The organism is Streptomyces sp. NPDC003456, assembly GCF_042878735.1.
GTDB lineage: Bacteria > Actinomycetota > Actinomycetes > Streptomycetales > Streptomycetaceae > Streptomyces.
On the sequence record NZ_JBIAOK010000001.1, the window covers coordinates 1 to 115,343 of the forward strand.

The 115,343-nt window shown below is 73.6% G+C and carries 46 protein-coding genes and 1 pseudogene (1 of these 47 running past the window's edge); 9 read left to right on the top strand and 38 right to left on the bottom strand.

Translation table 11 applies throughout. The features are described from left to right. Positions 1-254, bottom strand: a pseudogene (locus ACFYWG_RS00005) (2-oxoglutarate ferredoxin oxidoreductase subunit alpha); the annotation flags it as partial. Positions 255-585: 331 nt separating this feature from the next. Here ACFYWG_RS00005 and ACFYWG_RS00010 point away from each other — a divergent pair. Further along, positions 586-1,344, top strand: coding sequence for a thioesterase II family protein (locus tag ACFYWG_RS00010; protein WP_389198078.1), 759 nt, complete (start codon positions 586-588; stop codon positions 1,342-1,344). 127 nt (positions 1,345-1,471) lie between these two features. On the opposite strand, the gene ACFYWG_RS00015 is transcribed toward ACFYWG_RS00010, so the two are convergent. The 8 genes from ACFYWG_RS00015 to ACFYWG_RS00050 form a co-directional block, all read right to left on the bottom strand. Beyond that, on the bottom strand, positions 1,472-4,684 hold the full coding sequence (locus ACFYWG_RS00015) for an AMP-binding protein (protein WP_389198080.1): 3,213 nt from the start codon (positions 4,682-4,684) through the stop codon (positions 1,472-1,474). Between the two features lie 199 nt (positions 4,685-4,883). After that, positions 4,884-7,991 (bottom strand): type I polyketide synthase, encoded by a 3,108-nt coding sequence (locus tag ACFYWG_RS00020; protein ID WP_389199413.1) that lies wholly within the window; start codon positions 7,989-7,991, stop codon positions 4,884-4,886. A 5-nt stretch (positions 7,992-7,996) separates the two neighbouring features. Next, the gene (locus ACFYWG_RS00025; RefSeq protein WP_389198082.1) at positions 7,997-14,581 is read right to left on the bottom strand and encodes a type I polyketide synthase; all 6,585 of its coding nucleotides are present in this window, start codon (positions 14,579-14,581) and stop codon (positions 7,997-7,999) included. Positions 14,582-14,590: 9 nt separating this feature from the next. Further along, entirely contained in the window at positions 14,591-20,245 is a 5,655-nt protein-coding gene (locus tag ACFYWG_RS00030) for an SDR family NAD(P)-dependent oxidoreductase (RefSeq protein WP_389198084.1), read from the bottom strand. A 44-nt stretch (positions 20,246-20,289) separates the two neighbouring features. Beyond that, positions 20,290-23,388: a type I polyketide synthase gene (locus ACFYWG_RS00035; protein ID WP_389198086.1), complete on the bottom strand. Its 3,099-nt coding sequence runs from the start codon at positions 23,386-23,388 to the stop codon at positions 20,290-20,292. Positions 23,389-23,443: 55 nt separating this feature from the next. Further along, positions 23,444-24,181, bottom strand: coding sequence for a thioesterase II family protein (locus ACFYWG_RS00040; protein ID WP_389198088.1), 738 nt, complete (start codon positions 24,179-24,181; stop codon positions 23,444-23,446). Then, positions 24,178-25,428 (bottom strand): cytochrome P450, encoded by a 1,251-nt coding sequence (locus tag ACFYWG_RS00045; RefSeq protein ID WP_389198090.1) that lies wholly within the window; start codon positions 25,426-25,428, stop codon positions 24,178-24,180. Before ACFYWG_RS00045 ends, ACFYWG_RS00040 begins: the two co-directional genes overlap by 4 nt. After that, positions 25,425-25,691, bottom strand: a complete 267-nt coding sequence (locus ACFYWG_RS00050) for a phosphopantetheine-binding protein (protein ID WP_389198092.1) — start codon at positions 25,689-25,691, stop codon at positions 25,425-25,427. Before ACFYWG_RS00050 ends, ACFYWG_RS00045 begins: the two co-directional genes overlap by 4 nt. A 394-nt stretch (positions 25,692-26,085) precedes the next feature. Between ACFYWG_RS00050 and ACFYWG_RS00055 the strand changes: the two genes are divergently transcribed. The 3 genes from ACFYWG_RS00055 to ACFYWG_RS00065 all read left to right on the top strand — a co-directional run bounded on the left by ACFYWG_RS00055 (position 26,086) and on the right by ACFYWG_RS00065 (position 29,270). After that, positions 26,086-27,591, top strand: a complete 1,506-nt coding sequence (locus tag ACFYWG_RS00055) for an FAD-dependent monooxygenase (RefSeq protein ID WP_389199415.1) — start codon at positions 26,086-26,088, stop codon at positions 27,589-27,591. Between the two features lie 234 nt (positions 27,592-27,825). Further along, positions 27,826-28,338 carry a hypothetical protein gene (locus ACFYWG_RS00060; protein ID WP_389198094.1) on the top strand — a complete coding sequence of 171 codons (513 nt, stop codon included), beginning with the start codon at positions 27,826-27,828 and terminating at the stop codon, positions 28,336-28,338. A gap of 89 nt (positions 28,339-28,427) precedes the next feature. Continuing rightward, positions 28,428-29,270, top strand: coding sequence for a DUF4097 domain-containing protein (locus tag ACFYWG_RS00065; RefSeq protein WP_389198096.1), 843 nt, complete (start codon positions 28,428-28,430; stop codon positions 29,268-29,270). Positions 29,271-29,349: 79 nt separating this feature from the next. Here ACFYWG_RS00065 and ACFYWG_RS00070 read toward each other — a convergent pair whose 3' ends face one another. The 12 genes from ACFYWG_RS00070 to ACFYWG_RS00125 form a co-directional block, all read right to left on the bottom strand. Then, positions 29,350-30,576, bottom strand: a complete 1,227-nt coding sequence (locus tag ACFYWG_RS00070; RefSeq protein WP_389198098.1) for a cytochrome P450 — start codon at positions 30,574-30,576, stop codon at positions 29,350-29,352. Between the two features lie 234 nt (positions 30,577-30,810). Beyond that, a complete protein-coding gene (locus ACFYWG_RS00075; protein WP_389198100.1) occupies positions 30,811-31,572 on the bottom strand; it encodes an ABC transporter permease in 762 nt (253 codons plus the stop codon). Further along, entirely contained in the window at positions 31,569-32,507 is a 939-nt protein-coding gene (locus ACFYWG_RS00080; protein ID WP_389198102.1) for an ATP-binding cassette domain-containing protein, read from the bottom strand. Before ACFYWG_RS00080 ends, ACFYWG_RS00075 begins: the two co-directional genes overlap by 4 nt. A 25-nt stretch (positions 32,508-32,532) precedes the next feature. Then, positions 32,533-33,300, bottom strand: a complete 768-nt coding sequence (locus tag ACFYWG_RS00085; protein WP_389198104.1) for a thioesterase II family protein — start codon at positions 33,298-33,300, stop codon at positions 32,533-32,535. 19 nt (positions 33,301-33,319) lie between these two features. Beyond that, the gene (locus tag ACFYWG_RS00090) at positions 33,320-37,180 is read right to left on the bottom strand and encodes an amino acid adenylation domain-containing protein (RefSeq protein ID WP_389198106.1); all 3,861 of its coding nucleotides are present in this window, start codon (positions 37,178-37,180) and stop codon (positions 33,320-33,322) included. Further along, a complete protein-coding gene (locus ACFYWG_RS00095; protein ID WP_389198108.1) occupies positions 37,177-46,065 on the bottom strand; it encodes an amino acid adenylation domain-containing protein in 8,889 nt (2,962 codons plus the stop codon). Before ACFYWG_RS00095 ends, ACFYWG_RS00090 begins: the two co-directional genes overlap by 4 nt. Then, positions 46,062-53,855 (bottom strand): amino acid adenylation domain-containing protein, encoded by a 7,794-nt coding sequence (locus tag ACFYWG_RS00100; RefSeq protein WP_389198110.1) that lies wholly within the window; start codon positions 53,853-53,855, stop codon positions 46,062-46,064. The genes ACFYWG_RS00095 and ACFYWG_RS00100 overlap by 4 nt, the downstream gene beginning before the upstream one ends. 41 nt (positions 53,856-53,896) lie before the next feature. Next, entirely contained in the window at positions 53,897-55,084 is a 1,188-nt protein-coding gene (locus ACFYWG_RS00105) for an NAD(P)/FAD-dependent oxidoreductase (protein WP_389198112.1), read from the bottom strand. A 187-nt stretch (positions 55,085-55,271) separates the two neighbouring features. Beyond that, complete coding sequence (locus ACFYWG_RS00110; RefSeq protein ID WP_389198113.1) at positions 55,272-55,490, bottom strand: phosphopantetheine-binding protein; 219 nt, start codon at positions 55,488-55,490, stop codon at positions 55,272-55,274. A 48-nt stretch (positions 55,491-55,538) separates the two neighbouring features. Next, entirely contained in the window at positions 55,539-57,122 is a 1,584-nt protein-coding gene (locus tag ACFYWG_RS00115; protein WP_389198115.1) for an amino acid adenylation domain-containing protein, read from the bottom strand. A gap of 89 nt (positions 57,123-57,211) precedes the next feature. Next, on the bottom strand, positions 57,212-57,937 hold the full coding sequence (locus tag ACFYWG_RS00120) for an LmbU family transcriptional regulator (protein ID WP_389198117.1): 726 nt from the start codon (positions 57,935-57,937) through the stop codon (positions 57,212-57,214). Positions 57,938-58,206: 269 nt separating this feature from the next. After that, entirely contained in the window at positions 58,207-58,422 is a 216-nt protein-coding gene (locus ACFYWG_RS00125) for an MbtH family protein (RefSeq protein WP_386357804.1), read from the bottom strand. A gap of 881 nt (positions 58,423-59,303) precedes the next feature. Here ACFYWG_RS00125 and ACFYWG_RS00130 point away from each other — a divergent pair. The 3 genes from ACFYWG_RS00130 (at position 59,304) to argB (ending at position 62,444) form a co-directional block, all read left to right on the top strand. Next, positions 59,304-60,065 (top strand): thioesterase II family protein, encoded by a 762-nt coding sequence (locus ACFYWG_RS00130; RefSeq protein WP_389198120.1) that lies wholly within the window; start codon positions 59,304-59,306, stop codon positions 60,063-60,065. Positions 60,066-60,225: 160 nt separating this feature from the next. Then, on the top strand, positions 60,226-61,404 hold the full coding sequence (locus ACFYWG_RS00135) for a serine hydrolase domain-containing protein (RefSeq protein ID WP_389198122.1): 1,179 nt from the start codon (positions 60,226-60,228) through the stop codon (positions 61,402-61,404). A 134-nt stretch (positions 61,405-61,538) separates the two neighbouring features. After that, positions 61,539-62,444, top strand: a complete 906-nt coding sequence (gene argB / locus ACFYWG_RS00140; protein WP_389198124.1) for an acetylglutamate kinase — start codon at positions 61,539-61,541, stop codon at positions 62,442-62,444. Positions 62,445-62,498: 54 nt separating this feature from the next. Here argB and ACFYWG_RS00145 read toward each other — a convergent pair whose 3' ends face one another. Further along, on the bottom strand, positions 62,499-63,524 hold the full coding sequence (locus ACFYWG_RS00145) for a ParB and winged helix-turn-helix domain-containing protein (RefSeq protein WP_389198126.1): 1,026 nt from the start codon (positions 63,522-63,524) through the stop codon (positions 62,499-62,501). A gap of 370 nt (positions 63,525-63,894) precedes the next feature. Between ACFYWG_RS00145 and ACFYWG_RS00150 the strand changes: the two genes are divergently transcribed. Beyond that, on the top strand, positions 63,895-64,566 hold the full coding sequence (locus ACFYWG_RS00150) for an LmbU family transcriptional regulator (RefSeq protein ID WP_389198128.1): 672 nt from the start codon (positions 63,895-63,897) through the stop codon (positions 64,564-64,566). Between the two features lie 27 nt (positions 64,567-64,593). Here ACFYWG_RS00150 and ACFYWG_RS00155 read toward each other — a convergent pair whose 3' ends face one another. Continuing rightward, positions 64,594-65,238, bottom strand: coding sequence for an FMN-binding negative transcriptional regulator (locus ACFYWG_RS00155; protein ID WP_389198130.1), 645 nt, complete (start codon positions 65,236-65,238; stop codon positions 64,594-64,596). A 329-nt stretch (positions 65,239-65,567) separates the two neighbouring features. Here ACFYWG_RS00155 and ACFYWG_RS00160 point away from each other — a divergent pair, with 329 nt between their 5' ends. Continuing rightward, the gene (locus ACFYWG_RS00160) at positions 65,568-66,920 is read left to right on the top strand and encodes a lysine N(6)-hydroxylase/L-ornithine N(5)-oxygenase family protein (RefSeq protein ID WP_389198132.1); all 1,353 of its coding nucleotides are present in this window, start codon (positions 65,568-65,570) and stop codon (positions 66,918-66,920) included. A gap of 50 nt (positions 66,921-66,970) precedes the next feature. Here ACFYWG_RS00160 and ACFYWG_RS00165 read toward each other — a convergent pair whose 3' ends face one another. The 15 genes from ACFYWG_RS00165 to ACFYWG_RS00235 all read right to left on the bottom strand — a co-directional run. After that, entirely contained in the window at positions 66,971-67,432 is a 462-nt protein-coding gene (locus ACFYWG_RS00165; RefSeq protein WP_389198134.1) for a nuclear transport factor 2 family protein, read from the bottom strand. Between the two features lie 103 nt (positions 67,433-67,535). Beyond that, a complete protein-coding gene (ahcY, locus tag ACFYWG_RS00170) occupies positions 67,536-68,945 on the bottom strand; it encodes an adenosylhomocysteinase (protein ID WP_389198136.1) in 1,410 nt (469 codons plus the stop codon). Then, complete coding sequence (gene metF / locus ACFYWG_RS00175) at positions 68,923-69,828, bottom strand: methylenetetrahydrofolate reductase [NAD(P)H] (protein ID WP_389198138.1); 906 nt, start codon at positions 69,826-69,828, stop codon at positions 68,923-68,925. The genes ahcY and metF overlap by 23 nt, the downstream gene beginning before the upstream one ends. Next, on the bottom strand, positions 69,825-73,343 hold the full coding sequence (gene metH / locus ACFYWG_RS00180; RefSeq protein ID WP_389198140.1) for a methionine synthase: 3,519 nt from the start codon (positions 73,341-73,343) through the stop codon (positions 69,825-69,827). The genes metF and metH overlap by 4 nt, the downstream gene beginning before the upstream one ends. Continuing rightward, positions 73,340-74,407, bottom strand: a complete 1,068-nt coding sequence (locus ACFYWG_RS00185; protein WP_389198142.1) for a PfkB family carbohydrate kinase — start codon at positions 74,405-74,407, stop codon at positions 73,340-73,342. Before ACFYWG_RS00185 ends, metH begins: the two co-directional genes overlap by 4 nt. 37 nt (positions 74,408-74,444) lie before the next feature. Further along, on the bottom strand, positions 74,445-75,668 hold the full coding sequence (metK, locus tag ACFYWG_RS00190; RefSeq protein WP_389198144.1) for a methionine adenosyltransferase: 1,224 nt from the start codon (positions 75,666-75,668) through the stop codon (positions 74,445-74,447). 67 nt (positions 75,669-75,735) lie between these two features. Further along, the gene (locus ACFYWG_RS00195; RefSeq protein WP_389198146.1) at positions 75,736-77,883 is read right to left on the bottom strand and encodes a condensation domain-containing protein; all 2,148 of its coding nucleotides are present in this window, start codon (positions 77,881-77,883) and stop codon (positions 75,736-75,738) included. 706 nt (positions 77,884-78,589) lie between these two features. Further along, positions 78,590-79,444, bottom strand: coding sequence for a 4'-phosphopantetheinyl transferase family protein (locus ACFYWG_RS00200; RefSeq protein WP_389198148.1), 855 nt, complete (start codon positions 79,442-79,444; stop codon positions 78,590-78,592). Between the two features lie 79 nt (positions 79,445-79,523). Next, complete coding sequence (locus tag ACFYWG_RS00205; protein WP_389198150.1) at positions 79,524-81,284, bottom strand: acyl-CoA dehydrogenase family protein; 1,761 nt, start codon at positions 81,282-81,284, stop codon at positions 79,524-79,526. A 366-nt stretch (positions 81,285-81,650) separates the two neighbouring features. Then, on the bottom strand, positions 81,651-81,833 hold the full coding sequence (locus ACFYWG_RS00210) for a DUF5302 domain-containing protein (RefSeq protein ID WP_389198152.1): 183 nt from the start codon (positions 81,831-81,833) through the stop codon (positions 81,651-81,653). A gap of 114 nt (positions 81,834-81,947) precedes the next feature. Further along, entirely contained in the window at positions 81,948-83,468 is a 1,521-nt protein-coding gene (locus ACFYWG_RS00215) for an MFS transporter (RefSeq protein ID WP_389198154.1), read from the bottom strand. 8 nt (positions 83,469-83,476) lie between these two features. Further along, positions 83,477-95,362, bottom strand: a complete 11,886-nt coding sequence (locus ACFYWG_RS00220) for an SDR family NAD(P)-dependent oxidoreductase (protein WP_389198156.1) — start codon at positions 95,360-95,362, stop codon at positions 83,477-83,479. Further along, positions 95,359-106,191 carry an SDR family NAD(P)-dependent oxidoreductase gene (locus ACFYWG_RS00225; protein WP_389198159.1) on the bottom strand — a complete coding sequence of 3,611 codons (10,833 nt, stop codon included), beginning with the start codon at positions 106,189-106,191 and terminating at the stop codon, positions 95,359-95,361. The genes ACFYWG_RS00220 and ACFYWG_RS00225 overlap by 4 nt, the downstream gene beginning before the upstream one ends. A 158-nt stretch (positions 106,192-106,349) precedes the next feature. Then, a complete protein-coding gene (locus ACFYWG_RS00230) occupies positions 106,350-107,564 on the bottom strand; it encodes a cytochrome P450 (RefSeq protein WP_389198161.1) in 1,215 nt (404 codons plus the stop codon). Between the two features lie 73 nt (positions 107,565-107,637). Beyond that, on the bottom strand, positions 107,638-115,343 hold the 3' portion of the coding sequence (locus ACFYWG_RS00235) for an SDR family NAD(P)-dependent oxidoreductase (RefSeq protein ID WP_389198163.1). Its footprint extends 3,781 nt past the window's final position; only the last 7,706 of its 11,487 coding nucleotides appear in the window; the start codon falls outside the window, past its right edge — the gene reads right to left on this strand; it ends in the stop codon at positions 107,638-107,640.

The following is a 115,343-nucleotide window of genomic DNA, read 5'->3' on the forward strand; positions in this document are numbered from 1 at the left end:
TCATGGTCGGCGAAATGCAACTGGAACGACGACACACCCGGCAACGTCCCGGCAGGCGCCCGGATCTCCGCCGGGAAATTCGGCAGCGTCGACAGATCGTTGCCGAACGACGCCGTCTCCGAGGTGAAACGGTCACCGGTAAGCTGCATACCGTCACCCGAATCACCCGCGAACCTGATGACCACCCGGTCCAGGCGGCGGACTTGCTTGTCACGTGTTCCTGGCGCGCCGGGGGGAGTTGCTACCACGGACATTCTTGTGTCGGCTCCTGTCGGGGCTGGTCCGCGCGCGCAGGCAGACACGTCGGCGGACGCGCGTCGCGGTGCGGGTCGTGCACCTCGCCGGAGGCTATGCGGCACGGGTCGAGAGCCACTCGTGCGGCCGCCCGGCAGGGGGCAGGAGCGGCCCTCTCCACCACCCCGCGACCCCCCGTCGAGGAGGGGGCGGGACGCTCGGCGTGAGCTCCAGTGACGGGCGTGAGTCCTCGTGGGGCGACGGACCGCCCGTCGGCGCCCCACATCCCCCGCAGGGCGCCGGCGGGCCGTTTCGCGCGCCGGACCGTACAGACGAAGGGATGCACCAACGGTGAACAGCAGGTGGTTCCGGCGCTTCACCACCCCGGGGAACGGGCCGCGGCTCGTGTGTTTCCCGCACGCGGGGGGTTCCGCGACGGTGTACCGGGGCCTGGCCCGGGCGCTGCCCGCGGACCTCGACGTGGTGTGCTTGCAGTACCCGGGCCGTCAGGACCGGTACCAGGAAGCGCCCTTCACGGATCTGACCCTGCTCGCCGACGCGGCGGCCGGGGAACTGGCGCGGTTGCTGGACTCGGATCCGGGGCGGCCCTACGCCCTGTTCGGCCACAGCATGGGCTCGCTCGTCGCGTTCGAGACGGCCCGGCTGCTCGCCCGGGGCCCGCTGCCGGGCCCGCAGCGGCTGTTCCTGTCCGGGCGGGGCGCGCCGGACGCACGCAGCACCGCCCACTTCGCGCTCTACGACGACGAAGACGTGCTCGCGGAGGTGCGCAGGCTGGGTGGCACCGACCAGTCGATGCTGGACGACCCGGACATCATGGCGATGGCGCTGCCGGCGCTGCGGGCCGACTACCGGGCGCTCGGCAGGTACGAGTGGCGCGAGGGCGAGCCGCTCACCGCCCCGATGACCGTGCTGATCGGGGACAGCGACCCGATGGTGACGGTGGAGGAGGCCGGGACCTGGCGGGCCCACAGCCGCGGGGACGTCACGGTGAAGGTGTTCCCGGGCGGTCACTTCTACCTCTTCGACCACCTCCGGGGCATCGTCGAGACCGTCACCGAAGGGCTCCGCACCGGGACAGCCTCGCCCTGACCGGGCGCCCGTCCGCACCGCCGGGGGCGATCCGGCAGAGCCCCCGCGCGGACCGGCGTGCACTGCCGCGCGGGACCTCCTCGTGCCCGTCGCCGTCGCCCCGGGTGAGCGGCGACGCGCCCCGTGCTCAGAGGACCGCTCCCTCCTTGGTCCGCCTGCTCAGGGCCGGCCGGCTGGAGCGGCCGAGATCCTTCCACATGTCCGACAGCCCGACGACCGTGCGGGCCGCGAACAGCCTGCGGATGGACACCTCCTGGTGCAGCTCCGCCCGGATCAGGCCGACCAGCCTGATCGCCCGCAGCGAGTTGCCGCCGAGGTCGAAGAAGTCGTCGTCGATACCGACCCGGTCCACTTCCAGCACCTCGGCGAAGGCCTCGGCGAGGACGCGCTCGGTGTCGTTGCGCGGTGCCCGGTACCTGTCGTCGTCGAACGCGGGCCGCGGCAGCGCCGCCCGGTCGATCCGGCCGTCCGCGGTGAGCGGCAGGTGGTCCAGGACGGTGAACGCCGCCGGCACCGCGGACTCCGGCAGCCGGTCCGCGGCGAAGCGGCGCAGCTCCTCGGCGGACACGGCCGTGCCCGCCACCGGAAGGGCCCAGGCCACCGGGCGCTGCCGCCCGGAGCCGTCCTCCTCCAGTGCCACCAAGGCCTGCGCCAGTGCGGGGTGCTCGGACAGGGCCTCCTCGACCTCGGCCGGGTCGACGCGGACACCCCGTACGTCTGCCGCCGTGCCGGCGCGGCCGACGTGGGCGAGCCGGCCGTCGGCGGTCCACCGCACGCGGTCCCCGGTCCGGTACATGACGGTGCCGGCCGGGCCGAACGGGCAGGGCACGAAGCGTTCCGCGGTCGCCGCCGCCCGCCCGGGATAGCCGCGGGCCACGCCCGGGCCGGCCACGTGGAGTTCGCCGGCCACGCCGGCGGGGACCGGGGCGAGACCGGGACCCAGGACGTACAGCGCGGTGTGGTCCGCGGGGCGGCCCGCGGTGTCCGCACGACCGACGGGTTCACCGGCCGGGAGGCGGTGGCGGGCGGCGAGACCGGTCGTCTCCGCCGGGCCGTGTGCGGTGACGACCGTCAGCCCGGGGCATGCCTCGCGGACCCGGCGCAGCGCGGCCGGGGACACCCGGCCGTTGCCGGTCCACACCTCGCGCAGTCCGGCGAGACGCTCCGGGTGCGTGGCCGCGAGGGCGGCGAACCGGGCCGCGGGGAGCCACAGCGTGGTGATGCCGTGGGCCGCCCGCAGGCCGGCGGGCGCGTCGGTGTCCAGGGCCCCTTCGGGTGCCACGACCACCCGGCCGCCGTTGAGCAGGGGCGTCCACACCTCCAGGGCGAGCGCGTCGCAGGTGAGCGGCGCGTGCCACAGCACGGTGCCTCGGCCGGCGTCCCGGCACCGGCTGTCCAGGACGAACCGCTCCAGGTTCCGGTGCGTCACGGCGACCGGCCCGGCGGCACCGTCCCGCCCGGTGCCGTGCAGGATCGCCACCAGGTTGTCCGGGTGCGGCGGGACGGCGGCCCCGGGCGCCGGGGTGCCGTCGTCGGGGTCCGCTCGCAGGTCGTCCAGCAGCAGCACCGGCACGCCCGGGCCTGCCGGGAGCGTGGCGGCCGTGCAGCCGTCGGTGAGCAGGACACCGGCCGGGGCGGCGTCCGCCGGGACTGTGCCCGCCGGGGCGGCCGGGTCGAGGGGCAGGGCGGCGGCGCCGGCCTTCGCCACGGCCAGCAGGGCGACGGCCAGGTCCACCGACCGGGGCAGCGCCACCGCGACGACCGTCTCGGGCCCGACGTCGCGGCGACGCAGCGCGGCGGCCAGCCGTCCGGACCGTTCGTCCAGCTCGCGGTAGGAGACCTGCGTGCCGCCGGAGATCACGGCGACGGCGCCGGGATCCCGCTCCGCCTGGCGGGCGAACAGCTCGGGAACCGTCAGCCCGGGCAGCGGCGGGTGCGTGGCGTTCGGCGCCGTCAGCACCCGGTCCCGCTCGGCGCCCTTCACCACGTCGAGGGCGCCGACCGGCTGCTCGCCGGCGGCCGTCACGGCGCGGATGTACGCGATCAGCTCCTCGCCGATGAAGCGCAGCTCGGCGCGGGAGTACAGGGTCGCGGGGGCGTCGAGCCGGACGAACAGGTCGCCGGCGGCGCTGCCGTCGGTGTAGACGCCGATCGCCAGTTCGTCGAAGGTGCCGGTCGTCGCACCGGAGTAGCGCGCCGGGCTGTCGGCGAAGCGCAGCTGCTCGGCGAACTCGACGACGTTGACGACGGCGCCGTAACTGCCGCGCCCGTTCAGGACGGTGCCGCTCGCGCGCTGGATGTCCGAGTAGTGGCAGGCGGTGTGGTCGAAGACGTCGTAGGTCTCGTCGACGATCGCGTCGGCGATCTCGGTGAAGGTCGCGCCGAGCGGGACACGCACGCGTACCGGCACCACGTTCACCGCCAGGCCGGGCGTCCTGGCGGCCACCCCGATGCGGTTGCCGACGGCCAGCGAGAGGAGGAACTCGGGGCGGTCGCAGCGGTGCCGCAGGAACACCGCCGTGGCCGCGGTCAGCAGCTGCGACCTCCACAGGCCCATGGACTGCGCGGTCGCGGTCCACGCGTCCGCCTCGGCGCGCGGAACGGTCAGCGTCCGGCTCGCCATGCCGATGGCCTCGGCCACCTCCGACCAGCGGTCGGCGCCGCTCATCGGCTCGCAGAGCGCGGAGCGCTCCGCGTCGGACAGGGCGACGCGCGGAACCTGCGCGGGTGCGGGCGCGTCCGTCAGGTACGCACGCCAGAAGTCGGTGTCCTCGGTGAACTTCGGGGAGGCGAGGTAGTCCACCGCTTCGGACGCGAAAGACTCCGCATCCCACGGCTGCGGCAGCTCGGGGACCTCCTCGCGCCGTGCCAGCGCCGTGTACACCTCGGCGAGGCGTTTCGACAGCAGGCCGCCGGCGCCGAAGCCGTCCGAGACCAGGTGGTGGTAGGCGATCACCAGCAGGGAGCGGGTCGCGGCGAGTCTGACCACGCCCAGCCGGAACAGCAGGTCCCGCCCCAGGTCGAAGGGCTCGCGCACCATGTCGGCCAGTGCCTCGCGCGCCGCCTGCTCGGGATCGTCCTCGGCGCTGAGGTCGAGGAGGAAGGGCCGCCAGTCCCCCAGTTCCCGGGGTACCAGTCGCAGCCCGCCGCCGTCGTCGGCGAAGGTGACGCGCAGGACCTCCGCCTCCTCCATCACGTGCAGGAACGCGGATTCCATGATCGCCGCGTCCAGATCGCCGTCCACGTCCCACATGGTCAGCGCATGGTTCGGCGTGTCGGGAGCCATGTGCTGCGCTCGCCACATTCCTTGATGCGCAGACGACGTACCGAACGTACGCACACAGATCAACCCCTCAGCAGACAGGCCCGGGTATCGGGGGGATTTCGCAGATCACCCCCACCCTCGGGGGCGCGGGCCGGCCGCTCAAGACGACCGGGTGCCCGGCGGGACGAGCAGTCGCCCGACTGTGGTGTCCCGCCGGCGGGACGGTTCTACGGCGCTGAACGGCGCTCGCGGCACGGCGGGTTCACCGCGGGCCTCACCGGGCCGTCAGGGAGGTGATGTGCTGGGCGATCCGCCGTGGTGACGGATGCCGGAGCACCAGATTCGCCCTCAGCGCGAGCCCGGTCGACGCGGACAGGCGCTTGCTGAGCTCCACCGAGAGCAGCGAGTCGAACCCGAGTTCCTTGAACTGCTGGTCGGGGTCGACGGATCCGACGGAGGGGTGTCCGAGGACGACGGCGACCTTCTCGAGGACGTGGTCGAGGGCGAGCGTCGCCGCTTCGTCGCAGCTCAGGGCGGAGAGCTGTTCGGAGAGGGGGACGAGGTGGTCCTCGCCCGCGTCCGGCTCCGCGGGGGCCGCCTCCGCCACCGCCGGCGTGTGCGAGGGCTCGAGCCAGTACCGGCGCCGCTGGAACGCGTACGTGGGCAGATCCACCCGGCGGCGCGTGCCGAACAGGGCGCCGAAGTCCACGGTTGCGCCCCGGACGTGGAGCCCGGCCAGCGAGCCGAGCACGGCCTCCACCTCGCCCCGGTCCCGCCGCGACGACGACAGGACCAGCGCGCCGTCCACGTCCTCGACCATCTCCTCCACCGGGACGGTCAGCACGGGGTGCGGGCTCATCTCGATGAACACCCGGAAGCCGTCCTCGGCCAGCCGCCGGATCGACGAGGCGAAGCGGACCTTCCGGCGCAGGTTGTCGTACCAGTACGCGCCGTTCAGTTCCGCGGTGTCGATGACCTCGCCGTGCAGGGTCGAGTAGAAGGGCAGGTCCGACGATGCCGGACTCACGTCGAGGAGCGCGCCGGTCACCTTCTCGCGGACCCGGCTCACCTGGTGGGAATGGGAGGCGTAGTCGACGGATATGCGCCGGGCCTGGACGCCGTCGGCCCTCATCTTCTCGACGAACTCGTCGAGTGCGTCCGGTTCGCCGGAGACCACCACGGAGCGGGGGCCGTTGACCACGGCGACGCTCACCCTGCCGCTCCACGGCGCCAGCCGCCGGGTCACCACCTCCTCGGACTCCGCGACCGACGCCATGCCGCCGTGACCGATCAGATCCACCAGGGCCTTGCTGCGCAGCGCCACGATCTTGGTGGCGTCCCGCAGGGAGAGCGCGCCGCACACGTAGGCGGCGGCTATCTCGCCCTGGCTGTGGCCCACCACCGCGGCCGGTTCCACGCCCCAGGAGCGCCACAGGGCGGCCGTGGACACCATCACCGCGAACAGCGCCGGCTGCACCACGTCCACCCGGTCCACGGACGGCGCCCCCGCCGCGCCCAGGATCACGTCGAGCAGCGACCAGTCCGTCCACTCGGCCAGCGCGGCCGCGCACGCGTCGAGGCTCTGCGCGAAGACGGGGAAGGCGTCGTACAGTTCCCGGCCCATGCCGACCCACTGCGAGCCCTGCCCCGGGAACATGAAGGCGACGCCGCCGAGGTTCCCGGCGGCGCCGCGCACCACCGCGGGGGACTCCGCGCCGGTGCTCAACGCCGCCAGGCCCGCGAGCAGTTCGTCACGGTCACGGCCCAGCACCACCGCGCGGTGCTCGAACTGCGACCGGCCCGACACCAGCGACCAGCCGGCATCGGCGAGGTCCAGGTCCGCGTCGGCTGCGGCGCGCTCGCGCAGTCTGCCCGCCTGCTGCCGGAGGGCCTTCGCGCTCCTGCCCGACACCACCCAGGGAACCAGGCCGCCGGTGACGCCCGCGTCCGGGCCCGGCGCGGGTGCCTGTTCCTGCGGCGGTGCCTCTTCCAGGATCACGTGCGCGTTGGTGCCGCTGACCCCGAACGACGACACCCCGGCCCGCCGCGGGCCGTCCGCCCGGGGCCACTCACGGCCCTCCGCCAGGACCTCGACCGCGCCGGACGACCAGTCCACGTGGCGCGACGGCTCGCCCACGTGCAGGGTCTTGGGCAGGTGGCCGTGGCGCATGGCCAGCACGGCCTTGATGACACCGCCGACCCCGGCGGCGGCCTGGGCGTGCCCCATGTTCGACTTCAGCGACCCCAGCCAGAGCGGCCTTCCCGCGGCCCGGCCCTGCCCGTAGGTGGCCAGCAGGGCGCCCGCCTCGATGGGGTCGCCCAGCGCGGTTCCGGTGCCGTGGCCCTCGACCAGGTCGACCTCCGCGGGGGCGACCCCCGCGTTCTCCAGGGCCTTGCGGATCACCTTCTCCTGGGCGCGGCCGTTGGGGGCGGTCAGGCCGTTGCTGGCCCCGTCCTGGTTCACCGCGCTGCCGCGGACGACGGCCAGGACCGGGTGGCCCGCCCGGCGGGCGTCGGACAGCCGCTCGAGCAGCAGCACCCCCACCCCCTCGGCCCAGCCGGTCCCGTCGGCCCCGTCGGCGAAGGCCTTGCACCGGCCGTCGGCCGACAGAGCGCGCTGGCGGGAGAACTCCACGAACATCGCGGGCGTCGGCATCACCAGCGCGCCACCCGCCAGCGCCAGCGAGCACTCCCCCGAACGCAGCGACCGCACCGCCATGTGCAGGGCCACCAGCGACGAGGAGCACGCCGTGTCCACCGACACCGCGGGGCCGGTCAGCCCCAGTTCGTACGCCACCCTGCCGGACGCGACGCTCAGCGCGCTGCCGTAGAGCAGGTAGCCCTCCAGCTCCTTGTGGCCGCCCTCCAGGAAGCGCCATCCGTACTCGGACGAGCTCACCCCGGAGAAGACGCCGACGTCCGTCCCGCGCACGTCGGCGGGAACGATGCCGGCCCGCTCGAAGGCCTCCCACGACGTCTCCAGCAGCAGGCGATGGTGGGGATCGACCGCCAGCGCCTCCCGCGGGCTGATGCCGAAGAAGTCCGCGTCGAACCCGGCCACGTCGGCCAGGAACCCTCCCTGGCGGGTGTAGGAGGTGCCGGAGGTGTCCGGATCCGGGTCGTACACGTCCCGCCAGCCGCGGTCCTCGGGGAAGGCGCCGATGACGTCGCGGCCGTCGCGCAGCACCTCCCACAGGTCCTCGGGCGAGGACACGCCTCCCGGGTAGCGGCACGCCATGGCCACCACGGCGATCGGCTCGCCTCGGCCGGCCTTCAGGGCGTCGTTCTCCTGCCGGAGGCGGTCGCGCTCCTCCAGCAGCGTGCGCAGCGCCCGCTGGACCCGGTCCGCGCCGTCCGCCGTGCGATCGGCCGAGCTGGTCATGTCGCTCACCTCTTCTCCTCCAGGGCCAGGTCGACCAGTGCTTCCAGGTCCATGTCCGACAGCGGGTCCGCGCCGGTGTCCTCGTCCGCCGGCTGACCGTCGCCGCCGGGCGGGGCCGGGTCGGCGCAGGCCAGCACCAGCTCCAGCAGGCCCGCCTCGCGCAGCCTGCCGATCGGGACGTTGCGCAGCGCCTCCCGGACGCGCTCGTCCTCGGCGTCCCCGGCGTCGTCGGCCGTGTCCGTGTCCGGTGCCGCGCGCAGCAGGCCGAGCAGGTGCTCGGCCAGCTCGCGGGGTGTCGGGTAGCTGAAGACGAGGGTGGACGGCAGGCGCAGCCCGGTCGGGGCGGCGAAGCGGTTGCAGAGTTCGACCGCGGTCAGCGAGTCGAATCCGAGGTGGGTGAACGCCTGGTCGACGTCGACGGCCGTGTCGGACGGGTGTCCGAGCACGAGGGCGGCCTGCTCGCGGACCCAGTCCACGACGACGGTCCGCGCCTCCTCCGCCGGCAGGGCGGCCAGCCGGGCGGACAGCCCGGCCGGGCCGGCGTCCCCGACGGTGCCCGCCCCGTTCCGGTGTGGACGAGCGCCCTCGGCGAGGTCGCGCAGGAGCAGCGGCGGCTCGGTCCCGGTTGCGCGCCGCAGCGCGGCGATGTCCAGGCGGGCCGGGACGAGGACGGGCTTGCCGTTCGCGCACGCCGCGTCGAAGAGGGCCAGTGCCTCGGGTGTCGGCATCGCGGCGACGCCCGTCCGCCGCAGCCGGGACAGGTCGGCCCGGTCCAGTTCCCCGGTCATGCCGCTGCTCTGCTCCCACCAGCCCCAGCACAGCGAGGTGCCGGCCAGGCCGACCGCCCGGCGCTGCGCCGCCAGACCGTCCAGGAAGGCGTTGGCCGCGGCGTAGTTGGCCTGTCCCGCGTTGCCGAGCGTGCCCGCGAGGGCGGAGAACTGGAGGAACGCCGACAGGGGGCGGTCCCGGGTCAGTTCGTGCAGGTTGACCGCACCGCCGGCCTTGGCGCGCAGCACGTCCTCGACGCTGCGGGCGGTCAGCGACTCGACGGTGCCGTCCGCGAGCACGCCCGCGGCGTGCACGACCGCGGTCAGCGGGTACCGGCCGGGCAGGTCCGCGAGCAGGTCCGCCACGGCGGCCCGGTCCGCGACATCGCACGCGACCACCCGTACCGCCGCTCCTGCCCCCTCCAGCTCGGCGACCAGCTCGGGAACCCCCTCGGCGGCCGGTCCGCGGCGGCTCGCCAGCAGCAGGCTCCGCACCCCGTGCCCGGTGACGAGGTGCCGGGCCACGAGCGAACCCACTCCCCCGGTCCCGCCGGTGACCAGCACGGTGCCCCCGCCGAAGCCGCCGCCCACCTCGAGGACCAGCTTGCCGACGTGGCGGCCCCGGCTCATCTCGCGGAAGGTGCGGCGCGCGTCGCGGATGTCGCTCAGGGAGACCGGGTTCAGCTGCACCCGCCCGTCGGCGAACAGGTCCATGACGGCCCGGAACATCTCCTGGATCGCGTCCGGGCCCGCCTCGTAGAGGTCGAAGGCCTCGTAGTCGACTCCGGGGTGATCGGCCGCGATCCGGCGGGCGTCGCGGATGTCCGTCTTGCCCATCTCGACGAAGTGCCCGCCCCGGGGCAGCAGGGTGAGCGAGGCGTCGACGAAGGCGTGCGCGAGGGAGTTCAGCACGACGTCCACACCGCGGCCGTGCGACGCGTCGAGGAACTTCTCGGCGAACGCCAGATCCCGTGACGAGGCCAGGTGCGTCTCGTCCACTCCCAGGGCGCGCAGCACGGGCCACTTGGCGGGACTCGCGGTCGCGTAGATCTCGGCGCCGACGTGCCTGGCCAGGCGGACGGCGGCCATCCCGACGCCGCCTGCCGCGGCGTGGATGAGGACGCGCTGCCCCTTCCGGAGCTTCGCCACCCGGAAGAGCGCGTGGTAGGCGGTGAGGAAGGCGCACGGGACGGACGCCGCCTCGGCGAGGCTCCAGCCGTCGGGGACGGGGGCGAGCATGCGGTGGTCGGCGACGGCCGTGCGGCCGAAGGCGCCGCTGAAGATGCCCGTCACCCGGTCGCCCGGCGCCAGGTCCGGCACGTCGTCCGCGACGTCCAGCACGACTCCGGCGCCCTCGCTGCCGAGCCCGGCGTCGATGGCCGTCCGGTCGATCAGCCCCAGCGCGATGGTGACGTCCCGGAAGTTGAGTCCCGCGGCCTGCACGGCGATACGGACCTGACCGCTGGCCAGGGGCGCCTCCACCTCGGGGCACGCCACCCAGGTCAGGTTCTCCAGCGTGCCCTTGCTCGGCAGGCCCAGGCGGTGGGCGCCGGCCGGCGGCGGCTCGATCCGGTGGCCGGCGGGGGTGGCCGCTGTCAGCCGGGGGACGAGGCAGGCGCCGTCGCGCAGCGCCAGTTGGTCCTCGCCGGCGGCGAGCACGTCCGGGAAGCACGCCCAGGACGTGTCCTCGTCGTCGGTGTCCACGAGCCGGAACCGGCCGGGGTGCTCGGTCTGGGCGGACCGGATCAGGCCCCACACGGACGCGCCGGGGAGGCTCTCGACGCGCTCGCCCGCACCGGTGTCGACGGCCAGGCGGGTGAGCACCACCAGCGTGGACCGGGCAAGGCGTTCCTCGGCGAGGAACCGCTGGACCCAGTCCAGGACGCGCTTGTCCGTGTCGACGGCCGCGGTGAGCGGATCGGTGCCGTCGGCGACGAAGTCGTCGGGGCACAGGACGAGGTGCCGGGGTGCCTCCCCCGACAGGACGTCCTCCAGGGACGTGGAGCACAGGACGCTCCCGCCGCCCGCCTCGACGAGCCGGGAGGCCAGGCCGCTCTCGGTGCCGAGGGCGCACCACCGCCCCGGGTGGGGTGCCCGCCGGCTCCGCTCGGCCGGGCGCCACCCGGTCTCGTACAGCGACTGCTCGGGGGCGCCGCCTGCCGGGCGCATCTGCTCCGCGCTCGCCGGCCGGAACGTCAGCGTCTCGACATGGGCGATCGTGCGTCCGTGCTCGTCGCCGACCGCCACCGACACGGCGCCCTCACCGGCCGGGGAGAGGCGCACCCGCACCGTCGGGCCGCACCGCCCGGCCAGGTCCACGCCGGACCACGAGAAGGGCATCCAGCCCCGCTCACCCGTGACCTCGATGACTCCGCCGGCCACCACCGCGTGCAGGACGGTGTCCATCAGTGCCGGATGCAGTGCGAACCCGCCGCCGGCCGGGCTCCCGGCGGTCTCCGGCAGGGTGGCGAGGGCGTAGACGTCGTCCCCGTGCCGCCAGACCTCCCGCAGCCCGCGGAAGGCCGGGCCGTAGTCGAAACCCGCGTTCGCGAAGGAGGCGTAGAGACCGTCGAAGTCGAGCCGCCGGGCCCCGGCCGGGGGCGCGACGACGGGCGGGCGCGGACCGGCCGCCGAGGCGGCCGTGTGCGGTGTGCCCGGTGCCAGGCTCCCCCTGGCGTGGCGGGTCCAGCCGCCCGCCTCCGGGCTGTCGTCGCCGGGGCCCGAGTACACGTCCAGGGAGCGGCGTCCCGTCTCGTCCGCCGCGCCGGCGACGACCCGTACCCGCACGTCGCCCGAGTCGGGCAGGACCAGGGGGACTTCCAGGGTGAGTTCCTCGACCGCGGGGCACCCGACGTGGCCGCCCACCGACAGCGCCAGGTCCAGGTGGGCCGTCGCCGGCACGACGACCGCACCGAACACGGCGTGGTCGGCCAGCCAGCCGTGGGTCCGCACGGACCACAGGCCGGTGAACACCACCTCGCCGGTGCCGGGGTGGTCGACCACGGCACCGAGGAGCGGGTGCCCGGGCGCCGACAGCCCGGCGGAGGAGACGTCCGCCGCCACCGTGCCGGACAGGAAGTCCAGCCAGTACCGCTGCCGCTGGAACGCGTACGTCGGAAGGTCCACCCGCCGGCGCGTGCCGAACAGGGCGCCGAAGTCCACGGATCCGCCCCGGACGTGCACGTCCGCCAGCGCGCCGATCAGCGCCCGCGGCCCGCTGCTGCCTCGCCGCGACGCCGACAGGACCACCGCGTCGTCGACGCCCTCGCCGGCGAAGGCCTCCTTGGTGATGCTCGCGAGCGCGGCTCCCGGCCCGACCTCGAGGAAGACCTGCCCGCCGGCCGCACGGGCGCACTCCACCGCGTCGTGGAAGCGGACGGGTTCGCGGACGTGGTCCACCCAGTACCCGGCGGACGCCAGCTCCTGCGGCGTGACCTCGCGGCCCAGCACGGTGGAGACGATCGGGACGGCCATCTCGCCCGCGGTGAACTCGCCGAGCGCTTGTGCGAACTCCGCCAGGACCGGGTCCATCAGCGGGGAGTGGAAGGCGTGGTCCACCGCGAGCGGCTTCACCGGCGTGCCGTCGGCGGCGAGCCGGTCGCGGACGGCGTGGACCTGGGCGCGCAGACCCGAGACCACGACCGACTCCGGGCCGTTGACGGCGGCGATGCCGACGCGGTCGTACTCGCCGAGCAGCGTGCGCACCGCGGCCTCCGTGGCGCGTACGGCCAGCATGGCGCCGGGCTCGGTGACCGTCTGCATGGCCCGTCCGCGTGCGGCCACCAGCCGGGCCGCGGTGTCCAGGTCGAGGACCCCCGAGACGTGGGCGGCGGCGATCTCACCCACGGAGTGGCCGATCAGGTGGTCGGGCCGCGGGAGGTACCGCGCCAGCACCCGGTACAGGCTGACCTGCAGGGTGAACAGCGCCGGCTGCGCGATGTCGGTGCGGCCGGCTTCGGCGGGCTCGGCGGCGAGGAGCAGCGGCTTCAGCGCGAAGGGGAGGTGCGCGTCGAAGCGTGCGCAGATCTCGTCGAGGCTGCGCGCGAAGTCGGGGAAGGTGTCGTACAGCTCCCGCGCCGCACCCGCCCACGGCGAGCCCTGGCCGGGGAACATGAGGACGGTCCCGCCGAGTTCCCCGGCGGCACCGCGTACCACCGCGGCGGACTCGGTGCCCTCGCTCAGCGCGGCCAGAGCGCGCAGCAACGTGTCCCGGTCGTGGCCGAGCACCACCGCCCGGTGCTCGAACCGCGTCCGGCTCGACACCAGCGACCAGCCGGTGTCGGCGAGGTCCAGGTCCGCGTCGGCGGCGAGATCGTGCAGCTTCCGCGCCTGCGCCCGCAGTGCCTGCTCCGACCGGGCCGACAGCACCCACGGGACCGGCCCGCCCGCACTGCCGGGCGGCTCACCGGTGACGCCGTGGGCCGTCTCCTGCGCGGGTGCCTGTTCGAGGATCAGGTGCGCGTTGGTGCCGCTGGCGCCGAAGCTGGAGACGCCCGCCCTGCGGGGCCGGCCGTCGGGCGTGCTCCACCCCCTGGCCTCGGTCAGCAGTTCCACGGCCCCCGCCGACCAGTCCACGTGCGTCGACGGCCGGTCCACGTGCAGGGTCCGGGGCAGCACCCCGTGACGCATCGCCATGACCATCTTGATGACGCCGCCGACACCCGCGGCCGCCTGCGTGTGACCGATGTTCGACTTCAGCGACCCGAGCCACAACGGGCCGGCCGGGTCCCGGTCCTGCCCGTAGGCGGCCAGCAGCGCCTGCGCCTCGATGGGATCGCCCAGCGTCGTACCGGTCCCGTGCGCCTCCACCGCGTCCACCTCGCCCGGCTGTAGGCGGGCGTTGGCCAGCGCGGCCCGGATCACGCGCTGCTGTGCCGGTCCGCTGGGTGCGGTCAGGCCGTTGGACGCCCCGTCCTGGTTGATCGCCGAACCGCGGATCACCGCCCAGATCCGGCGCCCGTTGCGCCGCGCGTCCGACAGCCGCTCCAGGACCAGCACGCCCGCGCCCTCGGAGAAGCCGGTGCCGTCCGCCGCGTCCGCGAACGCCTTGCACCGGCCGTCCGCCGACAGACCCCGCTGCCGCGACATCTCCCGGAACACCTGCGGCATCGCCATGACGGTGACACCGCCGGCCAGCGCGAGGCCGCACTCGCCCTGGCGCAGCGACTGCACCGCCTGGTGCACGGCCACCAGCGACGACGAGCACGCGGTGTCGGTCGACACCGCCGGGCCCTGAAGACCCAGCACGTACGCCACGCGTCCGGAGGCGACGCTCAGCAGGGAACCGGTCTGCGCGTACCCGGAGATGACCTCGGGGGTGGTGAAGTGGTTGCCGTATCCGAAGTACGCCAGGCCGGCGAACACGCCGGTGCTGCTGCCGCGCAGGGTCTGCGGGTCGATACCGGCCCGTTCCAGGGACTCCCACGAGGTCTCCAGCAGCAGCCGCTGCTGCGGGTCGGCGGCGAGCGCCTCGCGCGGGTTGATCCCGAAGAAGTCGGCGTCGAAGTCGCCCGCGTCGTACAGGAACCCCCCGGAGCGCGTGGAGCAGGTGCCGGGCCGGTCCGGGTCCGGGTCGTACAGGCTCTCCAGGTCCCAGTTGCGGTCGTCGGGGAAGTCCGACACGACGTCGGCACCCGTGCGCACCAGCTCCCACAGTTCCTCCGGGGAGGTCACCCCTCCCGGATAGCGGCAGGCTGCGCCCACGATCGCGATGGGCTCGGCGGCGGCGTCCGTCAGCTCCTTGAGGCGTTCACGTGTCTCGATCAGCTCGATCGAGGTCCGCTTGAGGTAGTCGAGAACCTCTGTGTTGGTGTCGTGTGTCATCGTCTTCCCCTAGCCGAGCTCTTTGTCCAGCAGCGCGAGGAGCTCCCCCGCCGAGGCCGCACCGATCCGGTCGACGATGGCGTCCGCTGATCCGTCACCCGCCATCGAGCGGACTCGGCCCTGCAGCTCACCGAGCAGAGTGGAGATGGTGGTCCGGTCCTCCTCCGCGAGCGCGCGGAACTCCTCCTCGATCCGGGCGCCCAGTCCTTCGATCTCCCGGACCAGGTGATCGGCCGGGCCCCCGGGGCCCGCGGCGTGGTCCGGGGTGACGCTCGCTGCCAGGAACCGGGCGACGGCGGCCGGGTTCGGGTGGTCGAAGACGAGCGTGGCGGGCAGTTTCAGGCCGGTCGCCGCCGCCAGTGCGTTGCGCAGCTCCAGCGCCGTGAGCGAGTCGATCCCGAGCTCCCTGAACGCCGTGGCGGGACCGATCCGCCCGGTGCCGGCGTGACCGAGGACGAGCGCGGTCTGCGTCCGCACGGCCTCGAGCAGCGCCGTCTCCGCCTCGGCCGGCGGCAGCGACCTCAGCCGCTGCGCGAGCACGATGCCGGCCCGCTCCCGGCCTGCCGGGCCGCCCGGCCCGGCGTGCGTCCCCGCCAGGTCGCGCAGCAGCGGCGAGACCATCCGGCCGGTGTCCGGTGCGCCCGGCGCGGGGAGGTGCAGCCGCACGGGCACCAGCACCGGCTCGTCCACCGAGACCGCCGCGTCGAAGAGCGCGAGTCCCTCCTGCGACGACATGGGCCGCACGCCCTGCCGCCCGAGGCGTGCGACGTCCGAGTCGCCGAGATCGGCGCTCATCTCGCTGCGCTGCGCCCAGAAGCCCCAGCACAACGAGGCGGCGGGCAGGCCCCGGGCCCGGCGGGCTTCCGCGAGGCCGTCGAGGAACGCGTTGGCCGCCGCGTAGCCGGCCTGTCCCGCCGTGCCGAGCACACCCGCGACCGATGAGAACAGCACGAACGCGGACAGGTCCAGATGCCGGGTCAGCTCGTGCAGGTGCCAGGCACCGCGCACCTTCGGTGCGAGGACCGCGTCCAGCCGGTCCTCGGTCAGCGCCTCGACGACGCCGTCGTCCAGCACACCCGCGCAGTGCACGACCGCCACCAGGGGGTGTTCGGACGGTACCGCGGCGATCAGTTCGGCGACGGCGTCGCGGTTCGTGACGTCGCAGGCCACGACCTCGACATGGGCCCCGGCCCCGGTCAGTTCCTCCCGCAGCGCCGCCGCCTCCGGAGCCGCCGGCCCGCGCCTGCTGGTCAGCACCAGCCGGCGCACCCCGTGCCGCTCGACGAGGTGCCGGGCCAGCATCGCGCCCAGACCGCTCGGGCCGCCGGTGATCAGCACCGAACCGGAGCCGAGGGCGGAGACGTCCGGTGCGGCGGGCCCGGCGGGGGCGTGGGCCAGGCGGGGGGTGGTCGCGGCGCCGGCCCGGATCTTGAGCTGCGCCTCTGCGGTCGCGGCCGCCGCCGGGACGAGTGCCCGGGAGGCGGGCCGGCCGTCCGTGTCCACGAGCGTGAAGCGGCCGGGGTTCTCGGTCTGAGCGGCGCGTACGAATCCCCAGATCGCGGCCGCCGCGGGGTCCGGGTGGGGGACGTGCTCGTCGTGGAAGGCTCCACGCGTCACGATGACCAGGCGTGACGCGGAGAACCGGTCGTCCGAGAGCCAGTCCCGCATCCACCGCAGTACACGGTGGAGGGTGCGCTCGACGGCGGCGGGTGTGTCGCCACCGTCACTGCCGCCGCCGCTGTCGCCGCCGTCCCTGTCGGCGCGGTCGATGCCGGCGATGACGACCGGGGGTATGTCCCCGCCGCGGGCGGCGAGTTCGCCGAGGTCGGCGACGTCCGTCCCGTGCGGTTCGGCGTACGCCTCGGACGCGCCCAGCACCGCGTACCGTCCTGTGGCCCCGCCGGAGGCGACCGTGAGGGGGGCCCAGTCCACCCGGAACAGCGAGTCCCGGTGGTCGAAGCCCAGCTCGGCCAGCCGGGCGGCGTCGGCGGGCCGCAGGCTCAGCGAGGCGACGCCGCCGACCGGGGCTCCGGCCTGGTCCGCGAGCGTCACGGACAGCGCGTCCCCCTCCGCGGGGGCGAGAGCCACGCGCAGCGCCGTCGGGCGGGCGGCGTTCAGGCGCAGGCCCGTGCAGCGGAACGGCAGCCCGCCCGCGCGCACGGAGTCGTCGCCGAACTGCCCGAGGCCGATCGGGAGCAGGGCGGCGTGGAGCAGCGCCGGGTGGACGTGGAACCGGCCGCGGTCCGCCCCGTCGGGTGCGGGCAGCTCCACCTCCGCGAAGAGGGTCTCACCCCGGCGCCACACCTCCTTCAGACCGCGCAGCAGTGGTCCGTGGCCGAACCCGAGGGCGGACAGGCGGGTGTACTCGTCCTCGAAGGGCACCCCGGTCGCGCCCGGGGGAGGCCATGTGGTGAGGTCTTCCGCCGCGGGGGCCGCCAGGGCACCGGACCCGACGGCCCCGACGGCGTTGCGGGTCCACCCGGTCTCGCCCTCGGCCCGTGAGTGCACACTGACGGCACCCTCGCCGTCGACCACGACGCGGATCTCGCGAGCGGCGGTCCGGGACAGCACCAGCGGTGTCTCCAGGGTGAGTTCGCCGACCTCGTCCCAACCGGCCCGGTGCGCCGCCCACACCGCCAGCTCCGCCGGCACCGCCCACGGCACCAGGACGGCGCCGTGGACGACATGATCGGCCAGCCACGGGTGGCGCTCCGGCGACAGACGCCCGCTGCCCACCACTCCGGCGCGCTCGCCGTCGGCGGGCAGCTCGATCACCGCGTCGAGCAGCGGGTGGTCGGAGGTGCTCGCGCCGGTGGTCTCGCCGGGTGTGTCCAGCCAGTGGCGCTGCCGCTGGAACGGGTACGTGGGCAGCTCGACCCACCGGCCCTCCCAGCCCGGGAACGCCGCCTGCCACCTCACGTCGAGGCCCGCCTCGAAGGCCTCGGCCGCCGACCGGTACAGGCGCGCGAGGCCGCCCTCGTCGCGGCGCAGCGAACCCACCACGAACCCGGTGGCACCGGGGGTGGTGTCGAGGATCTCCTGGACGGTCATCACGAGCAGCGGGTGCGGGCCGACCTCGACGACCGCGGCGCCCGGCTCCTGTTCGGCCAGGCGCCCCATGGCGGCGGCGAACCGGACCGGTTCGCGCAGGTTGCGGTACCAGTAGGCCGCGTCGAGCTCCATCGGGTCGATCAGCCCACCGGTCACGGTCGAGTAGATCGCCACCGGTGAGGGCAGCGGGGTGATGGGGCCCAGCTCCTCCGGGAGCCGGTGCGCGAACCGGTCCATCAGCGGCGAGTGGCCGGGCACGCTGGACTTGATCAGCCGTGCGCGGGCGCCCTCGGCCCGGCAGGCCGCGACCAGTTCCTCGACCGCGTCGGTCTCGCCGGAGACCGCCGTCGAGTTCGGTCCGTTCACCGCGGCGATCCCGATCCGGGACTCCCGCCCCTCCAGCAGCTCCCGCACGCGGTGTTCGGGCAGCAGGACGCCCGCCATGCGGCCCTGCCCGGCGACCGTGGCGAGGAGGCGGGAGCGCAGGGCCACGATCTTGGCCGCGTCCCGCAGGGTGAGGGCGCCCGCGACGCAGGCCGCGGCGATCTCGCCCTGGGAGTGGCCGATCACCACGTCCGGGGTCACGCCCAGCGAACGCCACACCCGCGCCAGCGACACCATGACCGCGAACAGGGCGGGCTGGACGACGTCGATGTCCTCCAGGTCCGCCGCCTCCGGCCCTCCGCACACGGTGTCGACCAACGACCAGGAGACCCACGGCCGAAGTGCCTCGGCGCACGCGTGCAGTTGCTCGGCGAAGACCGGGGAGGACTCCATGAGTTCCCTGCCCATCGCGATCCACTGCCCGCCCTGGCCCGGGAAGACGAACACCGTCCTGCCCACCGGCTTCGCGACGGCGGGCGGCCCGCTCGCGGGAGAGGACTCCTGACCCGTGCCGACGGCGGCCAGCGCGGCGAGCAGTTCCTCCCGGTCGGCGCCGATCACCACCCGGCGGTGCTCGAACAGCGACCGCGTCGTCACCAGCGAGTGCCCCACGCCCGCGAGCGGCAGGTCCGCGTCCGCGGCCAGGCTGTCCCGCAGCCGCAGCGCCTGCGTCCGCAGCGCCTGCTCCGACCGCGCCGACAGCACCCACGGCACCGGCCCGGGGGCACCGGCGGACACCAGCCCGGTGGCGGGGTCCGCGGTGTCACGACCCGGGACCCGATCCTGCCCAGGGGTTCCGGGTGCCTGATCGGGGGTGCCGGGTTCCTGATCGATGGTGCCGGGTGCCTGTTCGAGGATCAGGTGCGCGTTGGTGCCGCTGATCCCGAAGGACGACACGCCCGCCCTGCGGGGCCGGCCGCCGGGCGTGCTCCACCGCCTGGCCTCGGTCAGCAGTTCCACGGCCCCCGCCGACCAGTCCACGTGCGTCGACGGCCGGTCCACGTGCAGGGTCCGGGGCAGCACCCCGTGACGCATCGCCATGACCATCTTGATGACGCCGCCGACACCCGCGGCCGCCTGCGTGTGACCGATGTTCGACTTCAGCGACCCGAGCCACAACGGGCCGGCCGGGTCCCGGTCCTGCCCGTAGGCGGCCAGCAGCGCCTGCGCCTCGATGGGATCGCCCAGCGTGGTGCCGGTCCCGTGCGCCTCCACCGCGTCCACCTCGGCGGCCGACAGCCCGGCATCGGCCAGCGCCGCCCTGATGACCCGCTGCTGCGCGGTTTCGCTGGGTGCGGTCAGGCCGTTGGACGCCCCGTCCTGGTTGATCGCCGAACCGCGGATCACCGCCCAGATCCGGCGCCCGTTGCGCCGCGCGTCCGACAGCCGCTCCAGGACCAGCACGCCCGCGCCCTCGGAGAAGCCGGTGCCGTCCGCCGCGTCCGCGAACGCCTTGCACCGGCCGTCCGCCGACAGACCCCGCTGCCGGGCGAGTTCCACGAACATGCCCGGGGTCGGCAGCGTCGACACCCCGCCGGCCAGTGCCAGCGTGCACTCCCCGGACCGCAGGGAACGCACGGCCTGGTGCACGGCGACGAGCGACGACGAGCACGCGGTGTCGGTCGACACCGCCGGGCCCTGAAGACCCAGCAGGTACGCCACCCGGCCCGAGGCCACGCTGTTGTAGGTCCCCGTGAGCGAGAAGCCCTCCACGTCGCCGGCCGCCCCGCCGCCCATCCGCGGGCCGTAGTCGACGCGGTAGAGCCCGGTGAACACCCCGGTCGCCGACCCGCGCAGCCCGGCCGGGTCGATGCCCGCCCGTTCCAGCGCCTCCCACGACGTCTCCAGCATCAACCGCTGCTGCGGGTCCATCGCCAGCGCCTCGCGCGGGCTGATACCGAAGAACGGCGCGTCGAAGCCCGCCAGATCGGTCAGGAACCCGCCCGTGCGCGTGTACGTCTTCCCGTGCGCCTCGGGATCGGGGTCGTACAGCGCCTCCACGTTCCATCCCCGGTCGCGCGGGAAGTCGCCCATCGCGTCCACACCGTCGGACACGACCGACCACAGTTCCTCGGGGGACGTCACCCCGCCCGGGAAGCGGCACCCCACACCCACGACGGCGACAGGCTCGTACGCGGACTCCTCCAGCTCGCGCACCCGCTCGCGCAGCTCCTGCGCGTCGCCGACGGCACGTCGCAAGTAGGAGCGGAGCTTGTCGACTTCCTCCACCAGGCCTCCCTCAACGGAACGGTTTGCTCGGACAACGGGTGTGGCTAGACGTATCCGCGGTCGATCAGGGCGTAGAGATCGTCGTCGCTGCTGCCTTCCAGAGGCGTCTCCCCCGCCGGTTCCGGAGCACCGGGCGCCTCGGGTGCGAGGAGGGAGAAGAGGTGGAGGGCGAGCTCGTGCGGAGTGGGGTGGGTGAACGCGACGGTGGCCGGGAGCCGCACACCGGCCACCGAGTTGAGCCGGTTGCGCAGTTCCACCGCCATCGAGGAGTCGAAGCCCAGAGCCTTGAAGGTCTCGGCCGACCTCGCCTCCAGCGCGGCCCCCGGCAGTTCCGCGCCCTTCGCGCCCAGCAGCGCCGCGGTCTCGGCGCACACGAGCGTGCGGACCGCCGAGGGCGAGTCGAGCCCGGCCGCCCTGGAGTCCGGGCCCGGTGCGCCCGCCTGCGCGGCGGGGCTGCCGTTCCCGGTGCCGGCGGAAGCCGTCAGCCAGTACCGCCGGCGCTGGAACGCGTAGGTCGGCAGGCCGATCCGGCGCGGGCGGTGCGCGGCGAACAGCGGTTGCCAGTTCACCGGCACCCCGCGCACGTGCAGTTCGGCCAGCGAGCTCAGGATCTTGCCCGTGCTCCCGTCGTGCTTGCTGAGGGTGCCCACCACCGGCGGCGGGCTCGCCAGCGCGTCGGCGGCCTCCTCCATCGCCACCTGGAGCACGGGGTGCGGGCTGACCTCCACGAACACGCCGCCCCGCTCGCGCATCAGGGCCTCGACGACCTCGCCGAAGCGCACCATGGAGCGCAGGTTGCCGTACCAGTACGCGCCGTCGAGCTGGCGTGTGTCGAGCGGCCCCCCGGTGACGGTGGAGTGGAACTCCACCGCCGATTCCCTCGGCGCGACACCCGCGGTGTCCCGCAGGACGCGGGACCGGATGCGTTCGACGTGGTGGGAGTGCGAGGCGTAGTCCACCTTGATCCGTCGCACCCGGACGCCGTCCTCGGCCGCCGTGGCCGCGAACTGCTCCAGTGCCTCGTCGTCCCCGGAGACCACCACCGACTCCGGCCCGTTGACGGCGGCCAGGGAGAGCCTGCCGGACCACCGCTCCAGCCGGTCCCGGACCCAGCCGGGGGACGCGGCCACCGCGCTCATCCCGCCCAGGCCGGCCAGACCGGTCAGGGAACGGCTGCGCAGGGCGACGATCCGGGCCGCGTCCTCGAGCGAGAGCGCCCCGGACACGCAGGCCGCGGCGATCTCGCCCTGCGAGTGCCCCACCACGGCGTCGGGGGTCACTCCCAGCGACCGCCACACCTGCGCCAGCGAGACCATCATCGCGAACAGCGCCGGCTGGACCACGTCCACCCGGTCCAGCGAGGCGGCCTCCGGTGCACCGGTGACCACGTCGGCCAGCGACCAGTCCACCCACGGCGCCAGGGCCCGTTCGCACGCGTCGATCGCCTGGGCGAAGACCTCCGACTCCGCGTACAGCCGCGCGCCCATGCCGAGCCACTGCGAGCCCTGGCCGGGGAACACGAAGACGACCGGGCCCACCTGCCCCGTGGCCACGCCGCGGACCGTCCGCGCCGCGTCGCCGCCGGCCGCGAGCAGGCCGAGACCGGCCAGCGACTCCGCGCGGTCCTCGGCGAGGACCACCGCCCGGTGCTCGAACAGCGACCGTGTCGACACCAGGGAGTGCCCCACGTCGGCGGGCGACAGCGACGCGTCGGCGGCCACGAGGTCCCGCAACCGGGCCGCCTGCTCCCGCAGGGCGGGCTCCGACCGGGCCGACAGCACCCACGGCACCGTCCCGGAGCCGCCCGCGGACGTCATGTCCGCATGCTCGGCGCGGGGTCCGGCCGCTTCCTCCGGGGCCTGCTCGATGATCACGTGCGCGTTGGTGCCCCCCATGCCGAACGCGGACACTCCCGCCCGTCGCGGTCTGCCGGGTTCGCCCGGCCAGGGCCGTGGGGCGCTCGGGACCTCGAAGTCCTCCTGGAAGTGGGGGACGGCGGGGTTCGGCGAGCGGAAGTTCAGGCTCGGGACCAGCCGGCCGTGCTCCACGCAGAGCACCGCCTTCAGGAAACCGGCCATTCCCGCCGCCGGCTCCAGATGCCCGATGTTCGTCTTCACCGACCCGACCGCCAGGGGGCGGCGGCGGCCGGTGCGCCGGAACACCTCGCGCAGCCCGGACAGTTCGGCCGGATCGCCCAGCCGGGTGCCGGTGCCGTGCGCCTCGACGTAGTCGACCGTGTCGAACCCGACAGCCGCGCGGTCGAGAGCGGACAGCACGGCCGCCGCCTGCCCGCCCGGGCTGGGATCGGGCATCCGGCTGGTCGCTCCGCCGCTGCCGACGCCCCAGCCGCGCACCACCGCGTGGACGTGGTCGCCGTCGGCGAGCGCGAGGTCGAGCCGCTTCAGCAGGACGAACGCCCCGCCCTCGCCCCGGGCGAACCCGCTGGCCCGTGCGTCGAAGGTGAAGCAGCGGCCGTCGGGCGACAGGGCGCCCAGGTTGGCCAGGCCGCCGCCCGTCTCCGGGTCGACGATCAGGTGCACGCCGCCGGCGATCGCCAGGTCGACCGCGCCGCCGCGTATCCGCTCGCACGCCATGGCCAGCGACACCAGGGAGGAGGACTGGCCCGAGTCCGCGCACAGGCTCATGCCGCGCAGGTCGAACAGGCCGGAGATCCGGTTCGCGACGAGCGCACCGCTGGAGCCCAGCGCCGCGTAGTGGTCGTCCCTGTCGCTGCCGGACAGCCTGCGCAGCAGCTCGTACCCGGAGGACCCGGCGCCCACCACGACGTCGATCTCGCGGCCGGCGAGCGAGGCCGCGGGGATGCGGGCGTCCTCGACGGCCTCCCAGGCCAGTTCCAGACCCAGCCGCTGCACCGGGTCCATGGCGGCCGCCTCCGCCGCCGGTGTGCCGAAGAAGTCGGCGTCGAACCCGTCGACGGAGTCGAAGAACGAACCGGCGTCCAGGGTGGCGGCATCCGGGTGGGACGCGTGGCGGGAACGCGCGTCGGCGGCCCGCTGCCCGGGGAACGTCCCGAGGGTCGACTTCCCGTCGAGCAGCAGGCGCCAGAACCCGGCCGGGTCGTGCACACCGGGAAAGCGGCACGACATTCCGACGACGGCGATGTCGGTGGCTGCGCGACTCATACGTGTTCCTTCCGGTTCCCTCGGTGTACGGCTCTCGGCCACGGCGGCCCCGCCCTCACGGCCAGCGGGTCAGTGACGTCCGCAGCCCGGGCGGCGCGTCCATGAAGTCGTAGTGGCCTCCGTCGGCCACCCGGAACTCGACCGAGTCCGCGTAATGGCGCCACCCCCGCAGGTCGGCGAGGCGCACGTCGGGGTCGTCCCGCCAGTGCAGGACGACGACGGGGCAGTCCACCGCGACCGGCTCCTCGCGCCGGTACGCGCCCGCTGCCGCGTGGTCACGGAGCAGCACCATGAGACCGAGCTCGACCATGTCGGGCCGCGGCTCGACGCCCCGGCCGCGCAGGAACGACTCGACCTCGGCGCGCAGTTCGGGCTCGGTCATGGCGAGCATCCGGTCGCGCGAGGCGTCGTGCGGGGCCGGCTGGCCGGACACGAACAGGCAGTCCGGTGTGGGCAGACCCAGTTCGGCGAGCCGGAGCACGGTCTCGTAGGCGGGCAGCGCGCCCGCGCAGTGCCCGAAGAACGCGAACGGCCGGTCGAGCAGCGGCGCCAGGTGTCCGGCCAGGTCGGCGGCGAGGTTCTCGTAGGTGCCGTAGTGCGGATGGGCCAGGCGGTTCTCGCGGCCGGGGAACTGCACCGGGCAGACCTCGATGCCGTCGATCGCGGCCGGCCAGGCGCTGAAGGCCGAGGCACCGGAACCGGAGAAGGGGAAGCAGAAGATCCGGGCGGGGTGGACGGTGGCCGGCGGCCGGACGAACCACGGCGACACGGTGGGCGGGGAGCCGGACGTCATGGCGTGTACCGCTTCCGGACGACGACGGGCAGGTGGGTCATCCCGGCGATGAAGTACGACCGCAGGTGCTGCGGTTCGCCGGCGAGCTCGATCGATCCGCACCGCCGGAGCAGTTCCTCGAAGAAGACGCGCAGCGTCATCCGGGCCAGCGGCGCCCCGATGCAGAAGTGCGGTCCGAACCCGAACGCGCCGTGGCGCTTGGCACCGTGGCGCGTGATGTCGAAGGTGTGCGGATCGGGGAACTGGGAGGCGTCCCGGTTGGCCGACCCGATCCACGCCACGACCGCCCCGCGGGCCGGGATCGTGCCTCCGGCGATCCGGACGTCGTCCACCGCGTACCGCATGAAGTTGCACGCGGCCGAGGTCCAGCGCAGTCCTTCCTCGACGAGGTTGGGGATCAGCGTCGGATCGGCCTGTGCCTTCTCGTACTGCTCGGGCCGCTCGACGAGCGCCTGGACCGTGCCGGAGACGGTGTGCGGCGTCGTCACGTTGGCGCCGAGGAGGATGCTGTAGCCGTCGAGGGCGATCTCCTCGTCGCTGAGCGCCGCGCCGCCGGGGCGGACGCTCATGAGGTGGTGGAGCAGACTGTCCTCCTCGCCTCCGGTGGCCCGCCGCGTCCTGACCCAGTCCTTGACGTAGGTGACGAGCTCGTGGTGGGCGATGGCCAGGGTCGCGGCCTCGTTGCCCACCCGGAAGTGGGGGTCCGAGGGGGCCGTCACCATGGCGGTCAGCTGGACGAGCTCCTCCCAGTCCTGCTCCGGGAGGCCGAGGAGAGGGCCTGTGACCATCGCCGGGAGGAGCAGCGCCTTCTCGGCCAGGTCGAAGGTCTCGCCGTCGAGCGCCGGCTGGAGGAAGCGCACGACGGTCCGGCGGATCCCGTCCTCCCAGGACTGCACCGCCCGCGCGGTGAGCCGGGAGCCGAGCGGCCGGCGGACCTCGGTGTGCCGCGGGGGGTCGGTGGACGTCAGCAGCACGCCCGCTGCCACGTCGTCGGTCCCGAGGTGGGTGGGGACGGTGCCCCGCTCCGAGGTGAACTCCCGGTGGTCGCCGAGCACGCGGCGGACGTCCTCGTAGCGGGTCACCGACCAGAACTCCCGGCCGTCGGGGAGGACCTGGTGGTGCAGGGGTGCCTTCGCCCGCATCGCGTCCCAGACCGGGTGCGGATCGCCCGACGCGTAGAGGTCCAGGTCGAACAGGTCGATGCCGTCGAGGTCGACGTCGCGCTCGGGACCCGGCGTCAGCCTCACGTGCCTCCCCTCCCCTGCTCGATCAGCCCGGCGACCCGCGCCGGCGTCTGCGCCAGGTAGAAGTCGCGCACGGACAGCTGGATGCCGTAGTCCTGTGACACCCGTTCGATGATCTTGATGCCGGTCAGCGAATTGCCGCCGAGCGCGAAGAAGTCGTCATCCGCGCCGACCTCGGGTTGATCGAGGTGTTCCGCCCACAGCTTCGCGATTTCCTGCACCAGCGGCGCCGGTGCGCTCGACGGCGCGGCTTGCGACGATTCCATTGCCATTCTTTCCTTCCTCCGCCGACCGGGAATTCCCGCTCGCGTCCTTTTCGGCCCTTTCTCCGGACCGTCACCGCCATCACGACCGCCGGGGGCGCTGTGCGTTGTCCCGCCGGCGAGACGAATTCCTGGAATGGCCGAATCGAGTGTCGCGTGAATTCCCGTCCGCTCACCCCGTGCCGGTGGCCTCCGGCACCCGCCCCGCGATGGGGTTGAGCCCGGGGCATCCGCTGCTCGCGGACCGTCCCGCCGGCGGGACGGGGCAAGTGCGGCGGCGGCCGCTTCGTCCGGGCGCCGGCGCTTGTTGACCGGCCGCTTCGCCGTCGGTGAACGTGGCTCGACGGCGTCACAGGCGCAGGGGAACCGAGGGGGGAACGACGTGGGACACACCGGCATGGACGGGGATGTGGTGGTCGCGGGCGCCGGGCCGACGGGCTTGATGCTCGCCTGCGAGCTGCGGCTGGCGGGCGCCGACGTGGTGGTGGTCGAGCGGCTGGCGCAGCGGTCGGACGAGTCGCGCGCCGGTGGGATCCACAGCCGCACCCTGGAGGTGCTGGACCAGCGCGGCATCCTCGACCGCTTCCTGGCGGAGGGCGAACCGCAGCCGGTGGGCCACTTCTCCGGCCTCTTCATCGACTTCGACGAGTCCGAGTCCAGGCACCCCTACCCGCTGATGATCCTGCAGTCCGCCATCGAGCGGCTGCTCGAGGAGTGGGCCGCCGAACTCGGCGTACGGGTGCGCAGGTCGTGCGAGGTGAGCGCGATCCACCAGGACGAGGCCGGCGTGACGGTCGGGCTGCGTACGCGGGAGGCGGCGCCCGGCAGGCTGCGCGCCCGCTACCTCGTGGGCTGCGACGGCGGGCGCAGCACGGTGCGCAAGCTGTCGGGCATCGACTTCCCCGGCACCGAGGCGACGATGACCGCGCTGATCGGCGACGTCGAACTCCCCGATCTGCCCGAGGACTACGTCTGGGTGCGGCGCACCCCGGGCGGCGACTACTCGGCGATCGCCTTCGAGCCGGGGTGGCACCGGGTGATCACGTCCGAGTTCGACCGCGCCCCGGAGCGGGGCGAACCCGTGACGTTCGACCGGTTGAGGGAGTCGTTGGTCAGGGTCGCGGGCACCGACTTCGGCATGCGCCGCCCCCGGTGGGTCTCCCGGTTCACCGACGCCGCGCGGCAGGCCGCCCGGTACCGCAAGGGCCGGGTGCTGCTCGCGGGCGACGCGGCGCACATCCACTTCCCCGCCGGCGGGCAGGGCCTCAACATGGGCGTGCAGGACGCGGTCAACCTCGGCTGGAAGCTCGCCTCGGTGGTGCGCGGCGACGCCCCGGAGAGCCTGCTGGACACCTACCACACCGAGCGCCACCCCGTCGCGGAGCGCGTCCTGCACAACACCCGGGCCCAGGCGGCCCTGATCCGCCCCGGCCCGCAGACGGACGCGCTGCGCGAGGTGTTCGCCTCCCTCATGGTGTTCGACGATGTCAACCGGTACCTGCGGCACATGCTCACCGCGCTGGACATCCGGTACCCGGCCGACGGCGACCATCCGCTGGAGGGCCGCCGGGTGCCGGACGCCGGCCTCAAGTCGCCCGACGGCGCCACCCGGGTGCACGAGCTGCTGCACGGCGCCCGACCCGTCCTGCTGGACCTGCACGGCGGTACCGGCGTGGCGGCCGCCGCCGAGGGGTGGACCGACCGCGTCGACCTCGTCGAGGCGCGCAGCGAGGACGACCACTGGCTGGTCCCGGCCGTCGGCGAGGTCCCCGCTCCGGCCGCGGTCCTCATCCGCCCCGACGGTCACGTCGCCTGGGCGGCCGCCGCCGACGACGCCGCGCCCGGCGCCCACGCCCTCGGCTCGGCCCTGACCACCTGGTTCGGTCCGGCCCGGCGGGGGTGAGCCGCCGCCCGGGCGGCATCGTTCACTCGACGGATGGCACGCATGTGGCGTCATCGGGCCTGACCGGGGCGCCATGCCTCGCCTCTCCGGACTCGGGAAAGCGCCTCACGCTGTCATAGCTCGGGGCGGCTTCCTCGTTCGTCCGCGAGCAGGCGAGTCCTTCGCGGGCATCGCGTCGGGGAAGGCGCCGCATGCGCTTGCGCGGGGCCGCCATGATGATGCCATGATGGCGTGATGGACCTCGCCCCCTATGTCGACTCCCTCCGCCGCGAACTCGCGGTGGCCGCCGAGGCCGGCGGAGACGATGCCCGTGAACTGGCCGAGCGGCTCACCGCCCCCCTGGAGTCGGTGACCCGGCTGACCCTGCTCAACGTGCTCTCCGCCGCGATGGACGAGATCACCCGTGAACTCGCCCCGGGATCGGTCGACGTGCGGTTGCGCGGGCTCGACCCCGACTTCGTGGTGACACCGGCGCCCACCGACGCTCCCGCGCAAGCGGCGGCGCCCACCGAGCCGTTCACGCCCCCGGCGCCGGCCGACGGCGACGAAGGCGGCACCGCGCGGATCAACCTGCGCCTGCCCACCCACCTCAAGACGCGCGTCGAGGAGGCCGCGAGCCGCGAGGGCCTGTCGGTCAACGCCTGGCTGGTGCGGGCCGTGTCGGCCACGGTCGACGCCGGCACCCGGCCGCGCACGCCGGAGAAGGCCCGGAGCGTCGGGCACAGCTTCACGGGCTGGGTGCGCTAGCCGCGGCCGGCCGCTCTCCCCACACCACTTTCCCTCACCGCGTCCCCGCCGGCGGGGACGCCCCGAGGACCCACGACGACGGGACAGCCATGCCTTCCTTCGACACCCCCGAGGCGATCTCGGTCACCGCCCACGTGTACGCCGGTTCCGTGCAGTTCGTCGCAGGCGAGCGCCTCGACACCGTCGTCGAGGTGCGGCCCCGCGACCCGAAGAAGGACCTGGACGTACGGGCGGCCGACCAGACCGAGATCACGTACGCGAGCGGCGCGCTGACGGTGCGGACGCCCAAGGCCGGCCTCCTCGGCCGCAGCGGCACCGTCGACGTCTCGGTGGAACTGCCCACGGGCTCGCACGTCGACGTGACCGGCGCCGCGGGCACCGTGCTCGGCGAGGGCCGGCTCGGCGAGGTCCGCGTGAGGACCACGGCCGGCGATGTCCGCCTCGACACCACCGGCCCCCTGCACCTGACCTCGTCGCACGGCTCGGTCAGCGTGGAGCGGGTCGAGGGCGCGGCCGAGATCACCAGCAGCACCGGCAACGTGCGCGTGGGCACCCTCGACGGCCCCGCCGTCCTGAAGAACTCGCACGGCACCACGACCGTCGGCGCCGTGACCGGTGAGCTGCGGGTGAACGGCGCGCACGGCGCCGTCGACATCGCCCGCGCCGAGGAGTCGGTCACCGGCACCACCACCCACGGCCACGTCCGCCTCTGCGACGTCGCGCGCGGGGACGTCCGGCTGGAGACCTCCAACGGCTCCATCGAGGTCGGTATCCGCGAGGGCACCGCCGCCTGGCTCGACGTCAGCTCCAACCGCGGGCACGTACGCAACGCGCTCGCCGCGTCCGAGGCGCCGGAGCGGAGCGAGGACACCGTCAGGGTCCGTGCACGGACCAACTGGGGCGACATCGACGTCCGCCGGGCCGCGTCCTAGCGGCCCGCCCTCGCCCGGACCGCCCGGGAGGGGACCCGGCCGTGGCGTCCCGCCCGGGCGGCGTGCGCGGCCGGCGGTCCTAGCCGGCCGTCCGCGTCCAGGTGACCGGCAGTTCGTGGACGCCGTAGATGTTCATGTCGGTCCTGAGCCTCACGGCGTCGGCGGGGACGGCGAGTTCGAGGGTCGGGAAGCGGCGCAGCAGGCCGGCGAGACCGGCGCGCAGCTCGACGCGGGCCAGTTGCTGGCCCAGGCACTGGTGGACGCCGTGGCCGAAGGACAGGTGGCCGCGGGCCGTGCGGTGGATGTCCAGGGTGTCGGGGTCGTCGAAGCGCCCGGGGTCGTGGTTGGCGGCGAGCAGGGAGAGCACGACGGTCGACCCCTTGCGGATCGTCTCGCCGTCGAGCTCGATGTCCTGCGTGGCGTACCGGTAGAAGATGTCGGCGACGGACAGGTAGCGCAGGAGTTCCTCGACGGCATCGGGCAGCAGCTCCGGGTCGGCGCGCAGTTCGGCCAGCCGCTCGGGGTGCTCCAGGAGCGCGAACGTGCCGAGGCCCAGCATGTTGGCGGTGGTCTCGTGGCCGGCGAGCAGCAGCAGGAAGGCGATGCCGGTCAGTTCCTCGACGGTGAGGTCGTCCTGGCGGGCCAGGTCGGACAGTACGTCCTCGCCGGGGGTGGCGCGCTTGCGCGTGACCAGTTCGGACAGGTAGGTGGTCAGGCCGGTGTAGGCGGCTGTCTTCTCCTCCAGCCCCACGTCCTTCTCCAGGAACGTGGCGGAGTGGGTCTGGAAGGTCTCCCGGTCCGCGTAGGGGACACCGAGCAGTTCGCAGATCACCAGCGAGGGCACCGGCAGCGCGAACTCCGCGACCAGGTCGACCGGCGGGGTCAGCCGCTCCATCGCGTCCAGTTGCCGCTCGGCGATGCCGACGATGTGCTCCTCGAGCAGCTTCATGCGCCTGACGGTGAAGGTGCCGGTGAGCCTGCGCCGCAGCCGGGTGTGGTCCGGCGGGTCCATGCTGATGAACAGGCCCGGTACCTGCGGGGACGGCTCGGTGGCGGCGGGCATGCCGGGGACCTCGTACGGCACGTGCAGGACGCCGATGTCCTGGCGGGAGCTGAACCGTGTGTCGGCCATGACCCGGCGGACCGACTCGTGGCCGGTGACCAGCCAGCCCTCGTGACCGTCGGGGAAGACCAGGGGGCTGACGGGCCGGGCGTCGCGGATCCGGGTGAGGAGGCGGGGCGGGCCGAAGGGGCCGGCGTCCCGCTCCATGGGCAGACCGTGCGGAAGGGGAACCGATCGGCTCATCGGTCGTCCTTTCGTGGGGGGACCCCACCATGGCACACGCCCCACACCACTGCGAGCCACTATGGCACCCATTGGCTCGAAATGACGCCATGCATGCGTCATGGTGACGCCATCGGCACTACGAGCATGCGGCCCCGGACAGCACGATGCCGCCCCGGCGGCGTGGGACGCGCCGAGGCGGCTCGGGAGGGGAGGGCGACCGGCCGGAGAGGGGACCGGCCGGGAGGGTCGGGGTCAGGCCCGTTTCTTGAACGTGGAGACCGCCCAGACGTAGCCGAGGACGGTGAACCCGACGCACCAGGCGACGGCCGCGATCGCGTCGCCGCTCGACGGGGTGCCCACCAGCAGACCGCGCAGCGTCTCGATGATCGGGGTGAAGGGCTGGTACTCCGCGAACTGCCGCACCCCGACGCCCATCGTGTCGGCGGGCACGAAGGCGCTGCTCAGGAACGGCAGCATGATCAGCGGCACGGACGCGAGGCCCGCGGACTCCGCGGTCTTCGCCGCCAGTCCGAGAGCGACGGTGAGCCAGCCGGCCGCGAAGCTCAGCAGCAGCACGACACCGATCACGCCGAGCCAGTCGAGGGCGCTCGCGGAGGGGTCGAACCCCATCGCGAAGGCCACCCCGACGATCGCGGCGCAGGCCACCAGGCAGCGCAGCGTGGTCACGACCACGTGCCCGGTCAGCACGGACCCCCGGGAGACGTCCATGACCTTGAACCGGTTGATGATGCCCTTGGTCATGTCGGAGTTCACGGCCGTCGCGGTGGCGCCGAGACCGTAGCTGACGGCCATCACCAGCAGCCCGGGAGTCGCGTAGTCGACGTAGTCGTCGCCGACGCTGAAGGCGCCGCCGAAGACCTTGACGAACATGAGCATGATGACGATGGGGAAGAGGACACCGTTGAACACCGCGACGGGGTTGCGCACGGCGTGCTTCAGGTTGCGGCGCAGCATGATCGACGAATCGGCCAGCGGCGACGAGGCGCGGCTCACTGTGCGATCCCCTCCTTGCTCGTGCTGTCGGTCAGGGTGAGGAAGACGTCGTCGAGGTCCGGCCGGTGCACCGAGAACTCCTGGGCGTCGACCGCGTGCGCGTCGAGCCGGTCCAGCAGGGCCCGCAGCGACCTGGTGTCGCCCTCGGACGGCACCCGCAGGGTCAGCTCCTCGTCGTCCCGCGTGGCCTCCGTCAGCACCCGCGCCGCCGCGTCGAGTTCGCCCGGGCCGGCGAACCGGAAACGGATGTGGGTGCCCGGGATCCGGCGCTTGAGCTCCTCGGGGGTGCCCTGGGCGACCAGGCGGCCCTGGTTCAGCACCGCGATCCGGTCGGCGAGCTGGTCGGCCTCCTCGAGGTACTGGGTGGTGAGGAAGATGGTGGTGCCCTCGGCGACCAGCTCGCGGACGATCCCCCACATCGTGCGGCGGCTGCGCGGGTCCAGGCCCGTCGTCGGCTCGTCGAGGAAGATGATCTGCGGGTTGCCGACCAGCGTCATCGCCAGGTCGAGCTTGCGGCGCATACCGCCGGAGTAGGTCCCGGCCGGCTTGTCCGCCGCCTCCACCAGGTCGAACCGCTCGAGCAGCCGCGCCACCACCTGCCCGCCGGAGGACACCCGCTTCAGGTCCGCCATCAACTGCAGGTTCTCCCGGCCCGAGAGGAGGTCGTCCACCGCGGCGAACTGGCCCGTCACACCGATGGCCGCACGCACCTGCCTGGTCGCGGTCGCCGCGTCGTGCCCGGCGATCCGCACCGTGCCGGCGTCGGCCTTCAGCAGCGTCGTCAGGACGTTGACGGTCGTCGTCTTGCCCGCACCGTTCGGGCCGAGCAGGGAGAAGATCGATCCTGCGGCGACATCGAGGTCGATGCCGTCGAGCACGACCTTGTCGCCGTAAGCCTTGCGCAGCCCCGAGACCGCGATAGCTGGACTTCTCATGGCTCCCACTGTCCTCTCCGGACTGTCACGCACCCGCCACACCGCTGACGTGGTGCTCGAGCGCCTCCGCCCGGGCGGACTGCGCCTCGATCACGTCCAGCACCTCCCGGCCGAGGTCGACCAGGTACATGTGGTCGCCCGGGAATTCCGTGTAGCTGAAGGCACCCGTGGTCGCGTCCTGCCACTGCCGGGCCTCCTCCGCGCTGACCAGGCCGTCGCGGTCGCCCCGCAGCGAGCAGATCGGCACCGACACCCTCGCGTCGGTGCTGGGGACGTAGTTCTCGTGCATCTCGCAGTCGGCCTGCAGCGTGGGGAGGATCAGCTCACGCATCTCGGGGTGATCGAGGGCCTCGTGCCTGAAGCCCGCGAACTCCTCGACCCGGGCGAGGAACTCCTCGTCCGGCAGGCCCGCCGCCCGCCTCTCGCGCTGGGTCCACGGGCCCGGCGAACCGCTGACGACGAGCCGTTCGACGTGGACCCCGCGTGCGCTCAGCAGATGCGTCAGCTCGTAGGCGAGCACCGCGCCCAGGCTGTGCCCGAACAGCACGGTCCGCGCGCCGTCGCCGAGGTCCGCGGCGATCCGGTCGATCTCGGTCCGGGCCGCTTCGGCGACGTTGCGGTACGGCGCCTCCAGGATGCGGCGCTCCCTGCCGGGCAGTTCGACCGAGGTCACGCGCCACCGGCCCGCGGCCTCCTTCTGCCACGGATGGAAGAAGGAGGGGCCCGCGCCCGCGAACGGCACGCACAGCAGCGTGGCCCGGTCCCCGTGCTCCTGCGAAGTGCTGGGTTCCATCACAACCGACCCCAATCCGTCAGTCCGCCAGTTTGCGGTTGATGACCTCGAAGATCTCGGCCACGGGGGCGGGCATGTGGAGATCGCCGTGCGTGGCCTGCACGTCGTGCTCCTCGATGGAGCCGAGGACGTAGGGCCGCCACAGGTGCGCCCACGACCCCTCGTCCTTCAGCGCCGCGTTGAAGAACAGCACATCGCCGCTGTAGACCGGCGAGTGGTACTTCGCCATGGCGGACTGGTTGTTGGCCAGCACCTTCGCCATGGTGTCCAGGAACTGCGCCTTGTTGTCGGTCTTCACGAACTGGCCGAAGTAGCCCTCCAGGTCCTCCCGGTACTCCGCGACGGCCCGGCCGGCCAGTTGCGCGAACCCTTCCTGCGCGGGCAGGGAGTCGAGGATGGCCAGGAAGGCGACCTGGTGCCCACGTCGTTGGAGCTCGGCGGCGACGGCGTGGGCGACGGTACCGCCGTAGGACCAGCCGATCAGGTGGAAGGGGCCGTCCGGCTGGATTGCGAGCATCTGGGCGAGGTAGTCCTCGACCATCTCCTCCACGGACCCCGGCAGCACGTCCGTGCCGTCGAAGCCCCGGGACTGCAGGGCGTAGCCCTGCCGGCCCTCGAGGTGCAGCACGAAGCTGAAGTAGCCCCAGCCCACGCCGCCCCCTCCGTGGAAGAACCACACAGGCGCCTTCCCCGTGCCCGGATCGCTGTTGAGCGACATGACGACCGCGAACGGGTCGGCGTGTTCGTCGTGGGCGCCACCGGTGAGCAGCACCACGGCCAGTTCGGCGACCGTGCGGTACTTGATGATCGTGCTGAGGGGCAGCGAGACGTCGAACTGCTTGCGGATGCGGGCGCTGAGCCGGGTGGCCAGCAGCGAGTGCCCGCCGAGGGCGAAGAAGTCGTCGTCGATGCCGACCTTCTCCACGCCGAGCAGCTCGGAGAAGAAGGAGCACAGCTTCTCCTCGTGGGCGGTGCGCGGCTCCCGGCGGACCACGGCGTGCGCGTGCTCCGACGGCAGGGCTCGCCGGTCCAGCTTGCCGCTCGGGGTCAGCGGGATCTCCGAGACCGGGATCAGCGGGGAGGGCACCATGTACTCCGGCAGACGGGCGCGCAGGTGCTCGGAGAGCGCGGCGAGCAGCGGGCCGGCCGACTCGGCGTCGTAGACCTGGCACCCCTGCCCCGGCCGGACACCGCCGTCGCCCTCCACGGCGCCGGGCTCAGGCACCACATAGCCCACCAGGCGCTTGTCGCCGTCCTGGTCCTCGCGCACCACGGCGACGGCGGCGCCGATGTCCGGATGCGCCCGCAACGCCTGCTCGACCTCGCCGAGCTCGATCCGGAACCCGCGGACCTTGACCTGGAAATCGGTCCGGCCGATGTACTCGACCTGCCCGTCGGCGTCCCACCGCACCAGGTCCCCGGTGCGGTACATCCGCGCACCCGGCCCACCGAACGGGCACGCCACGAAGCGCCCCGCCGTCAGTCCGCTCTGCCCCACGTATCCCCGTGCCAGCCCCGCACCCGCCAGGTACAGCTCGCCCGCCACCCCCACCGGCACCGGAGACAGGCCCGCGTCCAGCACGTACAGCTGCGTGTTCCACACCGGCGCACCGATCGGCACCCGGTCCAGACCCGGCACATGACGCCACGCCGTCACCTCCACCGACGCCTCCGTCGGCCCGTACAGGTTGAACACCGCACAGTCCGGCAGCACCTCGACGGCCCGGTCGGCCAACGCCGGCGCGAACGCCTCGCCCGCCACCTCGATCCAGCGCAGACTGGAGCACCCCTTCGCACCCGGCTCCGCCAGGAACGCCTCCAGCAGGGACGGCACGAAATCCGCTCCCGTCACCCCCTCCCGCCGGATCAGCTCCGCCAGATACGCCGGATCCCGCCGCCCTTCGGCACGCGCGATCACCACGGCCGCGCCCACCTGCAAGGGCGCGAACAGCTCCGGCACCGACACGTCGAAACTCGCCGTCGTACTCAGCAGCACCCGGTCCGAGGCATCCACCCCGAAGTAGGACAGCCCCCACTTCAACCGGTTCATGATCGAACGGTGCGACACCTGCACACCCTTCGGCCCGCCCGTCGAGCCCGACGTGAAGATCACGTACGCCGCGTGATCCGGCGACAACCCCCGCACCGGATCCGTCTCCGGATACCCCGACACATCCGGGAGCTCCCCCTCGAGCACCAGCAACGGCTGCGCCCGGTCGAGCACATGCCGCACCCGCTCCGCCGGCAGCCCCGGATCCACCGGCACGTACGCCGCACCCGACTTCACCACCGCGTACAACGCCACCAGCAGTTCCACCGACCGGGCGATCCGCACCGCCACCAGCCGCTCGGGACCCGCGCCCCGCTCCACCAGCCAGTGCGCCAGCCGGTTCGCCCGCCGGTTCAGCTCCGCGTACGACAGGCTCTCGTCCTCGCCGACCAGCGCCACCCGATCCGGATCACGCGCCACCTGCGCCTCGAACGCACCCGGCAGCGTCTCCTCCGCCACCTCCACCGCGGTGTCGTTGACCTCCCGCACCAGCCGGTCCCGCTCCCCCTCCCCCAGCACCTCGACCGCACCCACCCGCACCCGCGGGTCCACCACCAGCTGTTCCAGGACCCGGACGAACCGGCGGGCGATCGCCTCGGCCGAAGCACGGTCGAACAGCCGGGTGGCGTACTGGAGGTCGCCGCGCAGTGCCCCCGAGGCGTCCTCGGCCAGGAAGAAGAACAGGTCGGACATGGCGGTCGAGGTGATCGCCTGCTCGAACTCGACGGTCAGCCCGGGAAGTTCCAGGTCCTTGCCGGCGAAGTTCTGCCAGGCGAACATCACCTGGAACAGCGGCTGGTACGCCGCGGAGCGGTCGGGGTTGATCGCCTCGACCACCACGTCGAACGGCACGTCCTGGTGCTCGTAGGCCGCCAGCGCCTTGTCGCGTACCTGTGCGAGCAGATCGGTGAACGACGGGTCGCCCGCCAGGTCCACGCGCAGTACCTGCGTGTTGACGAAGCATCCGATGAGGTCGGCCAGGGCCTCGTCGGTCCGGCCGGCGATGGGCGAGCCGATCGTCACGTCGTCCCCGCCGCCGAGCTTGCGCAGCAGCACGGCCAGCGCGGCCTGCAGGAGCATCGACATGGTCGTGCCGCGCTCGTGGGCCAGCGCCCGCAGTCCGGCCGCCAGCTCCGGTGTCACGGTGAGGGGGACCGTGTCGCCGCGCGAGCCGGCCTGCCCGGACCGGGGGCGGTCCAGCGGCAGGTTCAGCGGCTGCGGCACCCCGGCCAGCTCGTCGCGCCAGTAGTCGATCTGCGCCGCGGCCAGACTGCCCGGGTCCGCCACGTCGCCGAGCACCTCGCGCTGCCACAGCGCGTACTCCTTGTACTGCACGGGCAGCGGTTCCCAGTCCGGCGCCCGGCCCTCCAGGCGCGCGGTGTAGGCCGCCGCCAGGTCCCGTGCCAGCGGTGCGCCCGAGCTGCCGTCGGAGGCGATGTGGTGGATGACGAGGACCAGCACGTGCTCCTGCGGGGAGCAGCGCAGCAGGTGCGCCCGGAAGGGGAGTTCGGCGGTCAGGTCGAAGCGGTGGGAGACGGCCCCGTCGATCGCGGCGGACACGTCCTCGGGCGCCACCTGGATCACCGGCACCTGCGGTGTCGCCTGCGCGGGCGGCAGGATCCGCGAGGAGGGTTCACCGTCGTCGCCCGTTACGTACGCGGTGCGCAGGATCTCGTGCCGGCCGACGACGTCGCCGATCGCCGCGACGAGGGCGGCGTGGTCCACAGGGCCCGTCAGCCGGAACGCCGCCGATATGTTGTAGGTCTCCGCGCCCTCCTCCAGTTGGTGCAGCAGCCACATCCGGCGTTGGGCGAACGACAGCGGGATCATTGCTTCACTCCATTTCCGAACATCTGGCGCAGGCTTGGGCGTCGTGGAGCGGCCGATTCCTCCGACCACGCCGCGAGGGCGGCCACCGTCGGCAGGTCGAAGATCTTGCGGATGGGTATCTCGATCCCCAGCTCGGCGCGGGCTCGGCTGATCAGCCGGGTGGCCAGGAGCGAATGCCCGCCGAACGCGAAGAAGTCGTCGTCGATGCCGGCCTTCTCCAGGCCGAGCACCTCCGCGAACAGTGCGCAGAGGATCTCCTCCCGCCGGGTGCGCGGCGCCCGGCCGGTCGACTCCCGGGCGCGGTCCGGCGCCGGCAGCGCCCGCCGGTCCAGCTTCCCGTTCGGCGTCAGCGGGATCTCCGCGAGCGGCACGACCGTGGCCGGGACCATGTACTCGGGCAGGCGCTCGCGCAGATGGCGGGGCAGTTCGGCGAGCAGTGGGCCGATCGCGCGGGCCAGCCCCGGATGGTTCGACCGGGTCCGCCCGGCCGCGCCGCTGGGCACGAACCCTCCGGTGACGGTCCGCCGCCCGGGCAGCAGCACCACGTCGAAGCAGCGCACGTCCGCGCCCGACGGGGTGAGGACCGGGTACCGGCCCCGGCGCCGCGCCCATGCGGCGAGTTCCTCCGGATCGAGCGGCGCGGCGGAGCGGGCGGCCGTGCCCGGCATTCCGGCCAGGGCCGCCGCGGTGACCTCGGCGTCCAGCCGCGTGCTGGGGATCCCGGTCACCCGCACCGGGCGGTCGCCCGCCCGGTCGACGTGGCGGCCCAGTCCGGCGAGGTCGGACACCTCCCGGCCCCACTCGGCCGCGGGCAGGCCGGCCAGGTCGAGGAGGCCGGCCGGCTGCTTGTGCAGCACGACCTCGTAGCGGTGCCGGGTCAGCTCGTTGTGCGCCCGCCCCGGCTTCAGCCGGATGTCGACGCCGTCGGCGTGTTCACGCGCCCAGTCGGTGAACCACTCGGGGGCGACCGCCAGCTCCCGCTCGGCCAGCAGCGCCTTCTCCACCAGCGTCCGCAGCTCCTCGTGCGACGCGTGCGGGTGCGCGGCCCGCTGCACCGCGGTCAGCAGCACCCGCAGTGTCGTGGCGTTGCGGACGTCGCCGACGATGATCCGGCCGCCCGGTGCGAGCAGTTCCATCGCCTGGCGCAGCACCCGGTCCAGGTACTCCACGCCGGGGAAGTACTGCGCGACCGAGTTGAGCACCACGGTGTCGAACCCGCCCCGGGGCAGCCCGGTGACGTCGTCGGCCGGCTGGGCGCTCAGCCGCACCCGCCCGCCGTGGCCGGCCTGCGCGGCCTGGGCCCGGACGCGCTCCACGACCGTGGAGGAGAGGTCGGTGCCCCAGTACTCCTCGACCTCGCCGGCGATCCCGGCGAGGAGCAGACCGGAACCCACACCGATCTCCAGGACCCGTCGCGGCTCGTACCGGAGCACCTGCGCCACGGCCGCGTCCCGCCACTCCAGCATCTGCTCGCGCGGAATCGGCTCACCGTCGTAGGCGGACCGCCACAGCTGGAAGTCCTCGCCCAGCGCCCGATCGGCGGAGGCCGTGTAGCTGTCGTCGTAGACCGCGCGCCACTCCTCCACCTGGGCGCCCGCGTCGGCCGCCGCGGCAGGCGGCTGCGGCACCACGTAGCCGACCAGGCGCTTGTCGTCCTGCCGGTCCTCGCGCACCACGACCGCGGCCTGCGCCACGCCGGGGTGTGCGGCCAGTACGTGCTCGATCTCGCCGAGTTCGATCCGGAAGCCGCGGATCTTGACCTGGAAGTCGGTGCGCCCGACGTACTCCAGCCGGCCGTTGCGTCCCCATCGCACCAGATCCCCGGTGCGGTACATCCGCGTGCCGGGCTCGCCGAAGGGGCAGGCGACGAACCGTCCGCAGGTCAGGTCAGGCCGGCCCTGGTATCCGCGGGCCAGGCCGGCACCGGCGATGTACAGCTCACCGTCCACCCCGCGCGGGACCGGGCGCAGGCGGGAGTCGAGCACGTACACCCGGGTGTTCCCGATCGGTTCGCCGATCGGCGGGACGCCGCCTCCCGGCCCGACGGGGGCCGTCGTGGACCAGATCGTGGTCTCGGTCGGGCCGTACATGTTGGCCACCTCGGCCGCCTGCGCGGCGAGAGCCTCGGCCAGGGGCGCGGGCAGGGCCTCGCCGCCGACCAGGATCCGCAGGCCCCGCGCGGCGTCCGGGTCGTCCATGAGCAGCATCTGCCAGAAGGCGGGGGTGGCCTGCACCAGGGTGACGCCGTGGCGGCGCATCGCCGCCACGGCGGCCGACGGGCGGGACACGGTCTCCTTCCCCGCGAGCACCACGGCCGCCCCGGAGATCAGCGGGAGGTACAGCTCCAGTCCGGCGATGTCGAACGCCACCGTCGTCACGGCGAACAACCGGTCGCCGGGCGTCAGCGAGAACCGCCGCCGCATCGTGGCCAGGAAGTTCGCCAGCGCGCCGCGCGGAACCGCGACGCCCTTCGGGGCGCCGGTCGACCCCGACGTGTAGATGACGTACGCGGTGCCGGCGGGTGAGACGGCCGGGGCCGGCGGCGAGTCGGGGCAGGCGGAGCGGTCCGCGGCCAGCGCTTCGGCGTCGAGCACGAGCGCCGGGGCCGAGTCCTTCAGGATGTGGTCGATGCGGGTGCGCGGGTGGTCGGGGTCGATGGGGACGTAGGCCGCGCCGGCCTTCAGCACCGCCAGCAGGGCCACCACGAGCTCCGTCGACCGGGGCAGGCGGACGGCGACGAGTGACTCCGGCCGCACGCCGCGCTCGATCAGCCAGTGCGCCAGCCGGTTGGCCTCGGTGTCCAGTTCCCGGTAGGTCAGCGAGCGCTCCTCGCCGATGACGGCGAGCGCCCGCGGTGTCGCCTGCGCCTGCCTCTCCACGGCCGCCACCAGGCCCTGCTCCAGCGTGGGTTCGGCCGTGTCGTTCGCCGTGCGCAGCAGCCACTCCCGCTCGTCGGCGCCGAGCACGTCGAGGTCTCCGACGCGCACGTCCGGGTCGGCGACGACCTGCCTCAGGACGCGCACGAACCGGTCGACGATCTCGGTGGCGTCGTCCCGGTCCAGCCGGTCCCGGTGGTACTGCAGGGCCATCTGCAGGTGCGGTTCGGACGCGGCGGTCAGCGTGATCGGGTAGTGCGAGCCGGCGAACGGCTGCAGCCCGGTGATGGCGACACCCGCCGTGGTGTTGGCCCGGTCGAGGGCGTCCCGGTCGACCGGGAACGACTCGAACAGCACCAGGGTGTCGAACAGCGTGCTCAGCCCGGTGGCCTGCTGGATCTCCGCGAGGCTGTGGTGGTGGTGGTCCAGCAGCGCGCCCTGCCGGTCCTGCAACGCGGTGAGCAGGGCGGCGAAGGTGTCCTGCCGCTCGCAGCGCACGCGGACGGGGATGGTGTTGATGAACATCCCGACCATGTCGCCGGCGTCCATGAAGGCGGCCGGGCGACCGGCCACGGTGGCGCCGAACACGATGTCGGACCGCCCGGTGAGGTGGGCGAGCAGCACGGCCCAGGCGCCCTGCACGAGGGTGTTGACCGTGACGCCGAGCTGTGCGGCCCGGCGGGACAGGCCGGGCATGTCCTCGAACGCCACCTCGACGTCCCCGACCCCCGCGCCGCCGTGCTGCGCGGCTGCGCGCGGCGCGAGCAGCGTGGGCTCCTCCACGCCGGCGAGCTCGGCCGCCCACACCCGCGCCGACTCCTCCTCGTCCTGCCGGACGAGCCAGGCCAGGAAGTCGCCGAAGCCTCGCGTGGCGGGCAGGCCGGCGGGGTCGCCGTCGGACGCGTAGAGCAGCATCAGGTCCCGCATGAGCAGTGGTGTGGACCAGCCGTCGTACAGGACGTGGTGGCCGGTGAGCACGAGTTCGGACCGGCCGGGTCCGAGGGTGACCAGGGCCAGCCGGATCAGCGGGGGGACGCCCAGCTCGAAGTGGGCGGCCCGGTCCCGGACGAGGAACTGCTCGAATGCCTCGGTCCGCTCCTGCGCTCCGGCCGCGGTCAGGTCGAGGTGCTGCCAGGGCAGGGTGACCGTCCGCGGCACCACCTGCACCACGTCGCCGTCGGCCCGGTCGACGAACGCGGCGCGGAGGTTGTCGTGGCGCTCCAGCAGGGCCTGCCCGGCGCGGCGCATCCGCTCCGGGTCGACCTCGCCGGAGAGGTGGAACACCAGCTGCATGTGGTAGACGTCGAAGGTCTCCTCGGCGGCCAGCATGGAGTGGAACAGCAGCCCTGACTGCACCGGGGTCACCGGCCACACCTCGGCCAGCGGGCCGAGCCGGGCCTCCCAGGTGTCGATCTCCGTCTGGCGCACCCGGACCAGGGGTGCGTCGCTCGGGGTCAGCCCGCCGGCGTCCGGGGCGGTGGCGTGCCGGGCCAGGGCGGTCAGTGCCTGGACCCACAGCCCGGCCAGCTCGGTCACCTCCTGGCGCGAGAGCACCCCGGTGGGGAAGCCGAAGTACGCGGTCAGCTCCTCGCCGCCGGGCGTGCCGGCGGCCACCGTGTTGATCTCCAGCGCGGACAGCACGGGCATGTCCGCGTCCGGCGCGGCGATCAGGTCGGGGTGCGTGGTGTCCGGCGCCCAGCCCAGGCCGCGCAGTTCCTCGGGGATGTCCGCGCCGGAGGCCCGGCCGAGGTAGTTGAACCCGATGCGCGGCCGGCGTTCCGTCGCCAGCACGGCACCGGTCTCGGGGTTGAGGTGGCGCAGCAGGCCGTAGCCCATGCCGTTGTCCGGCACCGCCCGCAGCTGCTCCTTGACGGCCTTGAGCGCTTGTCCGGCGGCCGGGCCGCCGGCGAACGCCTCCGCCAGGTCGATGCCCGTGACGTCGAGCCGCACCGGGAACATGGCGGTGAACCATCCGACCGTGCCCGACAGGTCGGCGCCAGGCACCAGGTGCTCCTCGCGGCCGTGTCCTTCCAGCCGGACCAGCGTCGGGGAGGCGGACTCACCGCGTGTGCGGCGCCAGCGCGCCAGGGCCAGGGCGAGGCCGGCGAGGAGCCCGTCGTCGACGCCGCCGCGGAACACCGCGGGCACCGTGTCCAGCAGGACCCCGGTGACGTCCGCGGGCACCCGCACGCGCACGGTGTCCACGGTGGCCGCGACATCGCGCGCCGGGTCCACCTCCCGTGCGCCCAGCACCGGTTCGTCGGTGTGCAGGATCTCCTGCCACACGGGCAGTTCGGCCACCCGCTCGGGGCCGGCGGCCTCGTCGGCCAGGGCGTGCGCCCACCGGCGCAACGACGTCCCCGTGGCGGCCGGCGCGGGGGTGCGGCCGTCCCGGCTCTGCCAGGCCGACACCAGGTCCGGTACCAGGATCCGCCACGACACCCCGTCGACGACCAGATGGTGCAGCACGATCAGCAACCGGCCCGCGCCCGTGTCCGCGGTGAACCACACGAACTGCGCCATCACGCCCGCGTCCGGGTCCAGCCGGTCCGCGGCCGCGTCCAGCTCCGCCTGCACGTCGGCACCGTCGTAGGGCACTTCGCGCAGCAGCGCGCCGGCGTCGACAGTGCCGGCCGGCTCCATGCGCAGGCCCGGGCCCGCCCGGTCGAGCCGGGACCGCAGCACGTCGTGCCGGTCGACGACCGCCTGCAGGGTGGCGACCAGCCCCGCACGGTCGGCGCCCTGGGGCAGGGTCAGCATCGCGGACATGCAGAACCGGCCGATGCCGCCCCCGAGGGCGAGCACGTGCGCCGCCGTCGGCGGCAGCGGCGCCCAGCCCACGCCGCCGCCCGGCAGCTCGGCCAGGACCACCTGCTCCTCCGCCTCCCGGCCCTCGACGAGTTCCGCGAGCCGGGCGACCGTACGGTGCTCGAAGACCTCCCGCGTACTGACCACCACACCGCGCGCCTTGGCACGGGCGACCACCTGGATGGACCGGATGCTGTCCCCGCCACTGGTGAAGAAGTCGTCGTCGACGCCCACCTGCCCGGCGCCCAGGACGTCGGCGTACACCTCGGCCAGCGCCCGCTCCGTCGCGGTACGCGGTGCCCGGTACTCGGCACCGGCGAACTCCGGCGCGGGCAGCGCGGCCCGGTCCAGCTTCCCGCTGGCGGTCAGCGGCAGACGGTCGAGCACCACCAGCTGGGCGGGCACCATGTAGTCGGGCAGCCGCTCGGCCGCGAACCGCCGCAGGTCCGCCACCGGCACTCCGGCGCCGGAACCGGCCTCGCCGTCCGCGGTGCCCGCCGGCGCCACGTAGCCGACGAGCCGCGCGTTGCCGCCGTGGTCCTCGCGGACCGCGACCGCCGCCCGGCCGACCGCGGCATGCCGGGCCAGCACGGTCTCGATCTCGGTCGGCTCGACCCGGATGCCGTTCACCTTGACCTGGGTGTCGGCTCGTCCCTCGTAGGTCAGCCGGCCGTCGTCGTCCCACCGGGCCAGGTCACCGGTGCGGTACATGCGGGCGCCCGCGGGGCCGAAGGGGCAGGCGACGAACCTCTCCGCGGTCGCGCCGCCGCTTCGGTGGTAGCCGCGGGCCACCAGGCCGCCGACGTACAGTTCGCCGGTCACGCCGGGCGGGACGGGAGCCAGCTCCGGCCCCAGGACGTAGGCACGCATGTTGGCCAGCGGCCGTCCGACCGGTGCCGCGCCGGTCCCGGCCCACTGGGGCGGCACCGTGAACGTGGCGGCGTAGAAGCTCTCCGTCTGCCCGTAGGCGTTGACGACACGGACGCCGGGCAGGGTGTCCCGCACCCGGCGGACCAGGTCGGCCGGGAGCGCCTCGCCCGCGAGGAGGACGGTTTCCACGTCGAGTTCGAGGGCGTCGGGGGCGCCGGTGCCGATCTGGTCCAGCAGCGCGGCGAACACCGCGGGCACGGCGCTGACGGTGGTGCCCGACCAGCTGCCGCGTTCGGCGAGTTCGAGTACGTCGCGGACGATCTCCACGCTCGCACCGGTGGTGAGCGCGGTGAAGATCTCGAACACGGAGACGTCGAAGTTCACCGAGGTCCCGGCGAGCATCCGGGACCCCGTCCCGACCCGTGCGATCCGGCGCAGGTCGCACACCCCGTTCACCACGGCGGCGTGGGAGACGGCGACGCCCTTGGGCGTGCCGGTCGATCCGGACGTGAACATCACGTAGGCCAGGCCGTCCGGCCCGGTACGGGTCGGCGCGAGGTGGGGAGCGGGCCCGTCGAGGTCCAGGTCGTCGAGGTGGAGCACCGGTTGCCGGCACCCGGCCACGGTCGCCGCCGCCGTGCGGTCGGTCACCACCAGCACGGGATCGGCGGTGCCGAGCAGCAGGCCGATGCGTGCGGACGGGTAGCCGGGGTCGACCGGCACGTAGGCGCCGCCGGCCTTGAGGACGCCCAGCAGCGCGACCACCAGGTCCGCCGATCGCGGCAGTGCCACGGCGACGGGGGTCTCCGGCCCGACCCCGCGGTCCCGCAGCACCGCGGCCAGCCGGCTCGCGCGGGCCTCCAGCTCCGCGTAGGTCAGCGCGGTCCCGCCACAGACCACCGCGGTCGCGTCCGGTGTCCGCGCCGCCTGGGCGGCGACGAGTTCCGGCACCGTGGCGTCCGGTACCGGCGACGCCGTCTCGTTCAGCCGCGTCAGCCGGTCCCGTTCGGCGCCGGTGAGCACGTCGACGGCACCGAGCCGCGTGCCGGGATCGGCGACCACCTGCCGCAGCACGCGCACGTAGCGGTCGACCAGGCTCTCGGCCGTGGCGCGGTCGAACAGGTCCGCCGCGTACTCGAGCCGCCCGTAGGCGCCGCCGGACGGGGCCGGGACGATGTTGAGGAACAGGTCGAACTTGGCGGTGCCGGTGCCCGCCGGGACCGGGGTGACCCGCAGCCCCGGTATGTCGAGCTGCGACCACTCGAACTGCCAGGCCAGCATCACCTGGAACAGCGGCTGGTACGCCGTGGTGCGCTGCGGGCTGAGCAGTTCCACCAGGCGCTCGAACGGAACGTCCTGGTGGTCGTAGGCGGCCAGGGCCCTGTCCCGCACCTGCTCCAGCAGGTCGCCGAACGAGGGGTCGCCCGACAGGTCGACGCGCAGCACCCAGGTGTTGGCGAAGAACCCGATGAGGTCCTCGAGCTGTTCCTCGGCGCGCCCCTCGATCGGGCTGCCGATCGTCAGGTCGTTGCCCGCGCCGAGGTGGTGCAGGAGCACCGCGAGCACGGCCTGGGCGAGCATCGGCGCCGTGGCACCGTGCTCGGCGGCCAGCTTCCCGATCCCGCGGAGCAGTTCCGCGTCCAGCTCGAAGTCGACGTCACCGCCGCGGTGGCCGGCCACCGTCGGCCGCGGCCGGTCCAGCGGCAGCTGCACCGGCTGCGGCACCCCGGCCAGTTCGCGCCGCCAGTAGGCCAGTTGCTCGGCGGCGACGCTCTCCGGGTCCTCCTCGTCGCCCAGCAGCTCCCGCTGCCACAGCGTGTAGTCCTTGTACTGGACCGGCAGCGGCGCCCACCGGGGCGCGCCGCCCTGCCGGCGCGCCGCGTACGCGGCCAGCAGATCCCGCAGGAACGGCGCCATCGACGCCCCGTCCGCGGCGATGTGGTGGAACACGAACACCACCACGTGCTCCTGCGGGGAGAGGCGAAAGACGGTGGTGCGCAGGGGGAGTTCTCTGTCCAGCTCGAAGCCCTCGCGCGTGGCCCCCTGCACCGCGGCGTCCACCGTGTCCGCGTCCGCGTCGACCACCCGGAACCGCGGGAGGGCCTCCTCGGGGGGCAGGATCCGCTGCTCCGGTGTGCCGTCCTCGTTCTCGGCGACCAGGGTGCGCAGGCTGTCGTGCCGGTGCGCGACGTCCGTCACCGCCGCGGCCAGGGCCGCGGTGTCCAGCGCCCCGTCCAGGCGCAGTACGAACGGGATGTTGTACGTCGGGGTCGGGCCTTCCAGGCGGTGGAGGAACCACATCCGCCGCTGGGCGAAGGACAAGGGGATCATCGACGCTTCTCCTCAACGGTCGTCCGGCCCAGCCGGGGGCGCAGCCGGGGGCGGTGCGATGCGGCCGGGTCCTGGATCCGCGACGCCAGCTGGGCGACGGTCGGATTGCGGAAGACCGTGGTGACCTTCACGTCGACGTCCAGCTCGTTGCGTATGCGGCCGGCCAGCCGGGTGGCCAGCAGGGAGTGGCCGCCGCGGTCGAAGAAGTCGGCGTCGATGCCGATCTCCGCCACGCCCAGCAGTTCCGCGAACAGCCGGCACAGGACTTCCTCGGTGTGGTCGCGCGGTCCCCGTCCGGCGGGTGCTTCGGTGGACTCCGGTGCGGGGAGCGCCCTGCGGTCGAGCTTGCCGCTCGGGGTCGTGGGGAACCCGGTGAGCGGCACGATCGCCGAGGGGACCATGTACTCCGGCAGGTGCTCCCGGGCCAGGTCCGCCACGGCCGTGACGTCCAGCCCGGCGGCCGCCGTGCCGTCGCCCGGCACCACGTACGCGACCAGTCTCCGGTCGTCCGCGCGGTCTTCGCGCACCACGGCGACGGCGGCGCCGACGTCCGGATGCGCCGTCAGCGTCTGTTCGACCTCGCCGAGTTCGATGCGGAAGCCGCGGACCTTGACCTGGAAGTCGGAGCGGCCGAGGTACTCCACCCGGCCGTCCCGGCTCCAGCGCACCACGTCGCCGGTGCGGTACATCCGCGTCCCGGGGGGACCGAAGGGGCAGGCCACGAACCTGTTCGCGGTCAGCGCGGTCTGCCCGAGGTAGCCGCGGGCCAGCTGGTCGCCGGCCAGGTACAGCTCGCCCCTCACCCCGGCCGGGACCGGGCGCAGCGCGGAGTCCAGCACGTAGACCCGGGTGTTCCACACCGGGGTGCCGATCGGCAGCCGGTCCGAGCCCGGCACGTACCGGTGGGCGGTGACCTCCACGGCCGCCTCGGTGGGGCCGTAGAGGTTGTCGGCCGTGCACTGCGGCAGCAGCGTCACGAAGCGTTCGGCGAGCGCGGCCGGGAAGGCCTCGCCCGCCACCTCGATCCAGCGCAGGCTGGTGCACTGCGCGGCCGCGGGTTCGGCGACGAACGCCTCCAGCAGCGAGGGCACGAAGTCCGCCCCCGTCACCTTCTCGCGCCGCACCAGATCCACCAGGTAACCGGGGTCCCGCCGCCCGTCCGGACGCGCGATCACCACCGCGGCCCCCACCTGCAGCGGCGCGAACAGCTCCGGCACCGACACGTCGAAGCTCGCCGTCGTGCTCAGCAGCACCCGGTCCGCGGCGCCCACGTCGAAGCGGTCCAGGCCCCACGCGAGCCGGTTCATGATCGCCCGGTGCGCCACCGGGACGCCCTTGGGTGCCCCGGTGGAGCCGGAGGTGAAGATGGCGTAGGCGGCGTTGTCCGGCGAGAGCACCCGCTCGGGGTCGGTCTCCGGGTACGCGGCCGTGTCCGGGAGGTTTCCGTCGAGGACCAGCAGCGGTCCGGCGCTGTCCAGGACCCGGCGCACCCGGTCCTCGGGCAGGTCCGGATCGATCGGCACGTACGCCGCACCGGCCTTGACCACGCCGTAGATCGCCACCATCAGCTCCACCGACCGCGGGATCCGCACCGCGACCAGCGCCTCGGGGCCTGCACCCCGCTCCACCAGCCAGTGCGCCAGCCGGTTGGCCCGCCGGTTGAACTCCCCGTAGGTGAGGGTCTCGTGCTCGCCGATCAGCGCGGGGGCGTCCGGCGTCCGCGCCGCCTGCTCCTCGAAGGCGTCCGGCAGGGTGCCCTCCGCCACCGGGTGCGCGGTGTCGTTGATCCGCCGTACCAGCCACTCCCGCTCCTGCGGCGCCAGCACCTCCACGGCGCCGACGGGTGCCTCCGGGTCCTCAAGCACCTGGTCCAGGACCCGTACGAGACGGGTGGCGATGGTCTCGGCCGCGTCGCGGTCGAAGATGTCGGTCTGGTAGTCCAGGGAGAGCCGCAGGTAGGGGTCGGAGGAGTTGAGGGTCAACGGGTAGTGCGAGCCCGCGAACGGGCGGATGGCGTCGATCGTGAAGCCGGCCGAGATGTTGGCGTCGACGATGCCCTCACGGTCGACCGGGTAGTTCTCGAACACCACGATCGTGTCGAACAGGGCGGGCAGTCCGGTGGCGCGCTGGATGTCGGCCAGCCCGTAGTAGTGGTGGTCGAGCAGGGTGACCTGCCGGTTCTGGAGGTCGGTGACGACATCGCCGATGCTCAGCTCCGGCCGGCACAGCGCCCTGGTCGGCAGGCTGTTGATGAACAGGCCGACCATCTCGTCCGAACCGGCCAGGTCCGCCGGGCGGCCGTTGACGGCGGCCCCGAACACCACGTCGTGCTGCCCGGTCAGTTTCGAGAGAAGGATCGCCCACGCGCCCTGCAGCAGGGTGTTCAGCGTGACGCCGAGTTCGGCGGCGCGCTTGGCGAGTTCGCGGCCCTTGTCGATCGACAGCGGCACCTCGACCCGGCCGAGGGAGGACGCCTCCCCCTCGACCGGGAGGTCAGCGGCGACCCGGGTCGGCTCGTCGAATCCCTCCAGCTCGGCCTTCCAGCGGGCGGCCGAGGCCTCGCGGTCCTGCCGGGACAGCCAGGCCAGGTACTCGCCGTAGGAGCGGACCGGACGGAGGTCGCCGGTCCCGGCGTACAGCCGGATCAGGTCCGTGATCACCAGGGGCGAGGACCAGCCGTCGAACAGGGTGTGGTGGGCCGTGAGGATGAGCTTGGTCCGCTGCGGCCCGCAGGTGAGCACGGCCATGCGCAGCAGCGGGGGCCGGGCGGGGTCGAGCTGGTCGGCGCGGTCGTCGGCGAGGGCCCGGTCGAGCGCCGCGTTCTGCTCGGTCTCGGTCAGGCCGCTCAGGTCGAGGTGCCGCCAGGGCAGGGTGACGTGCTCCGCCACGACCTGCACCGGTTCGCCGCCGGCCGTGGTGACGAACGCGGAGCGCAGGTTCGGGTACCGCTCCAGCAGGGCCTGGCCGGCCGCGCGCATGCGCGCCGGGTCCACGTGTCCGGACAGGTGCAGCACGAACTGCATGTGGTAGACGTCGAAGCCGCCGTCGGCGAGGGCCGCCTGGAACTGGATCCCGGACTGCCCGGGGGCCTGCGGCCACACCTCGACCAGCCGGCCGTAGCGCTTCTCCCAGCCGTCGATGTCGTCCTGGCCCACGGTGACCAGCGGGGCGTCGGAGGGGGTGAGCCCGCCGATCGCCGGGCGTGCGGCGTACGAGGCCATGCCGTGCAGCACCTCGGCCCACAGCTCGGCCAGTTCGGTGACCCGCTCCCGGGTGAGCACCCCGGTCGGGAACATGAACGCGGCGTGCAGCCGCGTGCCCTCGGCGGTGTCCGTGGCGACGGAGTTGACCTCCAGCGCGGACAGCGCGGGCAGATCCGGGTCGGGCTGCGCGATCAGCTCGGCGGACCAGGAGGCCGGGCCCCAGCCCTCGGCGCGCAGGTGCTCGGGCACGTCGGAGCCGGAGATCCGGCCGACGTAGTTGAATCCGATCTGCGGTACCGGGAGGCCGGCGAGCTGTTCGGCGGTCTCCGGGTTGAGGTGGCGCAGCAGCCCGTAGCCCATGCCCTTGCCGGGGACGGCGCGCAGCTGCTCCTTGACCCGCTTGACGGCCTGGCCGGCCGCGGAACCGCCGGCCAGCACCTCGGCCAGGTCCACGCCCCGCACGTCGACCCGGGCCGGGTACATGCTGGTGAACCATCCGACGGTCCGGGAGAGGTCCGCGCCGGGGACGAGGTCCTCCTCGCGGCCGTGGCCCTCCAGGCGGACCAGGGTGGAGCGTTCGGTGCCGCGCCACCGGTCGACGGCCAGGGCGAGTGCGGCGAGCAGGACGTCGGTGCCGGTGCCCCTGAACGCGGCGGGGAGCGTGGTCAGGACGGCCTCGGTGACCTCGGCGGGCAGTTGCACCCGCACGGTGTCGACCGTGGACCACACGTCCACCGCGGGGTCGAAGGCGCGGGTGCCCAGCGGGGGGTCGGCGGCTTCCAGCAGGTCGCGCCAGTGGGCCAGTTCCGCTTCCCGCTCCTCGGTGAGCGCCTCGTCCTTCAGCGCCGCCGCCCAGCGGCGTGCCGAGGTGGCGACGGCGGGCAGCTCGGGCGTCCCGCCGGTGCGCACCTGCCGCCAGGCCTCGGCGAGGTCCGACATCAGGATCCGCCAGGAGACACCGTCCACCACCAGGTGGTGCAGCACCACCAGCAGCCGGCCCTCGCCGGAGGGTGCGGCGAACCAGACGAAGTCCGCCATGGTCCCGGCCTCCGGGTCGAGCCGGCCGACCGCGTCGTCCAGCTCGGTCCTCGCCCTCGCCCGTGCGGCCGGCTCCTGCCAGCGGCCGTCGCAGTCGACCCGGCGGAGCAGGTCCGACGCCCGTACGGCGCCCGCCGGCTGCGCGAGGAGGGTGGGTTCGTCGCCGCGCACCAGCCGGGCGCGCAGCAGGTCGTGCCGGTCGAGCACGGCGTCCAGGGTCGCGGTGAGGCCGTCCGCGTCGATGCCCGCGGGCAGTTCGAGGACCATCGACATGGCGAACCGATTCGTTCCGCCGCCGTGTTCGAACACCTGCCGGGCCACGGGCGGCAGCGGCATCGGTCCGACGCCACCGCCGTCGAGTTCCGCGAGTACCGGCGTCCGGCTCCGGCGGGCGGAGGCCACCTCGGCGAGCCGGGCCGCCGTGCGGCATTCGAAGATCTCCCGCGTGGAGAGCTCCAGGCCCCGGGCCCGGGCCCGCGCCACCACCTGGATCGACCGCAGGCTGTCGCCGCCCACCGCGAAGAAGTCGTCGTCGGCACCGACCCGGTCCATGCCGAGGACGTCCGCGTACGCCGCGGTGATGATCGCCTCGGCCTCGGTGCGCGGTTCCCGGTAGGCCCCGCCGAGGAACTCCGGTTCGGGCAGGGCCGAGCGGTCCAGTTTGCCGGTGGGGCCGAGCGGCAGGCTGCCGAGAGCCACGAAGGCCGAGGGCACCATGTAGTCGGGCAGCCGGGAGGCGACGAACGTGCGCAGCTCGGCGGAGGAGGCTCCGGCGAGCACGTCCACGTCGCCGATGCCTCCGGCGCCGTCGTCGCCGACGGCGCCCTCGCCGGTGTGCACCACGTAGGCGACGAGCCGCTTGCCGAGCGAGGGGACCTCGCGGCCGACGACGACCGCTTCGCTGATCCCGGGGTGCCGGGTGATCACGGCCTCGACCTCGGCCGTCTCGATGCGGAAACCGCGCACCTTCACCTGGCCGTCGCCGCGGCCGACGCACTCCAGCTGCCCCTGCGCGTTCCAGCGGCCCAGGTCGCCGGTGCGGTACATCCGCGTCCCGGGGGGACCGAAGGGGCTGGGCACATAGCGCTCGGCGGTCAGACCCGGACGGCCGTGGTAGCCGCGTCCCAGGCAGGTCCCGGCCACGTACAGCTCGCCGATGACGCCCTGCGGCACCGGGGCGAGTCCGGGGCCGAGGACGTGGACGCGCATGTTGCCCAGCGGGGTGCCGATGGGCGCGACGTCGCCGTCCTCCCATTCCTCGGACGCGGCGACGGAGAAGGTGGTGGCGTAGAAACTCTCGCTCTGCCCGTAGCAGTTGACGATCTGCACGCCGGGCAGCGCCTCGCGCACCTGGCGCACCAGCCGGCCCGGCAGGACGTCGCCGGCGAGGACGACCGAGCGCACGTCGGGCGCCTTCTTCAGGTGGCCGGCCAGTTCCCCCAGCACCGAGGGGACGCCGCTGATCACCTGTCCGTCCCAGCCGTCGCGCTCGGCGAGCGCCAGGGCGTTGTCCACCACCTCGGCACTGCCGCCGGTGGACAAGGTGGTCAGCAGCTCGAAGACCGACACGTCGAAGTTGACGGACGTGCCGGACAGCATCCGCCACCGGGGCGGCGCGTCGAGGACACGCACCAGTTCCTGTACGCCGTTGACGACGTTGCGGTGGGTGACCGACGCGCCCTTCGGCTTGCCCGTGGAGCCGGACGTGTACATCACGTACGCCAGGTTGTCCGGGCGCAGCGGCGCGGTCCGGGCCGTGTCGTCGGGGGCGCCCCCGGGGGTGTCCGGGTCCGTGGGACGGTCGAGGAGGACGGCCGAGACGTCGTTGGCGGGCATCTGCCGCCAGGTCGCGGTGTCGGTGACGGCGAACCGGGGCGCCGCCTCGGCCAGCACGGTCTCCGCCCGCCCGCTGATGTACTGCGGGTCCAGCGGCACGTATCCGGCACCGGACTTGAGGATCCCGAGCAGGCCGGCCACCAGGTCCTCCGTGCGCGGCAGCGCGAGCGCCACCAGGTCCTCGGGGCCGGCACCGCGCCGGACGAGCTCCCATGCGACGCCGTTGGCACGGTCGTCCAGCTCCCGGTAGGTCAGCGTCCGGCCGTCGCACACGATCGCCGGGGCGCCGGGCGTCCGGGCGACCTGGCTCTCGAAGAGCTGAGGGATCGTCAGTTCGGGCACCGGTGCGGCGGTGGCGTCGAAACGCGTGAGCAACCGGTCGCGCTCCTCGGCGTCGAGCACGTCGACGGTGCCGATCGCGCGCTCCGAGCCGGCCGCGAGCTGCCCCAGTACGCGGGTGAACCGCTGTGCGAGGGCCTCGGCCGTGTCCCGGTCGAACAGGCTGGTGGCGTACTCCAGACGGCACTGCGCCCCGCCCGAGCCGTCCGGGAGCAGGTCGAAGAACAGGTCGAACTTGGCCGTCCCCGTCTCGAGCCGCTCGATCCGCACGGCGAGGCCGGGCAGTTCCAGAGCCGGCACGGGCGGCTGCCAGGAGAGCATCACCTGGAAGAACGGGTTGTAGGCGGTGGAGCGCTCCGGGTTGAGCAGTTCCACCAGCCGCTCGAACGGCATGTCCTGGTTCTCGTACGCGGCGAGGGACCTCTCGCGCACCCGCTGGAGCAGCTGCCGGAAGGTCGGGTTCCCCGACAGGTCGACGCGCAGCACCCAGGTGTTGACGAAGAACCCGACGAGGTCCCGCAGCTCCTCGTCGGTGCGGTCCGTGATCGGCGCGCCGATGGGCACGTCGTCACCGCAGCCGAGGTGGTGCAGGAGCACAGCCAGCGCCGCGTGCATGACCATCGACACCGTGGTGCCCTGCTCCGTGGCCAGCTTCTCGACGGCCCCGAGCAGGCCGGGGTCGAGGGTGAACCGGACCCGGTCGCCGTCAGGGCTCATCACCCTCGGGCGCGGGCGGTCCGCCGGCAGGGCCAGTGGCTGCGGCAGATCGGCGAGGGCCTCGCGCCAGTACGCCAGTTGCCTCGCTGCCAGGCTCTGCGGATCGGATTCGTCGCCGAGGACGTCCCGCTGCCACAGCGTGTAGTCCGCGTACTGCACCGGGAGCGGCTCCCACGCCGGGGCCCCGCCCGCGGCGCGGGCCGCGTAGGCCGTGGTGAGATCGCGGAACAGCGGCCCGAAGGACTCCCCGTCGACGGCGATGTGGTGCGCCACGACGACGAGGGTGTGCTCACGCGGCCCGGACCGCACCAGCCTGGCGCGGATCGGCACGTCGGCGGCCAGGTCGAAGGTCCCGGTGGCCGCGTCGTCGACCGCCGCCGCCCGCTCCTCCTCCGTCGCCGCCTCGACGACCGGCAGGGCGAACGGCTGCGTCCCGGACGGCAGCACCTGCTGGTGCGGAACGCCGTCGTCGCCCTCCACGATCACCGTGCGGAGGACCTCGTGCCGGGCGAGGACGTCGCGCAGCGCCGCTTCGAGCGCACCCGCGTCCAGCGCACCGGTCAGCCGCAGGGCGAAGGCGCCGTTGTAGGTCGGCGAGGGGCCTTCGAACCGGTCCACGAACCACAGCCGGCGCTGCGCGAACGACAACGGGATCATTGTGTCTCCAAATCGGCGAGCCAGGGAGCGGGGCGTCTCGGTCAGCTCTGGTCGAGCAGGGTGAGGAGTTCGTCGTTGTAGAAGTCGTCGATGGAGCACGCCCCCGACAGCGTGGAGAAGTACCGGTCGATGTGGTCCTGGTGGCCGACCAGCTTGCGCAGCATGTCGACCCGCCCCTGGGGCTTCAGCTCGGCCACGTTGAGCGCGCCTTGGTAGTGGCTGAGGGCTTCGCCGTCCAGGTCGTCCTCGTAGCGTCTGAGCGCCGCCGTGAGCGCGGCGTCGTCGTGCAGTCGCTCGCCGATGTGGTCGGTGAGCGACTGGGCCTGGACGAAAGCCTCGGTGATGCCACGGGCGGTGATGGAGTCCTTGTGGTTCACCGCGTCACCGACCAGCACCCAGCCGGGCCCGTAGGCCTTGCGGAAGTAGTTCTCCTGGTGGCCCGTGCCGTACAGCTGCTCCACGCGCTCGCCCGCCGACATCCGCTCGTACAGCTCGGGGGCCGTCGTGCGGAAGGTGTCGAGGTAGAAGGGCTCCACTCCCTTGCGGACGTCGTGGTACTCGTCCTGCGGGAAGTAGGTCATGAGCAGCGTGAGGTCGTCGTTGGTGGGGATGACGCCGATCCAGCGCCCCGGCCGCTCGTACAGCTCGAAGTGCGCGGGAACGCCGGCCCAGTAGCTGTAGTAGGTGCAGGTCACCCGGGGGTGCTCGATGACATGGGGTGCGCCGGTTCTGCGGGCCACCAGCGAGCGCATGCCGTCCGCGCCGACGACCAGGCGCGCCCGGTCCGTCGCCTCGGTGCCGCCCGGCGTGGTGTACCGCACCCCGACGACCCGGTCGTCCTCCCACACCAGGTCCTTGACCGCGCAGCCCTGCCGGAACTCCACGCCGGCCTCGACCGCCGCCTCCGCGAGGACCGGGTCGAGCACGTACCGCCTCGGCGCGTACGTGAAGGTCAGGCCGTCGACCGGCAGGGAGAAGCCCTCGATGCGGACGCCGGGCCCCTCGTAGCTCTGCCTGGTGATCGGCCTGCAGCCCGCGTCACGGAGCCTGCCGATCAGTCCCCAGCGATTCAGCAGCGCCATTCCCTGCATGTGGATGTAATGCGAGGAGAGGGTGTCCTGCGGAAACCGGGCTTTCTCCAGGAGCAGCACGCGATAACCCTGCCGCGCGAACAGCATGGCGGTCGGCGAACCCGCACAACGGGCACCTATGACAATCACGTCGTACATGGCGCGCCTCACTTACCAGGTAGTTTTTGACACAACTCGGCTGCAGCCGGGAAAGCCAATGTGATTGAGCGTGATGCTAGCCGCCCGAATTGGCGGGAGAAACAGAGCCGGCGGGACGGGCGCGCAGCGCCGTCGGTTGTGTCGTGTCTCGCCGGCGGGACACGACAAGCTCCCGGCAGGCCGGACGCTACGGGGTGGTCACCGTGCCCTGGGATTCGATGTACGCGGAGATCGACGCCACCGTCGGATTGAGGAACAGCTGGTCCATCGGGACTTCGACGCCCAGTTCCTCGATGAAGGCACCCTGAATTCCGACCATGATCACCGACTGGCCGCCCAGGGTGAAGAAATCGTCGTCGCCGGATATGTCGTCGCGCTGGAGTTCACGGCACCAGATGGCACGCACGCGGTCGGAGATCATCACAGTCCTCTCGTTGTCGGCATCGTCCGTCGACTATGCCGCGGTGTTGCTGCCGGCGTACTGGGTGCGGAATGCATCGGCCAGCGCCGCGCGGTCGACTTTTCCGTGGGGGCTGAGCGGAAGCCGCGGGATGTTCACGAACCTCGCCGGGACCATGTTCCGCGGCAGCGTCTCCAGCAGGCTGGTGCGCACGTCGTCCGCGGTGAGTCCGCCCTGGGCCGGGACGAGGAACGCGGTCAGCTCGGCCTCGCCGGAGTCGGTGTGCGTGATCACCACGGCGGCCTCGCGCACCCCGTCCAGCCGGGCGAGCGCGCGCTCGACGTCGGTGGGGTCGATGCGCATGCCGCGCACCTTCACCTGTGCGTCGATCCTGCCGAGCACCACGAGTTCGCCGGTCTCGGTCACGTAGCCGCGATCACCCGTGCGATACACCCTGCGCGGCTCTCCGTCGACCTCGATCGTCGTGAACCGCTGGTTCTCGGGGCCCTTGTTGAGGTAGCCCGCGCCGACACCGGCCCCGGCGATGCAGATCTCGCCCTGCTCACCCGGCGCCACACCGCGCAGCTCCCCGTCGAGGAGGTGGATGTCGGTGTTGTGGGCCGGTCTGCCGACCGGTGCGACGTCGTGGCCGCCGCGCCAGTACCCGGCGAGGTCGTACGACGTCGCCACGTCCGTGCACTCGGCGACGCCGTACTGGTGCAGGAGGGTGCAGGTGTTGCCCGCGCGCCGCGCCCAGTCCCTGAGCCGTTCGGTCTTCAGCGGCTCCCCGCCGAACAGGACGCAGTCGAGCCGGGTGAGTGCGTCGCCGCCCCGTGCGGTCTCCCAGTCCACCAGCAGGTACAGCGTGCTGGAGGCGCAGTGCACCACGCGGATGTCGTGCTCGGTCAGGAGACGGTAGGCCATCATGGCGTCGAAGTTCCGGCTCGCCGGCAGGTACTGGGTGGCTCCGCAGAACAGCGGTGTCATCAGGGCGCGCTGGGAGAGGTCGAAGCCGAACGCGCTGACGACCAGGTTGTGCGACCCGCGGTGCAGGCCGTACTCGAGCTTCAGCCAGTTCATCAGGTTGAACCAGCCCTCGTGCCGCACCGCGGTCAGCTTCGGCGTACCGGTCGACCCGGACGTGAAGACGGCGTAGCACACGTCGTCGCCGGTGACGTCGACGCCGGGAGCGGTGGCCGGGAGTGCCGCCAGGTGGGCGGAGAGCCGCCCGGGATCGACGACCTCCACGTCGGCCGACTCGACCAGGCCGGCCGTCGCCGGGGAGGCCACGATCAGGGCGAGATCGGGGACCTGCCCGAGCAGCAGCCGCAGCCTCGCCGCCGGGTAGGCGGGGTCGAACGGTACGTAGGCCGCGCCCGCCTTGAGGGTGCCGAGGATGGCGACGAGCATGTCGGGCGAGTAGTCGAGACAGACGCCGACCTTGGCGCCCCGGCCGTGCCCGCGCGCGGCGAGGAAGTGAGCGAAACGATTCGCCCTCGCGTCCAGCTCCGCGTACGTCACCTGCCGCCCGGCGCAGACGACGGCAACGGCCTCGGGCGTGGCTTCCGCGTGCGCCTCGAACTGCCGGTGGACGACGGGCGCCGGGGGCAGGGCGACCCGCTTTCCCTGAAGGATCATCAACTGACTCCGATGTGAGAGGTGTCCGGTCGGGCGATCCGCCGGCACACCACGGGGAAACGGCCCGCCGGCGCCCCGGGCGGTGTGCCTCAGGCGGTGCGCCGCTCGGTGGTGGCCCGGTCGGCGGTGTCGAGCATCCGTGTCACCCACTGGTCGACGGGCAGGCCGTGCGCTGCAGCCGCCTTCGAGTAGCACTCCAGCTGGTCGGCGGACAGTTGGATGGTGAGCGTCGTGGCCGCCTGCCGGCGCTTCTCGGCGGCCGGCGCCTCGGCCAGCCGGAGCACCTCCGGCTTCTCGTCGCCGGTGTCCGGAGGGATCTCGGCCTGGTCGCTCTGGGCGGCCAGGCTGGCGCGCACCGTCCTGCGCAGTGCGTTGCGCGACCACTTCTGCTGCTCTGCCTTGCGCAGCCAGTAGTCCTGCTCCGGTGGCGACAGGCGGGCCACCTCGGCATGGTGGGCGAAGCTGAGGCCGTCCCGTCTGCGGTGGTGCTCGAACCGCCGGGCCACCCACGCGTAGTTGCGCAGGGTCTGGTAGTCGAGTCCGGTGCGCTCGATCGCCTCCTTGTAGCGCCGCCACCCGTAGGTGGACTCCCCGTAGATCAGCCAGTCGGCCAGCCACCAGGCCGAGGAGTTCACGAGCTCGCGCAGGCTGGTCCCGATCTGCTCCCAGGACCGCTCCGACAGGTTCTGCGGGAAGACCATCCCCGACTTCTGCACCTTGGCCTGCGTTCCCACGAAGGACAGGACCACATCGCGCTGCGCGGGCGCACCGCTGCTCTCCGCCGGCCTCGTCTTGTACCTGCTCGCAGTTCTCACAGCCGCCGTCGTCACCTTCATCTCCCCACTCGGAGTGTCTGCCCCGGGCATGATCCGATCGCTCGACCGGGCGCCCCCGGGGTGGCGATCACTGTCGTTCCGCCTGCGGCGCGCGGTGCCCCGCGAAGCCGGGCACCGGGAGGGGCGGCGCGGGCCGCAGCACCTCGCCCCGGGTGCCCGGTCCGGGTGGACCCGTCCACGCCACCGGCACCGGTCGCGAGGGCCCGACGGGTTCCGCCACGTCGGCCCCGCGGGAGTCCGGCTGGCGTTCAGTCCGCCGCCATCGCCTCCCGCAGGCTCCTGGGGCGCAGGTCGGTCCAGTTCTGCTCGACGTACTCCAGGCACTCGGCCCTGGCCGCCTCACCGAAGACCACGCGCCAGCCTGCGGGGACCTCGGCGAACACCGGCCACAGGGAGTGCTGCTCCTCGTCGTTGATCACGACGTAGAAGCGGCCGTCCTCGTCGTCGAAGGGGTTCGTGCTCAACTGACACCGTCCTTAACCGTCACGGGATGAGTCGGGAGGGAAACCGCCGGGCCGGGTGCGGGAAGGCACCGGGCGCGGGTTCGCCGATCGGCGTCGCCGGGTCTGCGGGGCCCGGATGTCCGGTCGACAGGACACCCGTCATCGGTGGCTACCCCGGCGCGGTGACGTCACCGTAGGGACTCGGTCGTCGGCGCTACAAGGGCAGCGGGCTCGCGGGCCACCCGGCCACCCGCCCGGATCCGCGTTCCACCGGGATCCCCTGTACCGCGCCGGGTTCCTGTGTCACCATGCCGGGTCCGTGTGCCGGGGTCCTCCCTGACGGACGTACGGCCCGAAGCCGTGCGCGCGGCGTCCCGCCCGGCGACCGGGCGAAGCGGTCGCGGCGGCGGGTCCCTGCCCTCCCGGGCCGCCGGAGGACGGCCCCGGTGTGATCGTGCGCCCGGGGCTCTCGCGGCCTGCTTCGGCGGCCGGTGCCGGTGGCCGGCGCGCCGCCCACGGTATCCGCGGCCCCGTGGACACCCGGTCGTGTTCCGCTCGAGCGGGCGAGTGGCGTCCCGCGGGACGGCGAGCACGCCGGGTTGCGGCGGGCCACTTGCGCGGGCGAAGGTGTCCGCGCCGGTACCGGCCGCCGGAACGCGGCGGGCACGACCGGGAGTTCGGCGGGAAGACGCCGGGCGGTCGCCCGGTCCGCGGAGGCGGGACCACGCGTCGTGCTGCATGGCCGTGTGCGCCGGCCTGGACCGGGTCCGCGTGCCCGACCGGACCGTCCCGGCGCCGTGCCCGCAGGCGCGGCCGCGGCGCCGCGGGGGCGTCCCACTCGGCGAGGCCGGCACCGCCGCCGTCGCGCTCCAGGGGGGCGCGGCCCGATCCGAGGGAGAGCGATGGACACCACACGGCCCGCCCTGCGCCTGTTCGTCCTGCATCACGCGGGGGGTTCACACACGCTGTACCGGCACTGGCCGGCCGCACTGCCGGACACCTGGGACGTGCGACTGCTGGACGCCCCGGGCCACGGCCTCCTCCTCGACCTGCCGCCGATCCAGGACGCCGGCCGCCTCGCCGACTTCCTGCTGCACGGCATCGAGCCCGAACCGGCACGCCCCTACGCCCTGTTCGGGCACAGCATGGGCGCCCTCCTGGCCTACGAGATCACCCGGCGGGCCGTCGACCGGGGCATGCCGCCGCCGGTGTGGGTCGGCGTCTCCGCACGGGCGGCACCTGGGTCGGCGCGCCGGGGAAGCGGTTACCACGGCTTGCCCGACGCCGAGTTGCGCGCTCGCCTGAAGCGCCTCGGCGGCACACCGGACGGGGTCTTCGACGATCCCGACCTGTGGGCCCTGTTCGACCCGATCATCCGGGCCGACCTGAAGCTGGTGGAGACCTGGCGCCCCGCTCCCGGCGCCGGTCCCCTGCCCGTGGCGCTGTCCGCCTTCGCGGGCGTCGACGACCACGCCGCTCCACCGTCGCGGATGGCCGGCTGGGAGGAGCACAGCGAGCACTTCCTGGGCCTGCGGGTCTTCGGCGGCGGTCACTTCTACTTCCTGGACGACCCGGGGCCGCTGCTGCGGCAGATCGAACGGGACGCGACCACGGCGCTGGAGGCGGCGGGCGCGAGGCGCCACTCGGGGACCCCGCTGCGCTGATCGCCGGCCCCGCGTGCAGCCGAGCGTACCGCCCGGCCACCGCGTCGTCGGCCGCGGTCTTGAACACGCTATCCGCGCCCGACACCCGTGACCTACCTTCGACGGACCGCGCACAAGTACGGCATCGGCCATGTGCGGACGACGACGGGGAGCGGGGAAAATGACGACACGGAAGAGACCGAGGGCCGGCGTGGTCGGCCTGGTGGCGGTCGCCATCACGGCCACCGCCCTGACGGGTCCCGCCCAGGCGTCGCGGGACACGGCTGGCGCCGCGGCCGGCCACCGGGCGACGCAGCACGCGATCGACGCGGCCGTCGAGGCAGGCGTCCCCGGCATCACCGCCGAAGCGCGGGACGCCGACGGGGTCTGGAAGTACGCCTCGGGCGTGGGCGACCTGAGGACGGGTGCGCCGCGCGGCAAGAACGACCGGTTCCGCGTCGGCAGCGTCACCAACACCTTCGTGGCGACGGTCCTGCTCCAGATGGAGGCGGAGGGCAAGCTCGGCCTCGACGACACGGTGGAGCGCCATCTGCCCGGCCTGGTGTCGGGGAGCGGCAACGACGGCCGCGCGATCACCGTACGGCAGTTGCTCAACCACACCAGCGGGCTCTTCGACTACCTCGCCGAACCGGCCTACTACGAGAAGTACGTCCTGGGCGACGGCTTCCTCCAGCACCGCTACGACACCCTGACGCCCGAGCAGCGCCTGCGGGTGGCCTTCTCCCACCCGCCGCAGTTCCAGCCCGGCGCCAGGCACGCGTTCTCCCACACCAACGACCTCCTGGCCGCGCTGATCGTCGAGAAGGCCGGTGGCAGGCCGTACGAGAGCGAGGTGCGGCGGCGCATCATCGGACCGCTGGGACTCGAGGCGACGACCCACCCCGGCACGAGCGCCGCCGTGCCCCGGCCGAGCAGCCGCGGCTACTCCAAGCTCTTCCTCACCTCGCAGCCGGACCGGGTCGACGACGTCAGCGAGTTCAACGGGTCGCAGGTCTGGGGCGACGGCGACATCATCTCCAGCGCGGGCGACCTGAACCGGTTCTTCGGAGCCCTGATGCGCGGCAAGCTGCTGCCGCCGCAGCAGCTCGAGGAGCTGAAGACGACCGTGGTCAACCCCGATCTGCCGATCACCTCCTACGGGCTCGGCGTCGAACGGCTCGAGATGAGCTGCGGCGTGCCGCTCTGGTACCACGACGGGGGCACCGTGGGATCGCTCACCTTCGCCGCCTTCACCGAGGACGGCCGCCACCGGCTCGCCTTCAACTACAACGGCGACTGGGAGTTCTCGCAGCTCCTCCCCACCCTGGAGGCCGAGTTCTGCGACACGACGTCCGGCTGAGCCCCGGGGACCGACCTCACCGCCACCCGCGTCCACGAGAACTGCGAGTACTCCTCATGAGAGCCTCTCCCCCACGTCAGCCGGTGCCCCGGCCGTCCGGTCAGGAGCGCTCCGGCGGGCGCACGGCCCTGGACATGGCCGACGCCCTCGTCGAGGCGCTGCCCCGGATGGCCCGCCACCAGGGAAGGACCGTCGTCGTCAAGTTCGGCGGCAACGCCATGGTCGACGACGGCCTGAAGGCGGCGTTCGCCCAGGACATCCTCTGTCTACGGCAGTGCGGCCTGAATCCCGTCGTGGTGCACGGCGGTGGCCCGCAGATCAACGCGCAGCTCCAGCGCCTGGGCCTGGAGTCGCGGTTCGAGAGCGGCCTGCGGGTCACCACCGACGAGACCATGGAGGTCGTGCGCATGGTCCTCGCCGGGCAGGTGCAGCGCGAGCTCGTCGGACTGCTGAACGCCTACGGCCCGCACGCGGTGGGCCTGACGGGGGAGGACGCCCGTCTGATGACGGCCGTCAAGCGCTACGCCCGAAGGGACGGGCGGTCCGTGGACATCGGCCGCGTCGGCGGAATCGCCCACGTCGACGCCGGGATCGTGCAGGACCTCGTCGACAGCGGGCGCATCCCCGTCATCTCCTCCATCGCCCGGCCCGAGGACCACAAGGACGCCGCCGAGGGCGGGGTGTTCAACGTCAACGCCGACACCGCGGCCGCCGCCCTGGCCGCCGCGCTCGGCGCCGAGATGCTGCTGATCCTGACCGATGTGGCGGGCCTGTACCGGAACTGGCCGCACAGCGACGAGGTGATCGCCCGGCTGACCGCCGGCGAACTGGCGAGGCTGCTGCCCGGGCTCGCCGCCGGGATGGTCCCGAAGATGGAGGGCTGTCTGTATGCCGTGAACAACGGCGTGCGCTCCGCCCGCGTCGTCGACGGCCGGGTCGAGCACTCCGTCCTGCTGCAGATCCTCACCGACGAGGGCGTCGGCACGGTCGTGGTGCCGGACGACGGCGCCGGCGCCGGCGCCGAAAGAGCGACGGCATGAGCGGCGCCGCGCCGGCGGCGGCCTGACGGGCCGTGCGGTCACGCGGGGCGCGGCTCACATCCCCCGGGTCTCGAGCGCGTCGGCGAAACGCAGCCAGTGGTCGGCACAGCGGCGGGCGGCCTGCGCGAGGACGTCCGCGCGGTGACCGGGCACGCTCCGTGCGAGCCGGAGCCATGTCGCCTCGTCGCCGATCGAGTGGACGCTCAGCATGTGCAGCAGCGTCCGGCCGGCCTCCGTGCGCAGGGACGGGTCCTTGCGCAGGCGCGGCAGGAGCAGCCCGACGGCGTCCGCGGAGAGGCGCGCCGGGGTCCGGCCGCGGGCCGGCCGCGCCGCGGCGCCGGGCGCGGCCGGCTCCGACTGCGCGGACCGCCCCCTGGACGGGAGCGGGTCCTGCCCCCGCCGTATGCGGTCCCGCACGTCCTTGGCGGTTGCCGGGGCGATACCCGCCTGTTCGGCGATCTCCCGCAGCGACGCCCCGGGATTGGCGGCGATCACCCGGCTCGCCCGCAGCCGCCCTTCGGTCGCCTCCAGCGGCCGGATCCGCCCGTCCCGGCCCACGCGCGTGTTCGACTGTCCGTTCTGGCCGGTCGAACGGCGCCGGACGGCGGCGACGGTGCCGGCCGAGAGCCCGACTCCGGCGGCGATCCTCCGGTCCGACCAGTGCGGGCGGGCCCGCAGCATCCGCTGGGCGGCGGCCGTCCGGTCGGCCTGCGACAGCGGCAGCCCGTGGGCGATGTTGAGCCACACCCCCAGGGCGAAGGCCTCCACTTCCCCGCCGTCGAAGAACTCCACGTCGATCGTGTCGTCGCCGCGCAGCCGCGCCGCCTTGAGCCGGTGCATCCCGTCGATGACCCGCATCGTCTCGCGGTGCACCAGGATCGGCGGCAGCGGCGAGCGCACTGCCGCGAGCATCCGGACGTGCTCGCCGTCCTCGCCGTCGATCCTCGGGGAGTCGGAGTCCAGCGGCGCGTCCACCGGCACCGTGGCCCGCGGCCTGGCGGCCGGTCCCCCCGCGGGGACGGCCGTGACCGCGTCGAGCGGAGCCGGGAGGCCGTCGGCGGTGACCAGATGCAGACCCATCACAGGACTCCCCCGCGCGCTGTCGCGCCGGTCTCGCCGGCCACCGGTCCGCGGGCCGTCCCCGCGGAAGTGGTCATGAAGCGCTTGTCCATGAACGGCTTCCCTTCTCCGGGCGTATCGGCCCGCGGCATGAAAGAACACCCGGCTGCCGGTCGTCCCGTCGGCAGGACAAGCCGTTCGAACGCCGTTCCGGCGCCGCTCCAGCCCGTCCCGCGAGACTTCTGGCCGGAAACGTTCACCCCCTCATGGAGGCATGATGGTGCGTCAAGCCGGACACATCGGGGGATCGCGCGGCGTCCCGGGGGACCCTCTCCCCCAGTCCTCGCCGACGCCGTCGCGCACCGCGGAGGCGCCCCAGGGCCGAGGCCAGGTGCTGACGACCAAGATGGCCCTGCAGATGCCGCCCGGGATGGCCTACGACGAGTGGGAGCGGGCCGGGCGCCTGCTCGCCGGCGTCCTCGACTCGTCCTCCTGGTGGCTGGGCGACTGGCTCGTGTACGGCAAGGACCACTACACCGACCGGTACCAGCGCGGGATACGCGCCGCCGGCCTCTCGTACCAGACCCTGCGCAACTACGCGTGGGTCGCGCGCCGTTTCGACCTCACCCGGCGCCGGCCCGCCCTGAGCTTCCAGCACCACGCCGAGCTGGCCTCCATGCCGGTCGAGGAACAGGAGCTCTGGCTCGACCGCGCCGAGCAGCGGCAGTGGACCACCAAGCAGTTGCGCGGCGCCATCCGCGCCCCGCGCCGGAGCGAGGAGCAGTCCCGCACGGCCTCCGTCGAGCCGAGCCGCAGTCTGGAGGTCCCCGGCAGCCGTCTCCACTGGTGGCACAAGGCCGCGGAGCAACTGGGCGTCGACTTCGAGCAGTGGGTGACGACCACGCTGGACCGTGCGGCCGCGAGCGCCCTGGAGGAGCGGGGGGAGTTCTCCGAGTTCAAGGATCTCAACGGCCTGGCCGCGCCGGCCGCGGCCGTCGCCGAGGAGAGCACGCGGCCGGGGGACCTCGCCGGGCGGACCCGGCCGGTGGCCGTCAGCGCCTGAGCCGTCGGCACCCGAACCGCCGGCACGTCACGGCAGACGGCTCATCAGCCCTGCGGTCCCGCGCCTGTGCACGCACGCGCTCCGCGCGAACGACTCCTGTACCCGGTCGCGGACCTCGGCCGGCTGCTCCTGGCTGAGCTTGAACATGCCCTCGGCTCCGGTCACGGTGAACCGGAAGGCACCCACGCCCGGCGCGATCCTGCGGAAGTAGTCGAGCGACCCCGTCATGTCCCAGCCGTCGCCGAACGCCCCCTCGAAGGCCTGCACGGTGGACTGCACCACGCCCAGTGTCTCCTCCAGCGAGTCGATCCTCTCGACCGTGCCGCGGACGTGCACCGCGGTGAAGTTCCACGTCGGGGCGGCCGGGGTCACCTCGTAGACGGTGGGCGACACGTAGGAGTGCGGCCCGGTGAACGTCAGCAGCATGAGGCTGCCCGTCTCCAGCGCCGCCCAGTGCGGATTCGCCCGGTTCATGTGCCCGAGCAGGGTGACCCCCGGCAGCTCGCCGGCCTGGTCCCCGGAGGTCTCGGGGTCGAAGATGACCGGCAGGTGTGTGGCGAACGGGCCGTTCTCGGGGCTGCCGTTGGACACCGCGAGCGCCAATGGATTACCGCGGATCAGGTCCGCCGTCCACGAACTGTCCGGTTCGCGATAGGAGCTGGGCACGAACATCCGGATTCACCCTTTCGGCAATGGGTTCAGGGAACGACTGCACGCATGACCGCATGCACGACTGCACGGTTCCGATTCGGGGCATGGCGGATCGCGTCGCTCCGTCGCCTGTGCCATCGGCCGCGCCACCCGGAGCTGTGGAAATCGCGCCGACCGTACCCGCCGTCCCGTCGACAGGACAACGCTTTCGGCTCCAGAGGGACTCCAGAGGCACTCCAGGAGCCCTCATGGCGTCTTCGCGTTGCCCTCGGGCGCGCGCCGGAGCAACACTGCCTAACGGTCTCTCGGGCCACCGGCCGAGTTTTCCAGACGCAATCGGGAGAATTTCTATGGGCATAACGGGCAGGCATGACCAAGAGATCTACGATGTGGTCGGTATCGGGTTCGGCCCGTCCAACCTGTCGCTCGCGGTCGCCTTGGAGGAGCACGGGGCGAGCACTCCGCAGCATCCGGTCAGGTCCCATTTCTTCGAGCGGCAGACCGAGTTCGGCTGGCACCGGAACATGCTGCTGCCGTCGACGACCATGCAGATCTCGTTCCTGAAGGACCTGGCGACCTTCAGGAATCCGATGTCCCGGTTCAGCTTCGTCTCGTATCTGCACGCGTCGAACCGGCTGGTGCAGTTCGTGAACAACCAGGACTTCTTCCCGACCCGGCAGGAATTCCACCAGTACCTGGAGTGGGCGGCCGCCGGCTTCCGCGACCGGGTCACCTACGGCGCCGAGGTCACCTCGGTCCGGCCGCGCACCGAGGACGGGGCCGGGACGCCCGACCTCCTGGAGATCGGGGTGCGCGGCGGCGACGGCAGCACCGGCGTGGTCACCGCCCGCAACGTGGCCATCTCGACGGGCCTGGTGCCGCGCCTGCCGGAGGGTGTGACGGCCGGTGAACAGGTGTGGCACAGCTCGGAGTTCCTGACCAGGTTCGGCGAACGGGCCCCGGAGGAACTCAAGAGCGTGGCGGTGGTCGGGGCGGGCCAGAGCGCGGCCGAGATCACCCGCTTCCTCTACGACGCGCTGCCGCACGCGGAGGTCTCCGCGGTCATCCCGTCCTACGGCTACTCCATCGCCGACGACACCCCCTTCGCCAACCAGGTGTTCGACCCCGGCGCGGTCGACGAGTACTACTTCGGCACCGAGCAGGCACGGGACGCGTTCTGGCGCTATCACCGCAACACCAACTACTCGGTGGTCGACGCCGACGTCATCCGGGCCCTGTACCAGCGTTCGTACGAGGAGCAGGTGCGCGGCACCCGGCGGCTGCACTTCCGCAACCTCACCCGGGTCGCCGAGGTCGAACGGGCCGAGAGCGGGACACGGGTGGTCCTGCGCTCCCTGCTCGGCGGTCGGGCGGAGGAACTGACGGTCGACGCGCTGGTGTTCGCCACCGGCTACGACGGCCTGGACCCGGCCCGCCTGCTCGGCGACTTCGACCGGCACTTCCTGCGCGACGCGGCGGGCAGGCACCGGGTGGAACGCGACTACCGCCTCGTCAGCGCGTCGGGCCTGACCTGCGGCGTCTACCTCCAGGGCGGCACCGAGCACAGCCACGGCCTGTCGTCGGCGCTGCTGTCGAACATCGCGGTGCGCAGCGGCGAGATCGCCGACTCGATCGTGCTGCGGCGCACCGAGCGGGAGCTGGACCGCACCTGCCCCACGGCGGAAGCGCCCTCGGCCGCCTGAGCCGGCGCACCGTGGGGTCCGGCCGGGCCGCCCGTGGTGCGCACGGCCGCTCAGGCCAGGTCGTCGCGGATCACCCGGCGGTGTGCGACGCGCCAGTCGCCGCGGGCACGCACCAGGACGTCCTCCATGACGCACACGTACAGGACCCTGGGCCCGCCTCCGCTCGGCGTGACGTACGCCAGGGCCGAGCAGCGGGTGTGCAGCGTCCCGTCCGCCTGGGGCTGCACGTCGAGCATGCCGACCCAGTGGTCGAGGCGGCCGCCGGCCCGCCGCTCGCGTGCCGCGCCGGCGCGCACGTGGCGGGCGAGCCCGGCGCGGGCCCGCACCGGCCCGGACGGGGAGGGCAGTTCCAGGACGGCGCCCTCGGTGAAGGTGCCCGCCCCGTGGGTGGTGTCGTGCGCGTCCAGGATCTGCATCTGATGCGCGTAGAACCGCTCCACCTCCGCGTACAGGGCGGCGAACCTCCGGCTGCGGAGCTTGCGTTCGGCGGTGCCCACCGGCTCGGCGGTCATGGTCTCGGCCTCCGCTTCCGTAGACGTGCACGCGACCCGGTGAGCCGGGGAGACCGCGCAGGAGGGGCGCCCGGACGTCCGGGCCCGCTCCTGCGCGCGCCGGTCAGTAGCGGTAGTGGTCCGGCTTGTACGGGCCCTCCACCTTCACGCCGATGTACTCGGCCTGCTCGGGGCGCAGCTCGGTGAGCTTCACGCCGAGCGCGGCCAGGTGCAGGCGGGCGACCTTCTCGTCGAGGTGCTTGGGCAGCACGTAGACGCCGGTCGGGTACTCGTCGGGCTTGGTGAACAGCTCGATCTGGGCCAGGGTCTGGTCCGCGAAGGAGTTGGACATCACGAACGAGGGGTGGCCGGTGGCGTTGCCCAGGTTCAGCAGGCGGCCCTCGGACAGCACGATGATCACCTTGCCGTCGGGGAAGGTCCAGGTGTGCACCTGAGGCTTGACCTCGTCCTTGACGATGCCGGGGATCTTCGCGAGGCCGGCCATGTCGATCTCGTTGTCGAAGTGGCCGATGTTCCCGACGATGGCCTGGTGCTTCATCCTGGCCATGTCCGAGGCCATGATGATGTCCTTGTTGCCGGTCGTGGTGATGAAGATGTCGGCCGTCTCGACGACCTCGTCCAGGGTCGTGACCTGGTAGCCGTCCATCGCCGCCTGGAGGGCGCAGATCGGGTCGATCTCGGTGACGATCACCCGGGCGCCCTGGCCGCGCAGCGACTCCGCGCAGCCCTTGCCGACGTCGCCGTAGCCGCACACGACCGCGGTCTTGCCGCCGATGAGGACGTCGGTGGCGCGGTTGATGCCGTCGATCAGGGAGTGGCGGCAGCCGTACTTGTTGTCGAACTTCGACTTGGTGACGGCGTCGTTGACGTTGATCGCCGGGAACAGCAGGACGCCGTCGCGCTGCATCTCGTACAGGCGGTGCACGCCGGTCGTGGTCTCCTCGGTGACACCCCGGATCTCGGAGGACAGCCGGGTCCAGTCCAGGGTGCTGTTCTCCAGCAGGGCGCGCACCACGGCCAGTTCCTCGTTGTCCGCGGCGGGCAGCTCGCCCGTCTTGCGGTACTCGACGCCCTGGTGGACCAGGAGGGTGGCGTCACCGCCGTCGTCCAGGATCATGTTCGGTCCGGCGTGACCGGGCCAGGTGAGGGCCTGCTCGGTGCACCACCAGTACTCCTCCAGCGTCTCGCCCTTCCAGGCGAAGACCGGGATACCGGCGGCGGCGATCGCTGCGGCCGCGTGGTCCTGGGTGGAGTAGATGTTGCAGGACACCCAGCGGACCTGCGCGCCGAGCGCGACGAGGGTCTCGATGAGCACGGCGGTCTGCACGGTCATGTGCAGGGAGCCGGTGACGCGGGCGCCGGCCAGGGGCTGCGCCTCGGCGAACTCCTCGCGGATCGCCATCAGGCCGGGCATCTCGTGCTCGGCGAGGGTGATCTCCTTGCGGCCGAACTCGGCCAGGGACAGGTCCGCGACCTTGAAGTCCGTGAAGTCAGCGGGCGGCTGCGAAGGCATGGGCACTCCTGGTTCGGTTCTGGATGTTCCGGTGGATCTCGAGGGTCGCGCCGGACCGGTTGAGGGTGATGTAGTGCAGCCCGGGCGCGCCCTCGGCGAGCAGCCGGTCGGCCATGGCCGTGGCGTGGTCGACACCGATGCGGTGGCCGGCCCCGGGGTTGCCGCGGGCGCCCTCCAGCCGTGCCCCGAGGTCCTCGGGGAAGGTCGCGTGGGACAGTGCGGCGAACCGGGCGATCTGCCGGGCGTCGGTGGCCGGCATGATCTCCGGGATGATCGGCGTCGTGCAGCCCGCCGCCTCCACCCGGTCGCGCAGCCGCAGGTAGTCCTCCACCCGGAAGAACATCTGCGTGACGGCGTAGTCGGCGCCCGCACGGCACTTGGCCACGAAGTGGCGGATCTCGCTCTCCCAGTCGGGCGAGCGCGGATGCCGCTCGGGAAACGCGGCCACGCCCACGCTGAAGGCCCCCGCCCCGCGCACCAGCGACACCAGCTCGTGCGCATGGCGCAGGCCCCGCGGGTGCGGCACCCAGGGGGCGTTCGGGTCCCCCGGCGGATCGCCGCGCAGCGCGAGCACGTCACGCACGCCCGCGTCCGCGTACTGGCCGATGATGCGGCGCAGTTCGTCGACGGAGTGGCCGACGGCGGTGAGGTGGGCCACGGGCCGCAGGGTGGTCTCGGTGGCGATCCGCTTGGTCACCTCGACCGTGCGCTCCCGCGAGGAGCCGCCCGCCCCGTAGGTGACCGACACGAACGACGGTGCCAGCGGCTCGACCCGGCGGATCGCGTGCCACAGCGTCCGCGTACCCGCCTCGGTCCTCGGCGGGAAGAACTCGAACGAGAAGGACGGCTTCCCGGTCGCGAGGATCTCGCGCAGGGGGATCACGGGCGGCCTCCGGCGTTGAAGTAGCCCGCCTCGGGGTGGTGGATCACGATGGCGTCGGTGGACTGCTCGGGGTGGAGCTGGAACTCCTCCGAGAGGGTCACCCCGATCCGCTCGGGCCGCAGCAGGCCGGCGATCTTCGCACGGTCTTCCAGGTCCGGACAGGCCGGGTAGCCCAGGGAGTAGCGGCAACCCTGGTACTCCGTGCGGAACATGCCGTCCAGGGAGCCGGGGTCCCCGGCGGCGATCCCGAGTTCGGAGCGGACGCGGGCGTGCCAGTACTCGGCGAGGGCTTCGGCGAGCTGGACGGACAGGCCGTGCAGTTCGAGGTAGTCGCGGTAGGAGTCGGCCGCGAACAGGCGGGCGGTCTCCTCGCCGATGCGCGAGCCGACGGTGACCACCTGAAGTCCGACGACGTCGCTCTGGCCGGACTCCTCCGGGCGGAAGAAGTCGGCCAGGCACAGCCGGCGGCCCCGGCGCTGGCGCGGGAAGGTGAAGCGGGTGCGCTCGTTGCCCTGCTCGTCCAGGATGATCAGGTCGTCGTCCTTGGACACGCAGGGGAAGTAGCCGTAGACCACGGCCGCCTCCAGCAGGTTCTCCGTCTGGAGCTTGTCGAGCAGGCCGCGCAGCCGGGGCCGGCCCTCGCTCTCGACGAGTTCCTCGTAGGAGGGGCCCTGGCCGGTGCGGGCCTGCTTCAGACCCCACTGCCCCTTGAACAGCGCGCCCTCGTCGAGCCAGCTCGCGTACTCCTTGAGCTGGATGCCCTTGATCACGCGGGTGCCCCAGAAGGGCGGCTCGGGCACCGGGTTGTCGGTGGCCACGTCGGAGCGCACATGCCCCTCCTCGGGCCGCTCCTGCACCTCCACCGAAGCCGTCGCCCGCACCCGGCGCTGCTTCAGCTCCGGCAGCTTCGCCCCCGGCACGCCGCGCTTGACGCCGATGAGCGCGTCCATCAGGCGCAGGCCCTCGAAGGCGTCACGCGCGTAGCGGACCTCGCCCTGGTAGATCTCGTGCAGGTCCTGCTCCACATAGGCGCGGGTCAGGGCCGCACCGCCCAGGATCACCGGGTAGCCGGAGGCCAGGCCGCGCTGGTTCAGCTCCTCCAGGTTCTCCTTCATGATCACCGTGGACTTCACCAGCAGCCCGGACATGCCGATGACGTCGGCCTTGTGCTCCTCGGCGGCCTCCAGGATCGCGGAGACCGGCTGCTTGATGCCCAGGTTGACGACGTTGTAGCCGTTGTTGGACAGGATGATGTCGACCAGGTTCTTGCCGATGTCGTGCACGTCCCCGCGGACCGTGGCCAGCACGATGGTGCCCTTGCCCGCCTCGTCGGTCTTCTCCATGTGCGGCTCGAGGTGGGCCACGGCCGTCTTCATCACCTCGGCGGACTGGAGCACGAACGGCAGCTGCATCTGGCCCGAGCCGAACAGCTCACCGACCACCTTCATGCCGTCCAGCAGGGTCTCGTTGACGACCTCCAGCGCGGACCGCTCGCGTAGCGCTTCATCGAGGTCGGCTTCGAGACCGTTCTTCTCGCCGTCGATGATGCGCCGCTTGAGGCGCTCGTCCAGCGGCAGGGCCGCCAGTTCCTCGGCCTTGCCGGCCTTGAGGGACGAGGCGGTGGCGCCCTCGAAGAGCTGCATCAGCTTCTGCAGCGGGTCGTAGCCCTCCGCGCGCCGGTCGTGGATGAGGTCCAGCGCCGTTCGGACCTCATCGTCGCTGAAGCGGGCGATGGGCAGGATCTTCGAGGCATGCACGATGGCCGAGTCCAGGCCCGCCTTGACGCACTCGTCCAGGAAGACCGAGTTCAGCAGGATGCGGGCGGCGGGGTTCAGGCCGAAGGAGATGTTGGACAGGCCCAGCGTGGTCTGCACCCTCGGATGGCGCCGCTTCAGCTCGCGGATGCCCTCGATGGTGGCCACGCCGTCCTTGCGGGACTCCTCCTGGCCGGTGCAGATGGTGAACGTCAGGCAGTCCACGAGGATGTCCTCCTCGCGGATGCCCCAGTTCCCGGTCAGGTCCTCGATCAGCCGCTCGGCGATCTCGACCTTCTTCTGCGCCGTGCGGGCCTGGCCCTCCTCGTCGATGGTCAGCGCGATCAACGCCGCCCCGTGCTCACGGGCCAGGGCGGTCACCTTGGCGAAGCGGGATTCCGGGCCGTCGCCGTCCTCGTAGTTCACCGAGTTGATCACCGCGCGCCCGCCCAGCTTCTCCAGACCGGCCCGGATCACCTCGACCTCGGTGGAGTCCAGCACGATCGGCAGCGTCGAGGCGGTGGCGAAACGCCCGGCCAGCTCCTCCATGTCCGCCACGCCGTCCCGGCCGACGTAGTCCACACACAGATCCAGCATGTGCGCGCCCTCGCGGATCTGGTCGCGGGCCATCTCCACGCAGTCGTCCCAGCGGCCCTCCAGCATCGCCTCACGGAACTTCTTCGACCCGTTGGCGTTGGTGCGCTCACCGATGGCCAGATACGAGGTGTCCTGCCGGAACGGCACCGACTGGTAGAGGGAGGCGGCGCCCGGCTCCGGCTGCGGCGCACGCTCGGTCGGCGCGGCCTCCCGCACCCGCTCCACCAGCTGACGCAGGTGCTCGGGTGTGGTGCCGCAGCAGCCGCCCACCAAGGACAGGCCGTAGTCGCGCACGAAGGTCTGCTGCGCATCGGCCAGACCCTCGGGATCCAGCGGGAAGTGCGCGCCGTCCTTGGTGAGGATCGGCAGGCCGGCGTTCGGCATGCACAGCAGCGGGATGCGGGAGTGGCGCGCGAGGTGGCGCAGGTGCTCGCCCATCTCGGCCGGGCCGGTGGAGCAGTTCAGGCCGATCATGTCGATGCCGAGCGGCTCCAGCGCGGTCAGGGCCGCGCCGATCTCCGAGCCCAGCAGCATGGTGCCGGTGGTCTCGAAAGCCATCGAGCACAGCAGGGGCACCTCGACGCCCGTGGCCTCCATGGCCCGGCGGGCGCCGAGGACCGACGCCTTGGTCTGGAGCAGATCCTGCGTCGTCTCCACGATCAGCGCGTCGGCGCCGCCCGCGAGCAGACCCTCGGCATTGGCCTGATAGCCGTCACGGATCACGCCGTAGGCGATGTGACCGAGCGTCGGCAACTTGGTGCCCGGGCCGGCGGAGCCCAGGACCCAGCGGGGCCGGCCGTCGCGGGCGGCGTGCTCGTCGGCCGCCTCGCGGGCGATGCGGGCACCCGCCTGCGACAACTCGAAGACCCGCTCGGGGATGTCGTACTCGCCGAGGGCGGTGAGGTTGGCGCCGAAGGTGTTGGTCTCCACGCAGTCCACACCCACCGCGAAGTACGCGTCGTGCACGGAACGCACGATGTCCGGCCGGGTGACGTTCAGGATCTCGTTGCAGCCCTCGAGATGCTCGAAGTCCTCCAGGGTCGGGTCCTGCGCCTGGAGCATGGTGCCCATCGCCCCGTCGGCCACGACCACACGGGTGGCCAGGGCCTCTCGGAGCGCGGACACCCGGGTCCGGCTGTCGGGGGGAACGCGGGTCGCGGTCATGCCGCACCTTCCAGGGCCGGGGCGGGTTCGGCCGACACGCCGTCCCGTGCGGGGGCGGGGGCCGTGCTCGCGCGGTCCGGGGCCGTACGGTCCAGGGCGGGGGCGAGTGCGGCCGCGGCGTCGGTGCCGTAGGCGCGGGCCGCGGTGTCGAGCAGCCGTGTCCGCTCGGCGCGGTAGGTCTGGGAGCCGACGGCGGCCAGGGCCTGGGCGGCCAGGACGCAGCCCAGCCGGGCGGCGTGATCGACCGTCAGGCCGCGGGCGAGGCCGCCGAGGAACCCGGCGCGGAAGGCGTCGCCGCCGCCGGTCGGGTCGGCCACACGCACGTCGGGGACGGCGGGCACGGTCAGCGTCGGTTCGGCGGCGCGCTCGACGCGCACCCCGTCACCGCCGAGCGTGGTGACCCAGGCGCCGACCCGGAGGAGGACGCCCTCGCGGGTCCAGCCGGTGCGCTCGAGCAGCAGCGCGGCCTCGTCCTCGCTGGTGAACAGCCAGCGCGCCCCGTCGACCAGGTCGCGGACCCGGCGGGGTTCGAGCCGTGCGAGCTGCTGCGCGGGGGAAGCGGCGAAGGGCAGGCAGAGGCGACGGCAGCGCGCGGTGTGCCGCAGCATCGCCTCGGAGTCGTCGGTGCACACCAGCACGAGGTCGGGCCGCTGTTCGGCCAGCGGGCCGGTCCGGCCCAGGTCGATGTCACGCGCCTCCTCCATGGCGCCCGCGTAGGAGGCGGTGATCCGGTCGCCGTCCCGGTCGGTCAGGCACAGGAAGCGGGCGGTCCGGCGGGTGCGGGAGACGTGCACCGCGCCGGTGTCGACACCGTGCTCCTGCAGCCAGGCCCCGTACTCGGCGAAGTCGTCGCCGGCGGCGCCGACGAGCAGCGGCGCGAGGCCGAGAGCGCCGAGGCCGAAGGCGATGTTGGCCGCCGCCCCGCCTCGCCGCACCTCGAGCGTGTCGACGTGGAAGGAGAGCGGGACTCGGGCGAGCCGGTCGGGGATCGGCTGATCCGCGAAGCGGCCGGGGAAGACCATCAGATGGTCGGTCGCGATGGAACCGGTGACAGCGATGCGCATGCCGGGATCTCCTCGGGGGGCGTCGGGGCCGGCCGCCTCAGCGGCCGGCCACGTCCCGCAGCAGCCGGGCACGGTCGGTCCGCTCCCAGGTGAAGTCGGGCAGTTCGCGGCCGAAGTGGCCGTAGGCGGCGGTCCGGGAGTAGATCGGGCGCAGCAGGTCCAGGTCACGGATGATGGCGGCCGGGCGCAGATCGAAGACCTCGGTGATGGCGTCCTCGATGCGCTGCTGGGGAAGCCGGCCGGTGCCGAAGGTCTCCACGAACAGGCCGACCGGCTCGGCCTTGCCGATCGCGTAGGCGACCTGGACCTCGCAGCGGGAGGCGAGGCCGGCGGCGACGACGTTCTTGGCGACCCAGCGCATGGCGTAGGCGGCGGAGCGGTCGACCTTGGAGGGATCCTTGCCCGAGAAGGCGCCGCCGCCGTGGCGGGCCATGCCGCCGTAGGTGTCGATGATGATCTTGCGGCCGGTGAGGCCGGCGTCGCCCATCGGGCCGCCGATCTCGAAGCGGCCGGTGGGGTTGACCAGCAGGCGGTGGTCGCCGGTGTCGAGTTTGATGCCGTCCTCGGCGAAGCGGGCCAGGACCGGCTCGACGACATGGGTGCGGATGTCGGGGGTGAGCAGCGAGTCCAGGTCGATGTCGGCGGCGTGCTGCGAGGAGACGACGACGGTGTCCAGACGGACCGGGCGGCTGCCCTCGTACTCGACGGTGACCTGTGTCTTGCCGTCCGGGCGGAGGTAGGGGACGGTGCCGTCCTTGCGGACTTCGCTGAGGCGGCGGGACAGCCGGTGGGCGAGGTCGATCGGGACCGGCATCAGCGACGGCGTCTCGTCGGTGGCGTAGCCGAACATCAGGCCCTGGTCGCCGGCGCCCTGCCGGGCGAGTTCGTCCGCCTCCTCCCCGCGTGAGGCATCCCCGACCCGGGACTCGTACGCCGTGTCGACGCCCTGCGCGATGTCCGGGGACTGTGCGCCGAGGGAGACGGAGACGCCGCACGAGGCACCGTCGAAGCCCTTGGCGGAGGAGTCGTAGCCGATCTCCAGGATCGTGTCGCGGACGATCTGGGCGATCGGCGCGTACGCCGTGGTGGTGACCTCGCCGGCGATGTGGACCTGGCCGGTGGTGATCAGTGTCTCGACGGCGACCCGGGCACGCGGGTCCTCGCGCAGCAGCGCGTCGAGGACGGCGTCGCTGATCTGGTCGGCGATCTTGTCGGGGTGGCCCTCGGTGACGGACTCCGAGGTGAACAGGCGACGGGGCATGACTCTCCAGAGGTTGACGTCTCACGACAGCCCGCGGGCCGTCCGGATGCCGTCAGCGTGGCCGGGTTCAGTGGCGTCCGGCTCGTGCGGCGGCGGTTTCGAGCATGCGGGCGAGCGGGGCCGCTCCGGTCGAGGCGCCGGTGAGCACCACGAGCGGGGGGCGGCCGCCGTTCTCCCCGATCAGCCGGGCGATCTCGTAGGCGGTGCCGCCGCCGCCGGAGAACGCGCCCAGCACCAGCAGCCCGGCCCGGTCGGTCAGCGGGCGCAGCGCGCTGTGGCGGGCCGGGACACCGCCGGGGACACTGCGCAGCAGGACGATGGACTCGGGGCCCCGGTAGGCGGCGGCGAGTTCGGTGTAGCGGGAGCGGGGGGTGCCGTGGGTCTGCACCAGGCAGACGACTCCGGCGCCCGCTTCGGCGGCGAGCCGGAGCGGTACCAGCGGCAGGTCGGCCGGTTCGCCGGTCTCCGCGGGCCGCAGGGGGCTGCGGGGTCCGGCGGGCCCGGGGGCCTCCCGGGGGACGGGTCGCCGCCCGGCCGGGCCGCCCGCGCCGGCCAGCAGCCGCAGCAGGTCGGCGACGGTCGTGGTGTCGCCCGCCAGGTAGGGCAGTTCGCGGAGCAGCAGCGCGGTGTGCGTGAGCGCCTCTGCGACGTCGGTGTGGGGGCCGCGGTCGTAGGACGCGGTCAGCACCAGGCCGCCGCCGTCGCCGTGGTGGGCGACGAGCGTGACCGGGAAGGCGGTGCGCGCGCCCAGCGGGTCGGGCCGCTCCACCCGCACGCCGAGTGCGGCGAGTTCCTCCGACAGGTCGTCGGCGGGGCGCGGACCGTGCTCGAAGACGAGAAGGCTGCCGTCGGGCGGGCGGTCCCCGGCGGGCGGCCCGTGCGCGGGGTCCGTCGCGGTGGTGCGCCCCGGGGCGGACCAGCCGCGGATCTGCCTCGGTGACACCCATTCGTACGACGTCATGTCCAGGACGCGGTCGCGTAGTTCGGCCAGGAGGCCGGCCACGGTGCGGCCGGGGTCGACCTCGACGCCGAGCGGCAGCGGGGTGCGCAGCGCGGCCGGGAGGCGGTCGGCGCCCTCGAAGAGGATGCCGCGACCGGAGGCGGTGACACCGAAGCGGATCGTCGCGGTGCCGTCGGCACCTGCGGCCCGGTACAGCAGCACCGCCCACACGGCCTGGAGCACACCGCTCTCGGCGCTGCCCAGGCGGGCGGCCCAGGCGGCCAGCCGCTCGGTCTGGTCCGCGGTCAGCCGGACACGGGTGCGGCCGGTGTCCGCCGGACCGGGTGGCGCGCCGTACGGGACGGGTGAGAGGGCGGCGGCGGGCGGGGCGCCCGCCGACCAGAACTCCCGTGGGGGTGCGGTGTCCTGCCGGCCGAGCCAGTGGACGTAGTCGCGCAGGTCGGGACGGCGCTCGCCGCCGGGCAGGCGGCCGCCCGCCAGATAGGCGCGGTAGAACTCGCGCAGCAGCAGCCGTGCGCTGAGGTCGTCGAGCAGGGCGTGGTGGTAGGTGAGCAGGACCCGGGCGGGTGTGGGCGTGCCGTCGCCGGCCGGGCCGCCGCCCAGGGCGGTGACGCGGGGGCCGCCGGGGCGGCGCGGGTCCAGACCGCGCCGCAGGTCGCGTTCGACCAGGTCGTCCCAGCGGAGGGAGCCGTGCGGCAGCCACAGCACGTCGGCGTCGACGTGGTCGTGCAGCACCAGCTGCGGGTCGGGACCGTCGTCGAAGGCGGCGCGCAGCACGCTCTCGTGGTCGACGACGGACTGCCAGGCAGCGCGGAACCGGTCCGGGTCGAGCGGCCCGTGCCAGGCCCACGACAGCCGTTCCACATGGCGGCCGGGGTGGGCGTCGGCGTCGGCGAGCAGCTCCCGCATCAGGGGTGTCGGCGCGAGCGTACGGGTGGAGCGGGCCGGCGGCGCGGCTGGGCCGGTCAGCAGGTCGGCGAGGAGTCCGAAGGGGAACGTGCCGCCGGGCCGGTCGGCGCCCTCGGTGGCCAGCCGCAGTGTGTGGTGGCCGGGGCCGTACCGGTCGACGCGGTGCCTCGGGGCGGACGCGCCGGGGAGGTGGACGGCCGCCCGGCCGAGCGCGGCCTGCAACCGGGCCTCGTCGAGCGGGCCGTGCAGTTCGAGGCGCGGCTCGTCGTACGGCGCCGGCCCGAGGTCGACGACGACGCAGGTCGGCTCCCCGTCCGGCGGGGGTGAGGTGTGGTCGGCGGTCATCGGCTGTACGGGGCACGCCTGTCGTGGCCGCGCGTACGGTGTGCGGTCGACGCGTACGGCTTGTGTGCCCGACCTCGGCGTACGGCTGCGACGGCCCCCCTCCCTCCCCTCTGTGCGAGCGCTCGACGAGTATGTGCGGGGCCACCCATAGAGGCCTGATACGGCGCTGACACCGCGATGGACGGTGCGGTCGGCCGCCGTGCCCCGCGGTGTCACCGTGCGGGTGGACCCGGCCGGGGCGCGGGGCCGGCAGCCGGTGCCGGGTGCCGGGGCAGGGGGCGCCGACCGGGCGCGCGGCGGGTCGGCCCGGGCATCGGACGACTGCGCGGGCCGGCGCGTCCCCGGCGGGGGCGCACACCCGTACCGGGGCGCGCCGGACGCGGAGGGGCCGGGTGCGCCGGATGCGGACGGGCGCTCACCGTGTGCCGGTCCGGGCCGGTTCCGGGACCGGTCGAAGCCGGGGACGGGCTCCGCGGGACCGTGGGGGACGGCGTGCGGCGAGGCGCGCTGGGCCGGACGGCGTGTGGGGAACCCGGTTCTGCCATGACGGCCTCCTCGTCCCTCACGTGCGCAACCGTCGCCCGGGACACTAGCCGGGCGCGGTGTACGGCCGCCGGATCCTCGACCGCTCCTGGACGCGGGCGCGAGCGGGGCTCGGGCCCGGGCCCGCCGCGGCAGGGGGCCGTGCGGTCAGGGGGGCGTGCGGTCAGGGGGTGAGCAGGTCCGTGACGGCGCTCATGAAGCCTTCGTCGAGCATGGTGTGCGGGGCGGTGTCCCGGGCGGTGTCGAGGCCGGCGTCGTGGCAGGCGACGCTGATGAGGTAGCGGCCGAGCGCCCGGTGCGTGGCGAAGGCCCATTCGCCGCGGGAGGCGGGCCGGCCGTCGGGGGCGAGGAGCCCTGCGCTGCCGGTGCCGAAGCCGAACTCGGTGAAGCCGAGCCGCAGTCCCTGTCCGATGGCCTTGGTGTAGGCCTCCTTCAGGGTCCACAGTCTGAGCAGTGCGGCAGCGCGCTGCTCCTCGGGGAGCGGCTCCAGTCCGGCGCGTTCGGCGGGGGTGCACACGTGGTCGTGGAGCAGGTCGTAGGACATGGAGCGGTCCGCGGGTTCGGCGTCGACGCCGATGCGGCCGTTGCGGCTGACGCCGACCGCGATCAGGTCGTCGGTGTGGGTGAGGCTGATGTCGACCTGGTCGAGTCCGCGCAGATAGGGCCGGCCGCCGATCTTGTAGGCGAGGTCGAGTTCGCCGGCCTGGGTGCCCAGTGCGGCGGCGGCGGTGTACTTGGTGACGAGGCGTGAGGTGACGAACCGGAAGCGGACCAGGGGGTCGGTGGTGCGGCGGTAGCGCTGCCAGTCGCGGCCGAGCAGGGGCCGCAGTCCGGGGTCGGTGACGGCCGGGCCGAGCCACTCGCCCCAGGTCGCGAACACGACGGCGTTGCCGCGTGAGCGCATGTCCTCGCGGACCCGGTGCCAGGGGCCGTGGGGGCCGCCGACGTGGACGGGTTCGCTGACACGGTCGGCGTCGGCGGGTACGCACCCCGGGTCGGTGGGCGTGAGCGGGTTCACTGGGTCCACCCCTTCTCGTGGGTCGTCGCGCGGGTCGTGTCCGGTCCGGGCGCACCCCGTAAGCGGCGGTGACGGGGCATCACCGGGCCAGGACCGTGGCGTCCAGGTCGCAGCCGAGGCCGGCCCGGTAGCGGCGGAGCAGTTCGTCCAGGACCTGGAGGGTGCAGCCGTCGGGCAGGTCGGGCACGGGGATGCCGAGCCGGGCACCGATGCGGGACAGGGCCAGCACGGCCCAGGCGGCGTCGGCGAGGAACGGGTCGCTGCCGTCCTGGCCCTCCCAGATGCCGAGGACGGCGGCGGCGGCCACGATCAGGCTGTAGCGGTCGCCGAGCACGACGACGGCGGGGTCGGACAGGCCCCGTCCGCCGTGCCGCGGAAGCCGCCGGCAGGTCTCGCGCAGGGCGCGCAGTTCGGTGGCGAACGCCTCGGCGAGGGTGGCGAGGGCGGCGATCTGCCCGCCGACGCCCCGGGCGGAGGCGAGGCGGGCGGCGGAGCCGAGCAGCGAGGCGGCCATGAAGTCGCCGCCGCCGGCGATGCCGAGCAACCGGTAGTCCAGCTCGGGCAGGGCGGCGCCGGCCCGGAAGAGCTCGGGCGGCGGCTCCTGCTCGGCGAACCAGGCGGTCTCGGCGAGGGTGCGAAGCTGCGGCACGATCACGGACTGGCAGGAGGCCGTGCCGGCGTGGCCGAGTCCGGCCACGGGCAGGTCGCGTACGAGCTTGTCGAGGGCACCGTACTCGGGGCTGTCGTGCTCGTAGCCGCGCCCGCCCAGGACGGCGGCGAGTTCCTCGAGGTTCTCCCGCAGCAGGTCGGGGACGACGTACTTGACGGCGGCGGCGAGGACGTGGGTGCGGCCGGGCAGCAGACCGAGGGCGCGCAACGCGACCGTCGCCATGGCGTCGCAGGCCAGCAGGTCGGCGAAGACGCCGGTGAGCGGCTTGTGCCAGCGGCGGGCGACGGGGCCGCTGCGGCCGGTGGTCGCGGCGCGGACCGCGGAGTGCAGGACGGTGTCGGCGGCGGCGGTGACGACGCCGCAGATGACGCTGCGGTTGACCTGAAAGGTGCGCAGTGCGAGGGCAACACCTTCGCCGGAGCGGCCGACGAGCGCGTCACCGGAGGCCGGCCGGTCCTGGAACTCCAGTCCGCTGAACAGGGCGCCGCGCATGCCGGAGGTCGTCACGCGCGGCAGGTGCCGCATCACGCCGGGCGGCGCGTCGGCGGGGTCGAGCAGGAACACGGAGTGGCTGCGGGGGCCGCGTGCGGGGTCGGTGCGGGCGTAGACGACGTGGGCGTCGGCCCGGGCGGCGTTGATGATCAGATCCTTGCGTCCGGCGAGGACGTGCCCGCCGCCGGGTGCGGGGCGGGCGGTGAACTCGTGACGCAGGATGGCGTTGGCGTGGGCGAGTTCGTGGTGCAGGATCGTCGCCCGCCCGCCGCCCAGCAGCAGCCGGGCGAGGTGGTGGCGCTGCTCCTCGGTGCCGGCGGCCCAGACGGCGCCGGCCGCGAACAGCGAGGTGATGCCGTGGCCGAAGCCGAGGCCGACGTCGCGCCGGAACACGGGGCGCAGGGAGCGGGCCAGCAGGTCGGCGCGGGTGAGCCGGCCCCCGTACCGGGCGGGTACGAACTCGGCGGCCAGGCCTGTCTCGTCGAGGAGTTCCTCGGTCGGGCGGGGCGGGGTGCGCCGCTCGTCGGCGGCGAACAGGGCCCGCAGGCCGTGCGGGTTGGCGGGGTCGTGGGGGTCGCCGAGCCGGGCCTCGAGCCGGGCCGCGCGCAGGCTCGCGGCCGCGGCCCAGTCGCCGGGTGCGGTGCCCGGCGCCCGGCCGGCCTCGGCGGTGGTGGTCATGACGCGGCGTCAGCTCCTTCGTCCGGGACGGGCCGGTCGCGCCCGCACGTCACCCTCGCCCCGCTCCCTCGCGGGGTGCTGGGGCTTCGCTCGAACCGCGGTCCAGGGGCGGTTCGGGCGGCGCGCCGGACGTTGTCGTGAATTCGCTGCTGGGAGCCGTCCGGTCCAGGGATTCTCGAGTTTCCCTCCAGCGATCCGCGAGCATTTCTCCAGGAGGGCGACATCCGACGTGGAGCAGTTCACCGGGAGACCGCGACCGGAGCGGCAGCACACGTGTCCGGGAGAAAAGAGAAGGGGGCTGTCACGGCCCCTTTTCTCCCCATGGTCGAAAAGAGCCCGCGACAGCCCCGGTAGTCGCGCGGAGGGTCAGGCGGTCTTGCGCCGGAAGTAGCGCTTCTTGCCCGCAGGCCCGCTCATGCCCTTGACGCGCAGCCGGCCCTCTTCATGGGCCTGGCGGGACCGACTGGCGTTCGCCTTGCGGACGAGAGCCTCACGGAATTTGGCCCGGTCGTCGGCCTCGAAGGAATTGTCTTCGGGAATTCCCGTCATATACACCTCCGATGGGGGGATGTTCCGCATCCAGGCTGGCACAGAATTTCCGCACCGGCCAGATGCGCTTTCCGTTCGGACAATTAAATTCGGCCGCCCCGGAACAGGATCGCCTCACGATCCGGTGGCGGCCGGTGACCTCTTTCGTCCGCGGCCGGCGGGCAGCTGGGAGCTCAGCGCGGTCGTCAGCAGGAAGACGGCGACGTTGCACCAAAGGACGGCCGCCGTGACCGTGGCGGAATGCCCCGCCCCGGCGTGCCGCCCCGCTTCGCCGCCCAGCTGCCCGAAGTACAGCCCGGCGATGACGGCGACCCCGGCGGCCGAGCTGAACTGGATGGCGGCGTTGAGCACCCCGGAGCCCGCCCCGGCGTCGTCGGCGGGGACGTCCTCCAGGACGACGGCGGTCAGCACGGGGGTGGTCAGACCCATCCCGCAGCCCATGACCAGCTCGGCGGCGGCCAGTTGCGGCCAGGCGAGCTGCCCGTCGCCGGCCGCCCAGATCGCTAGCAGTGTCCACAGGGCACCGCCGCCCATCAGCAGGGACCCGGCCGCCACGCACGTCCGGCGGTGGCCCGCGCCGTGCTTCCAGGCGATCTGGAAGGTGGCGGTGATGCCGACCGGCCAGGCCGCCGTGACCAGCGCGGTCTTCAGCACCGGCCAGCCGAGCCCCGTCTGCAGGTGGTACGTCAGCACGAGGAAGAACGAGGCGACGCCGCTGAACACCAGCAGGGTCACGGTCAGGCCGACCCGGGTGGAGCGGTGCCGGAAGAGCGTCGGCGGGACCAGTGCGGAGCCGTCGCGCCGGTGCCGCACACCCTGCTGCCGTACGAACACGGCGAACGTCGCGGCGCCGGCGCCCACGAGGACGAGCATCCAGGCCGGCCAGCCGGCTTCCCTCCCCTGGATCAGCGGATACATCACGCCCAGGGAGGCGGCCGTCAGCAGCGCCACACCGGTCAGGTCCAGGCGCGGCGGCTGCTCCGACCGGGACTCGGGCATGCTGCGGGCCGCCATCACCAGGGCGATCAGCCCGAGCGGCACGTTGATCAGGAAGATCGCCCGCCATCCCAGGCCCAGCACGTCGAGGTCGGTGAGTGTGCCGCCGAGCAGCGGCCCTCCGACGCTGCCGATGCTGAGCGCCGCGCCCAACACGGCGAACGCCCGTGCCCACTCGTCCCGGTGGAACATCGTGACCACGACGGACACGGCCTGGGGGACCATCAGGGCGGCCATGAAGCCCTGCGCGAACCGCCCCGCCACCAGTACCTCGGGAGCGCCCGCGAGACCGCACACCGCCGACGCCACGGTGAATCCGGCGACCCCCGTCATGAACAGGCGCTTGCGTCCGTAGATGTCGCCGAGCCGGCCCCCCGTGATGAGGAACAGGGCGTAGGCCAGGGCGTAGCCGGCGAGCGTCCACTGGGCGGTGGCGAAGCCGGCCCCGAGGTCGCGCTGGATGGCGGGCAGGACCACGGTGACGGCGTTCGCGTCCAGGTTGTCCAGGAACGACGCCAGGGTGACCACGGCGAGCGCCAGCCAGCGGTGCGGCAAGGGGACGGGGGAAGGAGTGCCGGCGGGGCGGGGCGGCGCCTTCGTCGGGCCCCCCTGCGCTGCGGAGTCGGTGGGCTCATGCATGGCATCCCTCACAGTGTGTTTCCGAGAACGGCATCGAGTGCCCGGTCCATGTCGTCCTCCGACAGCTCGCCGGCCGCCTGCAGGGCGTCCGCGGCGGAGCTCGCCCCCGCGGGTTCGCTGTCGGGCTGCGCGAGCCGGAGCAGCTGCGCCAGCAGTCCGCTGTCCCTCAGCTGGTCCGCGGTCACGCGCTCCAGCGCCCACGCGGCGGCCTGCGAAGGATCCTGCGGCGGCCCGGACTCCTCGCCCGTCGTGCCGAGGTCCAGCCGCACGTGCAGGAACTCGGCGACGGCCCGAGGGGTCGGGTAGTCGAAGGCAAGCGTGCTCGGAAGGGCCACCTGCGCCTGGGCGCTGAGCCGGTTGCGCAGCTCCACCGCCATCAACGAGTCCCAGCCGAACTCGCGCAGCTGCTTGTCCGCCGGGACCGTCTCCGCCCCCGGCAGGCCGAGCACTCCGGCGACCTCCTGCCGGACGGCGGCCAGCAGCGCCGCGACCTGCTCACCCGCCGGCAGACCGGCCAGCCGTGCACGGAACGTCTCCGTCTGCGCCACCGCCTGCCGGGCCCGGCGCAGCCGCGGCCGTGCCAGGGCCGCGAAGAGCGGGGCGGGCTCCTCGCCGCCGCCCAGCCCGGCCACGTCCAGCTTGATCGGGACCAGGTGGGTCTCCGGGCGGCCCAGGGCGGCGTCCATCGCCTGGATGGCCTCCTGTGCGGACAGCGCCTGCGAGCCGCGCTTGCGCAGCCGTGTCAGTTCCGTGTCACCGAGGTGGGAGGTCATGCCGATGCCCGCCTGCTCCCACAGGCCCCAGGCGAGGCTCACCGCGGGCAGACCGCGCTTGCGCCGGTGGGACGCCAGCGTGTCGAGGAAGACGTTGGCCGCCGCGTAATTGCTCTGGCCGGGGGCGCCCAGCGTGCCCGCCGCCGAGGAGAACAGGACGAACGCCGCCAGGTCCAGATGGGCCGTCAGCTCGTGCAGATGCACCGCACCCGACACCTTCGGGGCGAGCACCCGGGCGAAGCGGCCGGCGTCCTGGTTGCGGACGATGCCGTCGTCGAGCACGGCCGCGAGGTGGAAGACACCCGTCAGCGGGTGCCGTGCGCCCGCCTCGTCGACGACCCGGGCGACGTCCTCACGGTCCGACACGTCGCAGGCCAGCACGCGCACGTCGGCCGCGCCCGCGTCGAGCAGCTCGGTCACCACCTCGTCGGCGCCGGGTGCCCGCGGCCCGCGGCGGGAGGTGAGCACCAGGTGCCGCACCCCGTGCTCCTCGACCAGGCGGCGTGCCACCAGGCGGCCCAGTTCACCCGTGCCGCCCGTCAGCAGCACGGTGCCCGCGCCGTCCAGGGACCGCGGCACGGTCAGGACCAGCTTGCCGACGGTGCGGCCCTGCGCCATGAGGCGGAACGCGCTCGGTGCCTCCCGCACGTCGAACGCCGAGTACGGGAGGGGCGTGACGGCCCCCTGCTCCAGCAGGGCGACGAGTTCGCACAGCATCTCCTGGACGCGGTCGGCCCCGCTCTCGATCAGGTCGAACGCCCGGTAGTGGACGCCGGGGTGCGCCGCGGCGATCTCGTCGGCGTCCCGCACGTCCGTCTTGCCCATCTCCAGGAACCGTCCGCCCCGCGGCAGCAGCCGCAGCGACGCGTCGACGAACTCCTCGGTCAGCGCGTTCAGCACCACGTCCACGCCCGCGCCGCCGGTCAGCGACAGCCACTTCTCGGCGAAGCCGGTGTCGCGGGAGGAGGCGATGCGGTCCTCGGGCAGGCCGAGCTCCCTCAGGACGGGCCACTTGCCGGGGCTCGCCGTGCCGTAGAGCTCGCAGCCGGCATGCCGGGCGAGCTGGAGCGCGGCCTGCCCGACACCGCCGGCCGCCGCGTGCACGAGGACCTTGTCCCCCGCACGCAGGGGGCCGAGGTCCGTGAAGGCGTAGTGGGCGGTGAGGTAGGCCAGGGGGACGGTCGCGGCCTGCGCGAAGGTCAGCGAGTCCGGGATGCGCACCATCCAGCGCGCGTCCACCGTCACCTCGGAGCCGAACGTGCCCACGGCGAGCCCCATCACGCGGTCGCCGACCCGCAGATGCGTCACGCCGGGACCCGTCTCCAGGACGACACCCGCGCACTCCAGGCCGAGTTTCGGCGCGTGCACCATGTCGAGGGCGTTGAGCACGTCGCGGAAGTTCATGCCGGCCGCGCGGACCCCCACCCGGACGCATCCGTCCGCCGGCGGGGCGTCGCGGTCGACGGGACGGAAGACGAACGTGTCCAGCCGGCCCTTCTCCTCGATGTCCAGGTACCAGGGCTGCTGCCGTACGTCCGGGACGAGCAGGTCCGGCGAGGACGTGCGCTCGGCCCGCACCAGCCGGGGCGCCAGCACACCGTCCCCGCGGACGACGAGCTCCGGTTCGCTTCCGGAGAGCAGGACCCGGCGCAGCAGGGCCGCGTCGGGCTGCTCGGCACCGATGTCGACCAGCCGGAGGCCGCGCTCAGGGTGTTCGGCGCGGGCCACGCGGACCAGGCCCCACAGCGGCGCGTGCTCCAGCGAGGTGATCGTGTCCACCGGGCTCGCGGCGACCGCGCCCCTGGTCACCCAGACGACGTCGACGCCCTCCGACCGCGGGTCCTCCAGCAGCTCCTGCAGCCAGGCCAGCGCCGCCGTCACCGTCTCACCGGCTCGCCCGTCCACGGTCCCGCCGTTCCCGCAGTCCTGGCCGGCGGCGCTGAGGTCGACGACGACGGTACGAGGACGGTTCCCGTCGAACGGCACAGCGGTGCCGAGGCTCACGGCGTTCTCGACGCCCAGCGTCTCGGCGACCACTCCGCCCGGGCCGAGCACCAGCAGTGCGCCGGCCTCCTCCGGCGGCGTGCCGGGATCGTCCGCCGGCGTCTGCGCCTGGTACTCGACGCGGTACAGGTGCCCGGTGTCGCGGGCGGTGCCCGCGCCCTTCAGCTGCGCGGTGTCCGCGCGCTTGACCGCCAGGCCCTGCGCGCTCAGTACGGGCTCACCCGTGCCGTCGCAGACGAGGATCCGGGCGGTGGAGTCGTCCACGAGCTCGACGCGGACCCGCAACTCCGTACCGCCCGTGGCGAACAGCCGCACACCGGTCCACAGGAACGGCAGCAGGACTCCGTCGGAGCCGTCGCCGTCCGGGTCGCCTCCCCGCGTCCCCGCCAGGGTGTGCAGAGCGGCGTCGAGGAGCGCGGGGTGCAGCGCGAAGCCCTCGGTGTCCGGCCGGGCCTCCTCCGGCAGCCGCACCAGGCCGTACGCGACGTTTCCGGCACGCCACAGTTCGGTCAGGCCCCGGAACACCGGTCCGTACTCGAGCCCCTGCTCGGCAAGGTCTTGGTAGAAGCCGTCCACGCCGACCCGCTCGGCTCCGTTCGCCGGCCATGCCCGCAGGTCGGCCGGGGACGGGGCCTCGGCGCTCGCCCCGGTCAGCGTGCCGGTGGCGTGCAGGGTCCACGGGGTGGTGTCGGTCCCGCCGTCGGGCCGGCTGTAGATGTCCACCGGGAGACCGTCCCCGTCCGCGGCGGCACCGACCTTCACTTGGAGGCGGACCGCGTCGTCGGCACCGAGCACCAAGGGCTGCGACAGCGTCAGTTCGCCCACACCGGCCGCGCCGAGGTGGTGGGCGGCGGTGAGCGCCATGTCGAGGAGCCCGGTCCCGGGGACCAGCACGGTGCCGTGCACCGCGTGGTCCTTCACCCACGGCTGCTCGGCGAGCGACAGCCGCCCGGTGAACAGGTGCCCCTCCCCGTCGGCCAGCTCCACCACGGCCCCGAGCCACGGGTGCGCGGAGGCGTCGAGACCGAGGGATCCGGCGTCCCCGTGCGTCCTGACCGTCTGGTGCCAGTAGCGCCGGCGCTGGAAGGCGTAGGTCGGCAGCTGCACGACGGTGCCGGCGCCCAGCACCCGGTCCCAGTCCACGCTGTGCCCCTGGACGTGCAACAAACCCAGATTGCGCAGCAGTTGAGCGAATCCGCCCTGCTCACGGGCGAGAGAACCCACGACGATGCCGCCGTGCTCGCTGCTGCCGTCGGTGAGCGGCATGGACAGGACCGGGTGCGCGGAGATCTCGACGAAGACGGTGTGGCCGTCGTCGAGGAGCTGGCTCAGGGCCCGGTCGAAGCGGACCGGCTCGCGCAGGTTGCGGCACCAGTACGAGCCGTCCAGCTCCGGCCCCGCGGCGACCTGACCGGTCACCGTCGAGTAGAGGGGGATCGATGCCCGGTCCGGGACGAGGTCGGCGAACTCGGTGGCCAGGCCCGGCAGAAGCGGGTCCATCTGCGCGTTGTGGGACGCGTAGTCGACGTTGATCCGGCGGGCGTAGACGTCCCGCGCGCCCAGCTCCGCCACGATCCGCGCGATGGCGTCCGCCTCACCGGAGATGATCGTCGAGCCGGCCGTGTTGACCGCCGCGACGGACAGCGCGTCGCCGTAAGGGGCGAGGAACTCCCCCACCTGCGCCGGCGGACGCTCGATCAGCGCCATGCCCCCCTGACCCGCGCAGGCCAGAACCGCCTGCGAACGGGCGGCGACGATCTGCGCACCCTGCTCGACGGTGAGCGCCCCGCTGACGACGGCGGCGACCACCTCGCCCTGCGAGTGACCCACCACAGCGGCCGGCTCGACCCCGAGGGAGCGCCACAGCGCCGACAGGGCCACACCCATCGCGAACAGTGCCGGCTGGACCACGTCGACCCGGTCGAACGGCGGGTGATCACCCTCCTCACCGGCCAGCACCTCCCGCACCGACCAGCCCGTGAACGGCCGCAAAGCCGCATCACACGCCTCGACCGTCTCCCGGAACACCGCACTGGACGCGAGGAGTTCGCGGCCCATGCCGACCCACTGCGAACCCTGGCCCGGATAGACGAACACCACCTTCCCGCGCCGCTGCGCGGTACCCGTCACGACAGCCGGATGTGTCTGCCCCGAGGCGAGTGCCTCCAGGGCCTCCACGGCGGCGTCGAGGGAGTCGGCTGTCACCGCGGCCCGTGACTCGAAGTGTGTGCGGTGCCGGGCGGCGGTGACGGCGACATCGGCCAGAGCCACGTCGCGGTGAGCGGTCAGCCACGACGCCCAGCGCTCGGCCTGCTCCCGCACCGCGGCCTCGTCGCGTCCGGAGAGCACGACCGGCACCGGACCCGCCGCCTCTTCGGCCACCGGCTCGACGGAGGCGGAGACGGGCGGCTCCTCCACGATCACATGCGCGTTGGTGCCGCTCAGACCGAACGACGACACACCCGCACGACGCGGACGCGACACGTCCCGCTCCCACGCCTGCGCCTGCTGCACCAGTTGCAGCCCGCTGCCCTCCCACTCGATGAGTGAACTGGGCTCCTCCGCATGCAAGGTCCTGGGAAGAACTTCCTTCTGCAACGCCAAAATCATTTTGATCACACCCGCGACCCCGGCGGCCGCCTGCGCATGACCGATGTTCGACTTCGACGACCCCAACCACACCGGCGACCCAGGCTCCCGGCCCGGACCGAACACCTCCGCCAGCGCACCCGCCTCGATCGGATCCCCCAGCGACGTGCCCGTGCCATGCGCCTCCACCGCATCGATGTCCCCCGGCACCAACCGCGCCGCCTCCAGCGCATCCCGGATCACCCGCTGCTGCGACGGACCGTTCGGCGCCGTCAACCCCTGACTGCGCCCGTCCTGATTCACCGCCGACCCACGCACCACCGCCCACACCCGGTCACCATCACGCTGCGCGGCCGACAACCGCTTCAGCACCAGCACACCCACACCCTCCGACCACCCCGTGCCATCGGCCTGGTCGGAGAAGGACTTGCACCGACCGTCGGGGGCCAGCCCGTTGAGACGGGAGAACTCCACGAACGGGGTGGGTGTGGACATCACGGTGACGCCGCCGGCCAGGGCGAGTTCGCATTCGCCCTGCCGCAGCGCCTGGGCGGCGAGATGGAGAGCGACGAGGGAGGAGGAGCAGGCCGTGTCGACCGTGATGGCCGGGCCCTGGAGGCCCAGCGTGTAGGCGACCCGCCCGGAGACGACACTGGACGCGTTGCCCGTCCCGACGTAGCCGTCGAGTTCCGCCAGTCCCCGGCCCTGCTGGGTGCTGTAGTCGGAACCCATGGTGCCGAGGTACACGCCGGTGCGGCTCTCGCTCAGCGCCTCGGGCCGGATCCCGGCCCGCTCCAGCGCCTCCCACGACGCCTCCAGCACCAACCGCTGCTGCGGATCCATCGACACCGCCTCACGCGGCGAGACCCCGAAGAACCCGGCGTCGAAATCCTCGGCACCGGCGAGGAACCCGCCCTCCCGGATGTAGCTCTTGCCGACGGCCTCCGGGTCCGGGTCGTACACGTCGAGCGCGTCCCAACGCTGCGGGAACGGGCCGATGCCGTCGCGTTCCCCGGCCAGGAGCGCCCAGAACGCCTCGGGGGTGTCGATGCCGCCCGGCAGCCGGCACGCCATCGACACCACCGCGATCGGCTCCGCCGCGTCAACCGCCCGCACGGGACGGCCGGCCTCGGGAGCCGCGGCCGGGGTGAGCTCCATCCGGTCCAGCAGCAGTCCGGCCACGGCCGCCGGGGTGGGATAGTCGAACGCCAGGGTGGACGGCAGCCGTACGCCCGTCACGGCGGTCAGCCGTCGGCGCAGCTCCACGGCCGTCATGGAGTCCATGCCGACCTGCTGGAACACCTGCTGTTCGCCGATGCCTTCCTGCCCCGCACCGCCCAGGACGGCGGCGGCCTCCTCCCGCACGAGTGCGAGGAGAGCGGGCAGCCGTTCCTCCTGCGGCAGTGCGGCCAGCCGGTCCCGCACGCCGGATCCGGACCGGGACGGCGTAGGCCGCGACGTGGTGCGTACGAGGCCCCGGAGCAGAGGGTGGATGTCCTCGCCCCGGTCGGCCTCGCGCTGCACGGCGGCGAGTTCGAGCCGTACGGGCACCAGCCGCGCCCGGTCCCCGGCCAGCGCTTGGTCCAGGGCGCGCAGGCCCTGCCGCTCGGTCAGGGCGCCTATGCCCTGACGCCGGATGCGGGCGAGATCGGCCCGGCCGAGCCGCGCGGTCATGCCGTCACCGCTCTGCTCCCACATGCCCCAGGACAGGGCCACGGCAGGGCGGCCCTGCCGCCTGAGCCGGGCCGCCAGGGCGTCGAGCCAGGCATTGGCCGCGGCGTAGTTGCTCTGGCCCGGTCCGCCGAGGACACCGGAGACGGAGGAGAAGAGGACGAAGGCGGACAGGCCGAGGCCGGCGGTGAGGTCCGCCAGGTGGAGGGCGCCCGCGGCCTTGGGGTCCATGACCCGGCGCACGCGGTCCTCGTCCTGGTCGGCCAGCAGCCCGTCGTCGGTGATTCCCGCGAGGTGGAAGACGCCGGTCCAGGGGTGTCCGGGAGCGACGGCGGCCAGCACGGCGGCCAGCTGGTCGCGGTCGGCGACGTCGCACCGGACGACGGAGACGGTCTCGGCCCCGGCCTCGGTCAGGTCCCGCACCAGTTCGTCGGCGCCGGGGGTGTCGGCGCCGCGCCGTGAGGTGAGCACCAGGTGGCGCACGCCGTGCGTGTGCACCAGGTGGCGGGCGACGCGTCGGCCGAGTTCACCGGTGCCGCCGGTGAGGAGCACGGAGCCGTCCGGGTCGAGCCGGTGGGACGCTTCCGCCTCGTCGACGGTGGGTTCGGGCACGAGCCGCGAGGCCAGCACCTGGTCCGCACGTACGGCGGTCTCCGGCTCGTCGGCCGCGGCGAGGGCGCGGGCGAGGACGTCGGTGTCATGGTCCTGCGCGTCGAGGTCGACGAGCCGTACCGTCCGCTCGGGGTGTTCGGCGCGCACGGCGCGGACCAGGCCCCACACCGGGGCACCGGCCCATCCGTCGAGCGGGTCGGCGGGCGAGGCCGCCACGCTGTCACGGGTGACCCAGACGAGTTCGGTGGACTCCAGGCGCTCGTCGGCGAGCAGGCTCCGGGCCGTGCGCAGGGTGCCGTTCACCGCGGCCAGGGCGCAGGCGTAGGCCTCTTCCCCGTCCAGGGCCGTCGCGTCGACGACGAGCCGTGCGGGGGGGTCCTCACCGGCGTCGAGCAGTGCGGTCATGTCGTCCGTGCCGGGGCAGTGCCGTACCGGGCCCGAGGCGGGGCCGGTGCCGCCGAGGCGGTCGGCGAGGTCTCCGGTGCCGCCCACGACCCAGGTCCGGGTGTGCCCGTCCGCCGGCTCCGGGTGGCGCAGGGGCTGGAAGGCCACGCTGTAGAGGTGTTCCACGGTTCCGCGGACGCGCAGCTGTTCGGCTGTCGCCTCGCGCAGCCGCAGCGCCGCGACCTTCAGCACGAGGCGGCCCGCCGCGTCGGTCGCGTGCAGCGAGGCGGTGGCGTTCGTACGATCCAGGTCGACCCGCACCCTCAGGGCGGTGCTCTCGGCCACCCGGCATTCCACGCCGCTCCAGGCGAAGGGCAGCAGAACTCCGGTGTCCTGCGGGGAGTCCTGGGAGCGCAGCGCGGCGAGGCCGTGCAGGGCGGCGTCGAGCAGGGCCGGGTGGACGCCGTAGTCCGCGGTGCGCAGGTCGTCGGGGAGCCGGACCTCGGCGTACAGGGTGTCCCCCGTGCGCCACAGTTCGGCCAGTCCCTGGAAGGCGGGCCCGTACTGCAGGCCCAGGGTGTGGAAGTCCCGGTAGTAGTCGTGCAGTTCGACGCGTTCCGCGTCGGGTGCCGGCCACTGCTGCGGCTCGGGCTCGCCGGTCTGCCCGGAGTGCTCCAGCAGCTCGCCGACGGCGTGCTGCCGCCATGCGTCGGGGGCGGAGCCCTCGGTACGGCTGTGGATGCCGATCGTGCGGCCCCCGTCGCCGCGCGGGGCCCCGACGACGACCTGGAGGCGGACGGCCTCGTCCAGCACGAGCGGTTCGAGCAGCGTGAGCTCGGCCACCCCCGCCGCGCCGGTGCGGTGCGCGGCCGCGAGAGCCAGCTCCAGCAGACCGGTGCCGGGAACGAGGGCGATGTCGTGCACGACGTGGTCGCGGAGCCAGGGGTGCTCGTTCGGCGACAGTTTGCCGGTGAACAGGTGCCCCTCGCCGTTGGCCAGCACGGTCGCGGCGCCGAGCCACGGGTGCCCGGGACGCTCCAGCCCGACCGACGCCAGATCGCCGCCGACCTGACCGGCCGTCTCCAGCCAGTGGCGCTCCCGCTGGAAGGCGTACGTGGGCAGCGCCGGCGGGGCGGCCGCGGAGCCGGCGGGGAGGATGTCCTGCCAGGCCAGCTCCTCCCCGGCCACGTGCAGGCCGCCGAGAGCCTGCACGAGCGTGCGGATCTCGTCCGCCCCGCCGGATTCGCCGGCGTCCGACCGCTGCGAGGCGATGAACACCCCGTCCCGCTCCGAGCAGGCGGCGCCCATGGCGGAGAGGACGGCGGCGGGCCCGCACTCCAGGAACCGGGTGACGCCCTGCCCCTCGACGGCGCGCACGACGTCCAGGAACCGCACCGCGTCACGGGCCTGGCGCACCCAGTACAGCGGGGAGCGCACTCCCTCTCCGGCTGCCAGGTCCTCGTCGGCCCGCAGTCCGGTCACGGACGAGACGAGCGGGACGGCCGGGGCCTGGAAGCGGCAGCTCTCGGCGACCGCCCGGAAGTCGGCGAGCATGGCGTCCATGTGGGGCGAGTGGAAGGCGTGGGAGACCTCCAGCCGCCGGGTGCGCCTGCCCTGTCCGGCGAAGTGCGCCGTGACGGCCTCCACCGCCGTCGCATCACCGCTGACGACCGTCTGGGCCGGACCGTTCAGGCCCGCGACGGAGATCCGGCCGTCGATGCCGGCGAGTACCTCGGCCACTTCCGTCTCGGAGGCCTCGACCGACGCCATGGCGCCACCGCGTTCGCACGCCTGCATCAGCCGGCCGCGGGCCGCCACGAGGCGTGCCGCGTCGGCCAGGTCCAGGACACCCGCCACGTGCGCGGCCGCCAGCTCGCCGATCGAGTGCCCGGCCACCACGGCGGGCCGGACGCCCCATGACTGCCACTGGCGGAACAGCGCCACTTCGAAGGCGAACAGGGCGGGCTGCGTGAACTCCGTCTCGTGCACCAGGGCCGCGTCGGCGCTGTCCTCGGCGGCGAGGACCACCTCGGCCAGCGGGCGGCTCAGATGCGGATCGAGAGCGGCGCAGACCTCGTCGAACGCGTCGCGGAACACCGGCAGCGCCGCGTGGAGCCGGCGTCCCATGCCGGTGCGCTGGCTGCCCTGGCCGGTGAACAGCACCGCGGATTCGCCCCGGGTGGCGGTGCCGTGGGTGAGGGCGGGGTGGGGGCGGCCGTCGGCGAGTGCCCGCAGGGCCTCCACCAGTTGGTCGAGGGAGTCGGCTGTCACCGCGGCCCGTGACTCGAAGTGTGTGCGGTGCACCGCGGCCGTGCGCGCCACATCCGCCAGCCGCACCCCCTCCCGCCCGGTCAGCCACGACGCCCAGCGCTCGGCCTGCTCCCGCAGCGCGGCCTCGTCACGTCCGGAGAGCACGACCGGCACCGGACCCGCCGCCTCTTCGGCCACCGGCTCGACGGAGGCGGAGACGGGCGGCTCCTCCACGATCACATGCGCGTTCGTGCCACTCAGACCGAACGACGACACACCCGCACGACGCGGACGCGACACGTCCCGCTCCCACGCCCGCGCCTGCTGCACCAGCTGCAGCCCGCTGCCCTCCCACTCGATCAGTGAACTGGGCTCCTCCGCATGCAAGGTCCTGGGAAGAACTTCCTTCTGCAACGCCAAAATCATCTTGATCACACCCGCGACCCCGGCAGCCGCCTGCGCATGACCGATGTTCGACTTCGACGACCCCAACCACACCGGCGACCCAGGCTCCCGACCCGGACCGAACACCTCCGCCAGCGCACCCGCCTCGATCGGATCCCCCAGCGACGTGCCCGTACCATGCGCCTCCACCGCATCGATGTCCCCCGGCACCAACCGCGCCGCCTCCAGCGCATCCCGGATCACCCGCTGCTGCGACGGACCGTTCGGCGCCGTCAACCCCTGACTGCGCCCGTCCTGATTCACCGCCGACCCACGCACCACCGCCAACACCCGGTCACCATCACGCTGCGCGGCCGACAACCGCTTCAGCACCAGCACACCCACACCCTCCGACCACCCCGCACCATCCGCGGCAGCCGAGAACGACTTGCACCGGCCATCCGGAGCCATCGCCTTCAACCGCGAGAACTCCACGAAGAGGGAGGGCGTGGACATCACCGTGACACCACCCGCCAGGGCCACCTCGCACTCGCCCTGGCGCAGCGCCTGGGCGGCGAGATGGAGGGAGACCAGGGAGGAGGAGCAGGCCGTGTCGACGGTCATCGCGGGGCCTTGGAGGCCGAGGACGTAGGAGACCCGGCCGGACAGGATGCTGGAGGCGCGGCCGGTGCCGACATAACCGTCCAGCGCCTGCAGATCATGAGTGCGGTGATCCCCGTAATCGGAGTTCATCGCCCCCAGATACACACCCGTCCGACTGCCGCTCAACGCCTCGGGCCGGATCCCGGCCCGCTCCAGCGCCTCCCACGACGCCTCCAGCACCAACCGCTGCTGCGGATCCATCGACACCGCCTCACGCGGCGAGATACCGAAGAACCCGGCGTCGAAATCCTCCACATGCCCGTCCGCGAGGAACCCGCCCTCACAGCCGTAACTCTTGCCCTCCACCTCCGGATCCGGATCAAAGAGATCCAGCCCCCGCCAACGCCCCGGGAACCCACCCACCGCATCCCCACCGGACGCCAGCAACTCCCAGAACGCCTCCGGCGTGTCGATACCACCCGGCAGACGGCACGCCATCGACACCACCGCGATCGGCTCGGTGCGGGCGGCCCGCTCCGAGTCGAGTTCCTTCTCGGCCTTGAGCAGGGCCGTCGTGGCACGCCTCAGGTAGGACTCGAGCTTCTCGACGTCGGGCGTGGTCATGAACTGACTCCAAACTTGTCGTCAAGGAACTGCAGAAGGTCTTCGGTGCTGTCGGCCTCGAGCTCGACCGGGGCCGCTTCTGCGGTGGTGACGGTCTTCGTCAGGCCCTCCTTGAGATCGAGGAAGGCCGATGCCAGGCCCTGCGACTCGAGCTGTTTCGGCGTGGCGGACCGCAGGAGTTCCACCAGGCTGTCGATCTGCACCTCGGTCAGCGGGCCGGTCCCCGCCCTGCGTCCCGGGCGCTCGGGAACCTCGTCCTGCGGCAGTCGGTCCAGCAGGAACGCGGCGATGGAGTCCGGGGTCGGATGGTCGAAGGCCAGGGTGGCCGGCAGGGTGAGCGCGGTCTCCGCGGACAGGCGCCTGCGCAGTTCCACCGCCATGAGGGAGTCCAGGCCCGCCTCCTTGAAGACCTGGTGGGCGTCCACGGCCTCGGGACCGGGCAGGCCCAGCACCACGGCGGCCTCGCGGCGGACCGTCTCCAGGACGGTCCGGCGTCGTTCCTTGGCGGACGCGGAGCGCAGCCGGTCCCGGAGGGTGACCGGTGCCGTCGCGCCCTGGGCGCGACGCAGCCTGCCCCGGAGCAGTCCACGCAGCAGCGCGGGTGTCTCGTCCCCGTCGTCGAGACCGCGTTGCAGCGCTCCTAGACTCAGCTTGACCGGCACGAGGTGCGCTTCCGGGCGGGACAGCGCGGCGTCCAGGAGGCGCAGCGCCTGGCCGGAGGTCAGCGCGGAGATGCCGCGGCGGCGCATCCGGGCCAGGTCGGCGTCGTTCAGGGCGTCGGTCACGCCGGTGCCGTCGGGTTCCCACAGGCCCCAGGACAGGCTGGTGCCGGGCAGGCCGTCGGCGCGGCGGCGGGCGGCCACCGCGTCCAGGACGGTGTTGGCGGCGGCGTAGGTGGACTGCCCCGCGCCGCCGAGGATCCCGGCGACCGAGGAGAACACCACGAACAGGGACAGGTCCGCGCCGGCCCGGCGGGTGAGCTCGTCGAGGTGGACCGCTCCGGCCGCCTTCGGGCCCATGACCGTCCACAGACGTTCGGGGTCCTGGTTCTGGAGCAGGCCGTCGTCGAGTGTGGCCGCGAGGTGGACGACCCCGGTCCACGGGTGGCCGTCCGGCGCGGCGGCCAGGATGTCCGCGAGGCGGTCGCGGTCGGTCACGTCGCACGCCTCGATGCGCACGGTCTCGGCGCCGGCGTCGTGGAGTTCGCGTACGAGGTCCGACGCGCCGGGGGCCTCGGGGCCGCGGCGGGAGGTCAGCACGAGGTGGCGGACTCCGTGGGCGCGGACGAGGTGGGCGGCGACCTGCCGGCCGAGCTCACCCGTGCCCCCGGTGACGAGGACGGTGCCGTCCGGGTCCGGGCGGCCGTGCGCGGAGCCGTCGCCGGTGGTGCCGGTGGCACGGACCAGGCGGGCGGCGAGCAGCGCCTCGCCCCGTACGGCGATCTCGGGTTCGTCCGTCACCGTCAGCGCGCGGGCCAGCGCCGGGGAGGGCCCGTCCGCGTCGATGAGGCGCAGGACCCGCTCGGGGTGCTCCGTGCGGGCCGCCCGCAGCAGGCCCCACACACCGCTGTGGGCGAGGTCCGGCACACCGTCGCCGGTGTCCACGGCGCCGCGGGTGACCCAGACCAGCTCGGTGGCGGCGAGCCGTTCCTCGGCCAGCAGCGCACGCAGCAGTTCCAGGGTCGCGGCCGTGCGTGCCCGCAGGTCCGCGACGGTGCTGCCGTCGTCCGTGTCCGGTGTGTCCTGGGCGCGGGCGGTGCCCGGGCCGGGGACGGCGAGGACGATCAGCCGAGCGGGCGCCGGGGAGCCTTCGGCGAGACGCGCCGTGAGGGCGTCCGTATCGGCGAGGTGCTCGATGTGTCCGGTGTCCGTGACGTCGGCCGGCCCGGTGAGGAAGCGCTCGTCGCCGAGCAGCCAGGTCGCGGCCGTCTCCTGTCGCGTCACCGGGGCGAGGAGCGGCTGGAAGTCCACCTGGTGGAGGTGTTCCACCGGGCGGCCCGCCCGCAGCTGTTCCGCGCTCGCCTCGCGCATCCGCAGCGCGCGGGCCGCGGCCACCGGCCTGCCCTCGGCGTCGGCCACCCACAGCCGGGCACTGGAGCGCGCGCCGTCCAGGTCCACGCGCACCCGCAGGGTGGAGCTGCCTGCGGCGTGGAGTTCCACGCTCTCCCAGGCGAAGGGCAGCAGCACTCGCCGGTCGGACTCGTCCTGGTCCCGGACGGCCTGGACGGTGTGCAGGGCGGCGTCGAGCAGGGCGGGGTGCATCCCGTACTCCTGGACCGGGACTCCCTCGGGGAGACGGACGAGGCCGTACGCGGTGTCGCCGTCACGCCACAGCTCGGTCAGGCCCCGGAAGGCGGGGCCGTATCCGACGCCCTGGGCGTCCAGCCGTTCGTAGAACCCGTCCAGGGGGACCGACTCTGCCTCGGGGGCGGGCCAGTCCCGCAGGCTCTCGAATCCCTGGTCGTGGCCATCCGGGAGGCCGTCCAGGAGCCGTCCGGAGGCGTGGCAGGTCCAGTGCTCCTGGTCCGACTCGGGCCGGGAGTAGACGGCGATGGAGCGCTCGCCCTTCAGGTCGGGCGCGTCCACCGCGACCTGGAGGTGCACGGCGCGGTCGTCGTCGAGGATCAGCGGTTCGGACAGGGTGAGTTCGCCGACGTGTCCGGCGCCGGTCTCCCGTGCCGCCACCAAGGCGAGCTCCAGCAGACCCGTGCCGGGGGCCAGGACGGTGCCGAACGCGGCGTGGTCCTTCAGCCAGGGGTGCAGGGCCGTCGACAGCCGGCCGGTGAACAGATGTCCCTCTCCGCCGGCCAGCGTCGTGACGGCGCTCAGCCAGGGGTGCCGCGCGGCGACGAGGCCCATCGAGTTCGCGTCGCCGGTCCCCTGTGCGGTCTCGGCCCAGTAGCGCTCGCCCTGGAAGGCGTACGTCGGCAGGAGTACCGCGTCCGCCCGGCGGAGCCCGGCACCGAGGGCGCGGCTCCAGTCGACGTCGAGGCCCTGGACGTGCAGCAGGGCGAGGGTGCGCAGGAGTTCGCCCGGGTCGCCGTGGCCGCGCTGGAGGCTCGGCACGACGAGGCCGTCCGCGTCGGCGCAGCCGTCGGTGAGCGGCATGACCAGCACCGGGCTGGGGCTGACCTCGACGAACACGTCGTAGCCGTCGTCCAGCAGCCGGGCCTGGGTGAGGTCGAGGCGGACCGGCTCGCGCAGGTTGCGGCACCAGTAGTCCGCGTCGAGTCCGGATCCGTCGAGGGGCCCGCCGGTGACCGTCGAGTAGAACGGTACGGCGGTGTGCTGCGGGCGCAGGACGGCGAACTCGGCCCGCAGGCCGGGCAGCAGGGGGTCCATGTGCGCGCTGTGCGAGGCGCAGGCGGCGTTGAGCTTCCCGCACGAGACGTCCTCGTCGTCCAGCTCGATCAGGACGTCCTCGATCGCGTCGGTGTCGCCGGAGATCACCGTCCAGCGGCCGGTGTTGACCGCGGCGATCGACAGGGCCTCGCCGTACGGCGCGATGCGCTCCTGCACCTCGGCGACGGGCAGTTCGACGACGGCCATCTCGCCACCGCCGCCGTCGGACTGGAGCGCGCGGCTGCGCAGCGCCACGATGCGGGCGCCCTCGTCGAGGGTCAGTGCACCGGACACGACGGCCGCGGCCACCTCGCCCTGGCTGTGGCCGACGACCGCGGCGGGTTCGAGGCCGAGCGACCGCCAGGCCGCCGCCAGCGCGACGTACATGGCGAAGAGCACAGGCTGGACGACGTCCAGACGCTCCAGGGGCAGGGAGCCGGAGTGCTCGCCGCGCAGACGCTCCAGCACGGACCAGCCGGTGTACGGCCGCAGCGCCGCGTCGCAGGCCGTCACGGTGTCCCGGAAGGCGTCGCTCTGCTCCAGCAGCGCACTCCCCATGCCCTCCCAGTCGGTGCCCTGGCCGGGGAAGACGAACACGACCTTTCCGCGCGGTGTGGCGGTGCCGTGGGTGAGGGCGGGGTGGGGGCGGCCGTCGGCGAGTGCCCGCAGGGCCTCCACCAGTTGGTCGAGGGAGTCGGCTGTCACCGCGGCCCGTGACTCGAAGTGCGTGCGGTGCACCGCGGCCGTGCGCGCCACATCCGCCAGCCGCACCCCCTCCCGCCCGGTCAGCCACGACGCCCAGCGCTCGGCCTGCTCCCGCACCGCGGCCTCGTCACGTCCGGAGAGCACGACCGGCACCGGACCCGCCGCCTCTTCGGCCACCGGCTCGACGGAGGCGGAGACGGGCGGCTCCTCCACGATCACATGCGCGTTCGTGCCACTCAGACCGAACGACGACACACCCGCACGACGCGGACGCGACACGTCCCGCTCCCACGCCCGCGCCTGCTGCACCAGTTGCAGCCCGCTGCCCTCCCACTCGATGAGTGAACTGGGCTCCTCCGCATGCAAGGTCCTGGGAAGAACTTCCTTCTGCAACGCCAAAATCATCTTGATCACACCCGCGACCCCGGCAGCCGCCTGCGCATGACCGATGTTCGACTTCGACGACCCCAACCACACCGGCGACCCCGGCTCCCGGCCCGGACCGAACACCTCCGCCAGCGCACCCGCCTCGATCGGATCCCCCAGCGACGTGCCCGTGCCATGCGCCTCCACCGCATCGATGTCCCCCGGCACCAACCGCGCCGCCTCCAGCGCATCCCGGATCACCCGCTGCTGCGACGGACCGTTCGGCGCCGTCAACCCCTGACTGCGCCCGTCCTGATTCACCGCCGACCCACGCACCACCGCCAGCACCCGGTCACCATCACGCTGCGCGGCCGACAACCGCTTCAGCACCAGCACACCCACACCCTCCGACCACCCCGCACCGTCCGCGGCAGCCGAGAACGACTTGCACCGGCCATCCGGAGCCATCGCCTTCAACCGCGAGAACTCCACGAACGTCGACGGGGTGGACATCACGGTGACGCCGCCGGCCAGGGCGAGTTCGCACTCGCCCTGGCGCAGCGCCTGGGCGGCGAGATGGAGGGAGACCAGGGAGGAGGAGCAGGCCGTGTCGACAGTCAGGGACGGTCCCTGCAGACCGAGGACGTAGGAGACCCGGCCGGACAGGATGCTGGAGGCGCGGCCGGTGCCGACATAACCGTCCAGCGCCTGCAGATCATGAGTGCGGTGATCCCCGTAATCGGAGTTCATCGCCCCCAGATACACACCCGTCCGACTGCCGCTCAACGCCTCGGGCCGGATCCCGGCCCGCTCCAGCGCCTCCCACGACGCCTCCAGCACCAACCGCTGCTGCGGATCCATCGACACCGCCTCACGCGGCGAGATACCGAAGAACCCGGCGTCGAAATCCTCCACATGCCCGTCCGCGAGGAACCCGCCCTCACAGCCGTAACTCTTGCCCTCCACCTCCGGATCCGGATCAAAGAGATCCAGCCCCCGCCAACGCCCCGGGAACCCACCCACCGCATCCCCACCGGACGCCAGCAACTCCCAGAACGCCTCCGGCGTGTCGATACCACCCGGCAGACGGCACGCCATCGACACCACCGCGATCGGCTCGTCCGCGGACCGGTCCCCGTCCCGGACGGCGGCCGTGGCCGCCGGGGTCCCGGGACCGGACTCCAGGTCCAGCCTGCTCAGCAGCAGGTCGGCGATGGCGGCGGAGGTGGGGTGGTCGAAGGCGAGGGTCGACGGCAGGGGGACTCCCGTCTCCGCCGAGAGGCGGCGGCGCAGTTCGACCGCCATGAGGGAGTCGAGGCCCAGGTCCTTGAAGACCTGTTCCTTGCCCACCCCTTCGGGGCCGGGCAGGCCCAGGACGGTGGCGGCCTCCTTGCGGACCAGGTCGATGAGCGACCCGCGCCGGTCGGTCTCGGGCAGCGTCAGCAGGCGGCCGCGCAGGTCCGTCTGGTCGGCACCGGCCTGCCCGGCGCGGCGGCGCGGTGCGCGCAGGAGGGCGCGCAGCACCGCCGGCACCGCCGCCTCCCCCTCGCTGTCCAGGGTGCGCTGGAGCGAGGTGAGCTCCAGTCTGACGGGGACGAGGTGGGCGTGGGGCTGGGTGAGGGCCGTGTCCAGTGCCGTGAGCGCCTGGACGGTGGTCAGCGCGCCGACGCCCTGACGGCGCAGCCGGGTGAGTTCGGCCTGGCCCAGTGCGGCGGTCAGGCCGATGCCCGCCTGCTGCCACAGTCCCCAGGACAGGCTGGTGCCGGGCAGGCCGGCGGCGCGGCGGTGTGCGGCGAGCGCGTCGACGTAGGCGTTGGCGGCCGCGTAGGTGGACTGTCCGGCACCGCCGAGGACACCGGCGGCCGACGAGAACAGCACGAACGCGGCCAGGTCCATGCCGCGGGTGAGGTCGTGGAGATGCTCGGCGGCCTGGGCCTTGGGGCCCCAGACGGCGGCGAGCCGCTCCCGGGTCTGGCCGGTCAGCAGGCCGTCGTCGAGGATCGCGGCGAGATGGAGGACGGCCGTCCAGGGCCGGTCGGCGGCGGCGAGCACCTCGGCGAGGCGCTCGCGGTCGGAGACGTCGCAGGCGATGACGCGGACGCTCGCCGCGCCCGCCTCCGTCAGCCCGGCGACTAGCTCCGCGGCACCGGGGGTGTCGGGGCCGCGCCGGGAGGTGAGGACCAGGTGACGTGCGCCGTGCTCGCGCACCAGGTGGGCGGCGACCTGCCGGCCCAGTTCACCGGCGCCGCCGGTGATCAGCACGGCGCCTTCCGGGTCCAGGGGCGCCGTCACGGCCTCCCCGGCGGCGCGGACGAGGCGGGCGACGCGGATCTCGCCGTCCCGTACGACCGCTTCGGGTTCGTTCGCGATCAGGGGTGCCCGGGCGGGGTCGACGGAGCCGTCGGTGTCGACCAGGTGCACCGGGCGTTCGGGGTGCTCGGTGCGGGCCGTGCGCAGCAGCCCCCACAGTCCCGCGCCGGCCGGCGCCGGTACGCCCGTGCCGTCCCCGGCGTCCACGGCGCCGGAGGTGACCCAGAGCAGGGGCACGCCGTCCAGCCGCGGCTCGGCGAGCAGGCCCTGGAGGATGTCGAGGGCCCGGGACGTGGTCTCCAGCGCGGTCGTGGCCGGGGCGGTGGCGTCGATCACGACCCGCTCAGGGGCCTCCTCCCCGGCGTCGAGCCGGCCGGTCAGCGCGTCGAGCGCGGCCGGGTCCGCCAGTTCCGTCACCCAGACGGCGCTCTCGGGCGCGGCCGGCGGGACGGGCAGCCGGCGGAATTCGACACGGTGCAGGTGGGCCGTTCCGGGACGGGACGCGCGGACCTGCTCGGCGGTGGCCTCACGCAGCCGCAGATCCGCCTCGACGACGAGCCGTCCGGACGGGTCGGCCGCACGGACGCGCAAGGTGTCCGCCGCTGTGTCGAGGTCGATCCGGACGCGCAGTTCGGTGCTGCCGACGGCGTGCAACCGCGCCCCGGACCACACGAAGGGCAGCAGGACGTGATCCTGCGCGCCCGTTTCCCCGTGCAGCGTCACCAGGGCGTGCAGCGCGGCGTCCAGAAGGGCGGGGTGGACGCCGAAGGCATCCGCTGCGAGGGCTTCCGGCAGCTGCACCAGGCCGTAGGCGGTGTTCCCGCTGCGCCACAGCTCGGTCAGGCCCTGGAAGGCCGGGCCGTAGCCGAGGCCGCGCGCGGCGAAGGCCTCGTAGAAACCGTCGAGCGGGATCCGCTCGGCGCCGGGCACCGGCCACTGCGCCAGACCGGTGGGGTCGTCGGTGTCAGGCGTGGCGGCGTACGAGAGCGTCCCGGCCGCGTGCTGCCGCCAGGGGACGTCCTCGTCGGCGGACTCGGGCCGGCTGTAGACGGCGATGGAGCGCCGGCCGTCGGACGAGGGGCCGCCCACGACGACCTGGAGGCCGAGCGCGCTCTCGTCGGTGAGGACGAGGGGCTCCAGCAGCGTCAGTTCCTCGACCGCCTGCGCGCCTACATGGTCGGCGGTCACCAGGGCCAGTTCGAGGAGGCCCGTACCGGGGACCAGGATCGTGCCGAACGCGGAGTGCTCGGCCAGCCACGGGTGTTCCGGCAGCGACACGCGGCCGGTGAACAGGTAGCCGTCGTCGTCAGCGGTAGCCGTCAGCGCACCGAGCCAGGGGTGCTCCGCCGGCCGGAGTCCGAGAGAACGGGCGTCGCCCGTCGTGTCCTCGCTCTCGTACCAGTAGCGCCGGCGCTGGAAGGCGTAGGTCGGCAGCTGCACGACGGTGCCGGCGCCCAGCACCCGGTCCCAGTCGACGGTGTGGCCCTGGACGTGCAGCAGACCCAGGTTGTGCAGCAGGCGCGCGACGCCACCCGACCGCCGGCTGAGGGAGCCGACGACGATGCCGCCGCGCTCTGCGCTGCCGTCGGTGAGCGGCATCGACAGGACGGGATGGGCGGAGATCTCGACGAAGACGGTGTGGCCGTCGTCGAGGAGCTGGGTGAGAGCGCGGTCGAAGCGGACCGGCTCCCGCAGATTGCGGCACCAGTACGTGCCGTCCAGCTCCGTGCCCGTGGCGGCTGCGCCGGTCACGGTGGAGTAGAAGGCGATCTCCGCTGCCTGCGGGGTGAGGTCCCGGAACCGGGCGGCCAGGTCCGGCAGGAGCGGGTCCATCTGTGCGTTGTGGGACGCGTAGTCGACGTTGATCCGGCGGGCGTAGACGTCCCGCGCGCCCAGCTCCGCCACGATCCGCGCGATGGCGTCCGCCTCACCGGAGATCACCGTCGAGCCGGCCGTGTTGACCGCCGCGACGGACAGCGCGTCGCCGTAAGGGGCGAGGAACTCCCCCACCTGCGCCGGCGGACGCTCGATCAGCGCCATGCCCCCCTGACCCGCACAGGCCAGAACCGCCTGCGAACGGGCGGCGACGATCTGCGCACCCTGCTCGACGGTGAGCGCCCCGCTGACGACGGCGGCGACCACCTCGCCCTGCGAGTGACCCACCACAGCGGCCGGCTCCACACCCAGCGAGCGCCACAGCGCCGACAGGGCCACACCCATCGCGAACAGCGCCGGCTGAACCACGTCGACCCGGTCGAACGGCGGGTGATCACCCTCCTCACCGGCCAGCACCTCCCGCACCGACCAGCCCGTGAACGGCCGCAAAGCCGCATCACACACCTCGACCGTCTCCCGGAACACCGCACTGGACGCGAGAAGTTCACGGCCCATGCCGACCCACTGCGAACCCTGGCCCGGATAGACGAACACCACCTTCCCGCGCCGCTGCGCGGTACCCGTCACCACCGCGTCGTGCGCCTCACCGGCCGCCAGCGCCCGCAGCGCCTCCACCAGCTCGGGCGTGCCGGCGGCGACCACACTCGCCCGTGACTCGAAGTGTGTGCGGTGCCGGGCGGCGGTGACGGCGACATCGGCCAGAGCCACGTCGCGGTGAGCGGTCAGCCACGACGCCCAGCGCTCGGCCTGCTCCCGCACCGCGGCCTCGTCACGACCCGACACCACCACCGGCACCGGACCCGCCACGTCCTCGGACGACTCAGAGGCCTCGGGAAGCGGCGGCTCCTCCACGATCACATGCGCGTTGGTGCCGCTCAGACCGAACGACGACACACCCGCACGACGCGGACGCGACACGTCCCGCTCCCACGCCTGCGCCTGCTGCACCAGTTGCAGCCCGCTGCCCTCCCACTCGATGAGTGAACTGGGCTCCTCCGCATGCAAGGTCCTGGGAAGAACTTCCTTCTGCAACGCCAAAATCATCTTGATCACACCCGCGACCCCGGCGGCCGCCTGCGCATGACCGATGTTCGACTTCGACGACCCCAACCACACCGGCGACCCCGGCTCACGACCCGGACCGAACACCTCCGCCAGCGCACCCGCCTCGATCGGATCCCCCAGCGACGTGCCCGTGCCATGCGCCTCCACCGCATCGATGTCCCCCGGCACCAACCGCGCCGCCTCCAGCGCATCCCGGATCACCCGCTGCTGCGACGGACCGTTCGGCGCCGTCAACCCCTGACTGCGCCCGTCCTGATTCACCGCCGACCCACGCACCACCGCCCACACCCGGTCACCATCACGCTGCGCGGCCGACAACCGCTTCAGCACCAGCACACCCACACCCTCCGACCACCCCGCACCATCCGCGGCAGCCGAGAACGACTTGCACCGGCCATCCGCGGCCATGCCCTTGAGGCGGGAGAACTCCACGAAGAGGGACGGTGCGCTCATCACGGTGACGCCGCCGGCCAGGGCGAGTTCGCATTCGCCCTGCCGCAGCGCCTGGGCGGCGAGATGGAGAGCGACGAGGGAGGAGGAGCAGGCCGTGTCGACCGTGATGGCCGGGCCCTGGAGGCCCAGCGTGTAGGCGACCCGCCCGGAGACGACACTGGACGCCTTGCCGGTGCTGACGTAGCCGTCCAGGGCGTCCAGGTTGCGGCCGAGGTCGCCGTAGTCGGTGCTCATGGTGCCGAGGTACACGCCGGTGCGGCTCTCGCTCAGCGCCTCGGGCCGGATCCCGGCCCGCTCCAGCGCCTCCCACGACGCCTCCAGCACCAACCGCTGCTGCGGATCCATCGACACCGCCTCACGCGGCGAGATACCGAAGAACCCGGCGTCGAAATCCTCCACATGCCCGTCCGCGAGGAACCCGCCCTCGCGCGCGTAGCTCTTGCCGACGGCCTCCGGGTCCGGGTCGTACAGGTCGAGTCCACGCCAGCGTCCGGGCAGACCGCCCACCGCGTCGCCGCCGGAGTCGAGCAGCTCCCAGTACGCCTCGGGGGTGTCGATGCCGCCCGGTAGGCGGCACGCCATCGACACCACCGCGATCGGGTCGGTGAGCTGGGCCTCGAGATCGGCGGCCCGCTTCTGCAGTGCCCGGATGGCGGGCAGCGCGGCCTTCAGGTCCTGCGGTGTGTTCGACACGTCGAGCCTTTCTGCGCGATCAGCGCGACCCTCGCTGCCAGGCGCGTGACGCCGTCGGGTGCGACGGGGCCGGAAAGCGGCTGTACCCGGGACAGATGTGGTGCCGGACCATCGAATCGGGGCGAGCTAGAGCACGAGTGGACGCACCCTGGACGTCGTCACCGCAGGATCACGGGCAGGGAGACGAGCCCACGGACCATGCCAAGCCGCCAGCGGACCTCCTCGGCGGGCACGGCACGGCGTATGTCCGGGAAGCGGCGCAGCAGGGAGCCGAGGGCGATCTCGCCCTCCATGCGGGCCAGCCGCGCGCCGAGGCAGTAGTGGATGCCGTGTCCGAAGCCGAGGTGTCCGCCGGCGTCACGGGTGAGGTCGAGCCGGTCGGGGTCCGTGAACCGGGCCGGGTCCCGGTTGGCCGCGGCGACGGACAGCAGGACCAGTGCGCCGCGGGGGATGCGGACTCCGCCGAGGGTCACGTCCTCGGTCGCGTAGCGGGCGACGCCGGGGTTGGTGGGGCCGTCGTGGCGCAGCAGTTCGTCGACGGCGGTGCGGAGCAGCTCGGGCCGGTCCCGCAGCGCGGCCAACTGCTCGGGATGGTCGAACAGGGCGTTCATGCCGTTGCCGATGAGCTGGACCGTCGTCTCGTGCCCGGCGAGGAGGAGGGTCAGCGCCATGGCCGCCAGTTCCTCGTCGTCGAGCCTGTCGTCGTCCTCCTCGTGCACCGCGATCAGGTCGCTGAGCAGGTCGTCACCGGGGTTGTCGTGCTTCAGCGCGATCAGGCGCTCGGTGTAGGCGGTGAGCCAGGCGAAGGCCTGTGCCATGTCGGCCGCGGAGGCGTCGTCCCGGACGACCTGGAAGGCGGCGCCCGTCTTCTCGCGGAGCGCGTCGTGGTCCTCGGGGACGCCGAGCAGTTCGCAGATCACCCGGATGGGCAGGACGGACGCGTAGGCGCCGATGAGGTCGGCCTCGTCGTCCCCCTCGGCCATGGCGTCGAGGAGTTCGTCGGCGATCTGCTGCACGCGCGGGCGCAGTCCGTCGACACGTGTGGCGCTGAACGCCCGGACGACCAGTTTGCGCAGGCGGGTGTGGTCCGGCGGGTCGAGGTTCACCAGCGAGCGCCGTGTGGCGTCGTTGGCGCTCGTGATGGCGTCCGTGGTGGGCAGGCTCTCGTCGTTGGCCATGTGGTCGTTGGCCGCGCTGCTCAGCCGTGGGTCCGCCAGGCCGCTGCGGACGTCCTCGTGCCGGGTGACGAACCACCATTCCACCCCGTCCGGGAGCCGGACGGGGCGGGCGGGCCCTTCCTGCTGGAGGGCTCGCAGGGTGGGGAAGGGGTCGGTGAAGAACGCGGGCTGAATCGCGAAGTCCGTATCCGTCATGGCGGCAGGATGCCGGGCGACCGGTCGAGCACCGCTCGAGCGGTACCTGGGCCTCCGGATCCGTGCCGGCGGGTCAGTCGAGGTCGAGCCCCGACGCCTCCAGCAGCGCGTCGAGTTCGGCGTTGATCTCGTCGACGGACCGCTCCTCCCCGGTTTCGGTTTCGGCCGGGCCGGTCCAGCTCGGCAGGGCCGCCGGGTCGTGATCGGCCGCGGGGGCGGGGGCGGTGGCCGACGGCAGGTCCATGCGGGTCAGCACCAGGCGGGTGATGTGCTCGGGGGTCGGGTGGTCGAAGGCGAGGGTCGCGGGCAGCGACAGGCCGGTCTCCGCGGAGAGGCGGCGGCGCAGTTCGACCGCCATCAGCGAGTCCAGGCCCAAGTCCTTGAGCACCTGCTGCGGGACGAGTGTCCCGGTGCCGGACAGACCCAGCACCGTGGCGACCTCGCGCAGCACCAGGTCCGTGACCAGCTCCGTGCGCTGTTCCTCGGCCGTCGCGAGCAGCCGTTCGCGCATACCCTGCGCACCGCCCGGGCCGCCCGGGCCGTCACCGGAGCCGCCCGCCGCGCGGCGCAGCCGGGCCCGTACGAGCGCCCGGAACAGGGCGGGCGCCTCGCCTTGCCGGTCGGCTTCCCTCTGCACGGCCCGCAGGTCGAGCAGCACGGGCACGAAGTCGCCGGCCGGGCGGGCGAGGGCCGTGTCGAGCAGGGCCAGCCCCTGGTCGAAGGGCATCGGGGCGATGCCCTGGCGGCGCATCCGTTCCAGCTCGACCGTGCCCAGGTGGGAGGTCATGCCGACGCCTGCCTGGTGCCACAGGCCCCAGGCGAGGCTGGTGGCGGGGCGGCCCTGCGCGCGTCGCCGGGTGGCGAACGCGTCGAGGTAGGCGTTGGCGGAGCCGTAGACGCCCTGCCCCGCGGTGCCGAGGGTGCCGGCGGCGGAGGAGAACAGCACGAACGCCGCGAGGTCGAGGTCGCGGGTGAGTTCGTCCAGGTGGTGGACGCCCGTGACCTTGGGGGCCATCACGCGGGAGAGCCGCCGCGCGTCCTGGCCGAGGAGGACACCGTCGTCCAGGACCCCCGCGAGGTGCAGGACCGCAGTCCACGGGCGGCCCTGCGCAGCGTCACCGAGCACCTGCGCCACATCATCCCGCCGAGAGACATCACAGGCCACCACTCGCACGCATCGCGCACCTTCTTCCTCGAGTTCCCGGACGAGTTCCGTGACGCCTGGCGCGTCGGGCCCGCGCCGCGAGGTCAGCACCAGATGCCGTACGCCGTGGTGGCGCACCAGGTGCCGGGCGGTCTCGCGGCCCAGCTCGCCGGTGCCGCCGGTGATCAGCACCGCACCGTCGGGGTCGAGGCCCGGTACGGCGGTGTCGTCGTCGGGCGTGGCCCGGACCAGGCGGGCGGCCCTCACCTCGCCGTCGCGGACGGCCAGTTCGGGCTCGCCGGTGACCGCGAGAGCGCGGGCGAGCGCGTCGCGGTCGGCGTCGTCGGGGCCGAGGTCGACCAGGCGCAGCGTGCGCTCGGGATGTTCGGCGCGCGCAGACCTGACCAGACCCCACAAGGGCGCGTTGGGCAGTCCGTCGAGCGTGTCGCCGGCCGCGGCGGCCACGCTGCCGCGCGTCACCCACACCAGTTCCGTGTCCGTGAGCCGGTCGTCGGACAGCAGTTCCTGGAGCTGTGCCAGGGCGAACTCGGTGGCGCGGTAGGCGGCTTCGGGCTCGCTGTCGAACGGCGGCCGTCCGGTGGCGTCGACGACGATCCGGGCGGGCGCGTCCTGGTGCGCGGCGAGCCGCGCGGCCAGGGCCTCGCCGTCCGCGAGGGCCGGTACGCCCAGCAGCCCGGCGATCAGGCCCGTGCCCGTCAGCACGGCGTCCGCGACCGGTCCCCGCACCTCGGGGGCGGCGACCGGCCGGAACTCCAGGCGGTGCAGTGCGTCGGCGCCGCCGTGCGCGGTGCGCAGCTGCCCGGCCGTCGCCCGGCGCAGATGCAGCGCACCGATCCGTACGACGGGCCCGCCGGCCGCGTCGCAGGCCCACACCCGGATCCGCCGGCCGTTCGCCGCGCCGTCGGCTCCGTCGGACACGTCGATCCGTACGCGCAGTTCACCGCTGCCCGCCGCGTGCAGCGTGACGTCGCTCCACTCGAACGGCAGCAGCGCGCCCGGGGCCTCCTCCCGGGCGACGCCCTTCATGACGTGCAGGGCGGTGTCGAGCAGCGCCGGGTGGAGCAGGAACCCGGCGGCGGCGTCCTGGTCGGGCAGGCGCACGAGGCCGTAGGCGGTGTCGCCCTTGCGCCACAGCTCGGTCAGGCCGCGGAACACCGGCCCGTAGTCGATGCCCTGGGCGGCGAAGCGGTCGTAGAAACCGTCGAGTTCGACCCGTTCGGCTCCCGGCACCGGCCACTGCGCCAGTTCACCGAACACCGGGGTGTCCGGCTCGGCGGTGGTGTCGGCCAGTTCGCCGGACGCGTGCTGCGTCCATGCGGCGGGCGCGGTCTCCGGGCTGCTGTGGACGGCGATCGTCCGGCGGCCCGTGGCGTCCGGCGCGCCGACGGTGATCTGGATCCGTACGGCGTCGTCGATCACCAGCGGTTCGGCCAGGGTCAGCTGGGCGACGCCGGCCGCCCCGGCCTCGTGCGCCGCGGCGGTGGCCAGCTCCAGCAGACCGGTGCCGGGCACGATGACCGACCCGAAGACCGTGTGGTCCGCGAGCCAGGGCTGCTCGGCGAGCGACAGCCGGCCGGTGATCAGGTGGCCCTCGCCGCCGGCGAGCGGTGTCACCGCGCCGATCCACGGGTGTGCGGAGGCGTCGAGACCGAGCGACCCGGCGTCCCCGTGCGTCCCGGGTACGTCGGACCAGTACCGCTCCCCCTGGAAGGCGTAGGTCGGCAGCTGCACGACGGTGCCGGCGCCCAGCACCCGGTCCCAGTCGACGGTGTGGCCCTGGACGTGCAGCAGACCCAGGTTGTGCAGCAGGCGCGCGACGCCACCCGACCGCCGGCTGAGGGAGCCGACGACGATGCCGCCGCGCTCTGCGCTGCCGTCGGTGAGCGGCATCGACAGGACGGGATGGGCGGAGATCTCGACGAAGACGGTGTGGCCGTCGTCGAGGAGCTCGGTGAGAGCGCGGTCGAAGCGGACCGGCTCCCGCAGATTGCGGCACCAGTACGTGCCGTCCAGCTCCGTGCCCGTGGCGGCTGCGCCGGTCACGGTGGAGTAGAAGGCGATCTCCGCTGCCTGCGGGGTGAGGTCCCGGAACCGGGCGGCCAGATCCGGCAGGAGCGGGTCCATCTGCGCGTTGTGGGACGCGTAGTCCACATTGATCCTGCGGGCGTAGACGTCCCGCGCGCCCAGCTCCGCCACGATCCGCGCGATGGCGTCCGCCTGACCGGAGATCACCGTCGAACCGGCCGTGTTGACCGCCGCGACAGACAGCGCGTCGCCGTAAGGGGCGAGGAACTCCCCCACCTGCGCCGGCGGACGCTCGATCAGCGCCATGCCCCCCTGACCCGCGCAGGCCAGAACCGCCTTCGAACGCGCCGCGACGATCTGCGCACCCTGCTCGACGGTGAGCGCCCCGCTGACGACGGCGGCGACCACCTCGCCCTGCGAGTGACCCACCACAGCGGCCGGCTCCACACCCAGCGAGCGCCACAGCGCCGACAGGGCCACACCCATCGCGAACAGCGCCGGCTGAACCACGTCGACCCGGTCGAACGGCGGGTGATCACCCTCCTCACCGGCCAGCACCTCCCGCACCGACCAGCCCGTGAACGGCCGCAAAGCCGCATCACACACCTCGACCGTCTCCCGGAACACCGCACTGGAGTCCAGCAGTTCGCGGCCCATGCCGACCCACTGCGAACCCTGGCCCGGATAGACGAACACCACCTTCCCGCGCCGCTGCGCGGTACCCGTCACCACCGCGTCATGCGCCTCACCGGCCGCCAGCGCCCGCAGCGCCTCCACCAGCTCGGGCGTGCCGGCGGCGACCACACTCGCCCGTGACTCGAAGTGCGTGCGGTGCCGGGCGGCGGTGACGGCGACATCGGCCAGAGCCACATCGCGGTGAGCGGTCAGCCACGACGCCCAGCGCCCCGCCTGCTCCCGCACCGCGGCCTCGTCACGACCCGACACCACCACCGGCACCGGACCCGCCGCCTCTTCAGCCACCGGCTCGACGGAGGCGGAGACGGGCGGCTCCTCCACGATCACATGCGCGTTGGTGCCACTCAGACCGAACGACGACACACCCGCACGACGCGGACGCGACACGTCCCGCCGCCATGGTTCGAGGGTGTCGACGACGCGGACCGGGAGGTCGTCCCAGGCGATGTTCGGGTTGCGCGGGCTGCTGTGGAGGGTCGCGGGCAGCGCGTCGTGGCGGAAGGAGGCGAGGACCTTGCAGACGCCCGCGATGCCGGCCGCCGACTCCAGGTGGCCGATGACGCTCTTGGCCGTGCCGAGACCGAGTTCGCGGCCCGGCTCGCGGCCTTCGCCGTAGACGGCGGCCAGGGCCTGCACCTCGATGGGGTCGCCGAGGGACGTGCCGGTGCCGTGGCACTCGACGTAGTCGACGTCGGCGGAGGTGAGTCCGGCCGAGGCCAGGGCGGTGCGGATGACCTTCTGCTGAGAGGAGCCGTTGGGGGCGGTGATCCCGCTGCTGGCTCCGTCGTGGTTGACGGCGGTCGCCCGGATCACACCCAGCACGGTGCGGTTGTGGGCGACGGCGTCGGACAGCCGCATCAGCGCGATCATGCCGACGCCCTCGCCGCGTCCGTAGCCGTCGGCCTCGGCGGAGAACGTCTTGCTGCGGCCGTCGGGTGCGAGCGCGTGGGAGCGGCTGAGCGCCACGAACGCGTCCGGGTCCGCGAGCACCTGCACACCGCCGGCGAGGGCCAGTTCGCAGGTGTCGGAGCGCAGTGCCTCGCAGGCGAGGTGAAGGGCGACGAGGGAGGAGGAGCAGGCGGTGTCGACGGACAGCGCCGGTCCCTGGAGGCCCAGGTGGTAGGAGAGCCGGCCGGCGTTGAAGCTGGGCAGGGTGCCGGTCAGGGTGTAGGTGTCGGCGGTGCCGCCCTGCCGGTGCTTGCCGTACTCGCCGACGCCCGCGCCGACGAAGACGCCGGTGGTGCCGTCGCGCAGGTCGCGCGGGCGGATGCCGGCGTTCTCCAGGCAGTTCCAGGCGCTCTCCAGCAGCAGCCGGTGCTGCGGGTCCATCGGTTCGGCCTCGCGGGGGCTGATGCCGAAGAAGGCGGCGTCGAAGTGGGCCACGTCGCCGAGGAAGGAGCCGTGGCGGGTGTAGGTGCGCCCGTCGGCGTCGGGGTCGGGGTCGTAGTAGGCGTCGACGTCGAAGCGGTCGGCGGGCACGGTGGTGACCGTGTCGCGTCCCTCGGCGAGGACCTGCCAGAGGCTGTCGAGGTCGTGGGCGTCACCGGGCATGCGCAGGCCGACGCCGACGATCGCCACGGGTTCGCCGGCCGGGCGGCGGGTGCCGGCGGGGGCCGCCGGGGCGTCCTGCGGGGTGGGGGCGAGCTCGGAGAGCAGCCAGCGGGTGGCGGCGGCCAGGTCGGGGTGGTCGAAGACGAGGGTCTTCGGGGTGGGCACGCCGGTGCGCTGCTGGACGCGGACACTGAAGTCGACGGACATCATCGAGTCGAACCCGAGATCCTTGAAGCCGCGTTCGGGATCGAGGCTTGCGGGGTCCTGCACGCCGAGGACGGCGGCGGCCTCGACCGCCAGCAGGCGTCGCACGTGGTCGGCGCGCGCCTCCTCGGGCAGGTCGAGGAGGGCCGCCCGCAGGGGCGTGCCGGTGTCGGCGGGTGCGGCGTCCGCGAGCGCGCGGGCGGCCTCGGGGACGGTGCGCAGGAAGGGGCGGTCGCGCCCTTCGCCGTAGGCGGTGGCGGCGCGGGCCCAGTCGATGCCGGCGACGAGGACGGCGGGGCCCCGGTCGAGTACGGCGTCCAGGGCGTCCAGCGCGTGCGCGGCGGGCATGGGTTCGAGGCCGATGCGGCGCAGCTGGGTCTCGGCGGCGCCGTGCGTCATGCCGCCGTCCGCCCAGGGGCCCCAGGCGACGGAGACGGCGGGCAGGCCGGCCGCGCGGCGGCGGGCGGCGAGCGCGTCGAGGGCGGAGTTGGCGGCGGCGTAGTTGGCCTGGCCGACGTTGCCGAGGACGCCGACGACGGAGGAGTACAGCACGAACGCGTCGAGGTCGAGGTCGCGGGTGAGTTCGTCCAGGTGGAGTGCCGCGGTGAGCTTGGGTGCGGCGGCCGCGGCGAGGGACTCGGCGTCCTGGCCGTCCAGCAGCCGGTCGTCGAGCAGGCCCGCGGTGTGGAAGACGGCGCGCAGCGGGGTGCCGTCCGTCTTGAGCGTGCCGACCAGGGCGGCGAGCTGCTGCCGGTCGGTGACGTCGCAGGTGGCGAGGGTGACGCGGGCGCCGAGGGCTTCGAGGCCGGCGGTGAGTTCGGCGGCACCGTCGGCGGCGGGGCCGCGCCGGGAGGCGAGGACGAGGTGCTCGGCGCCCCGTTCGGCGAGGCGGCGGGCGAGGTGTGCGGCGAGGGCTCCGCTGCCGCCGGTGACGAGGACGGTGCCGCGCGGGGTGAAGGGGCGGGCCTGCGCGGCGGGGTCGGCGCGGCGGAGCCTGCGGGCCAGGCGTCCGGAGGGGCGCAGGGCGACGTGTTCCTCGGCGGTGGGCGTGCCGTGCGCGGCGAGGGTGGCGAACAGTTGGCGCCGCTCGCTGTCGCCGGGGTCGGCGGGAAGGTCGATCAGTCCGCCCCAGCGGGCGGCGTGTTCGAGGGCGACGACATGGCCGAGGCCCCAGATCCGGGCCTGGGCGGGGTCGGGTGCCGGGTCGGCGGCGTGCGCGGCGACAGCTGCCTCGGTGAGGAACCACAGCGGGGCCCGTACGGCGGTGTCCGCCAGGGCCTGCACGAGGGTGAGGCCGTGCACGGCGGCCTCGGTCCCGTCCGTGTCCGGGCCGGCGACGGCGAGGACGCCGCTGAGGGTGTCCTCGCCGAGGGCCGCGGTCAGGGCGGCGATCAGCGCGGCGCAGGCGGGCCGGTCGGTGCCGGTGGTCAGGACGTGGGGGTGGGCTCCGGCAGCCGCGAGGGTGGCGGCGAGGCGTTCGGCGCGGGCGGAGGCGGTCGCGGAGGCGGCGATCAGCCAGTGTCCGTGCAGGGTGGGCGCGGTGCGCGCGACGGCGGAGGGCTCCCACGTCTCCTCGTAGATCCAGTCGGCGATGCGGCCCGCGCGGGTCTGTTGTGCGCGCCAGGCGGCCAGGTGGGGCAGGACGGCGGCGATCGCGTCGGCGTCGGCCGCGCCGAGGAGTTCGGACAGTCTGCCGGCCTCCCCGCTGCCGACGGCGTCCCAGAAGGCGTCCTCGGCACGGGAGTGCTGCCGGGCACCGGAGCGCGCGTCGCGGGTGTTCTCCAGCCAGTGGTGCTCGCGCTGGAAGGCGTAGGTCGGCAGGGCCGTGGGCCGGCCTCCGGCCAGGACGCGGTCGAAGGCGAGGTCCTCGCCCGCGACGTGCAGGGCGGCGAGAGCGTGGATCAGGGTGCGGACCTCGTCGGCGGATTCGGTGCCGCGCGGGGAGCGCTGGGAGGCGACGAACACCGCTTCCCGCTCGACGCATCCGGCGCCCATCGCGGACAGCACGGCCGCCGGGCCGCACTCCAGGTAGCGCGCCGTGCCGGAGGCTTCGAGCGTGCGCACGGCGTCCAGGAACCGCACCGGCTCGCGGACCTGGCGCACCCAGTAGGCCGGGTCGGCCAGTTCCCCGGCCGCGA

Excerpts from the sequence above, each read along its gene's own strand:
- ACFYWG_RS00220 (WP_389198156.1), bottom strand. The coding sequence starts at position 95,362 with ATGACCACGCCCGACGTCGAGAAGCTCGAGTCCTACCTGAGGCGTGCC.
- ACFYWG_RS00185 (WP_389198142.1), bottom strand. The coding sequence starts at position 74,407 with ATGCGCATCGCTGTCACCGGTTCCATCGCGACCGACCATCTGATGGTC.
- ACFYWG_RS00065 (WP_389198096.1), top strand. The coding sequence starts at position 28,428 with ATGCCTTCCTTCGACACCCCCGAGGCGATCTCGGTCACCGCCCACGTG.
- ACFYWG_RS00115 (WP_389198115.1), bottom strand. The coding sequence starts at position 57,122 with ATGATCCTTCAGGGAAAGCGGGTCGCCCTGCCCCCGGCGCCCGTCGTC.
- ACFYWG_RS00135 (WP_389198122.1), top strand. The coding sequence starts at position 60,226 with ATGACGACACGGAAGAGACCGAGGGCCGGCGTGGTCGGCCTGGTGGCG.
- ACFYWG_RS00210 (WP_389198152.1), bottom strand. The coding sequence starts at position 81,833 with ATGACGGGAATTCCCGAAGACAATTCCTTCGAGGCCGACGACCGGGCC.
- ACFYWG_RS00230 (WP_389198161.1), bottom strand. The coding sequence starts at position 107,564 with ATGACGGATACGGACTTCGCGATTCAGCCCGCGTTCTTCACCGACCCC.
- ACFYWG_RS00080 (WP_389198102.1), bottom strand. The coding sequence starts at position 32,507 with ATGAGAAGTCCAGCTATCGCGGTCTCGGGGCTGCGCAAGGCTTACGGC.
- ACFYWG_RS00020 (WP_389199413.1), bottom strand. The coding sequence starts at position 7,991 with ATGACCAGCTCGGCCGATCGCACGGCGGACGGCGCGGACCGGGTCCAG.
- ACFYWG_RS00085 (WP_389198104.1), bottom strand. The coding sequence starts at position 33,300 with ATGGAACCCAGCACTTCGCAGGAGCACGGGGACCGGGCCACGCTGCTG.
- argB (WP_389198124.1), top strand. The coding sequence starts at position 61,539 with ATGGCCGACGCCCTCGTCGAGGCGCTGCCCCGGATGGCCCGCCACCAG.
- ACFYWG_RS00095 (WP_389198108.1), bottom strand. The coding sequence starts at position 46,065 with ATGATCCCCTTGTCCTTCGCCCAGCGGCGGATGTGGTTCCTCCACCGC.
- ACFYWG_RS00165 (WP_389198134.1), bottom strand. The coding sequence starts at position 67,432 with ATGACCGCCGAGCCGGTGGGCACCGCCGAACGCAAGCTCCGCAGCCGG.
- ACFYWG_RS00155 (WP_389198130.1), bottom strand. The coding sequence starts at position 65,238 with ATGTTCGTGCCCAGCTCCTATCGCGAACCGGACAGTTCGTGGACGGCG.
- ACFYWG_RS00100 (WP_389198110.1), bottom strand. The coding sequence starts at position 53,855 with ATGATCCCGTTGTCGTTCGCGCAGCGCCGGCTGTGGTTCGTGGACCGG.
- ACFYWG_RS00040 (WP_389198088.1), bottom strand. The coding sequence starts at position 24,181 with ATGACGTCCGGCTCCCCGCCCACCGTGTCGCCGTGGTTCGTCCGGCCG.
- ACFYWG_RS00060 (WP_389198094.1), top strand. The coding sequence starts at position 27,826 with ATGGACCTCGCCCCCTATGTCGACTCCCTCCGCCGCGAACTCGCGGTG.
- ACFYWG_RS00105 (WP_389198112.1), bottom strand. The coding sequence starts at position 55,084 with ATGTACGACGTGATTGTCATAGGTGCCCGTTGTGCGGGTTCGCCGACC.
- ACFYWG_RS00035 (WP_389198086.1), bottom strand. The coding sequence starts at position 23,388 with ATGAGTCGCGCAGCCACCGACATCGCCGTCGTCGGAATGTCGTGCCGC.
- ACFYWG_RS00055 (WP_389199415.1), top strand. The coding sequence starts at position 26,086 with ATGGACGGGGATGTGGTGGTCGCGGGCGCCGGGCCGACGGGCTTGATG.
- ACFYWG_RS00130 (WP_389198120.1), top strand. The coding sequence starts at position 59,304 with ATGGACACCACACGGCCCGCCCTGCGCCTGTTCGTCCTGCATCACGCG.
- ACFYWG_RS00070 (WP_389198098.1), bottom strand. The coding sequence starts at position 30,576 with ATGAGCCGATCGGTTCCCCTTCCGCACGGTCTGCCCATGGAGCGGGAC.
- ACFYWG_RS00050 (WP_389198092.1), bottom strand. The coding sequence starts at position 25,691 with ATGGAATCGTCGCAAGCCGCGCCGTCGAGCGCACCGGCGCCGCTGGTG.
- ACFYWG_RS00090 (WP_389198106.1), bottom strand. The coding sequence starts at position 37,180 with ATGATCCCGCTGTCGTTCGCCCAACGCCGGATGTGGCTGCTGCACCAA.
- ahcY (WP_389198136.1), bottom strand. The coding sequence starts at position 68,945 with ATGCCTTCGCAGCCGCCCGCTGACTTCACGGACTTCAAGGTCGCGGAC.
- ACFYWG_RS00025 (WP_389198082.1), bottom strand. The coding sequence starts at position 14,581 with ATGACACACGACACCAACACAGAGGTTCTCGACTACCTCAAGCGGACC.
- ACFYWG_RS00160 (WP_389198132.1), top strand. The coding sequence starts at position 65,568 with ATGGGCATAACGGGCAGGCATGACCAAGAGATCTACGATGTGGTCGGT.
- ACFYWG_RS00145 (WP_389198126.1), bottom strand. The coding sequence starts at position 63,524 with ATGGGTCTGCATCTGGTCACCGCCGACGGCCTCCCGGCTCCGCTCGAC.
- metK (WP_389198144.1), bottom strand. The coding sequence starts at position 75,668 with ATGCCCCGTCGCCTGTTCACCTCGGAGTCCGTCACCGAGGGCCACCCC.
- metH (WP_389198140.1), bottom strand. The coding sequence starts at position 73,343 with ATGACCGCGACCCGCGTTCCCCCCGACAGCCGGACCCGGGTGTCCGCG.
- ACFYWG_RS00205 (WP_389198150.1), bottom strand. The coding sequence starts at position 81,284 with ATGACCACCACCGCCGAGGCCGGCCGGGCGCCGGGCACCGCACCCGGC.
- ACFYWG_RS00195 (WP_389198146.1), bottom strand. The coding sequence starts at position 77,883 with ATGACCGCCGACCACACCTCACCCCCGCCGGACGGGGAGCCGACCTGC.
- ACFYWG_RS00215 (WP_389198154.1), bottom strand. The coding sequence starts at position 83,468 with ATGCATGAGCCCACCGACTCCGCAGCGCAGGGGGGCCCGACGAAGGCG.